A 114,820-nucleotide genomic window follows, 5' to 3' on the forward strand; every position below is an offset into this window, starting at 1 on the left:
AATTGCTCGTGCGGCTTGACCCTATAACTTTGATGAAAATTCATCAAGGACAGTTATGCCAAGAAGGCGCAGTCAAAATAATCGCTGATCGAGACTCTATGAATTCGTTGTGCTGCGAGCCAGACAAAGGCAGGCAGCATGACAGCAAGTTATGCCTGATGACCATAGCAAGTTGGTACCACTCCTTCCCATCCCGAACAGGACAGTGAAACGACTTTGCGCCGATGATAGTGCGGGTTCCCGTGTGAAAGTAGGTCATCGTCAGGCTGTTATAGCCAAAAGCCCCGTAGCTCTCGCTACGGGGCTTTTTTGTTGGCTCCTGGCTGAGTAAAAATAAAAGAAGAGCAGGGAGCGCAAGCTAGCAACTGGTTTGACACATGAATCTGGCTCAAAGCTATAAAAGGAGAGCGCTTGGCGCTCTCCTTTTATCCTTGACCTTTTATGAAAAGCCTGCGCTTGCAGGCTTGATAGATATTCCGAAGTCTCGTGGCTGAGCCGTTTTATAGCGGCAGGCATTCGCCTTGAACAAAGACCTTGAGCTCTCCTGACGGAATCGGAGTCCACATCTCATTCTTGGTCAAGGGTGCTGTTACCACCATGGCGACCCTGTCCTGAGGAGAGGTTTCCTGGGAAAAGTCCACGCTCAGATCTTCGTCGGATAAATGGGCCTGGGTGAATGGATGGCGGCGCTCTAAATAACACAAATGCGTGGTCGCATGAGCCCATAGGGCTTCACCATTCGAGAGCAGGAAATTGAAGGTGCCGTGGGGCGCTATGCGTGCGGCAAGTTCACGCAGCGTGTGAGTGAGTTCTTGTACGCTGGGAAGGCCGGCGTGGGACTTCCAGAGTTCTTGCATGATCCAGCAAAAGGCCTGCTCGCTGTCGGTACTGCCTATGGGACGAAAGTGGCTGTGCAGCTTCGGAGCAAAGCCTTTGAGGTCTCCGTTATGCGCAAATACCCAGTTGCGACCCCAGAGCTCACGCACGAAAGGATGGCAGTTTTGCAGGCTGACCGAGCCTTGGGTGGCTTTGCGTATATGGGCGATGACGTTGCAGCTCTTAATGGGGTATTCGCGTATGAGCGTGGCAATGGGTGAATCCATGGCGCGCTCACGATCGACAAAGTGGCGCAAGCCCTTGTCCTCAAAAAATGCAATACCCCAGCCATCGGTATGGTCGCCAGTATTACCTGCTCTTTGAGCAAAGCCGGAAAAACTGAAGCGCACATCGGTAGGGGTATTGCAGTTCATCCCCAGCAATTGACACATGGAGCAAATCTTTTCTCTGGATTGGTCTGGAAAAGAGGGCGCAAGGACCTCGAAAAACCAGTGTAGATCAATCCACGGCCTGCAGCCGCGCCTAACGCAGCATGCAAGGCCGTTTGCTGTCAAAGGTCCAGCCGGGGATCAGATGCTGCATGACCATGGCATCGTTGCGAGCGCCTAAAGCCTGCTCCCGATTTCGCTCCAACCCTTCGGGACAGTGCCTTTCTGTCCACGCTGATACCCAGGCCAGGAGCCTTGGGAGCTTCAACAAAGCCGTTGCAGATTTGCAGAGGGTTGTGCGTGAGTTGCTGGCCGTCTTGCCAGATCCTGTGCGTGTCTATGGCCGTGACCTTGCCGGGAACGGCTGCCGCCACATGGGTGAACATGGCCAGAGAGATGTCGAAGTGATTATTCGAATGCAAGCCCCAGGTCAATCCCCAGTCATGGCAGAGCTGGCCCACGCGTACTGAGCCGGACATGGTCCAGAAGTGAGGGTCGGCCAGGGGAATATCCACGGACTGCAGGGAGAGCACGATATTGCGAGTAAAAAAGGGCGCGTGCGCGCCGCCGAGGTTCATGAGCATGCCGTCACGGCCCGCAACGGGGATGACTTCAATCTCCGTAATGCGTGGCGCGAAGAGCATGATGGCTTTGGCTTTGCTGCATCGTTTTATTGAGGACCAAGCCCAGCGATCAGGGCTGCCAGCTCCTCGGTTTCTGCGGGACGCAAATCCGTCAGAGGTGCTCGTACCGGGCCTGCATCGTGGCCTACGATCCTGGCCCCGGCCTTGACGATGCTGACCGCATAGCCTTGGCTTTTGTTGCGGATCTTCAAGTAAGGCAGGAAGAAGCTCTTGAGCAAGCGGTGCTGGGTTGCCTGGTCGTTGTTGTGTACAGCCTCGTAGAACTGCATGGCTGTTCTGGGAATGAAGTTGAAGACGGCCGAGGAGTAAACAGGCGTGCCCAGAGCCTTGTAGGCGGCGGCATAAATCTCGGCCGTGGGCAGGCCTCCAAGATAGGTCAGGCGATCACCCAGAGTCAGATACATGGCTGACATGGCTTCGATGTCACCTACCCCGTCCTTGAAGCCCACAAGATTGGGGTTGCGTTCGGCCAGCCGGGCGACGGTTTCGGGAGTGAAACGGCTGATGCTGCGGTTGTAGATGATGACGCCGAACTTCACACTCTTGCAGACGGCCTCTACATGTGCGGCCAGGCCTTCCTGGCTGGCTTCTGTGAGGTAGTGGGGCATGAGCAAAATGCCGTGGGCACCCGCCTTTTCCGCAGCCTGGGCGCATTCGATTGCAAAGCGGGTCGAGCCGCCGGCTCCTGCAATGATGGGCACCTTGTCTTTGCAGGCGGTCACTGCAGTTCGAATGATCCGGGGATACTCGTCACCGCTCAGCGAGAAGTATTCGCCCGTACCGGCTGCTGCAAACAGGGCGCTGGCACCGAATGGGGCCAGCCATTCCAAGCGTCGGGTATAGCCCATGGCGTTGAAGTCGCCGTTGCTGTCGAAGTCGGTCAAAGGAAAGGACAGCAGACCGGAGCTCATGACGTTCTTGACTTCTTGAGGGCTCATGAAGACCTTTCAGCAAACGACAGGAATGGGAAAAGATGCATGCCAGGCATGCCAAGCAACTGCATGCGACAAGCCTGGATTTGGCTATATCGGGCTTTTGGTCATATGTCATCATATGACTAAAATGAGGTTATCAAGTGTTTTTAGTTGGCTCAAACGCTGCAAGGTGTAGCTATTCGACGGTCCTGCAGCCGGCTTGTGCGCCGCAGGCCATGAGGAGGATGCTGGGCGCTTTCAGCTGTCGTTGGGGCGAGGCTCGCCGGCTCGGGCTTGGCTCAGGCGCTGGGCCAGGCGCAGGCGCTCGCGGGAGTTGGTCAGGTGAATACGCATGGCTGCGCGGGCGGAGTCTGCATCCTGGCGCTCGATGGCTGCATAGATCTCCTCATGCTCGCGGTTGACACGGTGCAGATAGTCTGGATCGCGCGCTGGCGCATGGATGGACGTAATGCGGTTGCGGGGAATCAGAAGCGAGCCGAAGTGCTGCAAGATTTCCTGAAAATAGCGATTGCCCGTGGCCTGGGCGATGCTCAGGTGAAAGGCCAGGTCATGTGACACGGTGTCGCCACCGGTGCCTGTGTTGAGCTCGAAGGCCTGCAGTGCCTCGCCCATGGCGTGCAGGTGCGATGCCTGGCGCCGTTGCGCGGCCAGGCCGGCCGCCTCGGTCTCCAGGCTGATGCGCAACTCCAGCACAGCCAGTACATCCACGGACTCGCTGAGCTCATGGGCGCTCAGCACCGGGCCCAGGCCCTGGCGCACTGACAGCACGAACGTGCCTATGCCGTGTCGGGTCTCGACCAGGCCGGATGCCTGCAGCTTGGAGATGGCTTCCCGCACCACGGTACGGCTGACCTCGTAGGTGTGCACCAGCTCGGATTCCGTGGGCAGCTTCTCGCCCTCCTGGAGCAGGCCTTGACGGATCTTGTTCTCGAATTCCTCGTAGAGCAGATTGCCGAGACTGCGATTGCCCCGTGTGGTTTTGTGGCGCAAGGATTCCCCTTGGGGCTGTGAAAAAGATGGGGGCGGCTGGGGTAATTCCGGGGGGGGGCTGCTCATGTGCGGATGATAATCTGGAAATGTTGTATGACGACGTATGACTAACCATGCTTTATTTCCTATGCAAACGCATTCAAAAATCCATCGTCTGTTGCTGACCGGCGCTGCCGGCCATCTGGGCGCCGTGCTGCGAGACCGCTTGCAGCCTTTTGCCGATGTGCTGAGGGTTTCGGACATTGCGTGCATGGAGCCTGCGTCCAGCGCGGCGCAGGAAGTGGTGATCTGTGATCTTGCGGACAAGGCTGCTGTCCATGCCCTGGTTCAAGGATGTGATGCCATCGTGCACATGGGCGGGGTGTCGGTGGAAAAGCCCTTCGAGGAGGTGCTTGAGGCGAATGTCAAGGGCATCTATCACGTCTACGAGGCGGCGCGTTGTCATGGCGTGAGGCGCGTGGTGTTTGCGAGCTCCAACCACGTGACCGGTTTTTACAAGCAGACCGAGAAGCTGGATGCCGGGGTGCAGCGCAGGCCCGATGGCTATTACGGCCTGTCCAAGTCCTTTGGTGAGGATCTGGCCATGTTCTACTTCGATCGCTATGGCATAGAGACCGTGAGCATTCGCATAGGCACGTCCTGTGCCGAGCCTGCAAACCGGCGCATGCTGAGCACCTGGCTCAGCTATGACGATCTGCTGCAGCTGATTGTCCGGGCCCTGTTCACGCCAGGCGTGGGCCATACCGTGGTCTATGGCGCCTCGGCGAACCGCGATGTGTGGTGGGACAACCATGAGGCCGCCCGTCTGGGCTATGTGCCCAAGGACAGCTCGGAGCCCTGGCGCTCCGTGGTCGAAGCACAGCCCGCACTGGAAGCTGGCGACCCGATGCTGGTCTACCAAGGGGGCTTCTATACGGCGCAAGGGCCTTTCGAGGCCTCACGGTGATTGCGGCGGAACTGGTGCTGGATGCGCGTTGCGCAACCGGTGAGAGCCCTGTCTGGCGCGGCGCAGAGCAGTCCTTGTACTGGACCGATATTCCGCGCGGCGTCCTGCATCGCTGGCAGGCCGGCCGGCGGCGGCAGACCCGCTGGCAGGCGCCGCAGATGCTGGCCTGCATGGCCGCCTGGGGGGATAGACCCGGCTGCTGGGTGGCCGGGCTGGAGGACGGGCTGTACCGCTTGTCGCATGCCCTGGAGAGTGATGCTGTCTTGCAGGCCTGCCGCCTGGCCCCGGTGCAGCACGCGATGCCGGACATGCGCTTCAATGACGGGCGTTGCGACCGGCAGGGCCGCTTTCTTGCAGGAACCACGCTCAAGCACATGGCTGCGGCCCAGGCCGTGGGCAAGGTCTACCGCTTCGGAGCGCAAGAGCATGCCGATGGCCGGTGCACCGACCTGGAGCTGGGGCCGCTCATCGTGCCCAATGGCATGGCCTTCAGCCCTGACGGACGTGTCATGTACCTCTCGGATTCGCACCCTCAGGTGCAGGCCATCTGGGCCTTCGACTACGACACGGACAGCGGTGTGCCGTCCAGGCGCCGTCTGTTCGTGGACATGAAGCCTTTGCCGGGTCGTCCCGACGGGGCGGCCATGGACAGCAGCGGTTGCTACTGGATCTGCGGCAACGATGCGGGGTTGGTGCATCGCTTCACGCCCCAGGGGCGGCTCGACTGCTCGCTGTCGGTGCCGGTGAAAAAGCCTGCCATGTGCGCTTTTGGCGGTCCCGATCTCGATGTGTTGTATGTCACCTCGATTCGTACTGACGACATGGACCTGTCGGAGCAGCCGCTGGCTGGCGGCGTGTTTGCATTGCGGCCTGGCGTCAGCGGCATGGCCGAGCCTGAGTTCCGTCCGGAGATCGCTGAGGAGAAAGTCTAGTGTCCTGTCGTGGAAGTTCGCTGAACACCGTCCCCGGATACCAGGGCCATGCAGCGTTGCCCGTCCTCGCCATGGCCGCGGCGGGTACCTTGCGTGGCTGTGATCCCGGAAGACTGGTGATTCAGCGAGCCTCCAGCTCAGGAGATCAGGGAAAGTCGCCAGAAGTGCCACCCGTCCTGGGACCAGGCCTGCTGGCTCAAGTCCACACACTCAAAAAGAGGTCATCAAATGCATTGCAAGAAAGCATGGGCCGCCCTTGCGGCTGGCCTGGTATTGCTCACGCCCTGGCTGGCATCCGCGGCCGAGCTGCGCTCGGCGGACATCCACCCCGACGACTACCCCACGGTCATGGCCGTGCGCTTCATGAGCGAGCGGCTCAAGCAGCTGTCGGGCGGAAAGTACACGATCAAGGTGTTTGCCAATGGGGCGCTGGGCGGCGAGAAGGAAACCATAGAGCAGGCCAAGATCGGCGCCATCTCCCTGGTGCGGGTGAATGTGGGGGCCATGAACAACATCTGTCGCGAAACCATCGTGCCCACCATGCCCTTTCTGTTCCGCTCCGTGGAGCACTTGCACAAGGTGCTCGATGGACCGGTGGGCGAGGAGATTCTCAAAGGCTGTGAAAAACAGGGGCTCGTGGGGCTGGCGTTCTACGACAGCGGCGCGCGCTCCATTTTCTCGGGCAAGAAGGCGGTGCGCAGCTTGGCTGACATGAAGGGCATGAAGGTGCGTGTGCAGCAGTCCGACCTTTGGGTGAGCATGCTCGAAGCCATGGGCGCGAATGCCACGCCCATGCCCATGGGCGAGGTGTATACGGGCTTGAAGACCGGGCTGATCGACGCCGCAGAGAACAACTACCCCACCTATGAAAGTGCCCGGGCCTTCGAGGTGGCCAAATACTTCACCAAGACCGAGCATTCCATGGCTCCGGAAATGCTGCTGTTCTCCAAGCGCGACTGGGACAGGCTCTCCACCGAAGAGCGGGGCTGGGTTCGTCAGGCGGCCAAAGAGTCCGTGCCCTACATGCGCAAAGTGTGGGCCGAGCGCGAGGCCAAGTCCCTGGCCATGGTCAAGGCCGGTGGTGCCGAGATCATAGAAATCGACAAGAAACCCTTCCAGGATGCGATGAAGCCCGTCTACGACAAGTTCATCACGAATGCCGAGCTCAAGAGCCTGGTCAGGCGGGTGCAGGAAACGCATTAGCCCGCGCCAGCTGCTTGCGTTCCGAAAGGTACGACAAGGCGAAGCAACGACGCACCAAGGCTTGTGTTGGCGGGTCCAGGCGTACGGGAATCCTGGATTGATGGCCGCAGGTCCTCGCGGCCCAAGAGGGCAACCGATTCTGCATACATGATGTACACCAAAATATGCAACGCCTTGGCGCGTTCCTGCATGGCTCTGGGCATCGCCGGCCTGATTGCCGTGATCTGCGCAGTCAGCTGGCAGGTGTTCGGGCGCTATGTGCTCAACAACACGCCGACCTGGGCCGAAAGCCTGGCTCTTTTGCTGGTGCTTTACGTCACCATGCTCGGCGTTGCCGTTGGCGTGCGTGAGTCCAGTCACATAGGGCTGGAGTTCCTGCTGCAGCAACTGCCGCCGCGCCTGAGCCGGCTGCTGAAGATCCTGATCCACGGCCTGACCCTGTTGTTTGGCGCGCTCATGGCCTATGGCTGCGCCTCGCTGAGTGCGTCCGTCTGGGATTACGGCTTGCCCACGCTGGGCATCTCCGAAGGCTGGAAATACGTGCCGGCCACGCTGGCCGGCGGGCTCATCGTCCTTTTCTCCATCGAGCACTTGATTGCGCTGATCGGTGGCCGCCAAGCCAGGCTTGCCCAGGAGTGTGGCCGCGAGCCACTTGGCGCGGCGCCCGTGGTCTTGTGCGACCCGGCTCCAGATGTGGCGCCGCAGGGACTGTCACCACGTTCTTAGGCTTTTGCACATGACCACTGCCCTGACCATTTTGTGCCTGAGCTTCGCAGCCCTGCTGCTGCTGGGCGTGCCCGTGGCCTTCTCCGTGGGACTGTCGTCGATTGCGACCCTGGTGTATGAGGGCCTGCCCATGGAGGTGGGCTTTCAGCAGATGACATCGGGCATGAGCGCGTTCTCGTTTCTGGCCATTCCCTTCTTCATCTTTGCGGGGGAGCTGATGCTGCACGGCGGCATCGCAGAGCGCATCGTCAATTTTGCGCGGGCCCTGGCAGGCCATGTGCGCGGTGGCCTGGGCATGTCGAATGTCGTGGCCTGCACCTTGTTCGGCGGGGTCTCCGGCTCGCCCGTGGCCGATGTCTCGGCCATGGGGGCGGTGATGATTCCGATGATGAAAAAAGAAGGCTATGACGCGGACTACGCAGTCAACGTGACCACGCATGCGGCCCTGGTGGGCGCGCTGATGCCCACCAGCCACAACATCATCATTTATGCGCTTGCAGCCGGCGGCAAGGTATCGATTGCGGCCCTGATCCTCGCGGCCCTGCTGCCCGCCCTGATTCTCACGCTCAGCAATCTCGCGGCGGCTTACTGGGTGGCGCGCCGGCGTGGCTATCCGGCCGGTGTTTTTCCGGGCTGGAGCATTGTGGGGCGCTCGTTTGCGGCGGCGTTGCCGGGGCTGTTCGTCGTGGTGCTGATCCTGGGAGGGATTCTGTCGGGGGTCTTCACGGCCACGGAGTCGGCGGCCGTGGCCGTGCTGTATGCGCTGGGGCTGACGGTGTTTCTGTACCGCTCGCTGACCCGTGAGAAGTTCCTCAGGGCTGCGGGCAAGGCCGTGCGCACCACGGGCGTGATCCTGCTGCTGATAGGCATCTCCAGCAGCTTCGGTTATCTGATCAGCCTCTACGGCGTGGCCGAGCTCACGGGGCAGATGCTGGCCCAGATCAGCTCCCAGGCGTGGGTGGTGTTTCTGATGATCAACATCATCCTGTTCCTGCTGGGCACTTTTTTGGACATGGCGGCCACGATCTTGCTGTGCACGCCCATTTTTCTGCCGATCGCCCAGCACTACGGCATGAGCTCGGTGCAGTTCGGCATCGTGCTGCTCATCAACTGCGCGCTGGGGCTGAACACGCCGCCCGTGGGAACGACCCAGTTCATCGGCTGCTCCATCGGCGGGGTGTCGGTGGGCACGGTCATGCGCACCATCTGGCCGTTCTATGGCGCGCTGATCTTTGCGCTGGGGCTGGTGACCTTTGTGCCCCAGTTCTCGACCTGGCTGCCGGGCCTGTTCATGGCCAGGCCCTGAATGCAAAAGCCCTGCTCAGGGCTGCTGCGGCATGGCTTGGGGCGTGGCCTCAACTGCGCTCGGACCAGAGCTTGCCGCCCGTGGCCCAGTTCTCGCGCTTGACGTCGGTGATCAGAATGTCCACGGATTCCGGCGAGCCGCCGAGGATCTCGACCGAGACGCGCGTGATTTCCTCGACGAGCTTTTTCTTTTGTTCGACCGTACGGCCTTCCATCATTTCGATGTGGTAAGTGGGCATGCTGTGCTCCGGTGGGTTGCAGTAAGTTCTGGCTGGGTCGCCATCATAGGGGCGCGGGGCCGGCCTGCGGCGCAAGCGGGCGGGCGCAGGCCGGACAGATGCAGCGCTGGCCGCGCTGTGCGGGCGCCAGTCTCTGCAGGGCTGCACGCGAGACCGGCGTGTGCATGCACCAGCAGTCCTGCGCGGGCAGGCCGGCCATGATGGCGCACTGGTTGGCCTGCCCGCACAGGGGGCAGCGGCTGGCATCGGAGCCGGTGGCTTGCGGCAAAAGATCGGGCGGGGCTGGCATGGTGCATGCAGTGTAGGCAGCTTGCTGCGACCCGGCCATGAAAAAAGCACTTTGCCGTTAGAACGTAAACACGTTCTTAGAGGTAAAGTGCTTTTTTGTGAGCTGATAGCGCTTGCTGTTAAAGGATTTCAGATGGTTTTATCCTTGAAATCCTTTGCTGGCAAGCGCTAGGCGCTTCTAATTTTGCATGGATCAGGCTGCGGCCTTGACCTTGAGGCGCCAGGCATGCAGCAGGGGCTCGGTATAGCCGCTGGGCTGCTCCTTGCCCTTGAAGACCAGGTCGCAGGCCGCCTTGTAGGCCATGGAGGTGTCGAAGTGGCCGGCCATGGGGCGGTACAGCGCATCGCCCGCATTCTGCTTGTCCACCACGGCGGCCATGCGCTCGAAGGTCTCGCGCACCTGGGCTTCGCTGACCACGCCGTGCAGCAGCCAGTTGGCGATGTGCTGGCTGGAGATGCGCAGCGTGGCGCGGTCTTCCATCAGGCCGACGTTGTGGATGTCGGGCACCTTGGAGCAGCCCACGCCCTGGTCCACCCAGCGCACCACATAGCCGAGAATGCCCTGCACGTTGTTGTCCAGCTCCTGCTGCTTTTCCTCGGCGCTCCACTTGTCCTGCAGAACCACGGGAACCTGCAGCAGATCGGCCAGAATGTTGGCGCGCTCGGTGTCGGCGCTGGTTTTTTCCAGCTCCTTTTGCACCTCGGCCACATTCACCTGGTGGTAGTGCAGGGCGTGCAGCGTGGCAGCCGTGGGCGAGGGCACCCAGGCGGTGTTGGCGCCGGCCCTGGGGTGGCCGATCTTTTGCTCCAGCATGGCCTTCATGAGGTCGGGCATGGCCCACATGCCCTTGCCGATCTGGGCCTTGCCGCGCAGGCCCAGGCCCAGGCCCACGAGCACGTTGCTGCGCTCGTAGGCGGCCAGCCAGGCGCTGCCCTTCATATCGGCCTTGCGCACCATGGGGCCCGCATACATGGCGGTGTGCATCTCGTCGCCCGTGCGGTCCAGGAAGCCGGTGTTGATGAAGGCCACGCGCGAAGCGGCGGCGCTGATGCAGGCCTTGAGGTTGACGCTGGTGCGGCGCTCCTCGTCCATGATGCCCAGCTTGACCGTGTTCTCGGCCAGGCCCAGCACCTTTTCCACGCGGCCGAACAGCTCGTCGGCAAACGCGGCTTCGGCGGGGCCGTGCATCTTGGGCTTGACGATGTAGACGCTGCCCGTGCGCGAGTTGCGGATGCCGTTGGCACCCAGGCCCTTGAGGTCGTGGATGGCGATGGCCGTGGTGACCATGGCGTCCATGATGCCCTCGGGGATCTCCTTGCCCTCGCCCCACAGGATGGCGGGGTTGGTCATGAGGTGACCCACATTGCGCACGAACATCAGCGAGCGGCCGTGCAGCTTCAGGCTCTTGCCGTCGGCGCCCGTGTACTCGCGGTCGGCGTTCAGGCCGCGCGTCATGCTCTTGCCGCCCTTGTTGAAGGTCTCGGTCAGCGTGCCCTTGAGAATGCCCAGCCAGTTGGCGTAGCCTAGGAGCTTGTCCTCGGCGTCCACGGCGGCCACGGAGTCCTCGAGGTCGAGAATCGTGGACAGCGCGGCTTCCACCACCACGTCGGCCACGCCGGCGGCGTCCGAGCCGCCGATGGGCGTGGACTTGTTGATGATGATGTCGATGTGCAGGCCGTTGTTGCCCAGCAGCACCGAAGACGGCGCAGCGGCATCGCCCTGATGGCCGCGGAATTGGGCCGGGTTCCTGAGGCCGGTGCTGCTGCCGTTGTCCAGGGCCACGACCAGCTGGCCGCCTTCCACGCGGTAGGCCGTGGCATTCTTGTGCGAGCCCGCAGCCAGGGGCGCGGACTGGTCGAGGAAATCGCGTGCAAATGCGATCACCTTGGCGCCGCGCACGGGGTTGTAGCCCTTGCCCTTGTCGGCTCCGCCCTCTTCGCTGATCACGTCCGTGCCGTAGAGCGCGTCGTACAGCGAGCCCCAGCGGGCATTGGCCGCGTTGAGCGCATAGCGCGCATTCAGAATCGGCACCACCAGCTGGGGGCCGGCCTGGATGGCGAGCTCGGCGTCCACGTTCTCGGTGGTGGCGCGCGCATTCTTGGGCTGCTCGACCAGATAGCCGACGTGGGTCAGAAACTGCTGGTAGCCGGCCATGTCCTTGATGGGGCCGGGGTTGGCCTTGTGCCAGGTGTCGAGCTCGGACTGCAGGCGGTCGCGCTCGGCCAGCAAGGCGGCGTTCTTGGGCGCCAGATCGCTGACGATGGCATCAAAACCTTGCCAGAACTGCTCGGGCGCAACGCCCGTGCCGGGCAGGACCTGTTCGTTGATGAAGCGGTGCAGTGCGCTGTCGACCTGCAGGCTGTGGACTTGGGTGCGGCTCATCTTCTAACCCCTGAAATGAAACGAATGGACAAAATCTGCAGGCCATGGGCCTGACAATAGCTCCTACTTTATTGGAATTGTTTAAGGTTATAAATATTCAAAAAAGTTCATAACTTGTGACTTTAAAGCAAAGGTAAACCATCCAGCCAGGCGCTTGCACGATGTTTGCACAGCCTGATGACAAGAGGAGTGCATGGACAAGCTCAAGGTATTCGAGTCCTTTGTTTCGGTGGCCACGCGCGGCAGCCTGTCCGCGGCGGCCCGCGCCGAAGGCGTGGCACCGGCCATCATGGGGCGCAGGCTGGATGCGCTGGAGGAGCACCTGGGCGTGAAGCTGCTGGTGCGCACCACGCGGCGCATCTCGTTGACCCATGAGGGCAGCGCCTTCCTGGAGGACTGCCAGCGCCTGCTGGCCGATGTGGCCGATGCCGAGGCCAGTGTGAGCGCGGGCGGCGTCAAGGCCACCGGGCATTTGCGCATCACCGCGCCTGCGGGCTTCGGGCGCCGCCATGTGGCGCCGCTGGTGCCGCGCTTTCGCGAGCTGCATCCCGAGGTCACGGTCTCGCTGAACCTCAGCGACCGCGTGGTCGATCTCGCGGGCGAAGGCTTTGACTGCGCGGTGCGCGTGGGCGACCTGGCGGACTCGGCCCTGGTCAGCATGCGCATTGCCGACAACCGGCGCCTGTGCGTGGCCACGCCCGCCTATCTGGAGCGCCGGGGCCGGCCCCTGCATCCGGGCGAGCTGGCCCAGCACGACTGTCTGACCCTGTCCAGCGATGCATCGCAGACCCGGGGCTGGGCATTTCGCCTGCCCGATCCCGAAACCGGCGCCATGGACGTGGTGCACATCAAGCCCGGCGGGCCGCTGGACTGCTCCGACGGCCAGGTGCTGCACGACTGGTGCCTGGGCGGCTGGGGCATTGCCTGGCGCAGCACCTGGGAGGTCGAGGCCGAGATCGCGGCCGGCCGCCTGGTGGAGGTACTGCAGGAGTTCGCGGCTCCGCCCAACGGCATCTTCGTGGTCTTTCCCCAGCGCAAGCACATGCCGCTGCGCGTGCGCCTGTGGATCGACTGTCTGAAGTTCTACTACGAGCAGCCTGATTTCTGGCGCCTGGGACCGGCATCCGCGCCGAGTCTGTGAGACAGTAACGCCTTAGAACGTGTTCACGATCTCTGCGCAGGCGCGCCGCGAGGAGATCGTGAAGACGCTCTTAGTACCTTTGTTGCCGGGAGTGTTATGACCTTGGAAGCCGTTCTGGCCAGCCTGCACATGCTGGCCATCTTGACCCTGGTGGTGTTTCTGACCAGCCAGGCCGCGCTGTGCCGCAGCGAATGGATGAGCGCCGCCGTGGTGCGGCGCCTGGCGCGGCTGGACCTGATCTACGGCCTGGCGGCGCTGGCCCTGCTGCTGTCGGGCCTGGCGCGCCTGGTCTGGGGCGTCAAAGGCCTGTCCTGGTATGTGGGCCAGCCTCTGTTCCATGTGAAGATGACCTTGTTCGTCATCGCCGTCCTGCTGTCGCTGGTGCCGACCTTCTCCTTCAGGCGCTGGCGCCGCACCCTGGACGCGGGCGGCGAACTGCCGGCTGGGCCCGAGGTGGTGCGCGTGCGCCGCTTCATCATGTGGCAGGCCCACATCATCCCCGTGATCGCCGTGGTCGCGATCTTCTGGTCACGGGGCTGGTAAGCACCGGATCAGAACTGGCCGCGCAGGGTCAGCATCACATTGCGCGGATCGCCGTAGTGGCTGCTGTTCACCAGATTGCCTGCCGTGGTGTAGTAGTGCTTGTCGAACATGTTGTTGAAGTTCAGCGAAGCCTGCCACTGGCGGTTGATCTGGTAGCGCACATAGCTGTTCCACACGGCCCGTCCGCCGGTGGTGATGCGCACCGTACCCACCTTGCGGTAGGCCGCGCTCTGGGCATCCACCCCGCCGCCGAGGGTGAAGGCGCTCCAGGCGCCGGGCAGCTGGTAGGTGCTCCAGACACGCAGCATGTGCTTGGGGGTGTAGGTGTTGAAGTCCTGGCCCTGGTTGTTGATGTCGCGTGCGTAGGTGTTGCGGTTGAAGGTGTAGCCGGCAAACAGGTTCCAGCCCCGGTTCAGCTCGCCGCTGATCTCGGCATCGAAGCCCTGGCTGCGCACGCGGCCCGCGTCGCTGTAGCAGTAGTAACCGTCGCGGCAGTCGGGCCCTGAGGCAATGTCCTCGGTGGCGCGGTTCTTCTGGTCCACGCGGTACAGGGCCAGCGAGGTGTTGGCGCGGCCGCCGAACAGCTCGCCCTTGAGGCCGACCTCATAGGTGGAGCCCACGATGGGCTTGAGGTTCTGGCCGGCCGCATTCAGCGACCACTGCGGGTTGAAGATGTCGGCATAGCTCACATAGGCCGACCAGCCGGGGCTGAGCGCATAGATGGCGCCCGCAAACGGCATGAAGCGCGTGTTGTCCTGGTGCGTGACCGAGGCCCTGACCGCGCCGGCCGTGGTGGTGATCGTGTCCCAGTCGGTCTTGTAGGAGGCCATGCGGCCCCCGAGCACCAGCTTCAGCGGCTCGCTGAGCTGCAGGCGCAGCGCGCCATAGGCGCCCAGCTGGCGGGTCTTGCCTATGGTTCTTTCGGTGTTCGCATAGCGCAGCTGTGCGTTGCTGGGCTCGGGCGTGAAGGGGTTGGGGGCAAAGACATCGATGGGGCTGGGCGGGGTCATGGAGCTGTAGTCGCTGGTGGCCCGGGTCCGGTTGTAGCTGGCGCCCAGCACCAGCTCATGCTGGCGGCCCAGGGCGTCGAACTCCCCGCTCAGATAGGCATCCAGGCCCGAGGCCTTCTGGTCGGCCTGGGTCAGATTGGCCACGGTGCCGCCCAGGCCCGTGGCCGCTGCAACGGCCCGCTGGGAAGAGGCGTACTTCATGTCCAGCTCTTCCTTCACATGAATCGCCGAGACCTTGGCGCGCCAGCGTTCGTTGAACTGGTGCGACAGGTCGGCGTACAAGCTCGTGTTGTCGTTGTCCTGGTGGTTCCAGGCAGCGCCCAGAAAGGTGGAACGCTGCAGGCCGATGTCGCGGCCATCGCTGTAGCGCGGCAGGCCCGAGATGAAGGGCCGGCCCTTGAAGCTCTCGTAGCTGGCGCCGATGTTGAGCTGGGTCTGGGCCGAGAGATCGTATTCCAGCGTGCCGTACAGCGTGGAGTTGCGCTGGTTCACGTAGTCGATGAAGGAGTGGCCGTCTTCCACATCCAGCACGGCACGGCCGCGCAGCGTGCCCTCGGCATTCAGTGCGCCGCTGCCATCCACCTGCGCGCCATAGCGGTCCCAGGAGCCGGCCTTGGCCGTGACGCTGACGCCGCCCTCCTTGAGCGGGCGCTTGCGCGCCAGGTTGACGGTGCCGCTGGGGTCGCCGCCGCCCTGCAGCAGGCCGGTGGAGCCGCGCAGGATTTCCGCGCGGTCGTAGATGGCGGTGCCGCCCGCGTAGTTGTTGGCGCGGCCATAGAGGCGCTGCACATTCACCCCGTCGCACTGCAAGGTGGTGATGTTGAAGCCGCGCGAATAAATGTATTTGCCGCCCTGCGGGCTTTGCAGCAGGGTGATGCCCGTGGTGCTGGCCAGGGCGTCATAGACCGAGCTGCTGTTTTGTTCGTCCATCAGCTGGCGCGTGACCACGCTGATGGACTGGGGAATGTCCTTGAGCGCCTGCTCGCCCTTGCCCACGCTCACGGCGCGGGCTGTGTAGCTGCCGGTCTGCTCGGTGGTGGCGCTGGGCGCGGCGGCGGCCGTCACCCGGACTTCGCCCAGAACCGGGCCATCGGCCGAGACCGTGCGTGCGGCAGGCGGCGCAGGCAGTGCGCGCAGGCCCCAGTTGCCGCTGCCGGTCTGCACCAGCTCCAGCCCGCTGCCTGCGAGCGCGGCGCGTGCCGCCTGTTCGGCGGTGTAGCTGCCCTGTACGGCAGGGGCTGTACGACCACGCACCAGGTTGGCATCGATGCTGATCTGCTGGCCGCTGTCGGCCGCGATCTGGGCCAGGGCATTGCCCAGCGGCTGGGCCGGCAACTGGTAGCTGCGTGTAGCTCCAGTCTGCTGGGCCAGCGCGGGCAGGGTGCAGGCCAGGGCTGTGGCTGCTGCCAGGGCGCGTATCAAGGCGGAGGGAGTATGGGGGGGCATGGCAATCCTCGGATGCGAGATGGGACAAAGCTGTTCCGAGGCTTGTCGCGTGAGCGCTGAAAAGTGTTCATTTATTTTCGGCGGACGCATGGGGTAAACGGTAGTTGCTATTTTATTGATAGCTGAAAGCGCTTGTCAGAAGGGCGCTTGCGGCGGATATGGCGTGAATTTACAGGCCGCATGCCCGGGTCACTCAATGCGTACCAGCCAGCCGTAGCTGCGCACCTCGATGGGCAGGGTCTCGGCCAGGGCCGCGAGCGCGCGCTCGGTATCGTCCAGCGAATAGCTGCCATAGACGCGCAGTGCGGCTGCGCGTGGAGAGATCTGGATCCAGCCCTTGCGGTAGGCGCGCAGCGCGTCCACGACCTCGCCCAGCGGGCGGTCGTTGACCTGCAGCAGACCGCGCCGCCAGGCGCTGGCGGCCAGGGGCCGGGCGTCGTCGGCCTCCATGCCCCGGGGGCCGAAGCGTATGGCCTGGTCCTGGTCGAGGCGCATGCGCTCGCCATTGGCCGCCGTGACCTCGCTGCGATGTTCGAGCATGCCCACATAGCTGCTGGACTCGTTCTTGCTGACGACAAAGCGCGTGCCCAGCGCGCGCACCTGACCGTGCGTGGTGCGCACGATGAAGGGCCGACCCTGGTGCTCGCTGGCGGGCGCGGCTTCGGCGATCAGCGCGCCCTGGCGCAGGATGATGCAGCGCTGGCTGGCGCTGAAGTCGATGTCGGCCGCCGAGCGTGCGGACAGGGTCAGCAGGCTGCCGTCGGGCAGCGTGAAGCTGCGCCTCTCGCCCGTGGGGGTGCGCAGGTCGGCCGCGAGCTGGGTCAGCGGCACATGGCGTTCGGCCGTGAGCAAGGCCGCGCCGGTGGTGATGCCGCCCAGGGCGAGAGCGCCGCGCAGCAGGCGGCGGCGCGCGCGCACCTGGGTTTCGGCCCGGACCAGGGCCTCGCCCAAGGCGCTGGCGGAGCGGCTGCGCCCGGCGGCGGCGCGGGCCGGCCCCAGGGCCTGGGTCAGCGGTCCGGCCAGGCTCTCCCAGGCCGCGCGGTGGCCGGGCCGGGCCAGCCAGGCCTCGAAGCCCGCACGCTCGGCCTCGGTCACGCTGCCGGAATTGAGCGTCACCAGCCAGTCCAGCGCGGCGTCGGCAAGCCCCTCGGGTGTGCTGCGGCTCATGGCCCGGGCCTGGCAAGGCCCGCATCCTGGTGGGCCAGCGCCACCGCAATGCGGCGAAAGCCCTCGGCCATGTGGCGGCGCACCGTGCTGTGCGAGATGCCCAGCCGCTCGGCAATGAGCGGATAGGTCAGGCCTTCGATCTGGCTCATCACAAAGGTCTGGCGGGCCTTGAGCGGCAGGCCGTCCAGCGCCCGGGCGATGTACTCCAGCGTTTCCAGCAGCAGGGCTCGGTCTTCGGGCGATGGCGCCAGCTCCTGCGGGCATTGGGCCAGGGCTTCCAGGTAGGCACGCTCCAGCTCGCGCCTGCGCCACTGCGTGAACAGCAGGCGCTTGGCAATCGTGGTGAGAAAGGCGCGCGGCTCCTCCACGCGGGTGGGCTGGCGGGCGGCGAGCACATGCACAAAGGTTTCCGAGGCCAGGTCCTGGGCTTCGGCACGGTTGCGCAGCCGCGCCTGCAGCCGGGACAGCAGCCAGGCATGGTGGCCGACATAAAGCTGCCGGGCCTGCTCCAGGGGGTCGAAGGGCGTGCTGCGCATGAACGACATGGGGGTGAGTGAATGAGAATTATTGTTATTCTAGGCGGGCAAGGATTCCATGGCCGTGCGCCGGCCTGTTCCGCAGGGCCTGGGGCGTGCACGTAAAATCCCGCGATGCTCTCCGTCAAACAGGAATTGCTCGCAGCTCTGGCTGCCGAGCTCGAAACACTCTCGCCCGGCGCCGGCGCGCGCGCGGCCTTTGAATCTCCCAAGGTGGCGGCCCATGGCGACTTCGCCTGCACGGCGGCCATGCAACTGGCCAAGCCCCTGAAGCTCAACCCGCGTGCGCTGGGCGAGCAACTCAAGGCCGCGCTGGAGGCCGCGCCGGCCTACCAGCGCTGGGTGGAGGCGATCGAGATCGCGGGCCCGGGCTTTCTCAACATCCGCCTCAAGCCCGAGGCCAAGCAGCAAATCGTGCGCGAAGTGCTGGAGCAGGGCGCGCAGTTCGGCTTTCAGCCCGAACGCGGGGAGAAAATCCTGGTCGAGTTCGTCTCGGCCAATCCCACGGGCCCCTTGCACGTGGGCCATGGCCGCCAGGCAGCCCTGGGCGACGCCATCTGCAACCTCTACGCCACCCAGGGCTGGAGCGTGCACCGCGAGTTCTATTACAACGACGCGGGCGTGCAGATCGACACCCTGACCAAGAGCACCCAGCTGCGCGCCAAGGGCTTCAAGCCCGGTGACGACTGCTGGCCTACCGACAGCGACAACCCGCTGGCCAAGAACTTCTACAACGGCGACTACATCCAGGACATTGCCGACGCCTTCCTGGCCAGGGCCACGGTCAAGGCCGATGACCGCGAATTCACGGCCAATGGCGATGTGGATGACTACGACAACATCCGCCAGTTTGCCGTGGCCTATCTGCGCAACGAGCAGGACAAGGACCTGCTGGCCTTCGATCTGCGCTTCGATCAGTACTACCTTGAATCCAGCCTCTACACCGACGGCCATGTCGAGGACACGGTCCAGCGCCTGATTGCCAACGGCAAGACCTATGAGCAGGACGGCGCGCTGTGGCTCAGGTCCACTGACTACGGCGACGACAAGGACCGCGTGATGCGCAAGAAGGACGGTGGCTACACCTACTTCGTGCCCGATGTGGCCTATCACATACAGAAGTTCAAGCGCGGCTTCACCAAGGTCGTGAACATCCAGGGCACGGACCACCACGGCACGATTGCGCGCGTGCGCGCGGGCCTGCAGGCCGCCGAAGTCGGCATTCCTGCGGGCTACCCCGACTATGTGCTGCACACCATGGTGCGCGTGGTGAAGAACGGCGAGGAAGTGAAGATCAGCAAGCGCGCGGGCTCCTATGTGACGCTGCGTGATCTGATCGAATGGACCAGCAAGGATGCGGTGCGCTTCTTTCTGCTGTCGCGCAAACCCGACACCGAATACACCTTCGATGTGGACCTGGCCGTGGCCCAGAACAACGACAACCCCGTGTACTACGTGCAGTACGCGCATGCACGCATCTGCTCGGTGCTCGCGGCCTGGGGCGGCGAAGCAGGCTCCCTCGGACGCGTGGACCTGTCGGCCCTGCAGGGCAAGGAGGCTCAGGCCCTGATGCTGGAGCTGGCCAAGTACCCAGCCATGCTGAGCGCGGCTGCGGCCGGCAACGCCCCGCACGATGTGAGCTTTTACCTGCGCGACCTGGCCTCGCTCTACCACAGCTATTACGACGCCGAGCGCATTCTGGTGGATGACGAGCCGGTCAAGCTGGCGCGTCTGGCCTTGATCTCGGCCACGGCCCAGGTGCTGCACAATGGCCTGGCGGTGCTGGGCGTGTCGGCCCCGGCCCGTATGTAAACCGGACATGATTCGACCTATGAAGACCCATCAACGCGGCGGCACGATGCTTGGCCTGATCTTTGGTGCCATCATCGGATTGGCGGCGGCTCTGGCCGTGGCCATTTATGTGACCAAGGTGCCCGTGCCCTTTCTGACCAAGGGCGGCAGGCTTGCGGCCCAGGATGCGGCCGAGGAGCAACGCAACAAGAACTGGGACCCGAATGCGCCGCTGCAGGGAAGAAATCCTGCTCCGCCGCCCGTGGCCGCAACCCCCAACCTGCCTGAAACCGGCACCGGCACCAGCCAGCCTCCGGCCGTGGCCGGCGGCGTCACGCTGCCGCCGGCGCCCGCTGGCGTGGAGCCGCCCAAGCCTGGCACCACACCCGGTGCCACACCTGGCTCCAGCGCCGATCCCCTGGGCGACCTGGCCCGGGCCCGCGTGGCGGCTGCGGACAAGGCCGAGAAGGCCGAAGCCGCATTCAACTACTTCGTGCAGGCCGGTGCCTTTCGCAGCCAGGGCGACGCCGACGCCCAGCGCGCCAAGCTGGCCATGCTGGGCTGGGAGGCCCGGGTCAGTGAGCGTGAGCAAAACGGGATCACCATCTTTCGCGTGCGCGTAGGCCCGTTCAGCCGGCGCGATGATGCCGAGCAGCTCAAGCAGCGGCTCGACAGCGCGGGCGTGGAGTCCACCCTGGTGCGTGCGGCGAAATAAGGTGACCCCGGTGCGGCTTGCGCGGCTTCCCCTGGAGGGCGGCCGCATCCTCGCAGCCCAGGGTCTTGAGCTGCGCCGGCCCTTGAGGCTGCAAGACCTGCTTGCGGGAGTGGGCGCCAGGCGCCGGTTGAACTTTTGAGCGGCTGGTGTTTCAGATAGTGCAAAACTACGAGGAGTTTGTTGTGATGGATCGTCGTGACTTTTCCCTGGCTGCGTCTGCGGCCGCCGTTGGCGCCCTGGCGCTGCCCTCCGCTGCCTGGGCCCAGGGTGGCGCGCAGGAAGGCAAGGACTATGTAAAGCTGGCCAAGCCGGCTCCGACCAGCGCTGCCCCCGGCAAGGTCGAGATCGTGGAGTTCTTCTGGTACAGCTGCCCGCACTGCTTTTCCTTCGAGCCCGAGTTCTCGGCCTGGAAAAAGACCGCGCCCGCCGATGTGGTCGTGCAGCGCGTGCCCGTGGCCTTCAATGCCAGCTTCATTCCCCAGCAGAAGATCTACTTCGCGCTGGAAACGCTGAACCTGCTGGACACCATGCATGTGCGCGTGTTCCAGGCGATCCACGTGGAGCGCAACCGGCTCAACAAGGATGAGGAGATCTTTGCCTGGATGGGCAAGCAGGGCGTGGATGTTGCAAAGTTCAAGGACGCTTACAACTCGTTCAGCGTGGCCAACCAGGTGCGCAAGGCCAGCCAGTTGCAGCAGGCCTATGATGTGGAAGGCGTGCCCGCCATGGGCGTGGCCGGCCGCTACTACACCGACGGCCCCCGGGCCGGCAGCATGACCAAGGTGCTGCGCGTGGTGGACCAGCTGATCGCCGCTTCGCGAAAGGCTTGAGGTCTTTCAGGCTGTCCCGGCTTCGGGTGCGCAGCATCTGGATGACGGATAGGTCAACGGCCCGCCTCGTGCGGGCCTTTTCGTTCCCGTGGGGCTCGGATCGGGCCGCAAGGACTCGCCCTACAATGGATGCAAGAAACGTGCCCTCCATGAACCAACGACTTTTCTCCCATTTGCTGGCCGCCGCCCTGGCGGCCTTTGCCGGTCAGGCCCTGGCCGAAAAAGCCGACAGCTCCAAGCCCATGAACATCGAGGCCGATGCGCTGCGCCATGACGAGCTGCGCCAGACCAGTGTGTTCACAGGCAATGTGGTCATGACCAAGGGCACCATCGTGCTGCGCGGCGCCCAGCTCGACGTGCGCCAGGACCCCGAGGGCTACCAGTACGGCGTGGTCACGGCGGCCCAGGGCAAGCGTGCGTTCTTCCGGCAAAAGCGCGACACCCAGCCGGGTCAGCCCGAGGAGTTCGTCGAGGGCGAGGGCGAGGTCATCGAGTACGACGGCAAGTCGGATCTCGTGAAGTTCATCCGCCGTGGCGAGCTGCGGCGTTACCGGGGCGCCCAGCTCAGCGACGAGATCACGGGCTCGGTCATCGTCTACAACAACATCACCGACGTGTTCACCGTGGACGGGCAAAAGACCAGTGGTGGTCAGCCCAGCTCCAGCGTGGGCCAGGACGGCCGCGTGCGTGCCGTGCTCGCGCCCAAGGATGGCACGCCGGGCGCCAAGCCCAAGGCCGAGGTGCCTGCAGCGCCGCTCAAGCCCAGCGGCGGTCTGAACAGTCTGGGCGGGGGCCGTCCATGACACGCACCGAGGGCGGCGAGCAAAGCCGGCTGCAGGCCAAGCATCTGGCCAAGTCCTACGGCAGCCGCAAGGTGGTCAAGGACGTGTCCCTGTCGGTGGAGAAGGGCGAGGTCGTGGGCCTGCTGGGGCCCAACGGCGCGGGCAAGACCACCTCGTTCTACATGATCGTGGGCCTGGTGCGCAGCGACGGCGGCGAGATCTTCATCGACGGCCAGAGCGTGGGCGAGATGCCGATCCACCAGCGCTCGCGCCTGGGCCTGTCGTATCTGCCCCAAGAGGCCTCGATCTTTCGCAAGCTCAGCGTGGAAGACAATGTGCGCGCCGTGCTGGAGCTGCAAAAGGACGAGCACGGCAAGCCGCTGACGCGCGACGAGATCGAAAAACGCCTCTCGGCCCTGCTGCAGGAGCTGCGCGTGGAGCATTTGCGCGCCTCGCCTGCGCTGGCGCTGTCGGGCGGCGAGCGCCGGCGCGTGGAGATTGCGCGCGCCCTGGCCACGCAGCCGCGCTTCATTTTGCTGGATGAGCCTTTCGCGGGGATCGACCCGATTGCCGTCATCGAGATCCAGCGCATCATCGGCTTTCTCAAGGCGCGCGGCATCGGCGTGCTGATCACCGATCACAACGTGCGCGAGACCCTGGGCATTTGCGACCACGCCTTCATCATCAGCGATGGCCATGTGCTGGCCCAGGGCACGCCCGAGGAAATCGTTGCCAACCCCGAGGTGCGTCGCGTCTATCTGGGCGAGCACTTCAGAATGTAATGCCGTTCATGTCCATCACTTTGCGTCCCTGGGCGCGCCGGTCCGCAGGCCGGGGTGCCGTACGCACAGGAGGTCCCTGCCGATGAAGCCCGGCCTGTCGCTGCGCGTCTCCCAGCACCTGTCGCTCACACCCCAGCTGCAGCAGTCGATACAGCTGCTGCAACTGTCCACGCTGGAGCTGGCCCAGGAGGTCGAGCAGATGCTGGGCGACAACCCGTTCCTGGAGCGCGAGGGCGACGAGGCCGAGGGCGCCGAGTCCGCTGCGGGGGGTGCTATCGAAACAGGTGCTGGCAGCGCAGAGCTCTCCTCAAATTCCTCCATATCCAAGGCTGAAGCTGGCTCGGATCAAGCGCTAGCCGCTCCTGAATGGGAAGCGGCCGCCGAACCCGCCGTCACGGGCGCGGCCGAGTCGCTGAGCTGGGAGGGCGAGGACCAGGGCGCAGCGGGCGGCGAGGAAAGCTGGGAAGGTCTGGGCGCCTCGGACTGGAGCGCGGGCGGCAGCGGCAAGGGCCAGGACGGCGATGACGGCGTCGATGCCATCGATCTTGCGCGCAGCGGTGAAAGCCTGACCGAGCATCTGCACAGACAGGCCCTGAGCCTGAGGCTAGACGAGCTCGACCGCGCGGCGCTGCGCTTTCTCATCGAAAACCTCAACGACGACGGCTATCTCGAAGACAGTCTGCCCGAGCTGGCCCAGGGCCTGGCCGGCGAGGATTTCGAAGCGCTGGAGGAGCTGGTTCACCGCTTCACCGTGGCCCTGGGCCTGCTGCAAAGCCTGGAGCCCGTGGGCGTGGGCGCGCGCAACATGGCCGAATGCCTGAGGCTGCAACTGCGCGAGCGCCTGGCCCAGGGCGAGCGCGACGGCCTGGACGAAGAGGCGCAGCAACTGCTGCGCCTGGCGCTGCTGCTGTGCGACCAGCCCATGGAGCTGATTGCGCGGCGCGACCTGCGCAAGCTGGTCAGCCTCTGCGGCGAGCGCGAGGAAAAGCTGCGCCTGGCGCTGGCGCTGATCGCGCGCCTGGAGCCCTGCCCGGGCCGGCGCTTTGCCGACGTGCAGCGCCAGATCGTGGTGCCCGACGTCATCGTGCGCCCGGTGCGCAGCCAGGCGGGGCGCATGGAGTTCCAGGCTCAGCTCAACCCCGAGGTCATGCCGCGCCTGCGCGTGCACGATGTGTATGCGAGCGCCTTGCGCGGGCACCGCGGCAGCCAGGGCCATGCGGCGCTGCAGCAGCGGCTGCAGGAGGCGCGCTGGTTCATCAAGAACATACAGCAGCGCTTCGACACCATCCTGCGGGTCTCGCAGGCCATCGTCGAGCGCCAGAAAAACTTCTTCGTGCACGGCGAGCTCGCCATGCGGCCCCTGGTGCTGCGCGACATCGCCGACGAGCTGGGCCTGCACGAATCCACGATCAGCCGCGTGACCACGGCCAAGTACATGGCCACGCCCCAGGGCACCTTCGAGCTCAAGTACTTCTTCGGCTCGGGCCTGGGCACGGAGACCGGCGGCAATGCCTCCAGCACGGCGGTGCGTGCGCTGATCCGGCAGTTCGTCGCGGCCGAGAACCCGAAGAAGCCGCTGTCCGACAACCAGCTCGCCGACATGCTCAAGGAGCAGGGCATAGAGTGCGCGCGCCGCACCGTGGCCAAGTACCGCGAGCAGCTCAAGATCGCCCCGACCACGCTGCGCAAGGCGCTTTGAGTGCCTTGTTTTCAGGAGCTGGTAGCGCCTGTCAATAAACGGTTTCAGGCATAAAAGGTGCTGAAATCAAGATGGGGCAAGCGGTAGCTGCTCTTGTTTTGATGACTCAAGCCCTGACCGGCCTTTTATCGCCGCCGTGGGCGCGCGCACCCCGTCCAGCCAGCGCATAAGAGGCCTGGCAGGCGCGCTTATCGGGCTTTCTGCGCGGGGTCCGGATTCGACAATGACGATTCATCCACGTCATTGCGCCATGGAATCCAGTCAAGACAAGAACCTGCCCGCCACCGAACGCAAGCTGCAGAAAACGCGTGCCGACGGCCAGGGCGCGCGCTCGCGCGATCTGTCGCATCTGGCGGTGCTGGGCACGGGGGCCTTGCTGCTGCTGATGTTCTCGCCAAGCCTGGTCGCACACCTGCGCCAGGCGCTGGCGCGGCAGCTGGTCTTTGATGCCGGCGTGCTCAAGGTGCCGGCCCAGATGCTGGAGCGCCTGCAGCTCATGAGCGCCACGGGCCTGGTGATCGCGCTGCTGTTCGCCTTCGTCACCACGGGCGCCTCGCTGCTGGCCGGCGTGCTCGCGGGCGGCTGGATCTTCAGCTTCAAGCCCGTCAAGCCGCAGTGGAGCCGGCTGAGCCCGCTCAAGGGCCTGGGCAATCTTTTCTCCAAGCAGCAGCTGGTGACCGTGGTCAAGATGGTCTTGATGGCCGCCTTGCTGGGCCTGGTGGCCTGGAAGTTCCTGGTGGCGCGCATGGGCGAGATCAGCGCCATCTCGGCCCAGCCCTCGCCCATGGCCCTGGGCCTGGCCGGCCAATGGCTGGTCAGCGGCCTGGGCCTGCTGCTGCTGGTGGTGCTGCTGGTGGCGGTGATCGATGTGCCGCTGCAGGCCTATCTGTTCAAGTCCCGGCTCAAGATGAGCCACGAAGAGGTCAAGCAGGAGCACAAGGAATCCGACGGCAACCCGCAGATCAAGGGCCGGCTGCGCCAGAAGCAGCGCGAGATCGCCGACCGCGCGAGTGTCAACGCCGTGCCGCGTGCCGACTTCGTGCTCGTCAACCCCAGCCACTACTCGGTGGCCCTGCGCTACGACGAGCAAAGCATGGCCGCGCCCCAGGTCGTGGCCAAGGGCACGGATCTCGTGGCCTTCAAGATCCGCGAGGTCGCCAGGGCCCATGAGATTCCCGTGCTCGAATCGCCGATGCTGGCGCGCGCGCTCTATGCGCACGCCGACCTGGACCAGCCGATTCCCACGGCCCTGTACACGGCCGTGGCCCAGGTGCTGGCCTACGTCTACCGGCTCAAGGCCGCCCTGCGCGGCCAGGGCCCCATGCCCGGCGCCTTGGGCGAGGCCGCCGTGCCCGTGGAGCTCGATCCCCTGCACGGTCGCCAGCCGCCGCCTGAAGCAGAGCCGCGGCCATGAGAGTCGCGGCCCTGCTTTCCTCCTGGTCGGGCGAGCGCGCGCGGCTGGCCCAGGGCCTGATGGCGCCCCTGCTGGTGGTCGCCATCCTGGCGCTCATGGTGCTGCCGATTCCGCCCTGGCTGCTGGATACCTTCTTCACCTTCAACATCGCCGTGGCCTTGATGGTCATGATGGTCGCCGCCTATATGCTGCGGCCGCTGGACTTCGCGGCCTTTCCCACGGTGCTGCTGCTGACCACGCTGATGCGCCTGTCGCTGAACGTGGCCTCCACGCGCGTGGTGCTGCTCGAAGGCCATACGGGCCCGGGTGCGGCCGGCGCCGTGATCGAGGCCTTCGGCCACTTCCTGATCGGCGGCAATTTCGCCGTGGGCCTGATCGTGTTCGCGATTCTCGTGGTCATCAACTTCGTGGTCATCACCAAGGGCGCGGAGCGCATTGCCGAAGTCTCGGCGCGCTTCACGCTGGATGCCATGCCCGGCAAGCAGATGGCCGTGGATGCCGACCTCAACGCCGGCCTCATCGACGAGACCGAGGCCAAGCGCCGCCGCGCCGAAGTCCAGGAGGAGGCGAACTTCTTCGGCTCCATGGACGGTGCGAGCAAGTTCGTGCGTGGCGATGCGATCGCCGGCATCATGATTTTGCTGATCAACATCATCGGCGGCTTTGCGATCGGCATGGCGCAGCACGGGCTGTCGGCGGGGCAGGCGGCCGACAGCTACATCCTGCTGGCCGTGGGCGATGCGCTGGTGGCCCAGATTCCGGGCCTGCTGATCTCCGTGGCCGCCGCGATGGTGATCTCGCGCGTGGGCAAGGACACGGACATGGGCCGGCAGATCGCGCAGCAGTTGTTCATGTCGCCCAAGGTGCTGGGCATCACGGCCGCCGTGCTGGCGCTGCTGGGCCTGATTCCGGGCATGCCCCACCTGGTGTTCCTGCTCATGGGCTCGCTGCTGGGCTGGCTGTCCTGGCTGCTGGCGCGCCAGCAGCGCGAGCGCCTGGCCAGCCAGGCCCTGGCGGCAGCGCCGGTCGCGGCCGCGAGCGATGGCGAGGCCAGCTGGGACGACCTGCAGCCCGTGGACCTGCTGGGCCTGGAGCTTGGCTACCGGCTCATCTCCCTGGTGGACAAAAGCCGCCAGGGCGACCTGCTCACGCGCATCAAGGGCGTGCGCCGCAAGTTCGCGCAGGAGGTGGGCTTTCTGCCGCCGGCCGTGCATGTGCGCGACAACCTGGAGCTCAAGCCCAGCGCCTACCGCATCACGCTGCGCGGCGTGATGGTCGGCGAGGGCGAGGCCTTCCCCGGCATGTTCCTGGCGATCAACCCCGGCGGCATCAGCACGCCCCTGATCGGCACGGCCACCACCGACCCGGCCTTCGGCCTGCCGGCCCACTGGATAGACGAACGCCAGAAGGAAGCCGCCCAAATGGCGGGCTTTACGGTGGTTGATTCGGAAACCGTCATGGCCACCCACCTATCACACTTGATGCAAGTGCACGCGGCCAAGCTCCTGTCGCGCACCGAGACCCAGCAACTGGTCGAGCATGTGGCCAAGCTGGCGCCCAAGCTGATCGAGGAAGTCATACCCAAGATGGTGTCGATAACCACCTTCCAGAAAGTGCTGCAGCTGCTGCTAGAGGACTCGGTGCACATCCGCGACATACGCACCATCATCGAGACCCTGGCCGAGAGCTATGCGAGTACCCAGGAGCCCGTGGAGCTGGCACGGCGCGTGCGCATTGCGCTGTCGCCGTCCATCGTGCAGCAGATCTACGGCCCCACGCGCGAGCTGCATGTGATTGCCATCGAGCCCGGCCTGGAGCGCCTGCTGGTCCAGGCGCTGGCCACGCCCGGCGCGCCCTCGCTGGATCCGGGTGTGGCCGAGGTGCTGATGCAAAAGGCCGCCGACATCGCCAACCAGCAGGAAGAGCAGGGCTTTCCCGCCTGCCTGCTGGTGCCCGACTCGATACGCAACGCCATCGCGCGGCTGCTGCGCCGCGTGGCGCCGCGCCTGCAAGTGCTCGCGCACAGCGAGATCCCCGAGACGCACACCATCCGCATAGGCCCGATTCTTAAAGGTGCATCCGCATGAACATCCAACGCTTTTATGCGCCCACCTCGCGCGAGGCCCTGTCCAAGGCGCGCATGGCTTTTGGCGCAAGCACATTAATCCTGTCCAACCGGCCCACGTCCGAGGGCGTGGAAGTCCTGGCCACGACCGAGGACAGCGTGGCCCGGCGCGAGCCAGAGCCCGGCAGCAGCCTGCAAGAGGCCTTGCAGCGCCGTGCGGCCGATGATGTTGCGCCGCTGCGCGCGCCTGCGCGCAGTGCGCTGCCCCATCTGGACGAGCCGGCGGCGGCGCGGCCGGCCGGCACCCAGCAATCGGTGCAGGACGACGTGGCCCAGCTGGCCATGAGCACCCTGTCGTTCCAGGACTATGTGCGCGAGCGCATGCTGCGCCGCCGCAGCCAGGGCTTTCAGGCCGAACAGACGCTGTCCCGGCCGGTGGCACAGCCCCCGCTGCCCACCTTTGCCCAGCGCTCGCGCGGTCTGGGCGAGGCCATGGAGGCGCCGGCTGCGCAGGCGCTTGCGCAAAGCCTGGCACAGGCGGCGCCGGCGATTCTGCGCCACAACCCGCTGCGCTCCTCCGAGCCTTCCTCCACGCGCGCCAGCCCACGGTCTGCGCGCTCGGTACCAGCGCAGGAAGAGGTGCCCACGCTGCTTCCGCAGGGCCTCATCGGCGAGCTGCAGTCCGTGCGCGACCTCATCGAAGAGCGCTTCAACACCCTGACCTGGCTGGGCCAGACGCGGCAAAGCCCGATACAGTCCAGCCTCACGCACAAGCTGATCCGCGCCGGCTACTCGCCCGCACTGTCGCGGGCGCTGATCGAGCATCTGCCCCAGGACCTGCAGGCCGCCGATGCCGTGCGCTGGCTGATGCAGGTGCTGGAGCGCAACCTGCGCTGCGATGCGGGCCAGGAGCCGCTGTTCGAGCAAGGCGGGGTCTATGCGCTGGTCGGCGCCACCGGCGTGGGCAAGACCACGACGGCTGCCAAGCTGGCCGCCCTGTGCGCGGCCAGGCATGGCGCCGCCAGCGTGGGCCTGATCACGCTGGACACTTATCGCATCGGCGCGCACGAGCAACTGCGCACCTATGGCCGCATGCTGGGCATCGTCGCCCACCAGGCGCATGACCAGGCGGCCCTGCAGGATCTGCTGAACCTGCTTGCGGGCAAGAAGCTGGTGCTCATAGACACCACGGGCGTGGCTCCGCGCGACCCGCGCAGAAACGAAATCCTCAACCTGCTCGAGTTGCCGAATCTGCAGAAGCTGCTGGCCGTGAACGCGGCCGGCCAGGGCGAAGCGCTGGACGATGTGATCCAGGCCTTCAAGGCCAGGGGCTCGAACCAGGCGATTCTCACCAAGGTCGACGAGGCCGTGAAGCTCGGCCCTTCGGTGGACACCCTGATCCGCCACCAGATGCAGCTGCGCGGCCTGTGCAGCGGCCAGCGCGTGCCCGAGGACTGGGAGCGTGCCGATGCCGCACAGCTCATACAGGCCTCGATGCGCGCGCCTGCTCGCTCGGCCTTCGATCCCAAGGTGCTGGATCTGGACTTCTTCTTCACTCCCTCGGGTGCACGCGCCTGGGGCGGAGAGTCTCTCCATGCTTGAACACTACTCGTCCATGCACCAGGGGCTGGGCCTGCAGGCCGCAGCCCGGCACCCGGACCAGGGGTTGCAGGTGCTGGCCATGCTGCACGACGCCACGCGTAGCCAGGTCGAGCAGGACCTGCTGTGGCCCGTCTGTGCAAGCCTGCAGCGCCTGGGCCACAGTCTGCTGGTGCTGGATGCGAGCCAGAGCGAAAGTGCGGGTGCACCAGGTCTGCTGCAACTGCTCGATCAGGACTGGTTGCAGGTGCGCGCGGCAGGGCTTGGCCATCAGGCCAGCATGCAGACCGCTGCCGCCGAGGCCGATGCCCTGGGCCCGGTGGCCGTGCTGCCCGCACGCCAGGGGCTGGCGCAACTATCGGTCCGCGCAGGACGCGCCGGCCTGGCGCCCATGGTCTGGCTGCAGCGCTATCTGCGCGGCTATGCACTGGTCATGGTCTATGCCGAGGCCACCCACCTGGCGCGGGCTTTGCAAGGCCTGGTGCTCACGCCGCTGATGGCCTTGCCCGAGGACGGGTGCGATGTGCTGCGCTGCTATCGCCAGCTCAAGCAACTGGCCGCGTCCGGGCTGCGCTGCCTGCTCGCGCCGCTGGAGCCGCAGCCGGCCGAGACCGTGGCCATGCGTTATGACTGGGGCCGCAGCCAAAGCAGTGCCCTCAGCCAGACGCAGGATGCGCGCAAGCGCAGACAGCAGATCCAGGCCTTGTTGCAGTGCGCACAACGCCATCTGGGCCAGGCGCCCAGGCTGATGCCACTGAGGGCCGGTCAGCGTCCCGACCTGCAGCGCCTGACGCTGCATTTGCTCAACCATGCGGGCCGTGTTCCAGCACCCGGCGGCGCGGCCGCAGGCCTTGCTTCGTCCCCCGCAACTTCTGCATGGAGCCATTGAACCCATGTACACAGCCAAAGGCCAACTCGACCGTGATGCCCTGATCCGCCAGCATGTTCCGCTGGTGCGCAGGATTGCGTTGCACATGATCGCCAAGCTGCCACCCAATGTGGAGCTCGACGATCTGATACAGGTTGGCATGATCGGCCTGGCGGAGGCCTTGTCGCGCTTCGAGGTCGAGCACGGCGTGCAGTTCGAGACCTTTGCCAGCCAGCGCATACGCGGCGCCATGCTCGACGAGCTGCGCGGCGGTGACTGGATGAGCCGCAGCTCGCGCAAAAGCCAAAAGGATATAGAGCAGGCACTGCACCGCCTGGAGCAGCGCCTGTGCCGCACGCCGCTGGAGTCCGAGATCGCGGCCGAGCTTGGCCTGGACCTGGACGATTACCAGGCCCTGCTGGGCAAGGTGCGCGGCACCCAGCTGGTCTACCTGGAGGACATGTCCTCGGGCGAGGACAGCGAGGACTTTCTCGACCGCCACGTGGCCGACAGCGGCGCCGACCCCTTTGCGCTGCTGCGCGACCAGCGGTTGCGCCAGGCCCTGGTCCAGGCCATCAAGGCCCTGCCCGAGCGCGAGCAATACATCATGGGCATGTACTACGAGCACGACATGAACCTCAAGGAAATCGCCGCCGTGCTGGGCGTGACCGAGTCGCGCGTCTGCCAGCTGCACAGCCAGGCGATTGCGCGCCTGAGGACCAAGATGCGCGAGCATTGAACCTCTTGAGCTTGGAGCCAAGGGGCTGGGCTGAGGTGGCTGTGGCATGGCATCACCAGGGATACTTGTTTTTTGATAGCTGCAAGCGCTTGCTGGACAAGCGCTTGAGGCCAAAAACACTGTCCATTTTTTAAGGGCGTGAACACGCTCTGAGGGCAATTGCCCGCAGCGCGGGGGCGCGGACAGCAGGGGCTGGTTTGGGGCCCATGGCGGATGCTCGGGATCAAAGCTCTTGCGCATGGCCTCAAACCAGGGCTGCCAGCAGCAGATCAGCGTACCGCCGAAGGCAGACAAGCAAAGCGCGCCCGGAAGCGTTCGGCAAATCGGGCACGTGACTTGTAGCCACATGCCTGAGCAATCTCTGGAACACTCCACGGTGTGGTTTGCAGCAGCATCATGGCGTGGTGCATGCGGACGTCCATCAACACCTGCTCGAATCGCGCTCGCTCATCCGCAAGGCGGCGGCGCAGCGTGGCCTCGCTGACGGCAAGTGCTTTTCCCGCAGTCTGCGCAGTCCAGTGCTGACCGGGGGCTTCGCTAATCAGGGCGCGCAAGCGCCCGGCCATTCCCGGTGACATGGGCGGCCTGAACATGAAGCCGCGTTCCGCCAGGGCTGCGAGAAAGTCCATGGCCCGGTATCGCAGGCGCTCGTCGCTGACCTGCGGGGCTCCTGCGCCCGCAAGCACATGCCGCAGCGAGGAGCCGAGGTCCGCGTCCAACGCAATTGGCTGAAAGGGTGGGCCCGCCTGCGCGCTCTCGGACCCCATGGCGCGGCCCCGGCGAAAAGCGTCAAGCAATGCGGGCGACAGTGTCAGAAAGATCGAGCGAAAACGCTGCTCCGTGCCGCCAGGGGTTTTGATCAGATCGGCACAGGCATGGGCTTCGACGAGCAGCAATGACGCAGAAGTGTCCAGTCCGATGCTGCTGATGCCGCAGTCAAGATCCAGGCGCCCCTCGGCAATGAGCAGCACCGTCGCATCCTGGAACAGAAACCGGGGCGTGTGCTGTATCTGCTTCAGACAAGGCTGGGCCACGGTGCACAGGCCACGCCGCCATATGGGCGAGCCCACGGGAAGCAGCCATGGCAGAGCGTTCGCCTTCGCATCGGTCTCTGCTGCCAGAGGGACTGGTCGCGCAATTGCCATGGCCGACTTCTTTTTTACCGGGCGCCTGGCTGAAGCGAAACCGCAGGATTCAGGCTGTAGATCCCGGTAAGGCGGCCCTGTCCAAGCACCTTGGCCGATGCAAGCGCTGTACGCACATTCGCGCCAGTCAGGGGGCCGGTCACTGCCAGCGTGGGCGTCGCCAAGGCGTAGATGGTGAACACGTAGTGGTGGATTCGCGTGTCGTTCCATGGCGGGCAAGGACCGTCGTAGCCGAAGTAGTTCCCCTTCATCTGTTCGTCCGCTGCAAACCATCCGGTGTAGTCGTTCAGGCCATGGCGCCATCCTTGCGGTGCGGCGGGGCCAGTCTTGCCTCCTGGTGTCACACCGTCCGAATGGGAGCCTGCGGCGATATGCGCGACATGGGCTGGAATGTCGAGCAGCAGCCAGTGAAAGAAGTCCACACGCGGCAGCGCGTGCGGAACTTCGCGGCCCGCCTGGTTCACATCATCGCCCTGGCTGGGCACGTCGGGGTCATGGCAGATGAGCACGAATGACTGGGTTCCCTCCGGCACATCGCTCCAGGCCAGATGCGGATTCCGATTGGACGACAAGGCCACATGGGAGGCGGCGTCAGGCACCGCGAACGCGAATTCGCCGGGAATGGCCTGACCGTCTTGAAAACTCTGGCTGACAAGTTGCATGGAAATCCGTTCTTCAGTTGGTTGAGCTTGTGTGACGTGGATTTACGTCTTGCTGAAGTGTAGGAAATCAAATGCTCTCAAAGGCAGCAAATCCGATCAATCATTTCGCAAAGCCTATCAATCTGAATGCATTTGGCTTTGAGTGTGCGGCAGCATCTGATTTCTGTAGTGCCCGGACCTGCGGTTCACAGGTCTGCTGCTGGCCGCAAGCTGCCCCCAAAAAACACATCGCAGCACCCAGGCCAGCATGCCCGAGCGCTATTGCTTGAACACCATCCCCACCAATACAGCCAGCACCATGGCCGCGAAAAACAGGCCCCAGCCCTGTTTGCGCCGGTAGTAGAGCACCACCACCAGGGCGATGCCGACCAGGGTCACGACCCGGGTGTGCAGCAGATTGCCGAGCACAAAGCACACGACTATCTGGGCCCAGTAGGTCAGCAGCCGGCGCAGGGCCGGGCCCGATGTTGGCGGGGCTGTCTCATGAGCAGCCTGGCTCTGCACGGCAGGCGCGGGTGTTGGGCCTTCGGCCATGGCGCGCTCGCCGGATGCGGCCTGTGCCGAAGACCCCGCCTGTAGGCTGTGCATCTCCCGCCGGGCCTGCTGGCGCAGCTCGCGCCGCTGCTGATCGGTTTGCTCCAGCACCGGGGGTTCTGCCGGCGCTGGCTGCCACCAGGGCTGGCCGTTGGCGCGTACTGGGGCCTGGCCTTGGGCTGCGCTGCGCCGGAATCCGGCGCTGGCGGCTTTTCGTTCGCGGTCTTCGCGGGCCGCCTGAGTCAGGGCCTGGTTTGCAGATTCCAGCGGCCCTTTTCCCAGCGACCTGGCCTGCTCCACCAGGGCCAGTCCCTGCCGGGGATTGATCTGATGCACGAATTGCGCCAGCCCCAGCAGTTGCGAGACCTGGGCCGTCTGGCCCTGCCAGTGCGCGGGCTTGTCCGATGCGCCGGCGCCATGTCGTGCAGCCTGGTGCAGGGCCGCGCGCAACTGCTTGCGCATCTGGCGCGAGCTGCCGGGCTGGGCGTTGTTGACGACCACGCCCGTGACTTCCTGGCGGCGGCCCTTGCGCATGACGCGTTCTTTTTCGGGATGGGGCGTAAAGCCTTCGTCGCGCAAGATCCAGCGCACGCGGCCCAGCAGCCGGCCCACGTTGTCGCGAGCGGCCTCGCCCGAGGCCGAGAACGTGAGGTCGTCCGCATAGCGCGTGTAGGCAAAGCCGAGCTGGCTGGCCAGACCTTGCAATCGCCTGTCCAGGCGGCGGCACAGCAGGTTGGTGAGCATGGGGCTGGTGGGCGCGCCCTGGGGCAGGACCCGCTCGCGCGCCTTGCCGCCGATGAACAGGCGCTCGCCATCGACCTGCCAGGCCTGGGCCCGGTTTTCGCTGCACAGCAAGGCCAGCACCGTGGCCACGGCCTCGCCATAGCCCAGGCGCACGAACACGCCCTTGATGCGCGCAAACGAGATGCTGGGGAAGAAGTCGCGCACGTCGAGGTTGATGACCACGTCGCGCCCCAGGTGCGGCAGGGCATTGCTGAGAATGGAGCGCCCGGCAAGAAAGCCATGGGCCGCTTCGTGTGCGGGCACACGGCCCAGGATGTTGTCCAGCACCCAGTACTGCGCGCGCTTGAGGCGCGGCATGGGCGCCGAGATCAGGCGCTGGCCCCCGGTCTTCTTGGGCAGGGTGAAGGAGTGATAGTGGTGGCTGCGTGCGACCTCGCGGTGAAAGCTCAGAAAGCGCAGCTCGGCCACCGTCACGCCCATGGCCTGGGCCATCTGCGCGGCGCTCTCCAGAACGGGCAGGCCGCTGCCTATCAGCTTTGGCGCATCCGTGAGTGCGGCTTTCCTGGCGGGCGAGCCCTGGCTTGCGGCCGGGCTCAGTGCAGCCGACACGCCCGGGCCCAGATAGCCCACATGGGTTGCGCGTCTTGCATGCCAGTCCAGGGCTTTCTCATGGCGCAGCCGGGCCTGCTGGCGCTTGGTTTCCTCTCTTTGCGCGAGCGCCTGCTGCATGCGCTGCTTGCGCATCTGCCTGAGCGCGCGCTCGGGGTTCTCGCGCACGGCAATCTGCGCGCGCAATTCGGCCAGCTCGCGCTGCAGATGGGCTTCGCGCTCAATGTGCTCGGCAGCCAGTCGTGGCTCGCCGTCGGCCTTGGGCCAAAAGCCCAGGCGCTGCATCTCTTCGAGAATGACTTCCTGGCGGCTTGAGGCCTTGATGCGTTCGTAGATCTCGGCGCGGGTCAGCGCCCGGGAGGTGGACTGCTGGCTCATGCGGCCTTCCTTGGTTGCGGCAGCGGTGGAGCCGATGAGCAGGCGCCAGAAGGTGGAGCAACGCACTTCTCGTCGAAGAGCCTGAAAGGCTCACGGGACGGGAGCTGTTCGCTCGACGCCACCCCGTGGTGGTAGTGCAGCTTCGCTTGTGGCAAGCCACTCAGGAAATGCACTACCACCACTGGGGTGGCACAGTGAAAACGGCGCCCGTGGTGCATGAAGCGGCAGTTCACATGGGTGGCGAAACACCACCCGGATTGCAAGAGCCTGCGCGTTGCTCCGCCGCGCAGTTTAGTGCATCTCATGCGCTCTCCTTTGGTTGGTGCGGCTGGAGTGCCGGGCGGCCGGCATCCAGCTGGCTTTGCGCCCCCAGCCTCAGCGCCATCATGTGCTCGCATGGTCCATGGCGCAGGCGGTGCTGCAGATAGAGGTTGCAGCTGCAGCGCGCATCGACAATGCGCTCGTCGGCATCGAGCTCCAGCTCGGTAGTGAAGACGCGCTGGCCGCCTGCAGCCTGGATCTCGCCCCGGATGCTGCTCAGTTGCGGCCCTTGCTGCACACGCACATCGCGCAGTTTTTTACTGCGCACCAGCTCCAGCGCCTTGTGCATTTCGGGGTTTTCGGGCTGCAGGCGGTCCCAGGCCAGAGGCTCGCGCAGCAGCTCGCGCCAGGCATAGCGCCCGGCACTCAGGTCATAGACTGCGCGTCCGGCCTGCATCCAGCGCGTCATGGCCGCATGCACCTGGGCCGTGGCCAGGCCTGTGGCATCGGCGAGTTCCTGGCCGCTGGCCTGCCAGCGTGCCTGCAGGCTCTGGCCCACGGCCTCGATCTCTGCAGGCTTGAGATCGGCCTCGGGGGCCAGCAGGTGAAAGCGCGCACTCGCCGCCCAGTCATTGGCGCTCCAGCCCGAAAGTCCCAGCGTCACGCTGACCAGGCCCAGGTCCACGACCCAGAAGCTGGGCATGCCCGTGCCCAGCAGATGCACGCGCACGCGCGTGGCCTGGGAGATCAGGCGCTCCAGCGTGAGCAAACGCCTGCGCCCCCAGATGCGGATATTGACAGGCGCGGTCAGGGCCGGGCCCACGGTCTGCGAGCGCTTGGTGACGAGTCGTTTTTCCCAGGGCTCGAACACGAGGACGGGCGCCTCTCCGGGCGCCAGCTCGAAGCGCAGCGCGCGCGGCCCATAGCGCTCGCGCCGGCCACGCAACTGGGCGCAGATGTTGAACAAGTCCATGGGATGCAGGTCCACCACCGTGGCCGGCAGCGCCATGGCGCTGGAGACCTGCAGAAAGCCGCGCAGCCAGCTGTCGGGTAGGTCGATCTTTTCCTCGCGCAGCGCAGGATCGTCGCCCACCTGCACATCAAAGCCCGTGGGGTCGAGCTGCAGGCGTGTGTTCCTGTAGTCACGGATTTTCTGGAATTCCTCAAACAGGCTGGCCGAGTAGTCGATATTCGTGGTGCCGCAGACCATGCCGCTTGCGATCTCGAAGGCCTCATGCCGGATGCTGACCGCGCAATAGCTGGATTCGTCCTGGCTGAAGGCCTCGAACAGCAGGCGGTCGGGGTGCACGGTGATCACGGGGTCCAGCACATACCAGGCATCGCGGTTGTTCTGATAGAGCCAGTCGAAGTATTTGCGCTGGGCCTTGTAGAACGGCGCCAGCACCTGCTCGCGTGATTCGCGCAAGGTCTTGAGCTCGCCCCTGATTTGCTGGGCACGCTCCTTGGCACTGCCCGTATCGGCCATGAACTCGGCCAGCAGCTGCGCTTCGTGTTCCTTGAGCCATTCGAGATAGGCGGTCTTGTCGCGGCCGCGCGTGCGCATGTCGCTGACCACCACGCCGTGCAGCGCGCAAAGCCCTTCGCGCACCTGCAAAAAACCCGGGCCTTCGCGCCGCAGCAGGCCGTCGAAGCGCGTGGCAGGCCTGAGCACATCGGGGGCAAAGGAAAATGCCTGCGCGTCGGCCGAATCCCGGACCTGGGTGCTGCCGTAGTACTGATAACGAAATTCCATGGTGAAAACGGCTCCGGGCTCAGGAAACGGCAGCGCCGCGCTGCTCCACGGGCAAGGCCTGCATAAAGCTTTGCGCAAGCTCGGGGTGGCGCGTCACGATGTCACGCAGACCGGCCACATATTCGGGTTGATCCGCATGGCTGGCGCTGACCACCTGGCGCGCAAAAATGGCGGCCACCACGGCCGCGCTCTCGCGCTCTTGCACCTGGCTGCGCAGAAAGTGCAGCACGCGCGTCTTGCTGGTGCGCGCCCTGTGCACCTGGCTGAGCACGGCCAGAAAATAAGGCTGCAGCCGGGCCAGTCGCCGGGCGCGCTCGGGCGCAGGCTCTTCGGGCAGGCTCAGCAGCCATTGGGTCACGAACAACTGCACGCTGGTGCTAGGGTGCTGGGCCAGGCGCGTGAGAAACAGGCTGGCCTCGCCGGCACTCATCTGCAAGCCCATGCGCTGGCGGCCCAGGGCCTGAATCCAGTCCTGGGGATGGTCAACCCAGGCCACCAGCAGCTCGGGCGAAAGGGCGGCCGCAGGCAGGCGCTCGCCAAACAGCTGGCGAGCGTACTGCTGGGTATCGGCAAACAGGGCGTCGGCCAAGGGCATGAGCTGCCGAGCCTGCTCGGAGTCCACGTGCTCCATGGGCGAGAGCAGCGCATCCAGGCTGCTGCGGCTGCGCATGCGCACCTTGGCATCCGCATGCTTTGCAAGACCGGCCCATTGGCGCAGCGTATAGGCGTCATCCTCCAGCGCCTGCAAGCCCCAGGCGCCATAGCGCTGCGCGCCCGTGGCCTGTGCCTGCAGGGCGCGCCAGATGCCGCCGGCATCGCGTGCCGGTGCCACACCCGCCAGGCAGCCGGTCAGCATGCGCAAGGCATCGTCGTACAGGCCCGGGCCGTGCTCTGCACGAAACAGTGCATCGTGCAGGCGCCGGGCAATCACCGCATTGCCGTGTGCATCGCCCGCCAGGCGCTCGATCAGGGGCATGACGGCTGCTCGCAAAGGCGCATGGGGCGAGGCCGCAAATTCGGCCAGTACTTCGGCCTGCCGGGCCAGCATGTCGTCCCGCAGGCTGGCCATCAGGCGTATGCCGCAGGCCGTGCGCGCCACCTCGGTTGAGGCCAGCAAGGCGCGGAGCGTTGTGGCCGGCAGGCCGCGCAGGCCCTGGGGGTGGGCCAGCAGCCAGAAGCAGGCCACTTCGACCAGCGCAGTCTGCGAATGCGCAAGCAGGTGAAGCAGGGGCTCGGCAGGAACGCCGGCTGCATGTCTTGCCAGCGGCGCGCTGTCCGCAAACAGCGGCTGCAAGGCATCGCGGATTTCTGCCAGCTCGGCGTCATCCGCATCGAGGGCAGGCAAGGCCGCGAGCAAGGCCAGGGTCACGGCATGGCCGTCGGCATAGAGCAGCAGGGCCAGGCCCTGGGTGCGCGAGGTTTCCGAAGGCGACAGCAGCAAGGCCGCGACCAGCTCGGCATCGCGCGCCGCAGCCGTGCGGTCGCCCGAGAGCCGGGCGCTCAGATAGCGGGCAGCAGGCCCTTCTGGGCACCGCGCCAGCGCCAGCAGCCAGGGGCGCCGGCCATCAGCGCTATCCAGCGCCACGAGCTGCTGCTGGGCCAGCTCCAGCCCCAGGGACGCAGCAGGCCCATAGCGGTGCAGCAGCAGTGGCGCGGCCTGCGAGGCGTCGAGCCCGGCCAGCCAGGCCGACTGATCGCGCAGAGCACGTGTGAGCGACCATAGCGCCAGCGTGGATTGCAGGCGCACCACCAGTCCCAGCAGCTCGCGCGGATGGTCATCCCACATGGCGGCCAGGCCATCGACGCGAGCCTCGGGCAGGCGCTGCAAATCCAGCGGCTCCTTGCAGCTCCAGCTCTGGGCACGCGCATTCGCATGCAGCACAGGCCAGCGCGGCAGCAGCAGCCTGGCGGCCAGCAGCCAGCGCATCTCGGGCAACTGGCCCGCGCGTGACGTGGCTTGCTGGGCGCAGCGCATGTCCATGTGCTCCAGCAGGCTTGCCGCCAGCGCGGCGCTGCCGCTGTGTCCCAGGGCTGCCATGCGCCTGAGTTGGCGCCAGCCGCGCAGGCGCATGTAAAGCCAGGTGTCACGGCTGAAGTCAAAGGCCTGGGCGCCGACGCCATCGAAGCGGGCATGCAGCACGCCCAGCATGGCCGCATCCCGCCGCCATTCGGCGCGCTTGTAGATACGTCGGATCGCGGGCCACAGCCTGCGCGACACGGGCAGTACGGCCAACAGGGAGTGCAGCAGCCCGGACAGCGCCGGCTCATGGCTGGCAAGCTCGTCCAGCAGGAGCAGGCCTTTTGCATCCAGATCAGAAGGCAGGGCGGGGGCAGCACCTGGGGCCTGAGCCGAAGGCGCCAACTGCTGCCACCGGGCGCGCAGGGGCTCAAGCTCGGCCTCGCGCGCTTCGGGCGAGAGCAGCGCCAGCCAGGCCTGGCGTGCCATGTCGCGCGTGGCCTGGCTGCGCCCACGCTGGGCCAGGGCCTGCATGGCAATCCCGGCCCCGGGATCGCCCAGGCGGCCCACCAGATAGGCCAGACAGTAGTCAAGCAGGTCATCGCCGGATTCGAGCAGGGCAATCAGTCGCGGCACCTGAGCGAGCAACTGCTCCTGCGCTGCGCCGCCGCGCGCCGCATCCACATATTCGGCCAGCCGCCATACCAGCCGCGCCCTTTGGCCGTCCGGCATGAGGCGCCAGGCATGGCCATCCAGCCTCGCGCACAGCGCGGCCACGGCCTGATCCTGGGCGCAGGGCTCGGCCAGGCCTGGTGGCGGAGCGCTGGCGGCCTGAAGCAGCTCTTCGAGCTCGTCAAAGCCGCTTTGGGAGACCAGGACATGGCCACAGCCCAGGCGCTGGCGCAAAAAATCCAGGGCACGCAAGCGTGCCTGGGCCAGAGAAACAGGCAAAGGGGTGAGCGTGCCATCATCGGCCTGCTCCACCAGCCCACCCCGGAGCCGCGTCACCTGCAGACTCACTACATGGCGGGCACTGCCATCGTCTCCGGGTTGATCCAGGGCCAGTACGGCCACGGTGCTGAGGCGCTCCTTGGGTGCCTGCGTTAGCGACAGTACGGCTTGGGCGAGCAGATTCATGCGACAGGCATCTTGTTTTTTTGCGCTGCGCGCCCATCAGCATTGCGGGGGCTGGCTTTGCAGTGATTCGGCATGCCATGCCCCATCCATGCGGGCCGGCAAGCGGGCAATCCTATCAAACTCCCACGCCCATCCTGGGCTTTGAAAAGCGCTCCGTTCTCTCTTCGTGGCCTGCCCAAACCCGATGCCAGGGCATGCAGCAATGACCTGGTCAGCGCGCAGGCGCAGACCATGGGTATGGAGTCAGGAGATCGCAAACATGCGCTAGAGCGGTTCGGCGCTCACCTCAAAGCCTCCATCCCTATCGATGACCACAAAGCGCACGGCCAGAAATTTTTCTATGACCTCGAAATTGCTTTGAGCATGGGGCGTGATCTCCGTGCAGGTATAGCTGGCCGCCAACCCCGTGCGCTCCACGGCCAGGGCCAGCGGCAAGGCCCACTGGTCGGCCATGTGCGGCCCAAGCGCAGCCTTGCTGGCCTGGTAGCTTTGGAGCTCGTCAGCCAGGGCCTGGGCCACTTGCTCGGAGCTCACGCCCTTGAGGCCGAACTGCGTGAATACCTCGGTGAGCTCGGCGTACTCCAGCGTGGCCAGCAAGGCATTGCCCGGTCCCTCGTTCTGCCTGGCCTGCCCGGTGATCAACTGCCCGGGCTCCCAGCCCAAGATGGCGCCCAGGGCCTGGAGTTCGCGCTGGGCCACGGCACGCGGCAGGGCCGGGGCAAAGCATTCGGCATGGCAGACCTTGAGTTTGCCGCGCTCCAGCAGGTCGAAAGGCTTGAGCCTGGCCGGCCACAGCTCGACCGTCATGCTGCCGCCGCCTGCGGGGTAAAAGCCCATGCGCTGCAGCGCGAGCTCGGCCCTGGCACCCAGCCGGTTCATGAGTGGCGCATAGCTGCGCTGCAGAAAATGAAATGGCGGCGCCGCAGGGTTGTGTGTGCCGCCCGTGAGCCGCAGGCGGCTGGGCTCCGGCGCCAGCATCAGCGCGGGCCACAGGGTTTGCAGCAGCAGGCAGCAGCTTGCGGCCGAACCCATTTGAAAGCTGTACTCGCCCGCCCGCACGGTGCCGGGCACAAAGCGAATCGCCTGGGAGTTGAGCTCGGCCCCTTGCACCTGGGCGTCGCTGATCTGGGCCGCAGCATTCACGCAGGCCAGGTGCTGGCGCATGAGCCCGGGCTTGGCTCGCCCCGCGCGTATGCGCTCCAGCACAAAGCCCTGGCCCGTGCACATGGACAAGGCCAGCGCGCTGCGCAGTATCTGCCCGCCGCCCTCACCTCGGGAGCCATCGATCTCTATCATTTTTGTTCCTGTTGTTGAATTCAGGCCGGGTCTAGGCCTTGGCCTCGGATGCGCTGTGCATGCGCAGCACGGTATCGTGCAAGAACGCATCGAGTGCGGCCTGGCCCGCGATGGGCAGGGCCGGCACGGGCTCGGCCGCATTGCGCAGCAGCTCGGCTTCGATAAAGGCATGAATGCCTTGCCAGCGTGGGCTGGTTGCGGACTCGCCCGCGCGCATCTTCACTTCCAGCAAAGCATTGATCTCGGCGATCAACACTGCGTCGGCCGCTGCATCCAGCGTATGTTTGGCAAGCTTGGCAAAGCGCATGGGAGGCGAGCTCGAGCGCTCGCGAATCCAGCGCGCAGCCAGCAAGGGGCGCAGCACATAAAGGTATTTTTTGTAACGCACTTCCTCGGCCTGCAAATGCTCGCGAAAGTTTTTCCTGGCCATGGAGGCGTAGTGGTTCCAGCCCTTGAGATTGGAGAAAGCACTCTCGGACAAGGCCCTGAACTGCGCCATGGTGCCTGCCTCTTCGCGGTAGACGATGGGTGAGTTCAGCCATTCGAGCAGCGTGGGGTTGGACTCGCGCATCAGGCCCAGCGCCTTGCGCAAGTCCCAGCCGTTGATATCCAGCTCGCCGCTGATGGGCAGCTCGATCACATCGCGCCCCGGCGAGACCGTGAGATACCAGGGCAGCCGGTGCACATAGATGAAGCGCACGTCATAGTCGCTATCCGGCGAGGCAAAGCCCCAGCCCCGGCTGCCCGACTCGCAGGCAAACAGCACGCTGACCTGGTGTCTGGACTCGATCTCGCCGAGTGCCTGCATGATCTGGGCGCGCACCTGGGGCTCGACCGGATGTGCCGAGCGCAGAAACTCCTCGGAAGTGCTCATTTTTTCATTCCTTCTCGTGCTTTTCTCAAGCCTGCTCAGACCCTTGCTGCGTCAGATGTCCGGGCCGGTCCAGCGTGTACACCGCTAGGTCCTGGGCCAGAAAAAGCCTGCCCTCGTAAACTGCCCCGGCCTCGGCCGCCAGTTCGGCCTGTCCGCCTTCGTCCTGATGGCGCGGGCTGAAGTGCGTGAGCACCAGGTTGGGCACGGCGGCCTTCTGGGCCATGGCCGCCACATCGGCCGCGCAGCTGTGCATGGGCGCCGGGCCTACCTTGTGCAACGCCTCGCGGGTATAGGTGGCCTCGTGCACCAGCACCTGGGCTCCTGCGCAGGCCGCAAGCAGCAGCATGGGCTCGGCGTTGTCGCCGCCCACCACCACGGCCCATTCACCGAGTTCGCGCTCCACAAAGTCGGCGCTGCACAACTGCCGGCCTTGCCAGCTGATGTCATGGCCGTCCTGCAAGGCCCGCTAGTCGGGCCCTGGCGCCACGCCCAGCGCGCGCAAGGCATCTACCCGCAAGCGCACGCGCTCCTCGCGCAGCGCAAAGCGGTAGGCATCGCTGGGCACGCGGTGGGCCAGCGCATGGCGCGTAATGCGCAGACCGCCCTGCACGAACACCTGGGCGCCGTCGGCCAGAGCCTGTGGATCGACATGCACGATCTCATAGGGCAGGTGCAAATCGGTGAGCACGCGCGTGGCCTGCAGCCAGTCCCAGACCGGTTGCGGCGCGACCAGCGTCAAAGGCTGGCTGCGCTTGCCCATGCCGGTGCTGGCCAGCAGACCGGGCAGGCCATAGCAATGGTCGCCGTGGACATGGGTAATGCACACGGCACGCAGCTCATGCAGCGACAGGCCTGCGCTTTGCACGCGCTGCTGCGTGCCTTCGCCGCAATCCACGAGCATCCAGCCCGGCAGGCCCTGGGCCTGCACGGCCAGGCCGGAGACATTGCGGCTACGCGTGGGCACGCCCGAGGAGGTGCCCAGAAAAGTCAGTTTGAACATTGTTTTTCTCTCTCATGGTTCAGGGCGACGGATCTCGCCCCGGTCCATGCTCTGCGACACCTCGATCGAGGCGAGGGAGCAAGACCGGATGCACAGCGCACAAAACCGGCACGGCTCAAGCCAGGGGCAGCGAGGCTGCAGTCCCCCGCCCGAAGAGAGCGGGGGAAGCCGCTACGCGGCTCAGGGGTCAGCTCTACCCCTTCACACACACCACCTGCTTGAGCGTATAGACCACTTCCACCAGGTCCTGCTGGGCAGCCATCACGGCGTCGATGTCCTTGTAGGCCATGGGGATCTCGTCGATCACATCGGCGTCCTTGCGGCATTCCACGCCTTCCGTGGCCTTGATATGGTCGTCCACGCTGAACAGCTTCTTGGCCTTGGTGCGGCTCATCACGCGGCCCGCGCCATGGCTGCAGCTGTTAAAGCTCTCGGGGTTGCCCTTGCCGCGCACGATATAGCTCTTGGCGCCCATGCTTCCGGGAATGATGCCCAGCTTGCCCTCTTCGGCACTCACCGCACCCTTGCGCGTGACGAACACCTCCTGGCCGAAGTGGGTCTCGCGCTGCACGTAGTTGTGGTGGCAGTTCACGGCTTCCACATGGGTCTCGAAAGGCTTGGCGATGACGGTTCGGAGTGCGCTGATCACACGCGCCATCATCACCTCGCGGTTGGCGGCGGCGAATTTCTGTGCCCAGCCCACGGCCTTCACATAGTCGCCAAAGTATTGGGCGCCTTCCTCGAAATAAGCCAGGTCCTTGTCGGGCAGGTTGCGCTGGTGCAGCTCGGCATCCTTCTTGGCCAGCTCGATGAAGTGCGTGCCTATGGCGTTGCCCACACCGCGCGAGCCCGAGTGCAGCATGATCCATACGCTCTGCTTTTCATCGAGGCAGACTTCGATGAAGTGGTTGCCGGTTCCCAGCGTTCCCAGGTGCTTGTAGTTGTTCGTGTTCTTGATGCGCGGATGGGCCTCGCAGATTTGCTCGAATTCCTGCACCAGCCTTGCCCAGGCGGCATCGGTTTCCGCGGGCGGAGTTTCCCAGCTGCCCTTGTCGCGGCCATGGCGCTTGGGCGTCAGGCCCACGGGCACGGCACGCTCTATGGCGGCGCGCACGCCGCTCAGGTTGTCGGGCAGATCACTGGCCGTGAGCGTGGTCTTGCAGGCCATCATTCCGCAGCCCAGGTCCACGCCAACGGCGGCAGGAATGATGGCCTTGAGCGTCGGCACCACCGAGCCTATGGTGGCACCTATGCCCAGGTGCACATCGGGCATGACGGCCACATGCTTGAACACAATGGGCAGGCGCGCGATATTGCTCAGCTGCTTTCTGGCGTCGTCTTCCACAGGCACGCCCTCGGTCCACATCTTGACGGGCACGCCGCCTTCGACTTCTTGCAGTTGGTAATTCGTCATGGTGTTCCTCTCATTCATTCTCATCTTCGCCTTCAATTCATTTCAACGCATCTTCACCAGGCCATTGAGCACCTGGTCCAGGCCGCCAAACACCGAGATCTTGTCTATGCGCTCGGCTACGCGCTCCAGGGTTTCCAGCTCCTTCATGCGCAAGGCCACGGGGTTGTCCTCCATGACCTTGGCGGTGTTGAGTAGCGAGCGCGTGGCGGCGGTCTCTTCGCGGCGGCGTATCACATTCGCCTGGGCCTGTTTTTCGGCCTGCACCACCTGGGTCAGAATGCTCTTCATCTCGCCTGGCAGCACGATGTCCTTCACGCCCACGCTTTCCAGCAGCATGCCGAAGCGCTCGAGCTTGGCCGCCATGTGCGCGCCCACGACCTCGTCGATGACGGCCTTGTTCTCCAGCAACTCGTCCAGCGTGCGCGTGCCCACGGCGGCGCGCAGTGCGAACTGCAGCTCGCGGTACAGATGCTCGGCAGGCTTTTGCAGCTGGGCAAAGGCTTGCAGTACATCGGTATAGCGGTAGGTGGCGCTGAGGTTCAGGCGCAGGCCGACCTTGTCGCGCGTCATGATGTCCTGGCCCGAAACCTCCACAGCCTGCAAGCGCAAGTCCACCAGCTCCACGCTGATGCTGCGGCCATACTTCCAGAACGCATAAACGCCGGCGGGCAGCAGCCGTTCGAGCTTGCCGTCCATGGACAGCAGCGCACACTGGCCTGCAGGCACCTGCACCTTGAGCACGCCATCGCTGGGCTTGCGCAACTGTGCCAGGCGTGCCACCAGGGCTGCGGGCAGCTCGGCGCCTTGGTGCAGATCCACGACCTGCACCTGCACATCGACGAGTCCCTTCCAGTAAAGGCGGCGCGTTCCAGGGGCCAGTATCTCGACCAGCACGCCGTTTTCGCTGCGCAGGCCGGCCTCGGATTCGCCCAGGTTCACACGCAGGAATTCGGCCTCCACCACGGCGGGCTCCCTGGCCATCAAATACTCGGCCAGGCCATGGGTGAACGCAGGCTGCTCCAGCGCAAAAGTCTCCACGCGCAGCTTGTCCAGGCCTGCAAACAACCAGTGGCGGCCGCTGTGCAGCACGCGCTCGAAATCGCCATTGCGCAGCAGCAAGCCGCGCTCGTTCTTCTTGATGGTGATGCGTTCAAACTTCAGCATTTCTTCTTCTCCAAATGGGTTGCCGTTACAGCGATGGCGGGGCCCCAGTGGACACGGGGCGGGCCTGGCAGTGCGCCGTGGCTGCGTCCCCGTGGGGAGGCAGCGTGGCTGGCTGCTGGCGCGCACCGTGCCGGGTGCTGGCACAGCCGCCACCGGCTGACGGGATACGGCCCCGTGCCTGCATCGCAGGTCTGGAGTCGCGTCCCGCGTTCGGCGGGTGGTCTTGCGACCGTTTCAATATGGCCTTGCGGCCAGAAGTGATGGGCAGGATTCGAACCTGCAACGTCCTCATGCGAGGTGCTCTACCACTGAGCTACCAATGGTGGCAAGCCTGGAATCGAACCAGGCATCGCAATCGATGGCCTCCACGGCCCTGCCTTTATCCAGCGCCTCGGGCGTGCGGCATACAGGGAGTCGACAAGGCCTAGAGGCCCGGGACTGCCTGCACCTGCGGGGCGGATCCGAGATCCCAGCCCCTGCCTGTCAGCGTTCGCCGTCGGCACTGGATATCTTGTTTATTGCAATGCCTGTGCCAGCTTGAATGAAAACTGCCAAAACAAATAACAAAACTTTGATTTAAAAGAAAATTATTCACATGTCGTCCCCAAAAAAGAAAAACAAGTCATTCATGAAAAACAAAAAATCTATCTAAATAGCTAATTTTTTATAAAATTAGCTATGAGCAAGAAAACCGTGGTCATAGGCTTCATAGGCACGCAGCTGGATTCGGGCCTGGGCGCGGGGCGCTGGGGCAAGTGGCGGCCCACGGTTGCCCTGGCACAGCAGGAGGACAGGCTCATAGACCGCATCGAGCTGCTGTATTCCCGCCGCTACGAAACCCTGGCCTGCATGCTGGAGGCCGACATCGCCAATGTCTCGCCCGAAACCGAGGTGCGGCTCGTGCCCATGGAGGTGGGCAATCCCTGGGACTTCGGCGAGATGTATGCAGCTCTCTACGACTGGGTGCGCGGCTATGCCTTCGACCCCGAGAACGAGCAGTACTGGGTGCACATCACCACGGGCACCCATGTGGCCCAGATCTGCATGTTCTTGCTTGTTGAATCCCACCAGATACCGGGCCTGCTGCTGCAGACCTCGCCGCCCAAGAGGCAGCACGAAGGCTCGCCCGGGGAGATGACGCTGATCGACCTGGACCTGTCGCGCTATGACGTGCTGGCCCGGCGCTTTCATCAGGAAAAAACCGAGGCCATAGACTTTCTCAAGAGCGGCATTGCCACGCGCAATGCGCGCTTCAACCGTTTGATCGAGGAAATAGAGCGCGTGGCCGTGCGCTCCCAGGCCCCGGTGCTGCTGACCGGCCCTACGGGTGCGGGCAAGTCGCATCTGGCGCGGCGCATGTATGAGCTCAAGAAAGCGCGTCACCAGCTCCTGGGCGAGTTCATCGAGGTCAACTGCGCAACCCTGCGCGGCGATGGCGCGGCCTCCACCTTGTTCGGCCACAAGAAAGGCGCGTTCACGGGTGCGGCGGCCGACCGTGCCGGTCTTTTGCGCGCGGCCGACAAGGGTGTGCTGTTTCTTGACGAGGTGGGCGAGCTGGGGCTTGACGAGCAGGCCATGCTGCTCAAGGCCGTGGAGGAGAAGCGCTTCTATCCCATGGGCAGCGACCGTGAGGTCAGCAGCGATTTCCAGCTGATTGCAGGCACGCACCGCGATCTGCGCCTGGACGTGGCACAGGGGCGCTTCAGAGAAGACTTGTTTGCGCGCATCAACCTCTGGTCCTATGTGCTGCCGGGCCTGGCCCGCAGGCCCGAGGATCTGGAGCCCAATGTGCAGCACCTGCTGGCGCGCATGGCAGCCGAGACCGGCTCCGTGGTGCGCTTCAGCGCCGAGGCCAAGACGCGTTATCTGGAGTTCGCGAAATCGCCCCAGGCGCTGTGGAGCGGCAACTTCCGCGATCTCTCGGCCAGCGTGACGCGGCTGGCCACGCTGGCCGACGGCGGGCGTATTTCCCTGGACCTGGTCGAGGCCGAGATCGAGCGGCTGCGATGGCTTTGGCAAGGCGCCGACAACCCGCAGCCGCTGGATGCGGAGGCGGACCTGGGCGCGTTGCTGCCACCGGACAGCCTGGGGCGGATGGACTTGTTCGACCGCTTGCAACTGCAGGCCGTGATTGCCGTGTGCCGGCAGTCCGGCAATCTGTCCGAAGCCGGACGCCGGCTGTTTGCGCATTCACGCACCCAGCGCACCGTGGTCAACGATGCCGACCGGCTGCGCAAATACCTGCTCAAGCATGGACTGAGCTGGGAAGCCCTGGCGGCGGGAACCCCCTAGGCGGCCCGGGCCAGCCTTCGGCATGTAGACCCGCTAACACAAGCTTGGATACGTCGTTGCTTCGCCTTGTCGTACTTTGGTACTGCCAGCGGCTTCGCGCCTCGTCTCCAACGCAAACCTGCGGTTTGCTGGGTTGTGTTAACCGCTCTTACTCCGCCGTGGCCGTGAACCTGCCGCTGGCGTCCCTGGAGACCAGCACACTCAGCACGGGAATCGGCGTGTCATTGCCGCCGGTGCCACGTTCCGGCCCCACATCCAGCACGCGTGTCACCGGCTGTCCGCCCTGGGCAAAGGACACCTGCACCGTGGCCGTGCGCCCCAGCGCACGCGCATAGTTGTTGATGCCTATGCGGTAGCGGCCCTCCTGCAGGTACGCGGGGTTGCAGGACGCAAAGTAGTGCTCGGGCCCATGGGCCACGGTGTTGTCCACGTCGAGCTCGCCGGCCTGGCCGCGCAGGTTGCGGTAATAGACATGCGTGCCCCGGGGCTCGAAGGCATGCAGGTCCACATCGCCCCTGCCATCCCAGGTCAGCATGGCAGTGAAGAAGCCCCGGCTGCCTTTTGCCATGGGCGTGGCCAGGGCCGCCAGACGCTGGTTCGCCAGGGCCTGGACGCCATAGCGCCCTGCACGGCCTGCATCGAGATAGGTGCCGATCAGGGTATGGCCGCTGAGGTCTGCACGCGACATCGGCAGCGTGAGATTGCTCGGGGGAACGCTGCTGCCGCCAAAGACCCTGAGGCCGTTGATCACCGCATCGATGTCGGCCAGCACATGGGGGCCGCGCAGCGTGATCGACGCCGGCGCGATATGCACGGCGGCCACGCTGTCCGTGCTGAGCTTGGACTTGGCATAGTCATAGGCCGGGTTCACGAACAGATTGCCCTGGGAGTGCGCGATGAACAGCATCTTCTGTCCCTCGGTGACCAGGGTGTCTATGCTGATGCGGTGCTGGGCATAGTCGACTGCCGTGGGCGGATCGCTGAGCAGCAGTGACCAGCCTCCGGCCGCCTTGGTGGAGACATAGGTGTAGAAGCCTTCGAGCAGGTCCAGCTCGGCGCCCATGGTGTTCCAGATGCGGCTCAGAAACGGCAGGCTGGAGTCGGTGGAGGTCTCCCACAGGTATTCAAAACGCCGGCCCAGCTCGCCGCTGGCATCGAACTCGTAGGCCCGCTGTATGAACACCTCGGCCACATCCTGGAACAGGGTTGCGTCGTTGCTGCTGCCCGTGGTGTTGTAGAAATTGTCGTACTCGATGGGCTCGTTGTTGTACGAGTCGCCCACCAGCGCCTGCAAGGCCATGCGGCCGTCGATGGCCTGGGCCAGCGTATTCCAGACGCCATTGAAGAAGCCCACGGTATAGCCACGGCTCGCGCAGAGGCTGTCTGCGCCGGCGTGGGCGGTCATGGGCATGGAAAGGCTCGCGGCGGCCAGCGAGCAGGTCAGCGCCAGCATGAGCCGACGCCAGGGAGTGCGCACGTATTCAGCCACAGTTCACCTCCTTGGCGCTCTTCACCACGCTGCCGTTCATGGCGGAGTTGAACTTCATATAGGCCTCGTAACGCGCACGCGTGTTCACCGTGATTTTTTCGATTTCATGCACGGCGGGCGAGGCCTCGCCGGAGGCGTGGTTTCTCCAGACGCAGGTCACGGCCAGATTGATCGCGTTGGTTGCCTCGCGCAAGGCGTTGGCGTCTTCCAGGTCGGCGAGCATGGCCTGGGTCAGCGCAGCGCTCAGGCTCTTGAGGCTGCTTTTCTGGGACTGCGTTCCGGACTTGCCGTCGACGTAGCGCTCTATATCGTCGCGCACGCCATTGCCGTTGGAGTCCAGGCCCGCGAGGCTGCTTTCCCGATCGAGGACGGGGAGCTGGCCCGTTGTCTCCAGCTGCTCTACCGCCTTCTTGAACGTGCTGGCCGGCGCAGTGCCGGAGTCATCGCCTCCGCAGGCCGCAAGCAGCACGCTGCCAAACACAGCGGGCAGGGCCCACTTCCACATATGCGTCATGTTCTCTCCTGTTGATCCAGAACCGGCACCAGATTGCATGTGCCGGGTCCGAGCCTAGTTACCGCGCCTGGCGGACTGGCTCGGACATTTCCGATTCACAGGCTCAGATCACGCATCCATGCCGCACATCAACAAGAGAGGCCCGCAAGCTCAGGGGGCGAGCACGGCCAGCGCGTCCAGCACTTCGCGCTTGGAGATCAGCTCGGACAGGACCACGGGCTGCTGGCCCGGCACGTAGAGCACATAGACGGGCACGCCACTTCTGCCCAACTGGTTCAGTGCCTGGGTGATCGCCGGGTCGCGCCGCGTCCAGTCGGCGCGCAGCAAGGCCACCTCATGCTGCTCGAAGGCCGCCAGCACTTCGGCATTGCTGAGCGTGGTGCGCTTGTTGACCTGGCAGGTCACGCACCAGGCTGCCGTGAAGTCCACGAACACGGGCTGGCCCGTGGTCTGCAGCTCATCCACGCGCGCCGCCGACCACGGCTGCCACAGCTCGCCGCTGGCGGTCTGCTCGTCCCCGGGCCGGGCTGCGCCGGCGTGAGACTCGGCCCCGATCAAGGGCGCGGCCACATACAGCAGGCTGGCAGACAGCAGCACGACCAGGCTGGCGAGAACGATGCGTGCCCGGCCCTGCAGCGTGAGGGCCCAGACCAGCGCCGCACCCGCAAGCAGCAGGGCCAGCAAGGCTGCCGCCCCGTCTATGCCTGACTGCTGGCCCAGCACCCAGACCAGCCAGACCACGGTGGCAAACATGGGAAAGGCCATGGCATGGCGGAAGGTGTTCATCCAGGCGCCAGGGCGCGGCAGCCAGCCCACGATCGCAGGCACAAAGCTGGCCAGCAGATAGGGCGCGGCCATGCCCAGGCCCAGGGCCACAAACACGGTCAGCGCCTGGACGGCCGGCATGTCTATCGCAAAGCCCAGCGAGGCCCCCATGAAGGGTGCGGTACAGGGCGAGGCAATGGCCACGGCGAGCACGCCCGAGAGAAAGGCATCGGCCACGGGATGGCGCGCATGCGCGCTGGCCCAGCGGCTGGGCAGCAGGCTGCCGAACTCGAACAGGCCCGCCAGGTTCAGGCCCAGCAGCGTGAACAAGGCCGCGAGCAAGGCCACGATCAGCGGCGACTGCAGCTGAAAGCCCCAGCCCAGTTGCTCGCCAGCGGCACGCAGCCCCAGCAGCAGGCCGCCCAGGGCCAGGAACGACAGCACCACGCCCGCCGTATAGGCCAGCCCGCCCAGGCGCTGGGCGCGCCGGTTCTGGCCATGCTGGGCAAAGCCCAGGACCTTGATCGCCAGCACGGGGAACACGCAGGGCATGAGGTTGAGGATCAGGCCGCCGATCAGACCGCCCAGCAGCGCCATCCAGAGGCTGGTGCCGCTGGTCGCCGGTGTGCCGGCCTGGGTCTTGTTGGCATCCAGTGCCGCCTGCAGCGCGGGGGATACCGTCGTCATGGTCATGGGGGTCCAGCGGCCCTCGACCTGTGCCTGGCTGCGCCAGGCAATCGGCAGGCCCTGCTCCAGGGCGGCCTCACGCTCGGACTCGGCAAGCGCCACGACCACGGCCATCTGCTGCGGCGTCTCGCCGCGCATTTCGGACAGCGGCAGGCTGGCCTCCCAGACTGGACCGTCCCAGCGCTGCTGCCAGTCACGGCCGGGCTCGGCCGCATGCTGGAAGGTGTCCGAAGCCTCGGGGTAGAAGTCCAGCTTGCGGCCTGCGAGTTCCTCGGGCAGGCCGGGCAGGCGCAGATGCACGCGCTCATCGGCGCCCTGATCCACCCAGCCGTCTTCACCGCGCGGGCCGGGGTCGGCCTTGGCCGCTGGCATGATCCTGATCTGCGAAGCCTCATCCAAGGTCCTGGGCTCCATGGCCCAGGCGCGCATAAAGGCCTGGGACTGGCCTGCGGAGCTGCCGTGCACGGGCAGTTGCAGTGCGAAGTCGCCTTCCTCGGGAATGCATTCCACGCGGCAGACCAGCCAGTTCGCATGCAGCTTGATGTCCAGCATGCCCGAGGCCGGAGGCTGGAAGCCAGTCGCCACCTGCACCTGCACGGGCAGCAGCACCTGGCCTTCGTAGCCATAGTTGAGCAGCGGCCCCACACGCAGCCCCCGTGGCGTGGGCCACTGGATCTCGCCTGCGGAAAGTCCCGGAGGCAGCTGCCAGACCAGCTCCGTGGGCAGGCCGGAGTCTCCCGCATTCTTCCAGTAGGTATGCCATTCGGGCTGATGCGCGATGAGCAGCCCCAGCCAGAAGCTCTGCCCCGGCTGCACACCCTCGGGCGCCTGGGCCACGAGTTCGGCGCGCAGGCGCGGTGTTTCCACCTGGGCCGCGTGACTGCTCGATGTCTTGAGAAGAATTTGAGCCCCAGCGCTTGTTGGATAAGCGCTTGCAGCTATGAAGAAGATAGCGCAAAGCCAGGCAAGAAAAACAGGCAGGGCGCGGTGGCGGGAGAGCGGATAGGTCGGCATGGCGGTCTATGGGAGCCTGGGGGAATGGTTTGGTTCCCGGCCGATGGCGCCGGGAGCGGAGATGTTCAGTCGGCCAGGCTCACCACCACGCGGCGGGCCTGTGCGCCCTTTTTCTCTATCTTGCTCACCACGATGGCGCCTATCTCGCCCGTGCGCAGCACATGGGTGCCACCGCAGGGCTGGTAGTCCACGGCATCGCTGCCCTGGCCGGCCTCGGTTCCTCCGACGCGTATGGTGCGCACCCGGCCCGTGCCGCGCGGCGGCTGCACGCTCATGCTCTTGACCAGGCCCGGGTTGGCATCCAGTTCGGCATCGCTGATGGAGGAAACCGTGACCTCGTGATCGGCCGCCACCAGTGCGGCCAGGCCCTGGCCCAGCAGCTCTTTGTCCAGACCCTCGCTCATCGCAAAGTCCACGCGTGCACCTTCTGCCGTGACCGAGCAGCCGTTGACGGGCGCTCCCACCAGATGTGCGAGCAAATGCGTGCCCGTATGCAGGCGCATCATGCGATGGCGCCGGCCCCAGTCGATGCGCGCAATCACCTTGTCGCCCACGGCCAGGGGCATGGGCTCACCCGGCGCACTCACATGGGCGACGGCCTGCGTGGGCTGGTCTTCGGGATTCTTGAGCTTGCGCGCATCCACGATGGTGCAGCGCGCGCCGTCGCCCACGCGCTCGAGCTCGCCGCTGTCACCGGCCTGGCCACCGCCCAGCGGATAAAACACCGTGCGGTCCAGCACAATGCCTTGCTCGGTCAGAGCGACAACCTCGGCCTCGCATTGCTGCAGATAGCTGTCCTCGCGGAAAAGGTCTTGCGTGACCGTCATTTTTCTGTCTCCTGGTTCATCGTCGAAGAGCCGATTGTGATCCCTGCTGCGGCCCTGTGCTGCTGCGCGGTCATGCACACATCCTCTACGATGGAGGCCATGACTGCCTCGTCCTCCATGCCAGCTGTCTGGCCCTCACGTCTTTGGGAGCAGGTTGGTGCCCGTGATTTCGCCCAGGCCCAGGCCGGCTCCCTGGCCTCCGAGACCGTGGCCGTGCTGCCCGTAGCCGCCATCGAGCAGCACGGGCCGCATCTGCCCTTGAATGTCGATGCCCGCCTGCTCCAGGGCGTGATCGATACGGCTCTGCCCCTGCTGCCCGCGAGCCTGCCCGTGCTGTTCCTGCCGCCGCAGAACATAGGCTTTAGCGTAGAGCACCAAGCCTATGCGGGCACGCTGTCGCTGTCGCCTGCCACCGTGCTTGCGCTGTGGTGCGAAATAGGCGCCTGTGTGGCGCGCTCCGGCATTGGAAAGCTGCTGCTGTTCAACGGCCATGGCGGCAATGTGAGCGTCATGGACATGGTGGCGCGCGAGCTGCGCCAGCGCCATGGGCTGCTGGTCTACAGCAGCAGCTGGTTCGGCCTTGTGGATGCGAGTGCCAACGCGCTGTTCAGCGCCCATGAGCACCGCTTCGGCATCCATGGTGGCGAGATCGAGACCTCGATGATGCTGCACCTTGCACCCGAGACCGTGCACATGGAGCATGCGCGCGACTTTGCCTCGACCTCGGAGCAGCGCGCCCGCACCTATGCGCTGCTGGGCAATGGCAAAAGCGCCAAGATGGGCTGGGCCATCGAGGACTACCACCCCGTGGGTGCCGTGGGCAACGCCGCCGCCGCCACGCCCGAGCGCGGAGCGGCCATGGTGGCGGCCGCCGCCAAGGGCCTGGTGCAACTGCTGTCGGAAATCCATGCCCTGCCGCCGGACACGGTGGGCGGGTCCGCACGGGTGCTATGAATAAGAGAGCTTGAAGCGCTTGGTGGGTAAGTGCTGGAGGCGTTTTTTGCTTGAATTCAGCCCTATTGCCTGGGGATTCCGGCCTGCTCTATGACCTGGCCCCAGTGGCTGATTTCCGAGGACAGCAGGCGCGCCGTCTGCTCGGGCGTGCTGGCCTGGGCCTGCACATTCATCTCCCTGAGCTTTTGCACCACCTCAGCGGAATTCACGGCGGCCATGATCTCGCGGCTCAGGCGTGCGATGACTGCGGGCGGGGTCCTGGCCGGTGCGGCCAGCGCATTCCAGGAAGAGGCCACAAAGCCTCGGACCCCGGCTTCCTCGGCCGTGGGCACCTGCGGCAGCAGGGCCGAGCGCTTCTCGCCGGTCACGGCCAGCAGATGCACGGCCCCGGATTCGATCTGGCCCATGATGGGCGTGATGATCTCCACGGCCGCATCGATCTGCCTGCCGCGCAGTGCGGTGATCACGGCCGGCGTGCCGTTGAAGGGCACGATTTGCGCATCCAGCCCCGCGCGGTTCTTGAACAGCTCGGCCGCCAGATGCTGGGTGCTGCCCACATTGATGCTGCCGATGTTGAGCTTGCCGGGGTTCGCGCGGCCGTAGGCCACGAGTGCGGCCAGATTCTTGAAGCGCGCGGCATCGGCCGTGATCACGCCGATATCGAAATAGCCGAGCGTGGAAATCGGCGCGAAGTCGCGCACCATGTCGAAAGGCAGTTGGCGGAACAGGTTTGCCGTGACCGCGCTGCCATTGGACATCAGAAACAGCGTATGGCCGTCGGGCGCGGCCTTGGCCACGGTATCGGCCGCCACGATGCCGCCCGCACTGGGCTTGTTGTCGATGATCACGCTCTGGCCCAATTGGCCCGCGAGCTTTTGCGCGACCACGCGCGAAGTCACATCGGCCACGCCGCCCGCGCCAAACGGCACGACGATACGTATGGGCTTGTTCGACAGGGCTTGGGCCTGGGCACTGCCCAGCCCCAGCATCAAGGCCGTGCCGCCCAGGGCGGCACGCGCAAATTGGCGTTTGTTCATCACGATGCAATCTCCTTGGGCAGGAGTGTGGCCCAAGCCCAAAGCCTTATGGCGATGGTTTTGTTCTGGCTGCTATGCCGGGCCGTGATGGCCGCCGTCCGGGGATCAGGCGTGCGTCATCCAGTCCCGGTGCTCTTCGCTGTCCAGATGGTTGAGGGTGTTAAAGGTCTGCAGCATGAGCCGCTTGGGCGAGACGCTGAATTCGGTGACCGCACTGTTGCGTATGCGCATGTTGAGCGCAATCGTGACCTCGGGCGCCGTGCCCAGCACATGGCCCACGGCCGTGGAGATGGGGCCGCCGCTGCTGACCAGCAGCACCTCCTGGCCCGCATGCTCATGGCGTATGCGCTCCAGCACCTGGCGCACGCCCCCGTTGAAATCGTCCCAGCTGGGCATGCCCTGGGGGCTGATGGTGCCCGCCATCCACTGGGCCAGGGCATCGCACAGCAGGCGGAAATGCTGGCGGTAGAGCTCGGGCGTCTCGGGCTTGGGCAGGGGCGTGGGGTGAATCGCGTGCAACAGGGCTTCGCTGTCGTACTCGTTGAGCGTGGGCAGGGCCTGCGTCGGCAGGTCCAGCCCGCCCAGGCCCTCGGCTATGCCGGCCAGGGTCTGGCCATGACGGCGCAGCGTGCCCGTGTATACCGCATCGAAGCGCTGGCCGCGTTCGCGCCAGTACTCACCCAGGCGCCGGGCCTGTGCAAAGCCGCGCTCGCTGAGCTGGTCGTAATCGGCTGCGCCAAACGAGGCCTGGCCATGGCGCACAAGATAAAGGTTTCCCATGGACGGATTGTGTCCAGCACGGGCCCGGGGATTTGTCCTGAGCGCGACTGGCTGGCGCGTTGGCGACAGTGATCGCCAACGTATTCAGTTCAAAGCAGCACCTGCCCGGTCACGCAGTCCACGACCTCGCCGCCTATCCAGAGCCGGCCCTGCTCATCCTCGCTCACATGGATTTGCCCGTCCCGCCCCACGCACTGACCCTGGCTGGCCAGATAGGGCGCGCGCAGCAGGCCCAGTTCGCGCAGCCAGACGGCCAGGCTGGCGTTGAGGCTGCCCGTCACCGGGTCTTCGGCAATGCCTGCGGGCGAGGTAAAGCCCCGCACCTCCAGCCGGGGCTCGTCCTGCACTGCGGCCTGGCGCTGGCCCGTGGCAAAGGCGCGCGCCTCGCGGCTGCTGCGGCCGATCAGGGCTGCAGGCTCGAAATCATGCTCATACAAGGCGCAGGTCCCCACGTAATAGCCCAGGCGCTTGAGCAGGCCGTGATCAGGCTGCAGCGCCAGCAGCCGCTCGGGATCATCCAGCACGACCGTCATCCACAAGGGGCCGTTGTCGAGTGCTGCCGCATGCAGAATCTGCCCGGGCTCCACGCCCAGCGCCCGCGTGATCCCGGCCCTTTGCTCCTGCGTCAAAGGCCTGATCTGCGTGGCAGGCGCGGCAAACGCCAGCCGCCTGCCATCCCTGCGGATCGGCACCAGGCCCTTGCCGCACTCTTGCACAATGCACCCGGCCTGCAAGGGCTGGCCGCCACCGGCCAGCCAGGCATGGCAGCTGCCCAGCGTGGGGTGGCCCGCAAAGGGCAGCTCCTCCACGGGCGTGAAGATGCGCACCCGGTAGTCGGCGCCCTGCGCGCGGCCGGCCTCTGTGGGCGGCAGCAGAAAGGCGGTTTCCGAGAGATTGGTCCAGGCCGCGAAGGCCTGCATCTGCGCAGCGCCCAGATCCGTGGCGTCCTGCACCACGGCCAGCGGATTGCCCTGGTAGGGCTGGTGCGTGAACACATCCACGGTGGTGAATGGACGGTGGCGCGGGCTGGTGGAGGTCATGACTGGTGATCGTTGGGCGTGAAGACTGCTGTCCCTAGGCCAGGGACAGCGGGCAAGGGCCGCTCCTTACGCTCTGCCGTCGTCCCCTTAGAGCGTGTTCACGATCTCTACGCTGCCGCGCCGCGAGGAGATCGTAAACACGTTCTTACAGGGGGGCGCGGCAAAGCCGCTCAGGGGGTGTGGGCCTTGATTGCCGCCGCCAGGGCTGCGATGCCCTGCTCGATTTGCGCGGGCGAGACCGTCACATAGGACAGGCGCAGGGTATTCGTCTGCGGCTCCTGGGCGTAGAACGGCGCACCGGGCACAAAGGCCATGCCGCGCTCCACGGCTGCGGTCAACAGTTGCTGGGCATCCATGCCCTGGGGCAGGCTGACCCAGAGGAACATGCCGCCCACGGGGCGCGTCCACTGTACGTCCAGGCCGGCCATCTCGCGCTCCAGTGCCGCCAGCATGGCATCGCGCTGGGCCTTGTAGAGCGCGCGTATGGTGGGCACATGGCGGTCGAGGAAACCGTCCTTGATGACCTCGGCCACCACGCGCTGGTTGAAGCTGGGCGTGTGCAGGTCGGCAGCCTGCTTGGCCTGCGTGAGCTTGCCGAAGACGGACTTGGGCGCCACCACGAAGCCCAGGCGCAGGCCTGGGGCCAGCACCTTGGAGAACGAGCCCATGTAGATCACGCCCTCGGGATTGCGCGCGGCCAGCGGCAGCGGCGGCTCGCCCTCGTACCAGAGGTCGCCATAGGGGTTGTCCTCGACGAGCGGAATGTTGAGCTCGCGCGCCTTGTCCACCAGGGCCTGGCGGCGCGCATCGCTCATGGTGCGGCCCGTGGGGTTCTGGAAGTTGGGCAGCACATAGGCCAGGCGGGCCTTGTCGGCGCCCGTGCCCACCTGGGCTGCAAAGTCCTCGATGAGCATGCCTTCGTCATCGCTGTCCACGCCCACGGGCACGGGCTCGAACGGCGTGAAGGCCTGCAAGGCGCCCAGATAGGTGGGCTTTTCCACGAGCACGCGGCTGCCCCGGTCCAGAAAGACCTTGGCGATCAGGTCCAGCGCCTGCTGCGAGCCCGAGGTGATCAGCACCTGATCCGGGCTCACATCCCAGGGCAGGAAATCGGCCACGGCCTGGCGCAGGTCGGCAAAGCCTTCGGTGGTCGAGTACTGCAGAGCCGTGGCGCCGTCGCGCAGCATCACCGTCTGGCAGGCCTTGGTGAACTCGTCCAGCGGAAACGACTTGGGCGAAGGCAGGCCGCCGGCCATGCTGATGATGCCCGGACGGTCGGTGAGTTTGAGGATTTCGCGTATGGCCGAGGAATTCATCTTGGCCGCGCGGTCTGCAAGGGTCCAGCTTGTCATAGGTTCTCTTTGCTTGTCTTCAATGCCCGCCATGCGGGCCGATTGCGAGGGTCATGCCGTCATGGGGCATGTGCCGGCCTGGGCTGATCGAGCATGGTGTGTGCCTGCATCATAGGTCGGCCTAAGGGGTGTTTTTACGTGGCATGAATCAGGGAAACCAGCAGCCCTGGCGGTCCTGCGGCCTGCGGTATGGCCCGGCTCATGCGATCACCATCCACCAGGCCGTGAGCACCAGCAGCAGCGCCATGCAGCGGTTGAACCACAAAAGCCTGCGGCCCTGGGCCAGCCAGTTGCGCAGCAGCGCGCCCACGCCGGCATAGAGCAGATTGCTGAGAAAGGCATAGGCGGCCATCACGGGCAGGACCACGGCCAGGCGGGCCGGCAGATCATCCTTGCCCGCGATCCAGCCTGCGACGATGGACAAGGCCAGCATCCAGGCCTTGATGTTCACGAACTGCAGGCTCACGCCCTGCCAGAAGCCCACGCGCAGTTGCCCGGCCTGCAGCTCGGCCATCTGTGCGCTGGCGCTGAGCTTGCAGGCCATCCACATCAGGTAGGAGCAGCCCGCCATCTTGACCAGCCACAGCAGCGTGGGCACGGCCAGAAGGGCCGCGCCCACGCCGGCCGCGCTCAGGCCCAGCAGCAGGCACCAGCCCAGGGGCACGGCGCAGACAAAGCGCATGGCGCCCCCGAGGCCGTGGTTGGCCGCCAGGGCTGTGGACAGCGTGGTATTGGGCCCGGGGCTGAAACTCATCGAGGCTGCGAGCACCAGCAAGGCAGTGAATTCGGACAGTGGCATGGACAAAGAAATGGGCAGGAGTTGCAGCGCCTGAATGGCCGTGCATTCTCAATTCGCCAGCCGGTGAATATAAACCTTTGACCGGTACAGTAGCGCTACAGTTGATCTTGCAATTCCCGGATCTGTACTGCCCATCTCGCCGGTACAGCCGGACCGGCCTTGCCAGCCATTCCATGGACCCTGGTTTCTACCGCCATGTGGCCTAGCGCCTGGGCGAGCGTACTCGCATGCGGCTTTTGCCTGCGGGCTCACGCAGCGGATTTGGTGCAAAATCAGGCTGTAGCCCTGGTGGGACAAGCGCTTTCAGCTATCAAAACAGAGAATGAAGCGATTCCCCAGAGCGCGCGCATCAATGCCGCCATGCCGATGCCTGCGCAAACGCCTGGCCCAGGCCCGATCCTGCAGCACCGCCCGGGCGTGCGAGGCCGGCTGCCGCTTCGTCTCCGAGCCCGCAAGCATGTTCGGCAGGCAGGAGCGGCGTGGACACCAACCGCCTGGCCCAGCGCCTGCTGGGCGCAGGATGCGCACTTCTGGCAGGCGCGCGAGCGGGAGGTCAAGGTCATGGGGCAGGTGTGTAGTGCGGCGCCCGGAGGCGCTGGCTGAGGGTGGGGCGGCTTACGGCCATGAACCGACATAACTAGAGATCAAAATAGCCTGATGAAATTCGACACCCCCTTACACCCATGCAAGGCCTGCCCAGTGGTCATTCGAGGCGAAGGTGCTATCGAAATACTGGTATTCGAGCATCCCTTGGCAGGTCTGCAACTTGTCAAAGGCACGATTGAGCCGGGCGAACATTCCAGAGATGCTGCAGTGCGTGAATTACGTGAAGAAAGCGGGCTTAGCGCTTCGAAAGTCTTGGCAGATCTCGGAATATGGAGATCCGGCTATGAGAATCAGGTCTGGGCCTTTCATCTCTGTGATGCAGGCAGTCCACTTCAATCATGGACATATCGGACTAGCGATGATGGAGGGCATGACTTCAGGTTCTTTTGGTATCCGCTCTCGCAGCAGCCGAATGAAAAATGGCATTGGGTGTTCCAAGGCGCTCTGAAATACATCGCGGCCAAATTGCACGTGTCACAGTGCTAGCCGCTATGAACCAGATGGCCGTGTCAGGAGCAGGGAAAAAGCATGTGCCTCTAGAGTCACGACCTTTGTGGTCGGGCTTTTCTGTGCAGTGCCTGCAGAGTGACTGACCGCTTCGGGTCGAAAGCAGGCTCCCAAGCACAGCCGTTAACCATGCCAACTCTCGCCCATCGCCCATCGCCCATCGCTCACAGCGGAGAGTGGAGAGTGGAGAGTGGAGAGTGGAGAGCGGGGCTGGCCCTGATGGCCGGCTGATGGCGCTGTGAACAAGGCATGAAATTTCAGTGTTTCTGACCGAAAGCGCTTATCCATCAAGCGCTTCAAGCTATTAAAAACAAAGCGAGACGAAGGCTTTGTCAGGGCCATCGCACCTCATAACCCATGTCATCAAAGCCCACCCCTGCGGGGGAGGGGCAGGTGGGGGCAAGGGCTCGGGCTGGGGATTGAGATGCCATCGCCCTGAAAGGCTCTAAACCCTGACCAGGGTGCTCTTGCCGAACAGGCTCTCCAGCAGATCCACGACCAGCTCGGCCGTCTGGTTGCGCAGGTCCAGGGCAGGGTTGAGTTCGACCAGGTCCAGCGAGCCCAGGGCGCCGCTGTCGGCCAGCATCTCCATGCACAGCTGGGCTTCGCGGTAGCTGGGGCCGCCGCGCACGGGCGTGCCCGTGCCGGGGGCGATGTCGGGGTCGAGAAAGTCCACGTCAAAGCTCAGGTGCAGATGGGTGTTGCCGTCTTCCAGTCCTGCGAGGGCGCGGCGCATGACTTCGCGCATGCCCATCTCGTCGATGGCGCGCATGTCGTAGACCTCTACGCCCAGGCGGTGGAGCATGCGCTTTTCCTCGGGGTCCACGCTGCGCAGGCCGATCTGGCACAGCTGACTGGCCTCCAGGGCCGGGTTGCTGCTGCCCGAGAGCGCGACCAGGGAAGCCGGGCCCAGGCCGCAGAGGCTGGCCACGGGCATGCCGTGCAGATTGCCGCTGGGCGAGATGTCGGGGGTGTTGCAGTCGGCATGGGCGTCCAGCCAGAGCACGCGCAGCCTGCGGCCGTGGCTGCGGCAGTGCGCGGCCACGGCGCTGATCGAGCCCATGGCCAGGCAATGGTCTCCGCCCAGCATCATGGGTAGCTCGCCATCGGCCAGGGCCTGGGATACGGCGGCGTGCACGGCGCTCAGCCAGGACTGGGCCTGGGCCAGGTGGCGCAGTCCGTGCTCGGGTGGCTGCTGGGGGTTGGGCGGACCGGCAAGATTGCCGATGTCCCGGACCTTGCGGCCCAGGTGCATCAGGGCTGGGCCCAGGGAGGCGACGCGCAAGGCATCGGGTCCCATGGCGCTGCCCAGACGGCTGGCGCCTATGTCGGTTGGCACGCCTATGAGGCGCAGTGCTTGGGGCTGCTGTTTCGTCATGGCTTCATGGTAGGTGCTTGGCGGGGCCGTCGGGAATTGCTGCGGGTAGGAGAGGGCGGTCAGAGCGTGTCCACGATCTCCTCGCCTGCATGCCTGGCCTCGCGCAGCAGGCGGTAGAGGTCGCGCGGATCGCTCAGATGGGGCACGAGGGCCAGCTTGTCGAGCAGGCCGGATTCGCCCGCCAGCCGGTGCAGGTAGCGCAGTGTGGAGTAGTCCTCGATGGCAAAGCCCACGGAGTCGAAGAGCGTGATCTGCGCGGCGTCGCTGCGGCCCGGGGCCTGGCCGGTGATGACCTGCCACAGCTCGGTCACGGCAGCGTCGGCGGGCAGGAGCTGCAGCTCGCCTTCGATGCGTGTCTGCGGCGGGAACTCCACGAACAGCCGTGCGCGCTGGAGCAAGGCCAGCGGCAGCTCGGTCTTGCCCGGGCAGTCGCCGCCCACGGCATTGATGTGCGTGCTCGGGGCGATGTCGGTGTCGTGGATGACTTCGGCATGGCGCTTGGCGGCCGTGGCCGTGGTCACGATGTCGGCGCCCTGCACGGCCTGGCTGGCGCTGGTGCAGGCCAGGATCTGGGCGCGCTCAAGCCCTGCATGCAGCAGGTTGGCGGTGAGCTTGGCGAGTGCGGCGGGGTCGGGATCGAAGACGCGCAGCTCTTTTATGCCCAGCAGGCTGGTAAAGGCCAGGGCCTGGAACTCGGCTTGCGAGCCCGCGCCGATCAAGGCCATGGAGCGGCTGTCCGGCCGAGCCAGGTGATGCGCGGCCAGGGCCGAGGTGGCCGCCGTGCGCAGAGCCGTAGCCAGCGTGAGGTCGCAGAGAAAGCGCGGCATGCCCGTGGCCACGTCGGCCAGGCAGCCAAAGGCCATGACCGTGGGCAGGCCCCGGGCCGTGTTGCCGGGGTGGCCGTTCACGTATTTGAAAGCGTAGTCGCGGGCATTGGCCGTGGGCATGAGCTCGATCACGCCGCCCGGGGAGTGGCTGGCGACGCGTGCCGATTTCTCGAAATCCGGCCAGCGTGCAAAATCCTCGGACAAGGTGTCGAACAGGCCGCGCAGGCAGGTGGCCAGGCCCGTGCGGGCAATCAGCTGTGCGGTTTTTGGGGCGCTGAGAAAATCCGTGTGCCGATGCATTCTGTCTCCTCGAGGTGGGTCACGACGATGATCCCTGGCGAGCGGGCTGCGCGCCGGGGCCTGGGCCTCAATTTCGTGGAGCAAATCGCCGGGCAATCGTCACAGGAGTCGTCACGGGAATCGCCAAGGACTTATGCTCTGGCCCAGTCTATGAATCAACTGCAATTGTTTTTACCCTGCGCCGCCGGCGTGGAAGGTTTTCTGGCGGACGAAGTCCATGCCATCACGGGGCGCAGCGGCCATGATCTCATGGTTGGGCGCGGTGGTGTGTTACTGCGTGGCAGCTGGCGCGATGCCATGGGCCTGAACCTGCACAGCCGCCTCGCCCAGCGTGTGCTGGTGCAACTGTCGCAATCGCTTTACCGCAGCGAGAACGATCTCTACCGCGCGGCCGGCGAGGTGGCCTGGGAGATCTGGTTCTCCCCGCGCGAGAGCTTCAAGGTCGAGGTCACGGCCCAGCACAGCCCGCTGACCAGCCTCAACTTTGCGGCACTGCGCATCAAGGATGCGATCGCCGACCGCTTTCGTGCCAGGCGCGGCCAGCGTCCCGATGTGGAGACCCGTCACCCCGACGTGCGCATACATCTGCACCTGACCACGGACGAGGCCACGATCTATATCGACACTTCGGGCGAGGCCTTGTTCAAGCGCGGCTGGCGCGAGGACAAGGGCGATGCGCCGCTCAAGGAAACCCTGGCGGCGGCCATGATCGCGGCCACGGGCTGGGATCCGCATGGCGACAGCCCGCAGCCGCTCTACGACCCCTGCTGCGGCAGCGGCACCGTGGTGATCGAGGCTGCGCAGATCGCGCGCCGCATTCCGCCGGGCATGCTGCGGCGCTTTGCGTTCGAGCGGCTGGTGCCCTTCCAGAAGCATGTCTGGGAGGCCATGCTGGACGAGGCCGAGGAGCGCATCCTGGAGCACAGCCCCGTGGGCATCTACGGCTCGGACGTGTCGCACCGCATGGTCGACTTCGCCCAGCGCAACGCCGAGCGTGCGGGCGTGGGCAAGACCGTGCAGCTGCGCGGGGGCGATGCCTTGCAGCGCATGCCGCCCTGCGAGCAGCCGGGCCTGATGCTGCTCAACCCGCCCTATGGCGAGCGCATTGCGGCAGCAGGCACGGCCGGGCGCGACTCGCGCGAACGCATGGCCCAGGTCGAGCGCGCGGGCCGCGAAACCGCCCAGACCGAGGATGGCGTGGAGTTCTTCTCCCAGCTGGCCGCGCACTGGAAGAAGAACTACAGCGGCTGGAGCGGCTGGATGCTCACGCCCGACCTCAAGCTGCCCGGCAAGATGCGGCTCAAGGAGTCGCGGCGCACGCCCATGTGGAACGGCCCCATCGAATGCCGGCTGTTTTGCTTCGACATGATTCGCGGCGCTGTCAAGCCGCGCAAGGGCGAAGCGAGCGGGCCGGCCGGCGGCGATGGCGCATGAAGATCGTTCTGCGCTGGCCCGAGTGCAATGAAGGCTATGCGGGGCCGCTGCCGCGCCCCGTGGTGCTGGATACGAATGTGGTGCTGGACCTGCTGATCTTCGACGACCCGCATGTGCCGCCGATCCGCGAGCTGGTCGGCAGCGCCAGTCTGCGCTGGATTGCGGACCGGGAGCAGCGCATCGAACTGGAGCGCGTGCTCCACTACAGCCAGATCGCGCCGCGCGTGGCCTTCTATGGCAAGACGGCCGAGGGCGTGCTCGATGCCTTCGACGCGGCCGTGGAGTATGTGGATGCCGCGCCGCGCATACGCTTTGCGTGCACCGATCCCGACGACCAGCACTTTCTCGACCTCGCCAGCCAGCACCAGGCCGTGCTGGTCAGCAAGGACAAGGCCGTGCTCAAGCTGCGCAAGCGCGTCTCGGGCCTGGGGGCCTGCGTCGGTAATCTGCTGGTGATTTCCTGAGCTGGCATCTGCATGCCAGGCTCTCTCAAAAAGAGAGCTGCTAGCGCTTGCTATATATGGGTTTCAGATAGTTTTTGACCTGAAATCAATAGTTGACAAGCGCTAAGAGCTACTTTCTTCATAGCATCAACGTCAGCCTGAGCATGTCCTTGTGCTGCACCTCGCGCTCCCACAGCTGGGTTGTGTAGTGCTTGAGGAAGAAGTCGCGCTCTATGCCGGTCACGCGAAAGCCGGCGCGCTGATAGAACACCAACTGGTCGCCGAAGCTGCCCGTGCCCACCTCCAGGCGCGGCGCCTTTTGTTCGCGCGTCCAGGCAATGGCGTGCTGCAGCAGTGCCCCGCCTATGCCGTGGCTGTGCAGATGCGAAGCCACGGCAATGTTCATGAGCTCCCAGGGGCGGGGCGTGCCCGACTGCCCGGGCAGCGGGACGAGAACGCAAATCCCCAGAATGTCGCCGAGCTTGCCCGGCCGGGGCGCCTGCCGGTAGCGCGCGGCAAAGCAGGTGGAGCCGGGCAGATAGCCGCGCACCTTCTCGCGCGAGGGGTCGGCCGAGAGCAGCAGCGGCCAGGGCGCCTCCACGGGATTCAAGGAGGTGACATGCCAGGGTGCTAACGGGGCAGTGGGCGCATTCATGCCCCGATCATCCCATGGCTTGGACTTCAGGATGCGACAGGTGTTTGCGATTTCTGCAGTAGTGGTTTATACTTATCGTCAGGGTTTTTACTGATGGTGTTAACCCTTGTCATTTGCGGTAGACGAGATGCATGCCGCCAGTGCCTTTGTGTTGAGCATCTCAGAGGATATTCATCATGCGCCAGGCCATTCATTCGCTGATCGTGTTCATTCAAGAGGCCCGCCGCGCCGATCTTGAAGTCGCGAGCCAGTAAGCCAGTTCAGGGCACCCAGAGTGCCCCCGGATACCAGGCCCCAGGGTTTACAGCCCTGGGGCCTTTGTGTTTTCAAGGCCTGCAAACGGCTGCGGCGCCTGAGATCGTGAACACGTTCTCAGGGGGTGAGCAGCACATATGCCATGCGCACGCGCTGCAGATCGCGCCCCAGACGCCGGCTGGTGGGCAGGTGGCGCACCCAGGCCATGTTCTCCAGGGTGCGCTCCAGCAGCTGCCGGGTCCGGGGCTGCATATGCGCCACATGCTCCTGCCAGATGGCGCGCGCGGGCTGCATGGCCGTGCTTTGCTCAAGGAACAGAGCCGTGGAGTGCGCATAGCAAAGCACATCGCGCAGCTGGCACAGCTCCAGGGGCAGGTGCGCAGCAGGGTCGTCCTCGAAGTCGATGAAGCCTATCTCCCCGTCGGCACAGCAGACCATGTTGCGCGCAAAGGCCTGGCTCAGGCAGTCGCCGCTCGCATGCACCCGGGTCAGGGCCTCAAGGCCTTGGCGCCACAGGGCCAGCGTGGCTTGGGCGCCCCGGGGGATGGCGGCTTCTATGGCATTGCCCAGCGATTCGGTTTCGGCCCCGGGCGCGCCCAGGTGGCGCATCACAAAGCCGTCCTCGCAGGCGGCGAGCACCTGGGGCACGCGCAGGCCGTGGCTCGCGAGCTGCCGAAGACGGCGCACCTCGGTGGCCAGTGCCTGGCGCCCGCCGGGGTTGGGCACGGGCTTGAGCATGGGCGCGCGCAGCAGGCGCGCCAGCCCATCGAGGCAGCGATAGCGCCAGGCGGGGTTGCCGGCGCTGGCGCGCTTGATCCACAGCACCTCGTCGCCGAAGTCGTAGCGCTGGATGTTGTGCTGTTGCCGCGTCAGCTGCTCATGCAAAAAGGCGTTGTAGTCCTTGCTGCCCGCAGCGGCTGCCGCAGGGGAAGGGGCTGGGTCTGTAGGCAGGGCGTTGCTGGAGGACGGCAGGGTAGTCACGGCGGGCAGTCTGGGCAGATGGTTCGGGGTCACGCATCTGCGCGAGAAACCCCGGATTGTGCCGTGCCCGCAGAGGCCTCGTCCGAAGACGTGCTGCGAGGGCGTGCCGAAGGGCGCAGTGCCGGTGTCTGCGTTGGCGTGAAGCTGTGGGCGCTGGCCAGAGGCCAGTAGTCGCGGAACACCTTGTGCTGATCGTCGAGTGCGCCCAGCAGGGCGCCGGCCTCCACGTTCAGGATCTGGTTGGACAGCTGGCTGACCTGGTTGTCATCCGTGCGCCGCACGATGTGGTGGGCCGTGATCTGGCCCGGGTGCTCCAGCCCTGCGGCCTGCACCAGCTCCTGCAGCGCGTGCAAGGTGTTGCGGTGAAAGTTGGCCACGCGCGTGGCCTTGTCGGCCACGACCAGGGCTTTCTGGCGCTGCGGATCCTGGGTGGCCACTCCTGTGGGGCAGTGGCCCGTGTGGCAGCTCTGGGCCTGGATGCAGCCCAGGGCCATCATGAAGCCGCGTCCCGCATTGCACCAGTCGGCGCCCAGGGCCATCATGCGTGCGATGTCGAAGGCCGTGACCACTTTGCCGGCTGCGCCCAGGCGTATGCGTTCGCGCAGGTTCACGCCGACCAGCGTGTTGTGCACCAGCAGCAGGCCTTCCTGCAGCGGTACGCCCACATGGTCGGTGAACTCCAGCGGGGCGGCGCCCGTGCCGCCTTCGGCGCCGTCGACGACGATGAAGTCGGGTGTGACGTTGGTCTCCAGCATGGCCTTGACGATGGCAAACCACTCCCAGGGATGGCCCAGGCAGAACTTGAAGCCCACGGGCTTGCCGCCCGAAAGACGGCGCAGCCTGGCGACGAAGTGCATCATCGCCAGCGGCGTGGAGAACGCGCTGTGGCTGGACGGCGAGATGCAGTCCACGCCCATGGGCACGCCGCGGGCGGCGGCGATCTCGGGCGTGACCTTGGCGCCCGGCAGGACGCCGCCATGGCCGGGCTTGGCGCCCTGGCTGAGCTTGATCTCTATCATCTTGACCTGCGGGGCGCAGGCGTTGGCCACGAAGCGCTCCTCGCTGAACGTGCCGTCCTCGTTGCGGCAGCCGAAATAGCCGGAGCCGATCTCCCAGATCAGGTCGCCGCCATGCACGCGGTGATGCGCGGAGATCGAGCCTTCGCCCGTGTCGTGCATGAAGCCTCCCATCTTCGCGCCCTGGTTGAGCGAGAGGATGGCGTTCGCCGACAGCGCGCCAAAGCTCATGGCCGAGATGTTGAAGATGCTGGCCTGGTAGGGCTGGGTGCAGGGCTCGGCCGAGGGCGAGGGCGCATCGGGCGTGCCGCCGATCCAGACGCGAAAATCATGCGAGGCCAGATGCGTGGGCTGCATGGAGTGGTTCACCCACTCATAGCCATGGGCACTCACGTCGAGCAGCGTGCCGAAGGGCCGGTTGTCGGGCTCGCCCTTGGCACGCTGGTAGATCAGCGAGCGCTGGGCGCGTGAAAACGGCGTGGCCTCGTTGTCGGATTCGATGAAGTACTGGCGTATCTCGGGGCGTATGAACTCCAGGGCGAAGCGCATATGTCCGAGCAGCGGATAGTTGCGCAGCACTGCATGCCGGGTCTGGCGCATGTCCCAAAGCCCCAGCAGCAAGAGCGCCGAGAACAGCAGCAGCCACCAGGTGGCTCCGGGGCGGGCACCCAGCAGGCCGGACAGCGACAGCAGCCAGCCCAGTGCGCACAAAACCAGGGTGCTGTAACGAATGGGAAAGCTCTGGGACAGGCGCAATAACATCCAAACTCCTAATACCTTGAGCGCGGTCGGCAAGCACGGGACCGCTAAACTTTGAGCCTTGGCGCAAACAGCTCCCGGCTGGCGCTCACTGTCTCGCTGATTGATTTTCAAGCGAGGCCATCATAAAAGCTTTGATCATGCAAGACCCGACCCCCTGCGAGCTACCCGACAACAGCGCCCTGAATGCACAGCGGCTGGACGAGCTCGACGACATGCTGGACGAGCTGCGCACGCGCGGCGATGAAATCCCCCAGTGGGAGTTCTGCGACGGCTTTCTCACGGCCCTGGTCTGCATGCGCCGCGAAGTGCCCGTGGCCGAATGGCTGCCCATGCTGCTCGGCGACGGCGGGCTGCTGGAGGCCACCCCGGGGCAGAGCCTGCCTCTGCTCGAGGTCTTCAAGGAGCAGGCCCAGCAGGACCGCTTTCTGGAGCTGTTCACGCTGCGCATGGACGAGGTGCGCAAGCAGCTCGACCAGGACGTGCAGACGCTTGACGACGAGCGCTGCTTCCAGCCCGAGGCCATGGACATGCGCGGCGCCATGCTGACCCTGCCCGAGGCCGAGCAGGCCGAAGTCGAGGGCGAGGTCCCCTCGTTTGGCCAGATCTGGGCGCTGGGCTTCATGTTCGCCGTGGAAAACTGGCCCGAGGAATGGGCCGCGCCGCGCGACAAGGAGGCTGCAGGCTGGATAGACGACTCCCTCAACGCCATCGTGGCCTTGACCGAGGACGACACGGGCAAGCCCGAGATCTGCATGTACGAGGACGGCGGCCCCGCAAGCACCAGCCATGATCGCCTGGAGCGCTTTGGCGAAGCCATATGGGCGGTCTATGACCTGCGCCAGATCTGGAAAAGCCTGGGGCCGCGCCAGGAAACCATCGTCAAGGGCGACCAGCCCGGGCGCAATGATGCCTGCTCCTGCGGCAGCGGCAAGAAATTCAAGAGGTGCTGCGGGGGGTGACGCCTCCCCGAGTCGCGGCCCCAGGCCGCCGACCCGGACTCTGGGCTCTGCCTGCTTTGGCGCGTGAACACGCTTTTGATGCTGCGCACTTGGCTATACTCCCTCGCCCCTTCGGCTAGGGGGCGGCCCGGCCGGGCATGGGGGATTTGATGCCCTGGCCCGGTCTCTTGTCCGTTGCCTTGCGAGGGAGCACCGTCAAGGCACCGTGCGTTGATCACAGGTGGAGAACGTCATGCCGCACATAGGTGAACGTATTCGCAAGCGCCGCGCCGAGCTGGCGCTGACTCAGGGGCGCTTGGCCGAGGCTGCGGGGATTACTCCCTCGGCGGTTTCGCAGATCGAGTCGGGTGCGATACGCACGCTCAAGAGCGACACCTTGTCGCGCGTGGCCCTGGCCTTGCAGACCACGGCCCTGGAGCTCACGGCGGGGCTGGCCGGCGACAACGCCCCCTTGCCTGTGGATGAGCAAAGGATTCTTGAGGCGTACCGGGCCTTGCCCGAGCCGCTCAAGGATGTTGCGCTGAGGCTGCTCAAGGCCTTGAAGTGAGCCTGTGCCCCTGGGCACCTGCGCCTACCGGGCTTCAAGCAGCACAATGAGCCGCGTGAGCGCATGCACGACCGTGGCCTCGCGCACGGCGGCGCGGTCGCCCGCAAAAAGCATGGATTCGGTGTGGGTGGTGCGTCCCAGGCTCCAGCCGAACCAGACCGTGCCCACGGGCTTTTGCGCACTGCCTCCGCCAGGGCCGGCCACGCCGGTGACGGCGAGGGCGCACTGGGCCTGCGAATGCGCAACAGCGCCCTGGGCCATGGCGCGGGCCACGGGCTCGCTGACGGCGCCATGTGTGGCGATCAGGTTCTGGGGCACGCCCAGCAGCTCGTGCTTGGCGGCGTTGGAGTAACTCACGAAGCCGCGCTCGAACCATTCGCTGGAGCCTGCGAGATCGGTGCAGGCTGCGGCAATCATGCCGCCGGTGCAGCTTTCGGCCGTGGCCAGCATCTGGCTGCGGCGGGTGAGCAGGCCGGCCAGTGTCTGCACCAGCCCGGCCGTGGATGCGTGCAAGCTGTTCATGCCTGTCGCCTCAGAAGTGGCGCCACAGCGCAATCACCAGCAGCGTGCAGAACGCGGCCACCAGGTCGTCGAACATGATGCCCCAGCCGCCGCGCCAGCCAAAGCCCTTGAAGCTGCGGTCGGCCCAGCGCACGGGCTGGGGCTTGACGGCATCGAAGAAGCGAAACAGCGCAAAGGCTGCGAGCTGGCCCCAAAAGCCCGTGGGCATGACCAGCCACAGCACCAGCCAGAAGGCCACGATCTCGTCCCAGACCACGCTGCCCGGATCGGCCACGCGCATGTGGCGCGCCGTGAGCGTGCAGGCCCACCAGCCCAGCGGTATGGCGCCGGCGATCAGCATGCCGATCTGCTGAGCCGAAAACCAGTGCTGCAAGAGCAGGTACGAGGCCCAGGCCCAGAGCGTGCCCACGGTGCCCGGTGCGATGCGCGGCAGGCCCGAACCCAGGCCCATGGCGATGAAGTGCGCGGGATGGCGCATCATGAATTCCAGCGAGGGGCGCTGCGGCGCCTGGGCCTGGCTGGAGCCGAAGGCAAAAGAGCCCGGTTCCCCGGGCTGCGATGGGGCGTTGTGCATCACCGAATGATAAGCGCGCCCCGGGGGAGGAGATGACGAGGGTTACTGTCTTTCATCCACGGCCAGATCGTCGGGGTGGCGTATCTGGTGGCGCGCCTCGAAGCTGGCGCTGGCGCCTGCGGCCAGGCTCTGCTGCCAGGCGAGCATGCCGTTTTGCTCGCCAAAGCGCAGGGTCGCGGGCTCGGGGCTGTACTGGGATTGCACGCGGATCTTGTCGTTGCGCGAGACCGGGGCCGCATCCACGACCTGCAGTTCGATGGCGCGGTCATGGCGGTTCTCGACCTGGTAGCGGCGCGTGATCTGGCGCTCGCTGCTCGAGCCCAGAAGCCCCTTGCTTTCCGTGGCCGAGTCTGCAGGCAGATTGCGCACCACGACCTTGTCATCACGGCCGAAGGACAGGCCGTTGGCGATCTCCTTGGCATCGCCGAAGTCCAGCCGGCCCCGGCCCACGAAGGCGTTGTCGCGGAACAGGGCCACGATGCCCGCCGGCCATACGCCGGCAGGCGCAGAGAGCTGGGCCACGAGGTAGGCCGCTTCTTCGGCATGGGGGGCCGTGCGGGTGAGCAGCTTGGCCTGCAGGTTCTGCGAGCCCAGCGACAGGGTCATGCGCTCGCTGCTGGTGGGCACGCTGATCTTGTAGGGCACGGAGAACTGCGTGGCATAAGCGGTTTCCAGGCTGGAGACATCGAGCTCGGGCAGGCCGGGAGCGCTGGAGCGGGCCTTGGCGCTGGCGCGCATTTCCACCATCGGCGCAGGGGCCGGGGCTGAGGCCATGGCGACCGCGCGAGGGCGCTCCACGTCCAGCGTCCAGAGTCTGGGCAGGCGGCCCTGGGTGGCGCGCGTGGGCTGGCCCGTGGACAGCAGCAGTTGCACCTGGCTCCAGTCTTCGCCGCTGGCCTGGGTGACCAGGGCCTGGCGTTCGAGCACGATCTGGTTCTTGGCGCTGTCCAGCTGGGCACGGTAAATCGGCTGCCAGCTCGGGCCGCGCACCTGGTAGGCCAGGCGGACCTGGGCCGGGGCATGGGTGGCCAGTTGCAGCGTGAGCTTCATGACCTGGCTGCTCTCGTCGCCCGTGCGCTCGCGCTCGACCAGCAAGGGCTTGAGCTCTTCCTGCAAGGCCTCTTTCTCGCGCAGCGTCTGGTGGGCGCGCAGGGCGTTGCCGCGGCTGCTGGCGCGCAAGGCCTCGACCGTGGGGCTGATCTGGGTGGCGGCCGGCGCGCTTTTCCCTTCTTCGGAGGGGTGGGCCAGGGCTTTCAGATAGTCATTCACAAGCCTGGCGGCGGCTTCGTCGGCATTCAGGGCTGCGAGCTTGTCCTCAAGGCTGCGAATCTTCTGCTCCAGCGGGCTGGTACAGGCCTTGGAGGCCAGGTCGCGCGTCTGCAGCTGCACCTTGTAGTCGCCCAGGCGCACACCGGCATCGGCCGACAGTTGCAGACTTTGCTGGTCCAGCGAGGCGGGCAGGCAGTCGATGACCAGCTGGCGCGTGCCGGCTTCCACGCGTGCCACGCGCTCCACTGCGGCCACGCCCGGATAAAGGGTGACGCGTGCAATCGGGGCGCTGGCGCCGGCCAGGGTCTGGGTCGCGCCTTCCTGGGCCAGGGCCGAAAGACCTGTGGCGGCGAGCAGGGCGAGAGTAAGAGGTGTTTTCAAAGCCATATGCAGTGCGTTGTGGTGAATGGGCTTGCGGCCCAGGGCGCCAGCCTGTGCGGGCCGCCGCTATCTTGCCGCAAAGTGATCGTAGGAGGCCCAGCGTTCTGTGAGCATGTTGCCATCGGGCCCGAGCAGCCTGAGCCCGTGCCGGGCCTCGATGCTGCCTATGCAGGTGACTGCGGTGGCGCTGGCGCGGCCCGCCGCCTGCACGGCCTCGCGCCTGTCGGGCGGTGCGGTAAAGCACAGCTCGTAGTCGTCGCCGCCGGCCAGCGTGGCTTGCCGCAGCAGCTCTGGCGGCAGCGCATCCAGGCCGGGCAGGGACGAGGCCAGCAGGGCCGTGGTGTGGCGTGTGTCGATGCGTGCGCCCACGCGGGATTGTTCGAGGATATGACCGAGGTCGCCCAAGAGGCCGTCGCTCAGGTCCAGCGCGCTGCTTGCAATGCCGCGCAAGGCCTGGCCCAGGGCCAGGCGCGGCGTGGGCGCTTCCAGCCGAGCCTGGAGCGCGCCCAGCAAGGCGGGCGGCAAGCAGAGCTGGCCCTGCAGGGCTTCGAGCGCGAGGCGTGCCTGGCCCGGGCAGCCGCTGACCCAGAGGTCGTCGCCCGCATGCGCGCCGCTGCGCAGCAGGGCCTGGCCTGCGGGCACTTCACCGAACACGGTGATGCAGAGGTTGAGCGGTCCCCGGGTGGTGTCGCCGCCGATGAGCTCGCAGTCGTGGGCGTCGGCCAGGGCCAGCAGGCCCCGGGCGAATTCGCCAAGCCAGGCCTCGTCGGCCCCGGGCAGGGCCAGGGCCAGCGTAAAGCCCAGGGGCCGGGCACCGCAGGCCGCGAGGTCGGACAGGTTCACGGCCAGGGCCTTGTGGCCCAGGCGGCGCGCATCCGTGTCCGCAAAAAAATGCCGGCCCTCGACCAGCATGTCCGTGGACACGGCCAGCTGCATGCCGGGCGCGGGCGCCAGCAGCGCGCAGTCATCGCCGACGCCGAGCACGGCACGGCGTGCGGGGCGCTGGAAGAAGCGGCGTATGAGCTCGAACTCACCCATGGAGAACTATCAAAAAAGAAGCTGCTAGCGCTTGGTATGTATGGATTTCATGCCAGATTCAGTTTGAAATCCAGTATTGACAAGCGGTAGCAGCTATTGTTTTAGTTAGCCCCTTCCTCAAGGGGCGAAGAACCAGGCTGGGGGCGGCTTCATGCTGCCACGCCTCTGAATCTCAGGGCCGCCTGGCGCGAGACCTCGGCCAGCAGGCGCTCATTGCGCTGGCGCTCGCGCAGCCAGCGCGCGTCGTTGCTGCCTGCGGCCACATCGCTGCGCAGCAGGTGCAGGGCCGGGGCTGCGCCGTGGCGGGCAGCGTGGTCGGCCACGGCATCCATGGTCTGCAGAATGTGCTCGGTCAGCGGCATGTGCTGGCCCGTGGCCGGGTCCACGTAGACCGCGTCCAGGCCGAAGCGGCAGGCCTGGAAGCGGTTGTAGGTGTAGACCAGATAGTCGTCCTCGCTGGGCATGAAGGGCTGGGTGTCCATGAACCAGGCGGCCAGCGACTGCACATAGCCGGCCAGCGCGGCGGCGCGCTCCACGGTCAGCGGCGTGTCGAAGACGCGGATCTCGATGGTGCCGTACTCGGGCTTGGGGCGTATGTCCCAATAGAAGTCCTTCATGCTTCTGACCACGCCGGTGCGCGTCATCTTCTCGAAGTACTGCTCGAACTCGCTCCAGCGCAGCACGCAGGGCGCGCGGCCCGACAGCGGGAATGCGAACACCGAGTTCAGGCGCGCCGAGTCGAAAGCCGTGTCCTGCCCCTGCACATAGGGGCTGGAGGCCGACAGCGCGATGAAGTGCGGGATGAAGCGGCTCATGCGGTGCAGCATGAGCAGGGCCGCATCCGGGTCGGGACAGCCTATGTGTACGTGCTGGCCGAAGATGGTGAACTGCTTGGACAGATAGCCGTAGAGCTGGGACAGCTCCTGAAAGCGCGGCTTGTCGTAGATGCGCCGTTCGTGCCACTGCTGGAACGGGTGCGTGCCGCCGCCGACCACGGCGATGTTGAGCTTGTCCGCGCTCCTGACCAGGGCATCGCGTATCTGGCTGAGCTGGCCCAGCACCTCCGAGGCCGAGCGGCAGACGCTGGTCGAGATCTCGATCATGCTGTTCGTCATCTCGGGCACCACGCTGCCGGGCAGGGGGGTCTTGAGCATCAGGCGCAGCATGTCCTCGGCATAGGGCGCGAGGTCGTAGTCATGGGTGTTGACCAGCTGCAGCTCCAGCTCCACGCCCAGGGTCAGGGGTTCGGATGCATTGAAGGCCTCAAGACTCACTGTCGTCTCCTCGGTTCGCGTTGCGGCTCAGCGGGCGCCAGGGCATGGCGCTTTCTCCCGCGCGGTAGATGGCTGCCGTGGCCATGGCAGCGCCCAGCACCTCCATGACGAGAATCGTGGGCAGGGCCATGGCCGAGATCTGGCCACCCAGATCCGGGGCCGCTGCCACGAGCTGCGAGGCGATCAGCAAGGCCACCGAGGACATGGGCGCCATGGCGCAGCCCACCCACAGTGCCTGCTTCCAGTTGGCGCCCGTGCCCACATTGCCCGCAGCCACGCCCAGGGTCTTGGCGACCAGGCGCACGACGATCAGTGCGGCCACGGCGCCGATCACGGGGCCGCTCCAGTCGGCCTGGGCCGCCACGGTGGAGACCATGACGAACATCAGCAGGGTCAGCAAGGAGGCGGCCGAGCCCAGCTGGCGCGGCCAGGCCCAGGGCCGGGGATTGAAGTGCTTGAGCAGGATGCCGCCCAGCAGTGCCGCCAGCGGTGCCGAGCCGCCGAGGTAAGAAGTCAGCGGCACGCTGGCCGAGATCAGGGCCAGGATCAGAAACGAGGTGTTCTCGCTGGCCGGGCTCATGAAGCGCAGGGCCAGGCGTATCAGGGCTGCGAGCACCAGGGCTACGGCGATGGACACGCCCAGCACCACGAAGACCGGCGTGATCAGGGCCCAGAAGCCCTGTGTGGCCCGTGGCAGCATGCCGGCCTGGGCAGCGCCCAGAGCCAGGGCGTACAAAGTGGACAGCGTGGCCAGCACCAGGCCGCGATCGGTCACCGGGCCTGCGGCGCGCATGTCGCTGACGATGCGCGTGAGCACCAGGGGCGAGGCGGCCATGGCCACCAGCGCCAGGGAAGAGGCCACGGGCGCTGCGACATCGAGCCAGCGCAGCGCCTGCCAGGCCAGTGCATAGGTCAGGGCCGACTCGGCCAGGCTTTGCACCAGCACCATGGGGTTGTGGCGGAACCAGCGCAGCGTGATGCGCCCGCCGCATTCGAACAGCACAATGCCCACGCCCAGCTCCAGCAGGAACAGCCCTGTTCCCTGCAGCGGCCAGGCGGTGTTGGCTCCAAAACCGATCAGGCCGGCAATGCCGCCGACCAGGGAGTAACCAACCACCTTGGGCAGGGCTGCATGGCGCTGGCACGCATAGCCGACCATGGTCGCCAGGGCCAGCAGCAAGGACCATTGCACCGTGGCCAGGCCCGCCGAAGGGCGCAGCCAGGGATCCCAGAAGCTCAGCATCTCACTCATAAGCATGTCTCCTTGGGCGAGCCGGCCGCCCTTGTGCAATGTATGGACTGGACATGGTAAGAACATTCAAAGCCATGCGAAGTCAGTGATTGCCGAGGGCGACCGTCGGCCCATGCGGTGCTTCTCGCTCTCCGGGCGGACCATGGCGCTGTGCAGGGGCGGGCTTGTGCGCAGCGGCTCGATTCAGGGGCTGTAGGCCGATCCCTCAAAGCAAGGCGCACAGCACACGCCGCCCGAAACGGGCGCAGCCCGGAGCCAGGGACAGCGAGCCAGGGCCGCCCCGCAGCGAGGCTGTCGTCCCCCTGCCCGCAGCGCGCAGCGTTGCGAGAGCGGGGGGAAGGCGCGCAGCGACTCGATTCTGGGGCTGTAGGCCGATCCCCCAAAGCAAGGCGCACCGCACATGTCGCCCAAAACGGGCGCAGCCCGGAGTCAGGGACAGCGAGCCAGGGCCGCCCCGCAGCGAGGCTGTCGTCTCCCTGCCCGCAGCGCGCAGCGTTGCGAGAGCGGGGGGAAGGCGCGCAGCGACTCAGGGGGGTGTTCATCATCTCAAGGCTTGAAAAAACTCAGCGGCGCGGTGCGCAGGCGGCGGCGTATGGCCACATAGATGCGCGAGCGGTCGACGCCGCTCACATTGTGCGCACGCATGGCGACGCGGAACGCCAGATAAAAGCTGACCGTGACATTCAGCGCCGCATTGAACGGCAGCATGGCCACGGCCCACCAGAAGGCGTCGATGTGCAGCACGCTCCAGCCAATGGATGCCGCTGCCGCGCCCGCCTGGCCGGCCGACAGCGTCACGTGGCGCACCTCCAGGCCCAGGCCGAAAAAGCCCGCGAACGCAGGCACCAGGCCGAGCATCATGCCCAGGGAGATGTTCGCTGCGAGGCCCGAGACATTGTCGCGCCAGAAATGCGCCCAGCGGTCGGCGCGTGCCGGGCCCAGCCAGCGCGTGATGCCGGGGTTGTAGCGGATCACCGAATCCAGGCGGCGCAGCACGAACCAGTTCTCGGCCCAGCCCGCGATCAGGCTGCTGGCGAACAGCAGCACGCCGGTAAAGGCCGCAAACAGCAGCGAGGGGCCGAGCAGGCTTAGCGAATCGAGCACGGCGATCGCATGTGGCCCGTCGATCGGCGTATGGCCGAAAACCTTGGCGTAGCCCAGGGACAGCAGCAGCACGGCCGGAAACACCACCAGCACATTGCCGAGCACGGCTGCAGACTGGGAACGCACCAGGCGCGCGACCTGGTCCACAAATTCCTCGATGGCCTCGCTGGCACGCAAGTCCTTGAGCTTGGCGGCCATGGCCGGTGCCGTCATGGCCGGCTGCTTGGTGGCCACGGTGAAGTGCAGCATCTGGATCAGCACAAAGCTCAGCGAGTAGTTCAGGCCTGCAGCCAGACCGCTCCAGAAGGCCGACAGGCCCAGCGCATAGAGCGCGAACTTCAGCAGCGTGGTGAAGGCCATGACCAGGCCGCCGCCCGCTGCGCGCTCGAACATCACCAGGTACTCCTTGCCCGTGCGCGTGATGTAGTGCTCGCCGGTTTCGGCGCTGCGCTCGGCCACCTTGGCCGCGAGCAGAGAGGTGTTGGTGGACAGCAGGGCGCGCAGGCTGCGCCGCTCTATGCCCACCGAGACCAGGTTGGCCAGCAGGTCGGCCGTTTCCTTGGCGCGGTTGTCGGCCAGCAGGCAGTCCAGCAGGCGGCGCACACGCAGGATGCGCGCGCGCAGCTGGCGCAGGCGAAAGACCAGGCCCACGGAAATGCCTTCGGACTGGAAATGGGTGTAGACCGAGGTCACGGCGGTGCGGCAGGCATCGAGCCGCTCGCGCAGCCTGGCCTCGGCTGCATCGCGCCGGTCCGTGGTGCGCAGCTCGTGCAGCACCTCCACGCGCAGGCTTTCCACATCATGGATCAGCGCATGAAAGGGCTGGTCGTCGCGCGCCTGCTCGTCCATGCGCAGGCGCAGTTCGGGCGAAAAGCCCGTGGACAGGATCTGGCCCGCGCAATAGGTGATGGCGCTGAGCAGGCTGCGCTGCCAGAAGCCGCAGCCCTGGTTCTCCTCACCATCCTCGGCCTCGGGCGCCAGCAACAGGCCCAGCCGCTCCAGCAGCGGGCCGTCCAGCGCATGCAGCCAGCGTGCATCGAACTCGTCGCGCACGGTGAGCATGAACAGCTCGGCCGCATCCACGGTCTCGGGGGTGGAGGGCAGCAGCTTGTAGCGCAGCCGCTCGTTGATCTCGCTGAACATGCCCGTGCGCGGCGCAAAGCCGAAGTCGGCCAGCAAGGCCGTGATGTCCACGGTGTTGATGAAGCGCAGCCACCAGGCGCGCAGGCGCTGGCGGGCGTCGGCGTCGGCTTCCACGGCTTCGACGAACAATTGCACCCGGCTCGCAGCGGCATCTACCGAAGGCTTGGGAGCGCGTACCCACTCAAGCAGGTGGACCAGCCATAGATGGCGGTGGGCGAGATCGGCCTCGGGGTCAAGTGCGGCCAGCAGGCCGGGCAGGTCGTCGGGGATTCGCTTCATGAGGCGGGGCGCGGGCACGGAACGGCGGTGTGCAGGAGTCGCATCAGGCGACTTTCAATGCAGTACACGGCTTGAGGGATCGGGGAAATGGGGCACATTTTGCGGTGACGACTGCAGCGAGAAGCGGGGGATGGGGCACTCGAACACTTCACCTTCGTGGCTGATGCATAGATAGCTGCCCTGCATGCTGCCATTGGGCGTGCGCAACTGGCAGCCGCTGGTGTACTCGAACGACTCGCCGGGCTGCAGCAGCGGCTGGCGCCCGACCACGCCCAGGCCGCGGACCTCTTCCACATGGCCCTGCTCGTTGGTGATGATCCAGTGGCGTGCAATCAACTGCCCCGGCACCTCGCCGGCATTGGTCACGGTGATGGTGTAGGAGAAGGCATAGACACCGGCTGCAGGAGCTGACTGCTCTGGAAGATAGGCCGGTTGCACCTGGACCTGGAACTCGTTCATGGGCATGGCGGCTATGGTACTGCGTAGCTGCGACAATCTGCCCTCATGAGCCCCACTTACCGCATTGCCCCTTCCATTTTGTCGGCCGACTTCGCGCGCCTCGGAGACGAGGTCTCCCAGGTGATTGCATCGGGTGCCGACTGGATTCACTTTGACGTGATGGACAACCATTACGTGCCGAATCTGACTTTCGGCCCCATGATCTGTGAGGCTTTGAAGCCCCACGCAAAGACAGCCGACGGCCAGGCCGTGCCCATCGATGTGCATTTGATGGTCCAGCCCGTGGACGAACTGGCCAGCGCCTTTGCCAGGGCCGGAGCCGATTACATCAGCTTCCATCCCGATGCCTCGACCCATGTGCATCGCAGCATACAAAACATACGCGCCCAGGGCTGCAAGCCCGGCCTGGTGTTCAATCCCGCAGCCACGCTCGATGTGCTGGACTGGGTCATAGACGACATTGACCTCATCCTGCTCATGAGCGTCAACCCGGGTTTTGGCGGTCAAAGCTTTATTGATGGCACGCTGCGCAAGGTGGAAGCGGCGCGCAAGCGTATCGAGGCCAGCGGCCGCGATATCCGCCTGGAGGTGGACGGCGGCATCAAGGAGAGCAATATCCGCGCCGTGGCCGATGCGGGGGCCGACACCTTCGTGGCAGGCAGCGCCATCTTCGGCAAGCCCGACTACAAGGGCGTGATCGACGCCATGCGCAGCGCACTTGCGCGGTGAGGCAGACACGCATCAACAATGGGTCGCCGCCTTGGCCGGTGTCGCGCCTCGTATCCCGCCCCGCAAAGACACTGAGCGCGCCGCGAGGGGGTCGTGAACACGTTCTAAGGCGTGCATGGGGCTACTGAGATTCACGCATTGACAAGATATCCGCTTGCAGCGGATCGGCATGCATGGCCGCAGTCAATGCCCTGCTCCAGGCTTGTGCAGCCATATCTGGCGGGGATTTGAGAGCGCGGCGATAAGGGCCCGGACGTTGAGTCCGGCCACGTTGGCCGGACACCGCCCTTGATTGACAGTGCTGTGTGAAGTTTGAACAATGGGCTCACGCGCTCAGGCTTGCTGCTTCACTACAAAAATGACCGGCTCGGACCTTGTAGCAAGGGCGAATCGCCAGTCTGTCGGGCATTCAGCAGTTCCCCCGCAATGCAAGGAACCCCGCCATGGCACTGACCAGACGCGGCTTTATCCATACAGGCTCTGCTTTGGGAGTCGAAACGCTTTGGATGGGAGGGTCGGCCGGGACGAATGCCTGGGCCCAGGAGGGCAAGACCCTGGTGTTTGCCGCTGCAGGCACGGTGACCAGCAGTTGGGATCCCACATCGCATACGGTGGCGCCCCAGATCACGGCCGAAGGCTTTCTCTACAGCCACTTGACCAAATGCCCGATGCGGCCTGGCAATGCCGGCGAGATCCTGCCGGAGCTGGCGACGGATTGGCAAATCGTGGATCAGTACACGCTGGAGTACAAGCTGCGCGAGGGTGTGAAGTTCCACGACGGCAAGGACTTCTGGGCCGAGGATGTGAAGGCCAGCTTCGAATATGCGAGCCTGACCCAGCGACCGGGGTCGGCCTGGTATCCGGGGCGTGTCGACGTGGAGGTCGTGGACCGCTACAAGGTCCGGCTCAAGACGCTCAAATACGGCTACCCGGCGCTGAACTTCTGGTATCTGGTGGGCTTCTTGCCCATCATCTCGGCCAGGGATGTAGGTAACCCCGCCGTTCTCAAGAAGCGCCCGAATGGCACAGGGCCGTTTCGCTATGTGGAGACTCGAGGCGATCAGATCATCTTCAAGGCCTTCGAGCACTATCACGAGGGCAAGCCGCAGATAGACAATCTGATCTGGGCCTATGTTCCGGATGCGAATACGCGCGTGCTGGGCCTGCTCAATGGTCAGTATCACTTGGCCGAGCGCCTGGAACCAGAGCAGTATGTGTCGCTGAAAAAAAGCCCGGGCGTGGTCACGGACCGAAGCCTGTCCAGCGAGAACAAGTACATCCACTTCCGCTGCAACAAGCCGCCATTCAACGATGTGAGGCTGCGCCTCGCGGCCGTCCATGCCATAGACCGGTCCCAGGTCTTGACCGTGGTCGGCGATGCGGGGCAGGCCGCGAGCTGCCATCTGTCTCCCGTGAAGTTCGGCTACATCGACCTGCCCAGCTATCCGAAGTTCGATCCCCGGCGCTCGCAGCAACTGCTGGCCGAGGCAGGCTTTCCCCAAGGGCGAGGCCTGCCCGAGATCGAGTACATCACCTCCGTGGGCTTTTATCCCAAGACCCGGGAATACAGCGAGCTGATCGCCGCCATGTTGCAAGAGCAGGGCTTCAAGGTAAAGCTCACCACGCTGGAGCCTGCGGCCTGGGAGGAAAGGCTTTACCGGCGCGCCGATGGCCTGGGGCCTGGCAACATCATCGATGTGGGCTGGATCACGGGCTCGCCCGAGCCTGATCTGGTGCTGCGCCCCAACTACTACTCGAAGTTCGCGCTGGTCAATGGAATTTCGGATCCCATGATCGATGCCTCTCTGGACAAGGAGCGCAATGCGACCACGATAGAGCAGCGTCTGAAGATCCTGCAGCAGGAGACGCTGCCGCTGATTGCGGTCAAGGCGCCGAGTTTGTCGCTGTTCTCTTCGGTCTTTCTGCGCGCCATGAGCAAGAACCTCAAGGGCGTGAGCTTCTCTCCCTATGGACCTGTCGATCTGAGCAAGGCCAGGCTGGTCTGAGGCTCGGGGTCTGTTCCCTGTCCCAGAGGAAGGAGCGACATGCGATTTGCCATCGAGTTCTTCGTAAGGCGCATCAGTCAGGGGCTGGTGATCGTGGTGCTGGTGGCCCTGGCGATCTTCACTCTGCTGCGTGTGGTGCCGGGAGACCCCATGCGCATCATCCTGGGGCCGATGACGCCGGCCAGCGTCCTTGAGGAAACGGCCGTGAAGCTCGGCCTCCGGGACCCGATTCCCATTCAGTTCGCACGCTTTGCCGTAGATGTGGCGGGCGGGGATCTTGGGCGATCCTTCATCCGGGGCGCCCAGGGCGGCAGCACAGGGGGCTCGCAGGATGTGCAAAGCGTGGATGAAAGCAGCCGTGCATCGGTGGCCGGCCTCATTGTGACGGCCTTGCCATATTCGCTGCAGCTCGCCGCTCTGGGAGTGTTTTTTGCATTGTTGCTGGCCTTGCCCATCGGCATGGGAGCGGGGCTGCATGCGGGACGCTGGCCCGGGCGGCTCGGGTTGTATGCAAGCTCCTTGCTGGTATCCCTGCCAAATATCTGGGTCGGCGTGGTGCTGATCTTCCTGCTGTCGGCCCAAACGGGCTGGCTGCCTGCGATTGGCTACCGGGGCTTCGAATACACGGTGATTCCCGCAATGGTGCTGGCGGTGGAGTTGTCACCGGTCATGATTCGTGCGATCTCGGTGGCCGTGGCGGCAAATCTGGGAGAGAGCTATTTCGATGCGGGTCTGGTGCGCGGCCTGTCCTATCACCGCATGGTTACGCGCCATGTGATGCGCAATGCGGCGATTCCGTTGCTCAATCTGTTTGGTGCGCAGATGATCGGCATGCTGCTGGGGGGACTGTTCGTGGTCGAGTACATCTTCAGTTACCCGGGCATAGGCCTGTTGACCATCAACGCAGTCTTTCAGCGCGACTTCCCCATCATCCAGGCCATGGCCATTCTCGCGAGCACGGCTCTGGTGTCCATCAACATGCTGGTTGACTTTGCCTCGACCAGCATAGACCGGCGGCTGAAGTTCTGATGCCGCGCCGCAACCAGCCACCAGAACGCGCAGTTGCTGCCATGGACAAACCGCCGATACGCCGTGCGATGCATGTGGGCGTGCGGGCGCGCATCTGGCACAGCGCCTGGTCTCATCCGGAAATGAAGCTGGCCTGCATGATCTTTGCAGCCCTGGTGCTGATGGTGCTGCTGTGTCCCTGGTTGACGGATGCATCGGCGACGCGCATGAATGTGGATCAGCGCTTTCTGCCGCCGGCCTTCATGGAGGGCGGAAGCAGCCGGCATTGGCTGGGCACGGACCAGCTCGGGCGGGACCTGCTGCTGCGCTCTTTGCTGGGCTTGCGCAATGCGTTTGCGATCGCCGTGGTCAGCGTGCTGGGCATGTTCGCTCTGGGCTGCGCTGTGGGCATTTTTTCGGGCTATCGCGGTGGCTGGGTGGACGTCGCCCTGATGCGGCTGACCGATGTACAGATGTCCATTCCCGTGGTGATTCTGGCGATCACCATCCTCGGCATGTCGCGGCCCACGGCTGGCTCCATCATTGTGGTGTTGATTCTGTCGAGCTGGCCGGTGTATGCGAGGGTGGCGCGCGGAGTCACCCTGGCGGAGCGGCAAAAGGAGTATGTGCGCGCAGCCAGGATTCTGGGTGCTTCGGATCTGCGCATCATGCTCAGGCACATCGCCCCGGGCGTGCTGCCGTCCATGGCTTTTGTGGCCGTGCTGGATGTGGCGCGCATGATGATTTTTGAAGCCATCTTCGGCTTCATTGGCATAGGCATGCAGCCTCCAACGCCGACTTTCGGAAGCATTATTTCCTCGGGCACGCAATACCTTCTCAATGCCTGGTGGATCACCATTGTTCCGGGCATTTTTCTGACCCTGTCCCTGGGCAGTCTCAACCTCATGGGTGGGGTCTGGGAGCGTGCGCGCAACCGCGTCCTGCAAGGAGTCGAGTGATGCGCTTATCCATCTGGAGCAATGGGGTGAGAGTTCAGGCCGCAGATGTAATCCTGAGCGTGCAAGACCTGTCGGTCGAGCTGCGTGCGGCAGGGGCCTGCCGTCCATTGTTGTCGGAGGTCAGTTTTGAGCTCGAGCGTGGCGCGGTGCTCGGCGTCATAGGCGAGAGCGGATCGGGCAAGACGGTGCTGTGCCGTGCCCTGGTCAACTGGCTGAGACCTCCTTTGCATGCGGTGGGCGGCCAGGTCTTTTATGCAGGCAGGAATCTGCTTGCATGCAGTGCACGCGAAATGGCTGATTTGCGTGGCCGGGAAATCGCCTACATCGGCGCCAATCCCGCGAGCGCGCTTGACCCCACGATGCCCGTGGGGACGCAGATCCTGGAGAAGCTGCAGTCCGTGATTCCGGGCATGAGCAGGGATCAGGCCTTGCGGCGCGTGATCGATCTGCTCGATGCGGTCCGGATCCCGTCTGCGGCCAAGCGCTTTCATGAATATCCTTTCCAGTTCAGCGGAGGAATGATGCAGCGCGCGCTCATCGTCGATGCACTGGTCTCAAACCCCCTGCTGCTGATTGCCGACAACATCACCCAGCCGCTCGATGTGACGGTGGCAGCGCAGATACTGCGGCTGCTCAAGGAGCTTCAGCAGGCCTACAGCACGGCCATTGTTTTTGTTTCCTCCCAACTGGGAGTCGTCAGCGAGATTGCAGACCGGGTCCTGGTGCTCAATCAGGGGCGTGTGGTCGAGCAGGCGCCCGTGGCCCGTTTGCTGGTCAGTCCCGCGCATGCCTATACGCGAGCCCTGCTCGATCGCGTGCCGCGTGTCTGGGGCATTCCGGCACCGGCGCGGCCTCTGCCTGGCCAGCCCGTGCTGGAGGTCAGGGCAGTGACGAAAACCTATGTCCAGCGCGATCGCAATGCCTTTTTTACCTACAGCAAGGTGCATGCGGTGCGCGGCGTCTCGTTTTGCGTGAGGCGCGGGGAGAACCTGGGCATCATCGGTGAATCGGGTTGTGGCAAGTCGACCTTGTCGCGTCTGCTCAGCAGCCTGGAGCAGCCGGATGCGGGCAGCATCCACTTCGATGGTCATGATCTGAAAGGCCTGGAGCGCAGGGCGCTGATGCGTGTGCGTCAGCGTTTTCAGTTGCTGCTGCAGGATCCGTATGGCGCCATCGTCTCCCATGCGAGCATCGGGCGCACGATAGCCGAGCCCTTGCTGGTGCACGGGCTGGCCAGCGGGCAGCCACTGCGCCGGCGCGTGACCGAGGCCATGGCCGAGGTCGGCCTGGCACCGGACCTGTATGACAGCCTGCCCGTGGGGCTGAGCGCGGGGCAGCGCCAGCGCGTGAACATTGCGCGTGCCCTGGTGCTTGAACCTGAGCTGCTCATCCTCGATGAAACGCTCTCGGCCCTGGACCAGGTGGAGCAGGCCAAGCTGCTCGATCTTTTTCAGGGTCTGCAGGAGCGGCGTGGCATCACCTATGTCTACATTTCGCACGACCTGGCCATGGTGCGCCGCGTGTGTTCGCGCATTGCGGTCATGTATCTGGGACGCATCGTCGAGCTTTCCGACAACCAGGCTTTGTTCGAGCAGGGCTCTCACCCTTACACGCGGGCCTTGCTGAGTGCCGCGCCCACGCTGGAGAGAAGACCCTATAGCCGCCAGACCTATCTGCTCGAGGGCGAGCCTCCGGATCCCGTGAACATTGCGCCGGGTTGCAGCTTCAGAAGCCGCTGCCCTTTCGCCATGGCGCAGTGCGCGAGTCAGGATCCGGTCCTGAGGTCGGTCGCGGCCGAGAGCCAGGTGGCCTGCCACTTCGATGCCGCGCACATGCCGGTGCAGCGGCCCCAGGCTATGCCCATGAAGAATGCAGCCCCTCTTTCTCACCAGACAAAGGAGTGACGATGAGACTCAAAGGAAAACGTGCCTTGCTCATTGGTGCGGCCACGGGCATAGGCCGGGCCTGTGCGAGAGACTTCGCACGCCATGGAGCGAGCCTGGTCGTGGCCGACATCAACGAGACAGGCCTGGTCGAGACAGTGGCCCTGGCGCAAGAGCAAGGGGCATCGGCCCATGGCCTGGTCTGCGATGTGGGGCAAGAGGCGTCGGTGCGCGAAGCTGTAGAGCAGGCCGAGAGCCTGCTGGGCGGGCTGGATACCTTGGTGTTTCTGGCCGGCTATATGCGTACCGGGGCTGTGGACCAGTTCGCGGCCCAGACCTGGGATGCGATCTTCGATGTGAATGCACGGGGGACGTTCTTTGCGGCCAAGCATGGTGCAGCGGCTTTGCGCAGAGCAGGCGGGGGCAGCATCACGACCACGGCTTCACTTGCGGGCCTCAGAGGTGCGCCTGGCATGACGGCCTATGCTGCAGCCAAGGGGGCTGTGATTGCCTTCACCACGGCCTTGGCGCAAGAACTTGCGCCCGATGGCATACGGGTGAATGCGGTACTGCCCGGCTGGATCGATACGCCCTTCAACACCCCGGCCATCGAATACATGGGTGGGGCACTGCCTCATGCGGAAATTGTGCGCCGGGCCGTCCCTTTGGGGCGGCAGGGGACGCCGCAGGAGGTTTCTCCGATCTATGTTTTTCTGGCTTCGGACGAGGCTGGATACATCACGGCCAAGGCCATGATGGTCGATGGAGGCATGGCGCATTAGTCCGGTTGCCGCGCCGGTGGCCGGCTGCGCGGCAGAATATGTGCTGGAGTCTTGCAGGGCAGGCGCTTGCGGGGCGGTGAAGAACAAGGCACACGGAATGGAAATGCTTGTATTGAAGAGACGACGCGCAGACTTCGAGGCCGTCATCGTCGACCTGGACGGCACCATGGTCGACACGCTGGGTGACTTTGTCCAGGCCCTGCAGCGCATGCTGGCCGACCTGGGGTTGCCCGGCATCGACCCAGGGGCCATCGAGGCCATGGTGGGAAAGGGGTCGGAACACCTGATCCGCAGCGTGCTGGCTCATGTGCGGGCACAGGATGTCGAAGCACTTTACGCGCAGGCCTGGCAGCGCTATCAGCATCACTATCTGCAGATCAATGGGCAGTTCTCCAGGGTTTATCCGGGCGTGGTCGAAGGGCTTGAATCCCTGAGGGGGCAAGGCCTCAAGCTCGCCTGCCTGACCAACAAGCCGTTGTCGTTTGCTCTCCCTTTGCTGCAGTCCAAAGGACTGGATGTTTTTTTCGATCAGGTGTTTGGCGGCGATTCGTTTGCGCGCAAGAAGCCTGATTCCTTGCCCTTGCTCAAGACCTGCGAGGCCCTGGACAGCGACCCCGTGCGCACTTTGATGCTCGGCGATTCCAGCAACGATGCCCAGGCGGCGCGGGCTGCAGGCTGTGCGGTGGTGCTGGTCAGCTATGGCTACAACCACGGCCGGCCCGTGAGCGAGGTCGATGCCGACGGCGTTATCGATTCCCTGGCGGAACTCGCCGTCCGCTCCTCGCCGGCAGATTGAGAAGCGCTTTGCTGATCAAAGAAAGCGGGATGCGGAAAAATCGTGCATTTTAATGTGTGATTTTGCATTTTGTTAATATCGAGCGCTTTGCCGATTGTTGCCGCGTGCCTTAGCGCCGGGGCCGGTTACGACTAGGAGGAAGCGCTAAAAATGCACGGACTGCACCTGACTGCCGATCTGTACCAATGCAAGGGCGATGAGCGCTACATGCTCGATGCCGATGTCATCGCCACGCTGTGTCGCACCCAGACCGAGATGGCGGGCCTGACCTTGGTGGATGACCGTTGGGTCAAATTCCCGGACTATCAAGGCGAGCCCGGCGGGGTCACCGGCACGGTGCTGCTGGCTGAGTCCCACTTGGCGATCCACACCTGGCCCGAGACGGGCAATGTCACCATCGACGTCTATGTCTGCAATTTCTCTGCGGACAATTCGGGTAGGGCCCGAGCCCTCATGGAAGGCGTGATTGCCGCCTATGCGCCAGAGCGAGTGGTGCGCCAGCACTTGATGCGCGGCGATATCGGGCCACAGGGTTCGCAGCAGCCACTGCCCGAATCCAACACCGGTGATCATGGCGACTGGGCGCTGGAGTCTCTGACGGCTCACACCCGCTTTGGCTGGCGGGTTACGCAGCGCCAGGCCTTGCAAACGCCTTTCCAGAAAATGGAGTTGTTGCACACCCCGCAGTTCGGCAAGGTGCTGAGGCTGGACGGCCGCTTCATGACTTCGGAGGGGGAAGAGTTTTTCTACCACGAAGCCCTGGTACATCCAGCGACCGTGGCCCATGCCGCACCGCGCAAGGCCTTGATCCTCGGCGGTGGCGATGGAGGGGCAGCGCAAGAGCTGCTCAAGCACCCCAGTATCGAACAAGTGGTGGTGGCCGAGCTCGACCAGGCCGTGGTTGATGCGGCACGCGAGCATTTGCACAAGGTACATGGCGGTGCCTTCGACAATCCGCGCCTGGATCTGCGCATAGGCGATGGCGTGGCCATGATAGAGAGCACGGATGAGCGCTTTGATCTGGCCTTGATGGATTTGACCGACCCCGATACACCGGCGAGTGCCCTGTATTCGGATGCGGCGCTGGCACGCATGAAGCGTGTTCTGGCTCCTGGTGGCGCTCTGGTGTTGCATCTGGGCAGTCCGGTGTTCCATGGCGAACAGGTGAGCAGCCTGGTCGCGAGCCTGCGTGAGCAATTTGCAGTCGTGCGCTGCTATGGTCTTTATATCCCGCTGTATGGAGCCTATTGGGGCATGGCCGTGGCATCGGACAGCCTGGATGCAGCGGCGCTGTCGCAAGCCCAGTTGCGCCAGCGCCTGGCCGAGCGCGAGCTTGGCGACCTGAGCTACTACAACGCAGAGGTTCACTCGGCGCTGTTCGCCCTGCCCAATTACTACCGTGCTCTCGTCGAGGCCAGGGAGCCGGAGGAACAGGCCTGCGTCCTGTAGTCCTCAGAGCATGTTCATGAGTCGGGGCGTGCGATCTCCCCTGCCGGCTCTCTAAGAGCGTGTTCACGATCTCCTCGCGGCGCGCCAGTGTCTTTGCGGGATGGGATACGAGGCGCGACACCGCAGCAATAGCCGTGTTATTGCGAGGATTCGCAACGCTGTAGACCGCCCGCAAAAGGCACTGTCCCGAAGGGTTGGTGCGAAATCGGGCGATTTCTTCGCGCTGGCCCTTGCTTGCACCCCGGTGCAAGCTGCGGCCCATCGACTCGAACTCATCCCGATTGCGCTTCAACGCGCCTGCATAGAGATCGTGAACACGCTCTAACCGCCGAGCAGCTCTTTCTTGAGTTGCTCATCCGCCGGCTTGGGGCCTAGCCAGATACCCAGCAAAGCCTGGAAGAACTCGGGCTCTGGCATGGGCTGGCCCTGAGCCTGGCCCTTGACCTTGATCGAGGTGCCCTGGCCCGGAACCCATTCCATCTCGAAGGTTTCACCGGGCAGCAGCTTTTTGTGCCGGGAGAAGATCTCGCTGATGCGCAAAACCCCGGATACCAGACGTGAAAAGCGTGCGTGCTCCATGTTGTCCTCCATGCCGCGCGTGAACAGCCTGCCAAGCTCGTTGGCATCGATTTCCCGCAGCATGGTCACGCTCAGGCGCTTGGGACCCGGCAGCGAACTGATCTGCTCCAGACTGGTGCTGGGCTTTTCGAGATAGAGCCCTGCAGCATAGACTTTGAAAATGGCTTTGTAGCGAATGCCTGCACCGTTGAGCTGCAGGCTCTGGCCGGCAAGGCTGAGCTGCTCTGCGTAGTTCACGCCTCCCACGCTGCGTTGGGTGCCGGTGTCGGCATGACCGGCTCCAGCAAGGCCAAGTCCTGCGACAAGTGCAAGAGCGGCCAGGGCGCGCATGGGGGGCGTAGAACGGAAGGCTGGGCTCATGATCTCTCCTGCTCCCGTTGGGAGTGTTTGAGTATGTTTGACATTTCCCATGTTCCCGGGCGTCAGGGGCTGCGGCAACGGGGTTTTCGCGGGTCTGCCGATGCTGCTCCGCATGGCAGGGCATGCGCGTAGTGTGTCGCAAGATTTTGGGCGGTGCTTTGTCATCGCCTTTGGCCTTGGTCTGGCGCGACTGCGCTACACTTGCCGACCATGTTCATTCATCGCATGTTGATTGCAGGTTGTGGAGACCGGGGAGCCTGGCCCTGGCGCAAGCCTGTTCATACAAACTGCTGATAGCGGCTGGGGCGCGAACCCGGCGTGCACCCGCGGCCATTCTGGCCAATTGAATGAACCGGCGCAATCCTCTATGCAGGACCATCAGGTCTGAAGGCGCCAGATATCCGGAGTCCTTCCTCATGATCACTGAGCTGGAATTCAAAAGCCTTGCCGCTCAGGGCTATAACCGCATTCCCTTGTTGGCCGAAGCCTTTGCCGACCTCGAAACTCCGCTTTCGCTCTACCTCAAGCTGGCTCATGCCGGCGGGGACGGCAAGCACAGCTTTCTGCTGGAGTCCGTCGTCGGTGGTGAGCGCTTTGGCCGCTACAGCTTCATCGGCCTGCCGGCCCGAACCTTGTTGCGCGCCAGCGGTTTTGGTGATGAAGCGACGACCGAAGTCGTGACGAATGATCAGGTTGTCGAGACTGCCAAGGGCAACCCTCTGGACTTTATCGCCGCCTATCAAAAGCGCTTCAAGGTCGCCCTCTCGCCTGGGCTGCCGCGCTTTTGTGGAGGACTGGCTGGCTACTTTGGCTATGACGCCGTGCGCTACATAGAAAAGAAGCTGGAGGACTCCTGCCCGCCCGACAGTCTGGGCTGTCCCGACATCCTGCTGCTGCAATGCGAGGAAGTGGCTGTCATCGACAATCTATCGGGCAAGCTCTATCTGATCGTCTATGCCAACCCTGACGAGGCCGAGGCCTATGCGCGGGCCAAGAAGCGCCTGCGCCAGCTCAAGGAGCAATTGCGTTACTCGGTGAGTGCACCCCAGATCAAGGCCGGCGAGAGCCATCCGGCCCAGCGCAGCTTTTCCAAGGACGACTATCTTGCGGTCGTGCAAAAGGCCAAGGAGCTGATTGCTGCAGGCGACTTCATGCAGGTGCAGGTGGGCCAGCGCATACACAAGCGCTTTACCGCGTCGCCTCTGTCGCTGTACCGGGCGTTGCGCTCGCTCAACCCCAGCCCCTACATGTATTACTACCACCTGGGAGACTTCCATGTGGTGGGCGCCAGCCCCGAGATCCTGGTCCGCCAAGAGAGCACCCCCGAAGGGCAGAAAGTCACCATCCGGCCGCTGGCGGGTACGCGCGCTCGCGGCGCCACCCCCGAAGCGGACAAGGCCACGGAGCAGGAGCTGGTTGCCGACCCCAAGGAACGCGCAGAACATGTGATGCTCATCGACCTGGCGCGCAATGACATAGGCCGGATTGCCGAAACAGGCTCGGTGCATGTCACCGAGGCCTTTGCCGTGGAGCGCTACAGCCACGTCATGCACATCGTGAGCAACGTGGAGGGCATCTTGCGCTCCGGCATGGACAACATGGACGTCTTCAAGGCGACTTTTCCGGCGGGTACGCTCACGGGTGCTCCCAAGGTCCATGCCATGGAGGTGATCGATCAGCTCGAGCCCACCAAGCGCGGAATTTATGGCGGCGCCTGCGGCTACCTGAGCTTTGCGGGAGACATGGATCTGGCCATAGCGATTCGCACGGGCGTGATCAAGGATCAGACGCTGTATGTCCAGGCGGCCGCCGGCGTGGTCGCTGATTCCGTGCCTGAGCTTGAGTGGAAGGAAACCGAGCACAAGGCCCGTGCCTTGCTGCGAGCGGCTGAGCTCGTAGAGGAGGGCCTGGAGTGAGCGAGCCAGAGACCTCCCGGGCCATAGACCGGGTCCTGCACTGTGAGGGCATGCAGGATGTTCGCAGCCAGATCGATGCCCTGGATGATGTGCTGGTGCCCTTGCTTGTCACCCGCGTGGGCTATATGCAACAGGCTGCGCGCATCAAGGCCGATGCCAGCCAGGTGCGCGACGAGGCCCGTATCGAGGCCATCGTCGCCCGGGTGCGCGAGCGCACCCAGAGGGAAGGCGGCGTGCCCGATCTCATGGAGGCTGTGTACCGCCAGCTCATGGAAGAGTGCATTGCCTACGAGCACCGCGAGTTTGCGCGCTTGCGTGGTCTGGCTCCGGTGCCTGCCGAAAAAAACCGCTAGTCATTGATCGGTCGAAGCTCCGGAAGCTCTGCCGCCCTCGGGGCGGCAGAGCTTCCCTGGCCGCGTCTGGCTGATTGTGTGCATGGAAACCTGGTTGACCATTTGCAGCACTTCTGAAGATACGCCTGGCGGCATCCATGTTATTTTGATTCCTCTGGTGGAGATCATTGCCTCATCCAGGATTTTTGCCTGGCTGCAGTAGCTCTGTGTCGATGGCTTTGATCCGCCAGCGCAAGCACTCATACGCCGTCGCCGTGCCTGTCTGCGACAAAGTACCTCTTCGTTGAACACAAGCAGCATGTGTCGGCGGCTTTTATTCAAGGCCCGGTCTTTGTTTAGGAATGTTCATATGCCTCAATCCTCTCTGCTGACAGCCTCTCTGCTCGAACGCCTTGGCGTGCCTCTTTCCGCCGTTTCGGGTGGCTTGCTGCGCGTTGCCTCGCCCATCGATGGTGTCGAAATCGGCCGCGTTCCGGAGCTGACGGCAGCCGAGGTGGCGGCCAGAATCCAGCGTGCCCAATCTGCGTTTGTGGTTTGGCGCAAGGTGCCTGCGCCTCGTCGTGGCGAGCTCATCCGTCTGCTTGGTGAAGAGCTGCGAGCCAACAAGGAAGATCTGGGGCGGCTGGTGTCCCTGGAGACTGGAAAAATCCTCTCCGAAGGGCTGGGGGAAGTCCAGGAGATGATCGATATCTGCGATTTTGCGTTGGGCCTGTCGCGCCAGCTCTATGGTCTGACCATTGCCAGCGAACGGCCAGGCCACAGGATGATGGAGACTTGGCACCCCCTGGGCGTGGTGGGTGTCATCAGCGCTTTCAACTTCCCGGTTGCGGTCTGGGCCTGGAACTTTGCTCTGGCCATAGTTTGCGGCAACGCCGTCGTGTGGAAGCCCTCCGAGAAAACACCACTGACTGCGCTGGCGGCCCAGGCGCTTTTCACACGGGCAGCCAAGCGCTTTGGCGAAACCCCTGAGGGCTTGTCACAAGTCCTGATCGGCGGGCGCGAAGTGGGAGAGGCCTTGGTGGACAGTCCCGATGTGCCCTTGATCTCTGCCACAGGCAGCACACGCATGGGGCGTGAAGTCGGCCCGCGTGTGGCACGCCGTTTCGGCCGATCGCTGCTGGAGCTTGGCGGCAATAACGCTGTGATCGTCGCGCCTTCGGCCGATCTCGACCTGGCTGTGCGCGGCATTTTGTTTGCGGCGGCGGGAACGGCTGGCCAGCGGTGTACGACCACGCGGCGCCTCATCGTCCATGCAAGCCTGCGCGAGACGCTGCTCCAGCGCCTGAAGAAAGCCTATGCGGCGCTGCCCATCGGCAATCCGCTGGAGGCTGGCACCCTGGTCGGACCCCTGATCGATGCGGCCAGCTATCAGACCATGCAAAAGGCCTTGGCCTCGGCCAAGGCCGAAGGCGGGGCGGTCTTCGGCGGCGAGCGTGTGCTGGAGCAGACCTGCCCTGACGCCTACTATGTGCGCCCGGCGATCGTGGAGATGCCCGCGCAAACCGAAACCGTCTGCCACGAGACCTTTGCGCCAATTCTTTACGTGCTGAGCTATGACTCGTTCGATGAGGCCTTGCAACTGCACAACGCCGTCCCTCAAGGCCTGTCTTCAGCCATCTTCAGCAACGACGTGCGTGAGACCGAGGCCTTCCTGTCTGCAGATGGCTCGGACTGCGGCATTGCGAATGTGAATATAGGCACATCGGGTGCAGAGATCGGTGGTGCCTTTGGCGGTGAAAAAGAGACGGGTGGCGGCAGGGAGTCGGGCTCGGACGCCTGGAAGGCCTATATGCGCCGGGCCACAAACACCATCAACTATTCGCGTGAACTACCGCTGGCCCAGGGCGTACGCTTCGAGGCCTGAGACCGTGCACACGCTTTGAGTGTTTGTTTTTGAGCGTTTGTTCGATGCCGCCTGCGGGGGGGCTGCGAGGCTCAAGCCTTGCGATCTATGCGCACGGCAAGAACCACGGATGTGGTGGTCTTGCTCACGCCTTCGATTTCCCCGATTTCGTCGAGCAAGGCATCGAGCCGGGGCATGGTGTCCGCGCAGAGCTGGGCCAGGTAGTCGAACTCTCCACTCACCGAGCACAGATGGCGCAGCTCGGGAATGCTGGCCAGGCGTCGCACCACATCTCGGCCAGCCTTCGGGCTGGTCGTAATCCCGACATAGGCGTGAACGCCCTGGTCGCCCTGGTCCTGGCGCAGACGTGCGGTATAGCCCACGATCACGCCCTCTCGTTCCAGCCGGTTCAGCCTTGCCAGCACCGTCGTGCGTGCCACATCCAGCTTGCGCGCAAGATTGGCCGTGCTCTCGCGGGCATTGGCCTGCAGCAAAGCGATGAGGTCTCGGTCAAGCTGGTCTTTGACGATCGCGGGAAGAGGTGGTTTGCCAGAGCTTGAAGGCATGAAATGACGATTTGTATTTTGAGCTCGTCAGAGTGTCATTCCAAAGCCATTATTCGTCAAACTCTCGCTATCTTTCGTTTGATGCGCTCCCTAGACTTGGTGCCTCTACAAGTCATTTGAAACCAGGAGATCCTTATGCGAATCGTATTGCTGGGAGCAGGACATATCGGGCAGCTCATCACTCGCTTGCTCAGTGAAAGCGGCGACTACCAGGTCACCGTGCTGGACAAGAACCAGGCTGCGCTGGGCAAGCTCCAAGGCTCCAAGGTCAAGACCGCACAGGTCGACACTGGCGATGCACAAGCCTTGCTTGCGGCACTGAAAGGCCATGATGCGGTGATCAATGCATTGCCGCACCACCTGACCACGCTGGCCGCAACCCAGGCGCACAAGGCCGGGTGCCACTATTTCGACCTGACCGAGGACGTGGCTGCTGCGCGCACGATCAAGGAATTGGCCAGGCATTCGCAGACGGCCTTCATGCCTCAATGCGGCCTGGCTCCAGGGTTCATCGGCATTGTTGCGCACCATTTGGCCCAGCAGTTCGACCAGGTGCACGACGTGAAGATGCGTGTCGGCGCCTTGCCCGTGTTTCCCACGAACTCGCTCAAATACAACCTGACCTGGAGCGTGGACGGCCTGATCAACGAGTACTGCCATCCTTGCGAGTCCGTGCACGATGGCCAGCGTGTGGAGGTCATGGCGCTTGAGGGCCTGGAGCACTTCTCGCTCGACGGGGTTGAGTACGAGGCCTTCAATACCTCGGGCGGTCTGGGCACGTTGTGTGAAACCTGGGATGGCAAGCTGCGCTCCATCGACTACAAGACCGTGCGCTACCCCGGTCATCGCGATCTGATGTGGGTTCTCCTCGAAGAGCTGCAGATGAAGAATGACCAGGAAACGCTCAAGAGCATCTTGCGCAAGTCCGTACCTTTGACCATGCAGGATGTGGTGCTGGTGTTCGTCACTGTCAGCGGCATGCGCGGGGGGCAGCTGGTGCAGGAAGTGTTTGCGCGCAAGATCTTTGCCGATCGCAGTGAGGGCAATCCGCTTTCGGCCATTCAGATCACCACGGCGGCTGGCATCTGCACGGCCGTGGACCTGTTCCGTGAGGGCAAGCTTCCGCAAAAGGGCTTTGTGCGCCAGGAGCAAGTGGCCTTACCCGATTTCTTGAACAACCGCTTTGGATCTGCGTACCAGCAGTCCCGCAAGATCGAATCCATCAGCTGAGCTTGAAGGGTCGCCAGGAGGCGACCCTATCCATGGTGCCGAGCGGATGGCCGGCTACTTCAATTGCAGCAGTGCATGGCTGGCGGCGATCCACTCCTCGTTCGTGGGCTCCACACCTACGGTGACGGCGCTGCCGGGTGTCGAAATCACGGCCGCGTTGTCCGCGTTCGCCTGGGGGCTCAGGCCCATGCCCAGATAGGCGAGGTCGGCGCAGACGCGGCTGCGTATTTCGGCACTGTGCTCGCCCACTCCGGCCGTGAACACCAGCAGGTCCAGCCCTCCGAGCACGGCAACCAGGGCGCCGATCTCGCGCACGATGCGGCGCACATACAGTGCCAGTGCATCGCGCGCGCGCTCGGCCTGCTCGTCGCTGCCGCCCTCCAGCGGCAGCAGCACACGAGGCTCCGAGGAGGTGCCCGATACGCCGAGCAGGCCAGACTCATGGTAGAGCGTGTGGCCTACCTGCTCGAGGCTGAGCTTTTCTATCTCCATCAGATAGATCACCGCGCCTGGGTCCAGGGCGCCGCTGCGCGTGCCCATCATCAGGCCATCGAGCGCGGAAAAGCCCATGGTCGTGGCCACGCTTTGCAAGCCCTGCATGGCGCAGAGGCTGGCGCCGCTGCCCAGGTGGGCGACGATGACACGTCCGCGTGCGAGGTCGCCATGGCGCTCCGGCAAGGCCTGGGCCATGTACTCATAGGAGAGGCCATGAAATCCATAGCGACGCAGACCGCGCTCCCAGGCCGCGTGGGGCAGGGGCAGCATTTTCTCGACCTTGGGCAAGGTGTGATGGAAAGCCGTGTCGAAGCACGCCACCTGCAGTAGCTCGGGGCGCTCGCGCAGCAGGATCTCCATGGCCTCGATGGCGAAGGGCTGGTGCAAGGGCGCGAGAGGAATCAGGTTCTTGAGGTCGAGAATCACCTGTGCATCCACGCGCACGGGCTCGAAGTACTGGTTGCCCCCATGAACCACGCGATGGGCGATGGCCACGACCTGGCCGCCATCCAGACGCGCGAGCACGCGCTCCCGAATCAGCTGCAGCGCAGACAGATAGGGCGCTTGGCTATCAAGTTCTATAGCAAAAGGCGGTACGCCCGTTTCGCCGAAATCCGGTCTGGGGCCACCTATGCCCTGCACCTTGCCGTTCCACAGGGGCTTGCGCTGCAAGGGCCGCTGGCCGGCATCGAATACGGCGAACTTGATGCTCGAGGAGCCGCAGTTGAGCACCAGAATCAGTTGGCGATGAGATGAGGTCATGTTCGTGCTTGCATTCATGGAGGGGTGGTGCGGTAGCGGTGGGCCAGCAGCAGTGCAATCGCACATGAGGCCATGCGCGATGCATGGCTGTCGGCGCGGCTGGTCAGGATGATCGGGACCTTGGTTCCCATGACGATGCCGGCGCTGGCTGCCTCGCCCATGTACATCAACTGCTTGGCTAGCATGTTGCCGCTTTCGAGATCGGGCACGACCAGGATGTCGGCCTGGCCTGCCACGGGCGACTCTATGCCCTTGGTGCGTGCGGCAGCCATGGAGACGGCGTTGTCGAAGGCCAGAGGGCCATCGAGCACGCCGCCCGTGATCTGGCCCCGGTCGGCCATCTTGCAAAGTGCCGCCGCGTCCAGCGTGGCCGGCATGTTGGGGCTGACCGTCTCGACGGCGGCCAGGATCGCGACCTTGGGCTCGGGCACGCCTATGGCATGTGCAAGGGCGATGGCGTTGCGCACGATGTCGGCCTTTTGCGGCAGGTCGGGCGCGAGATTGATGGCCGCGTCGGTGACGATGAAGGGACGCGGATAGTGGGGGGTGTGGAGCACGAAGCAGTGGCTGACGCGGGTCTTGGTGCGCAGGCCCGAGGCCGAGCTCACCACGGCCGCCATGAGCTCGTCGGTGTGCAGGCTGCCCTTCATCAGGGCTTCGACCTCGCCGCAGGCGGCCATGGCCGCCGCACGCTGTGCAGCCGCATGGCTGTGGGGAACATCCTCGATGGTCAGGCCGGAAAGATCCCAGCCATGCTCAGCGGCCACGGCCTCCAGTCGCACACGAGGAGCGACCAGCACGGGATCGATCAGCCCTGCGCGGCGCGCATCCAGCGCGGCCGAGAGACTGGCCTCATCGCAGGAGTGCACCACGGCGACGCGTATGGCCGCAAGCGGCTTCACATGGGCCAGCAGGCGGGCCAGCCCTTCTCCCGATCCTGGCTGCAGGCGGATCTCTGGCAGGCTGGTGCGCTGGCGCTCTATGCGGGCGTCCAGAGCCTGCACCACCACCTGGCCTTGCAGCACCTGCTGGCCATTTTGGTTGTGGGCGGACAGGGCCAGCGTGACCTGGCGCAAGGCCTCGTCCTTGGCTTCGACCCGGGCTTGAAGGTCCAGCAGATCGCCGATGCTCAAAGGCGAGAGAAAGTGCAGCGCCTGACGGACCAGGCCCGTGCCTGGTCCAGGCAGGCGTGTGCCCAGCAGGGAGGCCAGCAGCACGGTGCTCCACATGCCATGGGCGATGAGCTGGGCATCGCCCTCGTCGCCAGGGGCCAGAGGCTGGGCCGGGTCGGCGGCGCAGGTCTCGGACAGGGCGGCGAACAGTTGCAGGTCCTGCATGGCCAGCCTGCGCTCTAGGCGGGCGCTGTCGCCAATATTCAGCTCGTCGAAGCTGCGGTTATGCAGCAACCCGAGCTCTTGCGATGGGGTGGTGTTCATGGCGTTCGTCTCAGTGTCAAGGCAGGAGAGGGGAAAGAACGTGCCGGCGATCCCAGCGCTGGCGCAATACCGGGGGAGGTCACCAGCACGCTCTGAAGGCTTGGACCCGCCAACACAACCCTTGATGCGTCGTTGCTTCGCCTTGTCGTACTTTTGTACTGCCTGCGGCTTCGCACCTCGTCTCCAACGCAAACCTGCGGTTTGCTGGGTTGTGTTAGCTGCTCTTAACGTTCTTAGCGTTTTCTGGGCGTGCCGGACGCCGCGCGCTTGGAGGCTGCGGGCTTGACAGCCGGTGCTGGCGAACTGGCAGGGCTGGGCGTGCTCGCGGGCGGACTGTCTTGCGGCAAGGCCTGGGAGAACAGGCCCAGGATCTGATCCAGGCGCTCCAGCTCTTCGGCCGTCAAGGCATTGCCTTGCACGGCCAGCGAGCGTATGGAGTCCATGGCCCAGCGCACGTCCTCCGGGGGCGTTGCCGTCAGCAGGTCGGGAATGGCCGCCAGGGCTGCCTGGGGCTCGCGCTGCACCAGCAAGGCCTGTTTTCGCACCAGGTGGCGAAATCCGACCATGTCGGGAGGTGTCTTGCCAGCCAGGCGCTGCTGCAAGACCTGCCAGAAGTGGTGGAAGTGGCGTTCGTCGGCCTTTCCGCGCACATGCAGCACATACACCAGGGCGCGCAGTATGGCCTCGTACAGACCGCCCTGCTTCACGCTGTCGTGCAGCTCGGCCAGTTCGCGACGCATGTACTCGCGGTGCTCGGGCGAATCGCCGGGATGGGCGCGCGCAGGCCCCTGATCGCTGCGGCTCTGGCCTGCCTGGGCCTGCACCAGGGGCGAGCCGTAGATGGCGTCGAACATCTGCGCCTGCATGGCGTCGCGCTGATCGCGAAAGCCATCCAGCCACTGCACCACGGTGCGGGACACCATTTCCTGCCATTGCAAGAACGGGTTGCCTTCATCCACGGGCTGGCGCTGCTCGCGCGCCTGTTCGGCCAGGGCCTTGACGGCGGGCGCCAGGGGGTGGGCGTCGGACCACCACTCATAGCCTATGCGCAGCGGCTGCATGGCCTGCAGCCAGCGCGCGGTTTGCGGCGTGGACAGCGCGCGCACCCAGGGCTGCCAGGTGTTGCGGTAGAGCGCCAGGTTGATTTCGGAAACCCGGGCGGCGGCCGCGAAGCGACGTTCGCTCTGCGGGTCGGGCTGAACAATGTCGCGCACTTCGGCCAGGCCGCTGCGGCGTATCGTCATCAGATAATCGGCGTCCGTGACGTCCCGGGCCGGAACGTCGGCCGGCCGGTCCTGCACCTCGGCGCGATAAATGCCCGCAGGCAGCAGGTCGATGACGTCGATATGGGCCGCGAATTCGCGGTGCTCCTTGCGGCCGACGCTGCTGGAGACAAAGATTCCCAGGTGGCCGATGCTGTCGTGCGTGGCAAAGACGATGGTCTGATCGTGGGCCACGATGTCCTCCTCGTCGCGGTACAGGTCGGTGATCCAGCCCAGGGCCTGGCCCGGCGGCGTGATGTTGTCGCCATAGGAGCAGAACACCACGATGGGCGAGCGTATGTTGCGCAGATCGATGCGCACGCCGTCCGAGGTCGTCAGCTCGGCCGTGGCCAGGCGATTGCCGATGAACAGGTTGTCCACGATGTACTGCATCTCTTCGCCTTCGAGAAACACATGGCCGCCCCAGTATTTCTCAAAGCCCAGATAGCGCGGACCTTCGGTGTCCACCTTGGCGTAGAGCTGGTATTGCTTGCTCCACAGCGTGTTCGCCGGGTCCAGGTTCTCGAAGTTCTGTACCAGCCAGGCACCGTCGAAGCGACCCGCGCCCATGTCGCTGGTGAGTGCCGTCATCCAGCTGCCGCCCATGAGGCCGCCGCCATAGCGCATGGGGTTGCTGCCGGCCCAGTAGGACAGCGGCGTGCCGGCCACGATGATGGGGCCGAACAGCTCGGGCCAGACAGCTGCCGTCATGAGGATCTGCCAGCCAGCCTGGCAGTTGCCGATGACGGCCGGCTTGCCCAGGCTCTGTGGGTGCAGTTCGGCCACCTTGCGCACGAACTCGGCCTCGGCGCGCATCACGTCCTCGATGGTCTGGCCGGGGATGGGGTCGGGCAGAAAGCCCACGAAATAACAGGGGTGGCCGGCCTTGAGCGCCGCGCCGATCTCGCTGTCGGGCTTGAAGCCGCCGATTCCCGGGCCGTGTCCGGCGCGAGGGTCGACGACGATGAAGGGGCGCTTGCCGGGATCTTCCGGGGTATCGGGCAGGGGCTGGATGCGCACCAGGCCATAGTTCACGGGCCTGGGCAGATCCAGGCCGGTCATCACCAGGTCGGCGCCAAAGTTCAAGACGTTGGGGGCTTCCTCGGCCAGGTGCTCACGGTACTGGTTGCCGCGCTGGCGGCGTATGTCGGCATACAGCAGCGCGCGTTGCCAGGCATCGGTCGCATATTGCGCAGCCGCCTGGGTGAATTGCAGTGGCAGGCCGAGGCTTGCGGCCGTGCTTTTGTGGTCCTCTTTCATGGAGTCCATTCCTTTCCCGACACTGGTTTCTCATCGCAGTGGCCGCTGGCCGGACATGCGGCGACTGGCTGCGATAGCAGCCCCGGACCGGGGTTTGCAAGACCTGGTCCGGGGCGATGGCATGGCATCAATACATGTGCTGGCCGCCGTTCATGGACAGGTTGCTGCCTGTCATGAAGGCGGCGGCATCGCTGGCGACAAAGTTCACCAGCGCCGCAACTTCCTCGGGCCGCCCCAGCCGGCCCACAGGAATGCCGGCAATGATCTGCTCGCGCACATTCTCTGGCACGGCCATGACCATTTGCGTGGCCAGATAGCCTGGAGACACGGTGTTGACCGTAATCCCCTTGCGGGCCACTTCCAGGGCCAGGGCCTTGGTAAAGCCATGCACACCGGCCTTGGCTGCCGAGTAGTTGGTCTGGCCGAACTGGCCCTTGCTGCCGTTGATGGAGGCGATGTTGATCACCCGGCCCCAACTGCGCTCAAGCATGCCGTCGAGGAAAGTCTTGGTGACGTTGAACATGGAGTCCAGGTTCACGCGCAGCACGGCATCCCAGTTGTCCTTGCTGAGTTTGCGCAGCGTCGCGTCGCGTGTGATGCCCGCGTTGTTGACCACGATGTCCACGGCATGGCCGTCGGCCTGGATCTGCCGGGCCATGGCCTCGCAGGAGGCATAGCTGGCAACGTCCACGCCATAGCTGGCAAAGCGGTAGCCGGCCTCGGACTGCTGGGCAAGCCAGGCCTTGGCCGCGTCCTCGCCGCGCGAGTGCGTGACCAGCACCCGGTGACCGGCATCGTGCAGTGCGCGGGCAATGGCTTCGCCCAGGCCGCCCATGCCTCCCGTGATCAAGGCCGTGCGTTGCTCAGGCTGCATGATGTTCTGCCTTTTCCTCTTCGGCGGCAGCGGCCTTGCCCGAGGCGGGCAGGATGGAGGCCCAGATGCCCATCAGATTCTTCAGCGGCTCGCCCGTGCTGTCGGCACCAAAGGCCTGGCTTACATGGGCCTGCCATTGCTGCAAGGCTTGCTGCAGGGCTTGCGCATGTGTGGACTGGCCGCTGAAGGCGGACTGGGCCATGTTCTGCACCTGGTTGGCCTGCTGAGTGATCTGGCGCCAGAAGGATTGGGTGGACAGGGCCGCAAGCTGTTGCCAGTTGCCCGCCTGCTGCAGGCTCTCGATCTCGTCGCAGGTACTGGAAAGGCAGCCAGGGCCGGTCAGCGTGGCCTGCTCCAGCCACTGCTTGGCGTTTTCCTGCGCGAGGCGGGCCATGCGCAGTTGCAGCTCCAGCTGGGCCTTGAAAAGATGGAACGGAAGGGTGTCAGCACTCATGTCAATCTCCTAATAAGGGCTGCCCGCAGGCAGCGGGTCGTCAAGCCATTTGGCTGATGGTTTTGCGAAAACGGGTCAGGGCAAAGGTGAACAGCGCACCGCCGATGACGGCCAGGGCCAGAAAGGGTTTCCAGACTACGTCCAGACCTGCGCCCCGGTAAAGAATGGCCTGGGACAGCTCCACGAAATGCGTGGTCGGCGCGGCCAGCATGAGGTTTTGCACCAGCTCCGGCATGCTCTCGCGCGGCGTCATGGCGCCGGACAGCAGTTGCAGCGGCACCAGCACCAGCACCATGAGCATGCCGAACTGGGGCATGTTGCGTGCCAGCGTGGCCAGATAAATGCCCAGCGAGGTGGTGGCGAAAAGGCACAGCGCAGCGCCGGTCACGAACAGCAGCAGCGAGCCTTCGATGGGCACGCCCAGCAGCCCGCGCACGATGAGGTTGAGCGAGGCAAAGGCCGTGACCAGGACCACCAGGCCCATGGACCAGACCTTGGCCAGCATGATCTCCGTGGGCGTGACCGGCATGACCAGCAAATGCTCGACCGTGCCATGCTCGCGCTCGCGGATCAGGGCTGCGCCGGTGAGGATGATGGACAGCATGGTCACATTGTTGATGATGCGCATCAGCCCGCCGAACCAGGTCTTGTCCAGCGTGGGGTTGAAGCGCGCGCGCAGCGCCAGGTCCACGGGCATGGCCGTGGCACCGCGTTCGCGGCGCACGAACTCGTTAACCTCCGAGGAGACGATCTGCTGCACATAGTTGTTGCCTGTAAAGGCCTGACTCATGCGCGTGGCATCCACGTTCAGCTGCAGCTCGGGCGCACGCCCTGCAAGCACGTCGCGCTGGAAGTTGGGCGGGATATTGAGCACGAAGGTGTAATTGCCGGCATCCATGCCCTGGTCCATCTGCGCGAGCTCGATCATAGCCGGATGGGTGAACTGGGGCGGGTAGAAGGCCGAGCCGATGCGCTGGGACAGCGGCGAGCCGTCCTCGTCGACGATGGCAATGGGCGCGTTGTGCAGGGTCTCGGGCATGGCCGTGGCCGCGGTGTAGATGGACACCGTGAACACGTAGACGATGAGCAGCAGCAAAACGGGGTCGCGCCACAGGCTCCAAAGCTCTTTGACGCCCAGGCGATAGATGTTGGCTAGATGGCGGGTGCGCATGTCAGCTCTCTTGTTTTTTGGTCAGGGCAATCGCCGTTCCAAGAATGACGGGCACGGACAGCAGCAGCGGCCAGAACGATGCGGCCAGCTCCTTGATTCCCAGGGCCTTGCTGAACACGCCCCGGCTGATGGCAATCATGTGGCTGGCCGGATAGGTCTGGCCCACGATGCGGCCCATGCCTTCGAGCGAGGACACGGGGTCGACCAGGCCGGCGAACTGCATGGTGGGGATCAGCGTGCCGACCAGGACCAGGAACATGGAGGCGATCTGGCTGCGCGTGACCGTCGAGGCCAGCAGACCGAAGCCCGTGGAGGCGGTGGTGAAGATCAGCGCCGCCAGCGCCAGCGAGAAGAAGTCGCCGGTGATGGGCACGCCAAAGACCGTGACGGCCAGCAGGCACATGAGGGTGAAGTTCAGCATGGCCAGGGCCACGTAGGGCAGTTGCTTGCCCAGCAGGAACTCGGTGCGGGTGACCGGCGTCACGTACAGGTTGGTGATGGAGCCGCTTTCCTTTTCTCGCACCACGGCCAGGGCCGTGAGCATGGCAGGCAGCATGAGCAGCAGCAGCGGAATGACGGCGGGCACCATGGCCGGCAGGCTGCGCACGTCGGGGTTGTAGCGAAAGCGCGTCTGTATGCCGATCAGCCCCTTGAGCTGAACGCCCAGGCGCTCGCGCGCCTGCTCGGCCAGCCAGTGCTGGTGTATGCCTTGCATATAGCCTTGTATGGTCTCGGCGCGCGTGGGCATGGCGCCGTCGAACCAGGCGGCTACCTGCACGGGGCTGCCGCGCAGCACGTCGCGCGCAAAGCCCGGAGGAATCTCGATGACCAGGGCCAGCTCCCCGCTGCGCATGCGCTGGTCGAGCTGCTCGTAGTCGGTCACGGGCGCATGCTCGATGAAGTAGCGCGAGCCCGAAAGCCCTGTGGCGTAGCTGCGGCTGATCGTGGTCTGGTCGCGGTCCAGCACGGCGAAGCGCAAATCCTCCACGTCCAGGCTGATGCCGTAGCCGACGACGAACATCAGGATCAGCGAGCCCAGCAGCGCCAGCGTGGCCCGCACCGGGTCGCGCTGCAGCTCCAGCGCTTCACGCCAGATGTAGCTGAGCATGCGCTGCAGGCTGAAGCGTTTGTGGTGCGTGCCATGGTTCGAGGTGGCAGCAGCCTGCTCGGCCTGGACGGGCGCCTCGTCGGTCTGGGCCTCTTCGGGGCTGCCTCCGCCGGCTTCGATCAGATAGCCGATGAAGGCCTCTTCCAGCGATGCCGCGCCGCGCTTTTCCACGAGCTTGGCGGGCACATCGCTGTCCAGCACCTTGCCCGCATGCATCATGGACATGCGGTCGCAGCGCTCGGCCTCGTTCATGAAGTGGGTGGAGATGAAGATGGTCACGCGGTCGCGCCGCGACAGCTCCACGAGCAGGCGCCAGAAGGCGTCGCGCGCCACGGGGTCCACGCCCGAGGTGGGCTCGTCCAGAATCAGCAGCTCGGGCTTGTGCACCATGGCCACGGCCAGGGACAGGCGCTGGCGCACGCCCAGGGGCAGGCTGGCCGGCAGGCTGTCGAGCACGGACTGCAGGCCGAAGCGCTCCACCATCTCGGCCACGCGTGTGGGGATCTCGGCCTCGGGCACGCTGAACAGCTGGGCGTGCAGCACCAGGTTCTGGTGCACGGACAGCTCGCTGTACAGGGAGAACGCCTGGGACATGTAGCCCACGCGGCGGCGCGTGTCGATGTCGCGCGGGTCTATGGCCTGGCCGAACAGCCAGGCCTGGCCTTCGCTGGCAGGCAGCAGGCCGGTGAGCATCTTCATGGTTGTGGACTTGCCGCAGCCATTGGAGCCGAGAAAGCCGAAGATCTCGCCTCTGCGTATGCGAAAGCTCACGTGGTCCACGGCCACGAAGTCGCCAAAGCGCATGGTCAGATCGCGCGCTTCGATGGCAATGTCGTCCTTGCCGTCTTCGGGCAGGGGCGGAATCGTCACGGGAGCGTGGTCGCGCTTTTTCTCTTCGGGCAGCAGGTGGATGAAGGCTTCTTCGAGCGAGCGGCTGTGCGTGCGCTCCAGCAGCTCGGCGGGGGTGCCCGTGGCCAGGATGCGGCCCTCGTCCATGGCGACCAGCCAGTCAAAGCGCTGGGCCTCGTCCATGTAGGCCGTGGCCACCAGCACGCTCATGCTGGGGCGCTGGCGGCGTATGCGTGCGATCAGGTCCCAGAACTGGGCGCGTGCCAGCGGGTCCACGCCCGTGGTGGGCTCGTCGAGGATCAGCAGGTCGGGGTCGTGTATGAGTGCGCAACAAAGCCCCAGCTTCTGCTTCATGCCGCCCGAGAGCTTGCCTGCCGGGCGCGACAGAAACGGGCGCAGGCCCGTGGCCTGGGTCAGATCGTCGATGCGCCTGCGCCGCTCGGCTGCGTTGTGGCCGAACAGGCGTGCGAAGAACTGCAGGTTCTCCTCCACCGACAGCGTGGGGTAGAGGTTGCGGCCCAGGCCCTGGGGCATGTAGGCCACGCGCGGGCATACGGCCTCGCGGTGCTTGCGCTCGGCCATGTCGCCGCCCAGCACTTCCACGCGGCCCTGCTGGATTTCGCGTGCACCCGAGATCAGGGCCAGAAGGCTGGATTTGCCCACGCCGTCCGGGCCTATGAGGCCTATCATCAGGCCGGCCGGAATATCCAGATCTATGCCCGCCAGGGCCTGGACCTGGCCGTAGGTCTGGTGCAGGCCCTGCAGGCGGGCGACGAAGCGGTTTTCTTGCAGCGACATGCTAAGACTCATTGCGCGGGCTGGGTCGGCAGCTTCACGCTCAGGTTGTCAGGCCAGGATGCGTTGGCGTCGGTCTTGATCCAGGCCACGCCGGGCACCCCGGTCTTGACCTGCTCCAGGTGCTTTTGCAGCAGTTCCTGGTCGATCTTGGCGCGCACGCGGAACATCAGCTTTTGGCGCTCGCTCGCGGTCTCGACGGTCTTGGGGGTGAACTGGGCCTGGCTGGCCACAAAGGACACCGTGGCCGGAATCACGTACTGGGGCGCGGCGTCGAGCACCAGGCGGACCTCGCTGCCCAGGGCCAGGCGGCCGGCGGCGGTTTCGGGCACGAAAAAGCTCATATAGACATCCGACAGGTCGAGCATGTTGAGCACGCGCCCGCCTGCGCCCAGGACTTCGCCGGGCTGGGCCACGCGCAGTTGCACGCGGCCGTCACGCGGGGCCTTGAGCGCGGCATCGTCGATGTCGGCCTGGATGCGCGCCACGGTTGCCGCCGTGGCCTGGACCTTGGATTGCACGCCCACGAGCTGGGCTTCGGCGGCCTTGACGGCTGCCTCGGCGGCAGCGGCCTGGGCGCGCGTGGCGGCCAGGGCGGCTTCGGTGCCGCGCACGCGGGCGCGGTCATCGTCGAGTTCCTGGGCCGAGGACGCGCCCTCCTTGGACAGGGTCTCGGAGCGCTTGAGCCGGCGCTGGGCTGCGTCCAGTTCGGTTTCGCGCTGCACGATCAGGGCCTGGGCTGCACTCAGGTCGCTGCGGCGCAGTGTGACCTGGGCCTGGGCTGCGACCACACCGTGCTCGGCCTGCTGCTGGCCGGCCCGGGCCTCGTCGTGCTGGGCGCGCAAGGTGTCGATCTGCATGCGGGCCACGTTCTGTCCGGCCTGCACGAAGTCGCCCTCGCGCACCAGGATTTCCTCGATGCGGCCTGGCAGCTTGGTGGCCACGTCGATTTCGGTGGCCTCGATGCGGCCGTTGCCGCTTACAAAGCCCGGGCCCGGGCCTTGGGTGGCAAAGGTTTTCCAGCCCCACCAGGCCACCAGGGCCAGGCCGGCGACGGCGGCGACCGGGACAAGCTTGTTTTTCATAGAAGTGTTCTTGCTCATGGGAAGTCTGGTGTGTTCAGGGGTTGGAAGAGGGCTGGGTGCCGCCGCCCAGGGCGGCGTAAAGCCCGACCTGGCTGGACAGCAGGGCGCGGCGCGCCTGCACCAGTTGCTGCTTGGCGGCCAGCAGGTCGCGCTGGGCGTCCAGCACTTCGAGGTAGGCTGCCGAGCCATGGTCATAGCGCAGCTGGGCCAGGCGCGCGCGCTCGGACTGCGCCTCCACGGCGGTGCGTTGCACGGCGATCTGCTCGGCCATCCAGCGGCGTGCGGAAAGGCCGTCGGCGACTTCGCGGAACGCCGTCTGCACGGTTTTCTCGTACTGGGCTATGGCGCTGTCGCGGCGGATCTCGCCCAGCTCCAGGTTGGCGCGGCGCAGGCCGCCGTCGAAGATGGGCAGGGAGATGGTGGGCATGAAGGCCCAGGCGCGGCTGCCCGAGTCGAACAGGCCGTCGAGCTCGGCACTCGCACTGCCCCAGCGGCCGGTGAGGGCGATGCGCGGGAAAAAGGCTGCACGTGCCGCGCCGATGTTGGCCCGGGCCGCCTGCAGCTGGTGCTCGGCCGCGATGATGTCGGGCCTTGCGGTCAGCAATTGCGAAGGCAGGCCGGGCTGCAACTCGGCCAGGACCAGGGTGTCGTCAAAGGCTGCTGCTGCGGGCAGCGGGCCAGGGTCGGCGCCCACCAGCTGGGCCAGTGCATGCAACTGCTGGGCGCGGCCCAGCTCCAGCTGGGCCAGCAGGGCCTGGGCCTGGGTGAGCAGGGTCTGGATCTGGGTCAACTGCAGCTTGGAGCTGGCGCCCACGGCTTCGCGGCGGCTGAAGATGCGGAACGACTCCTGGCGCGAGTCCAGCGTGTCGCGCGCAATGGCCACGCGTTCGTCGAGCTCGCGCAGGCCCAGGTAGCCGTTCGCGACCTGGGTGATCAGGGCGACCTGCACGGCCTGGTGGCCGGACTCGCTTGCAAGCCAGGTCTGCATGGCCGAGTCCCGGAGGTTGCGCACACGCCCCCACAGGTCCAGCTCCCAACTGCTGAGGCCGACTTCGGCCCGGTATTCGCCGCTGACCACGGAGCGCCTCGTGACGTTGAGGTCGCCGGGCACGCGTGCGCGCCCGCCCTGGCCGCCGATGCCGATGGTCGGGAATTGCTCGGAACGCTGGATCTGGAAGGCCGCGCGGGCTTCCTCGGCGCGCAGGGCTGCGATGCGCAGGTCGCGGTTGTTCTCCAGGGCCGTGGTGATCAGCCGCTGCAGCACGGGGTCGGTGAAGTAGTCGCGCCATACAAGGCCGGGAGCGTTCGCGCCCTGGCCGTCGGCCTGCGGTGCCGCGGCCCAGTTGGCGGGAATCGGCAGCGCAGGTGTTTCATGGGGCGGCGCGAGCGAGGCGCAGCCGCCCAGCAGCGCCGCCAGCATGCCGGAGGCGATGAAGCGGTGCGTGACGGAACTTGGAAAGACTGGGGTCATGGTCGTATGCGGTGCAACTGCGTGCCCTGATGTCTGCTAGTTGAGGATGTGGTAGCCGCCGTCTACATACAGCGTGCTGCCCGAGATGGCGCGCGCGCCGTCGGAGGCCAGAAAGGCGCACAGGGGGCCGACGTCGTCGGGCTGCAGCTCGCCGCCAATCGGCGAACGGCGTGCGCTGTCGGCGACCAGGGCATCGAAGCTGGCGATGCCCGAGGCCGCCCGGGTCTGTATCGGGCCGGGGGAGATGGCGTTCACCCGGATGCGGGCCGGGCCCAGCTCGGCGGCCAGATAGCGCGTGGTGGATTCGAGCGCCGCCTTGACGGGACCCATGATTCCGTAGTTGGGCACGGCGGCGCTCGCGCCCAGATAGCTCAGGGTCATGAGGCTGCCGCCTTCGTGCATCAAGGGCTCGGCCAGGCGGGCCATGCGGATGAAGGAGTGGCAGGACACGTCCATGGCCAGCGCAAAGCCCTGGCGCGAGCTGTCGAGCACGCGGCCATGCAGGTCCTGCCTGGGTGCAAAGGCCACGGCGTGCAGCAGAAAGTCCAGCCGGCCCCACTGGCGGGCGACGGCATCGAACAAGGCCTGCATCTGCGCATCGTCCTGCACGTCCAGCGGCAGGCGCAGCTCGGCCTGCAGTTCATCGAGCAGCGGCTCCACATGGGGGCGGGCTTTCTCGCTCTGCCAGGTCGCGCCCAGCGTGGCGCCTGCAGCGCGCAGGGCCCGGGCGCAGGCCCAGGCGATGCTGTCGCGGTTGGCGATGCCTATGACCAGTCCTTTTTTGCCTGCGAGCATGCTCATCTCACTTCTCCAGGACGTAGGTGCCCGGGGCCTCTCCCACGGGAGCGTAGCCCGAGGCTGGCGCACCCATGGCCGGCGGGGCCTGGAGCGGGGCCGAGCGCGCGCACAGCCATTCATGCCATGCAGGCCACCACGAGCCTGCATGCTCGGTCGCGGATTCGCTCCAGCTCTGGACCGGGCAGTGGCGCCCGCCCGCAGCGCGCGTGGCGATGTGGTAGCTGCGCCGCGGCCGGCCCGGCTCGCTGACGATGCCGGCGTTGTGCCCGCCACGGGTCAGGACAAAGGTGATCTGCGCAGGGCACAGGTGGTGCAGCTTGTAGACCGAGGGCCAGGGCGCGACGTGGTCGGTGGTGGTGCCCACGCAGAACACCGGGGTGCGCACGTCGGTCAGCGACACGGGCTGGTCCTTCACGGGGTAGCGGCCCGCAGCCAGATCGTTGTTCAGATACAGGCGGCGCAGGTACTGGGAGTGCATGCGCGCAGGCATGCGCGTGGCATCGGCGTTCCAGGCCATGAGGTCATTCATGGGCTGGCGTTCGCCGAGCAGGTATTCATTGACCATGCGCGACCACACCAGGTCCCGGGCGCGCAGCAGCGCGAAGGCTGCGGCCATCTGATCGCCGCGCAGATAGCCGGAGTCGGCCATTTGCGCTTCCAGCTGGGCGACCTGGCTGTCGTCGATGAACAGGCTGATCTCGCCGGGCTCGCTGAAGTCGGTCTGGGCCGCGAGCAGGGTCAGCGAGGCCAGGCGTTCGTCGCCGTCCCGCGCCATGGCGGCTGCGCCGATGGAGAGCAGGGTGCCGCCCAGGCAATAGCCTGCGCCATGGATCTTCTGTCCCGGAACAATGGCGCAGATCGCATCCAGCGCGGCCTGCAGGCCCAGCTCCAGATAGTCGTCCATGCCCAGGTCGCGCTCGGACTCGCCGGGGTTCTTCCAGGAGATGCAGAACACCGTATGGCCCTGCTCCACCAGATAGCGGATCAGGGAGTTGTGCTGCGACAGGTCGAGCACGTAGTACTTCATGATCCAGGCGGGGATGAGCAGCAGGGGCTCGGGATGGACCTCGGCCGTGCTCGGGCTGTACTGGATGAGTTCGATCAGGCGGTTGCGCAGCACCACCTTGCCGGGTGTGGCCGCCAGATCGCGTCCCAGCACGAAGTCCTCGGCGCCTGCGGGCGGCTGGCCGGCCATCTGGCGCAGGGCATCGTCCAGCCAGTGCTGCATGCCGCGCAGCAGGTTCTCGCCATTTTCGGCGCGGGTCTTCTCCAGCACTTCGGGGTTGGTGGCCAGCAGATTGCTGGGCGAGAGCATGTCCAGCCACTGGCGTATGCCAAATGCCACCTGGCTCTGGTGCAGCGGCGCGACGCCGCTCACGCCCTGGGTGGCGGCCTCCCACCAGCGCTGCTGCAGGCCAAAACCGTGCTGCATGAGGTTGAACGGCCATTGTTGCCAGGCCGGGGCGGCAAAGCGCCGGTCTTGCGATGCCGGCGTCTGCTGCGGGTTGGGATCGGCGGCAAGCCGGGCCATCTCCAGCATCTGGCTGGCGGCCAGTTGGGCCAGCTCCTGCTGCTTGCCCGGAGAGATGGCCAGGTGGGACAGCCAGTCCATCCAGGCCAGCCTTGTGGACTGCAGGGATGGGGAGGACGAGCAACGCGCCCAGGCTGCCCGCGCCGCAGTATCCATATCCGTGTGACTACTCATGTGCTCCATGCTGCTGCGATGCAACATCGTTTTTGTTTATCTAAATCAATGATTTGACTTCAATACGACTGCTTGTTCGTTTTATTCTAGGCCATTTGCGACCAATTGTTCGTTTTCACCTTGAATGCATGTTGTCAAGTTATCTAAAAGCAACGCGTATTGATCTAGTCGAGACAGCTGCCATTTATTCCTTGACGTTTAAACAAGATTCATATTTGCCCCCGTGCGCTTTGGCGGAAAGCTCGTACCATCCCCAGCCCAGCCGCCAGATGAGGCCCTTGGCGCCTGACAGCCAGGGCCTTGTCAAAGAGCGAGCCGTCCTCGTCTACAGTCACCCGGAGAGGAAAAAAATTGGCCCACGCCCCTGATGCAAAAAAGACCGCGGTAGCCAAGCCGCGGCGCTATCTGTCGTCCTCCGAGCGCAAGCGGGAGATCCTGGATGCCGCCCTGCTGGAGTTCATGCAGGACGGCTATGCGGCCTCCACGGTGGAGCGCATTGCTGCGCGAGCCGGCCTGTCGAAGTCGGGGATTTATGCCCACTACCAGAGCAAGGAGCAGATCTTCGAGGAGCTGCTGACCACGGCCCTGCTGTCGTCCGAGGACTCGTTCGGCCTGTTGCTGTCGCAGACCCAGGGCTCGCTGCACGAGATCGTGGACGCCTATATCGACCAGATCTACAGCCGGCTCGAAAGCCCGCTGGCGGTCTCCACCTTCCAGCTGCTGATCGCCGAAGGCCGGCGTGCGCCCCGCGTCATAGAGCGCTGGAACCAGAGCGTGCTGATGCGCATGAGCACGGATACGCAAAAGCTCGTCGAGCAGTGCGTGGCCAGGGGCATCATGCGCAAAAGCGTTCTGAGCGAGAACTTCTTCGTGATCATTTCGCCGTTCGTGTTCTGGCTGGCCAAGAGCGTGCTGCTGGGCGAGGATGCCGTGGTCTCGCTGAGCCAGGTGCGTGAAATCCACCGGCAGCTGATGCTGGAGATCCTGCTGCCGCGCTGACCGGGCCGCATCCCGTCCGGCGCGCTGCACGGCTGTGGTAGCATGGCCCGCCTGTGTGTCCTGCCGCTGAGGCAGGCCCGAGTTGATCAGCCCAAGAACCAGCCATGAACGGTAAGACCGTTTCCCTTTTTGTTGCCAAGTGGTGGCGCTTCCGTTAGGAGGCGGCATCTTGTTGCGGTGCATAACCGCTCCTTGCCGCCGTGACGGCAGCAAGGCTTTGATGGCAGTGGCTCTCCGGCACGGCGGCTCCAAGAATCAGGAGTCTGTCCCCATGCCTTTCGCTTGTCTTTCCCCGCATATCCGCACCCAGCGGATCCGTGCGTCCGTGCACTGCTGCTTCGGCTTTGCAATCCAGTCCCCTGTTTTCACCAAGGAGGCGGCATGAGCAAGCTGCTGATGATCGATAACTACGACAGCTTTACCTACAACATCGTGCAGTACTTTGGCGAGCTGGGCGCCGATGTCACCGTGGTGCGCAACGACGAGATCACGCTGGAGGCGCTGATCGCGCTCATGGAGCGCGAAGGCGTGGAGCGCCTGGTGATCTCGCCCGGCCCCTGCTCGCCGGCCGAGGCCGGGATCTCGGTGGCGGCGATCCGTCACTTTGCGGGCAAGCTGCCCATTCTGGGCGTGTGTCTGGGCCATCAGAGCATTGGCGCAGCCTTCGGCGGCGACATTGTTCGCGCAGGCCAGCAAATGCATGGCAAGACCAGCGTCATCAGCACCGACCAGCAAGGCGTGTTCGCGGGCCTGCCCCGGGAATTCACGGTCAATCGCTACCACTCCCTGGCCATAGACAAGAGCACGCTGCCCGATTGCCTGGCAATCACGGCCACCAGCGAGGACGGCGAGATCCAGGGCGTGCGCCATCGCGAGCTGGCCGTGGAGGGCGTGCAGTTCCACCCCGAAAGCATTCTCACCGAGCACGGCCATGCCATGCTGAAGAACTTTCTGACCGCCCAGATCTGAAGGCCCAAGCAAAATACATAGCGGCTTGCGCTTGACCTGTCTTGAATTCAGATACGAATCGTATTGAAAACAAGGATAGACAAGCGCTAGCCGCTCCTGAATTGATTAGCAAAATGACGTCCATCACTCCCCAGGAAGCGCTGCAGCGCACCATCGAGCACCGCGAAATCTTCCACGACGAGATGCTGCACCTGATGCGCCTCATCATGCGCGGCGAGCTCTCGCCCGTGATGACGGCCTCCATCATCACGGGTCTGCGCGTGAAGAAGGAGACCATTGGCGAGATCACGGCCGCGGCCGAGGTCATGCGCGAGTTCTCCAACAAGGTGCATGTGGCCGACAAGACCCATCTGGTGGACATCGTGGGCACGGGCGGCGACGGCGCCCACACCTTCAACATCTCCACCTGCTCGACCTTTGTGATCGCGGCCGCAGGCGGCAAGGTCAGCAAGCATGGCGGGCGCAGCGTCTCCAGCAAGAGCGGCAGCGCCGACGTCATGGAGGCCCTGGGCGTGAACATCAACCTGGGGGCCGAGCAGATCGCGAAGTGCATTGCCGACGTCGGCATAGGCTTCATGTTCGCGCCCAACCACCACCCGGCCATGAAGAACGTGGCGCCCGTGCGCAAGGAGCTGGGCGTGCGCACCATCTTCAACATCCTGGGCCCGCTGACGAATCCGGCCAGCGCGCCCAACATCCTCATGGGCGTGTTCCACGAAGACCTGGTGGGCATTCAGGTGCGCGCACTGCAGCGCCTGGGGGCCGAGCATGCAATCGTGGTCTACGGGCGGGACGGCCTCGACGAAATCAGCCTGGGGGCCGGGACCCTGGTCGGCGAGCTGCGGGACGGCGTGGTGCGTGAATACGAAATCCACCCCGAGGACTTCGGCCTGCGCATGGTGGGCACGCGCGCCTTCAAGGTCGAGACCCCCGAGGAATCCAAGGCCATGCTGCTGGGCGTGCTGCAGGGCGACAGCGGCCCGGCGCGCGATATCGTCTGCCTGAACGCGGGCGCAGCCCTGTATGCGGCGAACGTGGCCAGCTCCATCGAGGACGGGCTGGCGCGTGCCCAGGCCGCGCTGGACAGTGGCGCGGCCCTGGCCAAGCAGCAGCAACTGGCCGCTTACAGCCACGAAGTCACCCGCTGAGTGGCTGTCCCTGGGCTGGGACGTGCCAGGCTTGAGCATTGCCTTGTATAGCGTCGGCCTTGCGTGCCGAGCACCAACGGAAAAAGGAATCCCATGTCAGATATCTTGAAACAAATCTGCGAGGTCAAGGTCCAGGAAGTGGCCGCCGCCAAGAAGCGCATGCCGCTGGCGGACATGCGCCGCGACGCCGAAAGCCGCGTGCTCACGCGCGACTTTGCGGGCGCCTTGCGCGCCAAGATCGCCCAGGGCCAGGCCGGTGTGATCGCCGAGATCAAGAAGGCCAGCCCCAGCAAG

At 65.1% G+C, this 114,820-nt stretch carries 94 protein-coding genes, 1 tRNA gene, 1 rRNA gene and 3 pseudogenes (1 of these 99 cut by a window edge); 42 read left to right on the top strand and 57 right to left on the bottom strand.

Translation table 11 applies throughout. From position 1 onward, the window contains the following. Positions 1-154 precede the first annotated feature (154 nt). Positions 155-267: ribosomal RNA gene (gene rrf / locus G486_RS0111145) — 5S ribosomal RNA — on the top strand. Positions 268-500: 233 nt separating this feature from the next. Here the strand turns inward: rrf and G486_RS0111150 are convergent. The 4 genes and pseudogenes from G486_RS0111150 to G486_RS0111165 form a co-directional block, all read right to left on the bottom strand. Next, entirely contained in the window at positions 501-1,268 is a 768-nt protein-coding gene (locus tag G486_RS0111150) for a class II glutamine amidotransferase (RefSeq protein WP_027015607.1), read from the bottom strand. A 91-nt stretch (positions 1,269-1,359) separates the two neighbouring features. Next, positions 1,360-1,795 (bottom strand): annotated as a pseudogene (locus G486_RS22120) (enolase C-terminal domain-like protein); the annotation flags it as partial. A 140-nt stretch (positions 1,796-1,935) separates the two neighbouring features. After that, entirely contained in the window at positions 1,936-2,847 is a 912-nt protein-coding gene (gene kdgD, locus G486_RS0111160; RefSeq protein WP_027015609.1) for a 5-dehydro-4-deoxyglucarate dehydratase, read from the bottom strand. A gap of 234 nt (positions 2,848-3,081) precedes the next feature. After that, positions 3,082-3,900 carry a FadR/GntR family transcriptional regulator gene (locus G486_RS0111165; protein ID WP_027015610.1) on the bottom strand — a complete coding sequence of 273 codons (819 nt, stop codon included), beginning with the start codon at positions 3,898-3,900 and terminating at the stop codon, positions 3,082-3,084. 61 nt (positions 3,901-3,961) lie between these two features. On the opposite strand from G486_RS0111165, the gene G486_RS0111170 reads away from it, so the two are divergent. The 5 genes and pseudogenes from G486_RS0111170 to G486_RS0111190 all read left to right on the top strand — a co-directional run bounded on the left by G486_RS0111170 (position 3,962) and on the right by G486_RS0111190 (position 8,947). Further along, positions 3,962-4,780, top strand: coding sequence for an NAD-dependent epimerase/dehydratase family protein (locus G486_RS0111170; RefSeq protein ID WP_027015611.1), 819 nt, complete (start codon positions 3,962-3,964; stop codon positions 4,778-4,780). Then, positions 4,780-5,712 (top strand): SMP-30/gluconolactonase/LRE family protein, encoded by a 933-nt coding sequence (locus tag G486_RS0111175; protein ID WP_027015612.1) that lies wholly within the window; start codon positions 4,780-4,782, stop codon positions 5,710-5,712. Before G486_RS0111170 ends, G486_RS0111175 begins: the two co-directional genes overlap by 1 nt. Before the next feature lie 228 nt (positions 5,713-5,940). Further along, the gene (locus tag G486_RS0111180; RefSeq protein ID WP_027015613.1) at positions 5,941-6,915 is read left to right on the top strand and encodes a TRAP transporter substrate-binding protein; all 975 of its coding nucleotides are present in this window, start codon (positions 5,941-5,943) and stop codon (positions 6,913-6,915) included. Positions 6,916-7,065: 150 nt separating this feature from the next. Next, positions 7,066-7,545, top strand: a pseudogene (locus G486_RS22125) (TRAP transporter small permease); the annotation flags it as partial. A 106-nt stretch (positions 7,546-7,651) separates the two neighbouring features. Further along, positions 7,652-8,947, top strand: a complete 1,296-nt coding sequence (locus tag G486_RS0111190; RefSeq protein WP_027015614.1) for a TRAP transporter large permease — start codon at positions 7,652-7,654, stop codon at positions 8,945-8,947. A 49-nt stretch (positions 8,948-8,996) separates the two neighbouring features. On the opposite strand, the gene G486_RS0111195 is transcribed toward G486_RS0111190, so the two are convergent. The 3 genes from G486_RS0111195 to G486_RS0111205 form a co-directional block, all read right to left on the bottom strand. Then, on the bottom strand, positions 8,997-9,185 hold the full coding sequence (locus G486_RS0111195; RefSeq protein WP_027015615.1) for a 4-oxalocrotonate tautomerase: 189 nt from the start codon (positions 9,183-9,185) through the stop codon (positions 8,997-8,999). A gap of 43 nt (positions 9,186-9,228) precedes the next feature. Continuing rightward, on the bottom strand, positions 9,229-9,474 hold the full coding sequence (locus G486_RS0111200; protein ID WP_034387413.1) for a cysteine-rich CWC family protein: 246 nt from the start codon (positions 9,472-9,474) through the stop codon (positions 9,229-9,231). A gap of 192 nt (positions 9,475-9,666) precedes the next feature. Beyond that, positions 9,667-11,856, bottom strand: coding sequence for a malate synthase G (locus tag G486_RS0111205; RefSeq protein ID WP_027015617.1), 2,190 nt, complete (start codon positions 11,854-11,856; stop codon positions 9,667-9,669). 193 nt (positions 11,857-12,049) lie between these two features. On the opposite strand from G486_RS0111205, the gene G486_RS0111210 reads away from it, so the two are divergent. Continuing rightward, positions 12,050-12,997 (top strand): LysR family transcriptional regulator, encoded by a 948-nt coding sequence (locus G486_RS0111210; protein WP_027015618.1) that lies wholly within the window; start codon positions 12,050-12,052, stop codon positions 12,995-12,997. A gap of 96 nt (positions 12,998-13,093) precedes the next feature. Beyond that, positions 13,094-13,540 carry a DUF2214 family protein gene (locus tag G486_RS0111215; protein ID WP_027015619.1) on the top strand — a complete coding sequence of 149 codons (447 nt, stop codon included), beginning with the start codon at positions 13,094-13,096 and terminating at the stop codon, positions 13,538-13,540. 8 nt (positions 13,541-13,548) lie between these two features. Here the strand turns inward: G486_RS0111215 and G486_RS23560 are convergent, their stop codons facing one another. The 3 genes from G486_RS23560 to G486_RS0111230 all read right to left on the bottom strand — a co-directional run bounded on the left by G486_RS23560 (position 13,549) and on the right by G486_RS0111230 (position 17,708). Further along, positions 13,549-15,996, bottom strand: coding sequence for a TonB-dependent siderophore receptor (locus tag G486_RS23560; protein WP_084455218.1), 2,448 nt, complete (start codon positions 15,994-15,996; stop codon positions 13,549-13,551). 189 nt (positions 15,997-16,185) lie between these two features. Further along, positions 16,186-17,163 (bottom strand): FecR domain-containing protein, encoded by a 978-nt coding sequence (locus G486_RS0111225; protein WP_027015621.1) that lies wholly within the window; start codon positions 17,161-17,163, stop codon positions 16,186-16,188. After that, on the bottom strand, positions 17,160-17,708 hold the full coding sequence (locus G486_RS0111230; protein WP_084455220.1) for a sigma-70 family RNA polymerase sigma factor: 549 nt from the start codon (positions 17,706-17,708) through the stop codon (positions 17,160-17,162). Before G486_RS0111230 ends, G486_RS0111225 begins: the two co-directional genes overlap by 4 nt. Positions 17,709-17,813: 105 nt before the next feature. Between G486_RS0111230 and argS the strand changes: the two genes are divergently transcribed. The 11 genes from argS (at position 17,814) to G486_RS0111285 (ending at position 30,983) form a co-directional block, all read left to right on the top strand. Further along, entirely contained in the window at positions 17,814-19,511 is a 1,698-nt protein-coding gene (gene argS / locus G486_RS0111235) for an arginine--tRNA ligase (RefSeq protein ID WP_027015623.1), read from the top strand. A 19-nt stretch (positions 19,512-19,530) separates the two neighbouring features. Further along, positions 19,531-20,205: an SPOR domain-containing protein gene (locus G486_RS0111240; RefSeq protein ID WP_027015624.1), complete on the top strand. Its 675-nt coding sequence runs from the start codon at positions 19,531-19,533 to the stop codon at positions 20,203-20,205. Between the two features lie 185 nt (positions 20,206-20,390). After that, positions 20,391-21,035 (top strand): thiol:disulfide interchange protein DsbA/DsbL, encoded by a 645-nt coding sequence (locus G486_RS0111245; protein WP_027015625.1) that lies wholly within the window; start codon positions 20,391-20,393, stop codon positions 21,033-21,035. 149 nt (positions 21,036-21,184) lie between these two features. After that, the gene (gene lptA / locus G486_RS0111250) at positions 21,185-21,838 is read left to right on the top strand and encodes a lipopolysaccharide transport periplasmic protein LptA (protein ID WP_027015626.1); all 654 of its coding nucleotides are present in this window, start codon (positions 21,185-21,187) and stop codon (positions 21,836-21,838) included. After that, positions 21,835-22,599: an LPS export ABC transporter ATP-binding protein gene (gene lptB / locus G486_RS0111255; protein WP_027015627.1), complete on the top strand. Its 765-nt coding sequence runs from the start codon at positions 21,835-21,837 to the stop codon at positions 22,597-22,599. Before lptA ends, lptB begins: the two co-directional genes overlap by 4 nt. 82 nt (positions 22,600-22,681) lie before the next feature. After that, on the top strand, positions 22,682-24,298 hold the full coding sequence (gene rpoN, locus G486_RS0111260) for an RNA polymerase factor sigma-54 (RefSeq protein WP_027015628.1): 1,617 nt from the start codon (positions 22,682-22,684) through the stop codon (positions 24,296-24,298). A 250-nt stretch (positions 24,299-24,548) separates the two neighbouring features. Continuing rightward, positions 24,549-25,712, top strand: coding sequence for an EscU/YscU/HrcU family type III secretion system export apparatus switch protein (locus tag G486_RS0111265; RefSeq protein WP_027015629.1), 1,164 nt, complete (start codon positions 24,549-24,551; stop codon positions 25,710-25,712). After that, positions 25,709-27,799 carry a flagellar biosynthesis protein FlhA gene (flhA, locus tag G486_RS0111270; protein ID WP_027015630.1) on the top strand — a complete coding sequence of 697 codons (2,091 nt, stop codon included), beginning with the start codon at positions 25,709-25,711 and terminating at the stop codon, positions 27,797-27,799. Before G486_RS0111265 ends, flhA begins: the two co-directional genes overlap by 4 nt. After that, on the top strand, positions 27,796-29,379 hold the full coding sequence (gene flhF, locus G486_RS0111275) for a flagellar biosynthesis protein FlhF (protein WP_027015631.1): 1,584 nt from the start codon (positions 27,796-27,798) through the stop codon (positions 29,377-29,379). The genes flhA and flhF overlap by 4 nt, the downstream gene beginning before the upstream one ends. Beyond that, complete coding sequence (locus G486_RS0111280; RefSeq protein WP_027015632.1) at positions 29,372-30,265, top strand: hypothetical protein; 894 nt, start codon at positions 29,372-29,374, stop codon at positions 30,263-30,265. Before flhF ends, G486_RS0111280 begins: the two co-directional genes overlap by 8 nt. A gap of 4 nt (positions 30,266-30,269) precedes the next feature. Beyond that, entirely contained in the window at positions 30,270-30,983 is a 714-nt protein-coding gene (locus tag G486_RS0111285; RefSeq protein ID WP_027015633.1) for an RNA polymerase sigma factor FliA, read from the top strand. Positions 30,984-31,252: 269 nt separating this feature from the next. On the opposite strand, the gene G486_RS0111290 is transcribed toward G486_RS0111285, so the two are convergent. From G486_RS0111290 to G486_RS0111340, 12 genes are all read right to left on the bottom strand, one after another. Beyond that, positions 31,253-32,128: a helix-turn-helix transcriptional regulator gene (locus tag G486_RS0111290; protein ID WP_051303433.1), complete on the bottom strand. Its 876-nt coding sequence runs from the start codon at positions 32,126-32,128 to the stop codon at positions 31,253-31,255. A gap of 14 nt (positions 32,129-32,142) precedes the next feature. Beyond that, a complete protein-coding gene (locus tag G486_RS0111295; protein ID WP_027015635.1) occupies positions 32,143-32,790 on the bottom strand; it encodes a YbhB/YbcL family Raf kinase inhibitor-like protein in 648 nt (215 codons plus the stop codon). Between the two features lie 258 nt (positions 32,791-33,048). Then, entirely contained in the window at positions 33,049-35,121 is a 2,073-nt protein-coding gene (locus tag G486_RS0111300; RefSeq protein WP_245587296.1) for a reverse transcriptase family protein, read from the bottom strand. Between the two features lie 235 nt (positions 35,122-35,356). Beyond that, positions 35,357-37,069, bottom strand: a complete 1,713-nt coding sequence (locus G486_RS0111305; protein WP_027015637.1) for an SWIM zinc finger family protein — start codon at positions 37,067-37,069, stop codon at positions 35,357-35,359. Between the two features lie 19 nt (positions 37,070-37,088). After that, positions 37,089-40,163 (bottom strand): hypothetical protein, encoded by a 3,075-nt coding sequence (locus G486_RS0111310; RefSeq protein WP_027015638.1) that lies wholly within the window; start codon positions 40,161-40,163, stop codon positions 37,089-37,091. 264 nt (positions 40,164-40,427) lie between these two features. Beyond that, positions 40,428-41,459, bottom strand: coding sequence for an RNA 3'-terminal phosphate cyclase (gene rtcA / locus G486_RS22130; RefSeq protein WP_051303435.1), 1,032 nt, complete (start codon positions 41,457-41,459; stop codon positions 40,428-40,430). 31 nt (positions 41,460-41,490) lie between these two features. Further along, positions 41,491-42,333 (bottom strand): nucleotidyltransferase domain-containing protein, encoded by an 843-nt coding sequence (locus tag G486_RS0111320; protein ID WP_027015639.1) that lies wholly within the window; start codon positions 42,331-42,333, stop codon positions 41,491-41,493. A gap of 25 nt (positions 42,334-42,358) precedes the next feature. Beyond that, entirely contained in the window at positions 42,359-42,793 is a 435-nt protein-coding gene (locus tag G486_RS24540) for an MBL fold metallo-hydrolase (RefSeq protein ID WP_245587297.1), read from the bottom strand. Positions 42,794-42,799: 6 nt separating this feature from the next. Next, positions 42,800-43,333, bottom strand: a complete 534-nt coding sequence (locus G486_RS24545; RefSeq protein ID WP_245587298.1) for an MBL fold metallo-hydrolase — start codon at positions 43,331-43,333, stop codon at positions 42,800-42,802. A 193-nt stretch (positions 43,334-43,526) separates the two neighbouring features. Next, positions 43,527-44,765, bottom strand: a complete 1,239-nt coding sequence (locus G486_RS0111330) for an RtcB family protein (RefSeq protein ID WP_027015640.1) — start codon at positions 44,763-44,765, stop codon at positions 43,527-43,529. A 24-nt stretch (positions 44,766-44,789) separates the two neighbouring features. Next, positions 44,790-45,911 (bottom strand): slipin family protein, encoded by a 1,122-nt coding sequence (locus tag G486_RS0111335; RefSeq protein ID WP_027015641.1) that lies wholly within the window; start codon positions 45,909-45,911, stop codon positions 44,790-44,792. Between the two features lie 258 nt (positions 45,912-46,169). Further along, positions 46,170-46,229: transfer RNA gene (locus tag G486_RS0111340), tRNA-OTHER, on the bottom strand. A gap of 360 nt (positions 46,230-46,589) precedes the next feature. Between G486_RS0111340 and rtcR the strand changes: the two genes are divergently transcribed. Continuing rightward, entirely contained in the window at positions 46,590-48,203 is a 1,614-nt protein-coding gene (gene rtcR / locus G486_RS0111345; RefSeq protein WP_027015642.1) for an RNA repair transcriptional activator RtcR, read from the top strand. A 148-nt stretch (positions 48,204-48,351) separates the two neighbouring features. Here rtcR and G486_RS24550 read toward each other — a convergent pair whose 3' ends face one another. From G486_RS24550 to G486_RS0111365, 4 genes are all read right to left on the bottom strand, one after another. After that, a complete protein-coding gene (locus G486_RS24550; RefSeq protein WP_245587299.1) occupies positions 48,352-49,692 on the bottom strand; it encodes a hypothetical protein in 1,341 nt (446 codons plus the stop codon). Then, on the bottom strand, positions 49,685-50,206 hold the full coding sequence (locus tag G486_RS0111355) for a hypothetical protein (RefSeq protein WP_027015643.1): 522 nt from the start codon (positions 50,204-50,206) through the stop codon (positions 49,685-49,687). The genes G486_RS24550 and G486_RS0111355 overlap by 8 nt, the downstream gene beginning before the upstream one ends. 150 nt (positions 50,207-50,356) lie before the next feature. Beyond that, entirely contained in the window at positions 50,357-52,672 is a 2,316-nt protein-coding gene (locus G486_RS0111360; RefSeq protein WP_027015644.1) for a thioredoxin family protein, read from the bottom strand. Between the two features lie 65 nt (positions 52,673-52,737). Next, a complete protein-coding gene (locus tag G486_RS0111365; RefSeq protein ID WP_027015645.1) occupies positions 52,738-53,499 on the bottom strand; it encodes an alanyl-tRNA editing protein in 762 nt (253 codons plus the stop codon). Positions 53,500-53,598: 99 nt separating this feature from the next. Between G486_RS0111365 and G486_RS0111375 the strand changes: the two genes are divergently transcribed. Beyond that, positions 53,599-54,453: a creatininase family protein gene (locus G486_RS0111375; RefSeq protein ID WP_034387394.1), complete on the top strand. Its 855-nt coding sequence runs from the start codon at positions 53,599-53,601 to the stop codon at positions 54,451-54,453. A 62-nt stretch (positions 54,454-54,515) separates the two neighbouring features. Here G486_RS0111375 and G486_RS0111380 read toward each other — a convergent pair whose 3' ends face one another. The 5 genes from G486_RS0111380 to G486_RS0111400 form a co-directional block, all read right to left on the bottom strand. Continuing rightward, complete coding sequence (locus tag G486_RS0111380) at positions 54,516-55,490, bottom strand: Bug family tripartite tricarboxylate transporter substrate binding protein (RefSeq protein WP_027015647.1); 975 nt, start codon at positions 55,488-55,490, stop codon at positions 54,516-54,518. Positions 55,491-55,595: 105 nt separating this feature from the next. After that, the gene (locus tag G486_RS0111385) at positions 55,596-56,270 is read right to left on the bottom strand and encodes a histidine phosphatase family protein (RefSeq protein WP_027015648.1); all 675 of its coding nucleotides are present in this window, start codon (positions 56,268-56,270) and stop codon (positions 55,596-55,598) included. A gap of 89 nt (positions 56,271-56,359) precedes the next feature. Next, positions 56,360-57,310: a PhzF family phenazine biosynthesis protein gene (locus tag G486_RS0111390; protein WP_027015649.1), complete on the bottom strand. Its 951-nt coding sequence runs from the start codon at positions 57,308-57,310 to the stop codon at positions 56,360-56,362. A gap of 170 nt (positions 57,311-57,480) precedes the next feature. Beyond that, positions 57,481-58,662 carry an aminotransferase-like domain-containing protein gene (locus tag G486_RS0111395; RefSeq protein ID WP_027015650.1) on the bottom strand — a complete coding sequence of 394 codons (1,182 nt, stop codon included), beginning with the start codon at positions 58,660-58,662 and terminating at the stop codon, positions 57,481-57,483. A 199-nt stretch (positions 58,663-58,861) separates the two neighbouring features. Further along, positions 58,862-59,461 carry a LysE family translocator gene (locus G486_RS0111400; protein WP_027015651.1) on the bottom strand — a complete coding sequence of 200 codons (600 nt, stop codon included), beginning with the start codon at positions 59,459-59,461 and terminating at the stop codon, positions 58,862-58,864. A 657-nt stretch (positions 59,462-60,118) separates the two neighbouring features. Between G486_RS0111400 and G486_RS23565 the strand changes: the two genes are divergently transcribed. Next, entirely contained in the window at positions 60,119-60,553 is a 435-nt protein-coding gene (locus G486_RS23565) for an NUDIX hydrolase (protein WP_084455223.1), read from the top strand. Positions 60,554-61,019: 466 nt separating this feature from the next. Here G486_RS23565 and rocF read toward each other — a convergent pair whose 3' ends face one another. Both rocF and G486_RS22145 read right to left on the bottom strand, forming a co-directional pair. Then, positions 61,020-61,952 (bottom strand): arginase, encoded by a 933-nt coding sequence (gene rocF / locus G486_RS0111415; protein ID WP_027015653.1) that lies wholly within the window; start codon positions 61,950-61,952, stop codon positions 61,020-61,022. Positions 61,953-62,011: 59 nt separating this feature from the next. After that, positions 62,012-63,079, bottom strand: a complete 1,068-nt coding sequence (locus tag G486_RS22145) for an ornithine cyclodeaminase (protein WP_051303437.1) — start codon at positions 63,077-63,079, stop codon at positions 62,012-62,014. A 150-nt stretch (positions 63,080-63,229) separates the two neighbouring features. Between G486_RS22145 and G486_RS0111425 the strand changes: the two are divergent. Next, positions 63,230-64,189 (top strand): annotated as a pseudogene (locus tag G486_RS0111425) (THUMP domain-containing class I SAM-dependent RNA methyltransferase); the annotation flags it as partial. Positions 64,190-64,509: 320 nt separating this feature from the next. Then, complete coding sequence (locus G486_RS0111430; RefSeq protein WP_027015655.1) at positions 64,510-64,977, top strand: putative toxin-antitoxin system toxin component, PIN family; 468 nt, start codon at positions 64,510-64,512, stop codon at positions 64,975-64,977. Positions 64,978-65,095: 118 nt separating this feature from the next. Here G486_RS0111430 and G486_RS0111435 read toward each other — a convergent pair whose 3' ends face one another. The 3 genes from G486_RS0111435 to G486_RS0111445 all read right to left on the bottom strand — a co-directional run bounded on the left by G486_RS0111435 (position 65,096) and on the right by G486_RS0111445 (position 68,625). Further along, positions 65,096-65,611, bottom strand: a complete 516-nt coding sequence (locus tag G486_RS0111435) for a GNAT family N-acetyltransferase (protein WP_027015656.1) — start codon at positions 65,609-65,611, stop codon at positions 65,096-65,098. Between the two features lie 372 nt (positions 65,612-65,983). After that, a complete protein-coding gene (locus G486_RS0111440) occupies positions 65,984-66,817 on the bottom strand; it encodes a BUD32 family EKC/KEOPS complex subunit (RefSeq protein ID WP_027015657.1) in 834 nt (277 codons plus the stop codon). A gap of 59 nt (positions 66,818-66,876) precedes the next feature. Beyond that, positions 66,877-68,625 (bottom strand): FMN-binding glutamate synthase family protein, encoded by a 1,749-nt coding sequence (locus tag G486_RS0111445; RefSeq protein WP_027015658.1) that lies wholly within the window; start codon positions 68,623-68,625, stop codon positions 66,877-66,879. A 137-nt stretch (positions 68,626-68,762) separates the two neighbouring features. On the opposite strand from G486_RS0111445, the gene G486_RS0111450 reads away from it, so the two are divergent. Both G486_RS0111450 and G486_RS0111455 read left to right on the top strand, forming a co-directional pair. Further along, entirely contained in the window at positions 68,763-69,584 is an 822-nt protein-coding gene (locus tag G486_RS0111450) for a YecA/YgfB family protein (RefSeq protein WP_027015659.1), read from the top strand. A 232-nt stretch (positions 69,585-69,816) separates the two neighbouring features. Continuing rightward, positions 69,817-70,131 carry a helix-turn-helix domain-containing protein gene (locus G486_RS0111455; protein WP_027015660.1) on the top strand — a complete coding sequence of 105 codons (315 nt, stop codon included), beginning with the start codon at positions 69,817-69,819 and terminating at the stop codon, positions 70,129-70,131. A gap of 24 nt (positions 70,132-70,155) precedes the next feature. Here the strand turns inward: G486_RS0111455 and G486_RS0111460 are convergent, their stop codons facing one another. From G486_RS0111460 to apaG, 8 genes are all read right to left on the bottom strand, one after another. After that, a complete protein-coding gene (locus G486_RS0111460; protein WP_034387397.1) occupies positions 70,156-70,653 on the bottom strand; it encodes a CinA family protein in 498 nt (165 codons plus the stop codon). A 10-nt stretch (positions 70,654-70,663) separates the two neighbouring features. Beyond that, positions 70,664-71,134 carry a phosphatidylglycerophosphatase A family protein gene (locus G486_RS0111465; protein ID WP_245587301.1) on the bottom strand — a complete coding sequence of 157 codons (471 nt, stop codon included), beginning with the start codon at positions 71,132-71,134 and terminating at the stop codon, positions 70,664-70,666. 135 nt (positions 71,135-71,269) lie between these two features. Beyond that, entirely contained in the window at positions 71,270-72,883 is a 1,614-nt protein-coding gene (locus G486_RS0111470) for a DUF4139 domain-containing protein (protein WP_027015663.1), read from the bottom strand. Positions 72,884-72,943: 60 nt separating this feature from the next. Continuing rightward, positions 72,944-73,915 (bottom strand): thiamine-phosphate kinase, encoded by a 972-nt coding sequence (thiL, locus tag G486_RS0111475; RefSeq protein ID WP_027015664.1) that lies wholly within the window; start codon positions 73,913-73,915, stop codon positions 72,944-72,946. A 149-nt stretch (positions 73,916-74,064) separates the two neighbouring features. Beyond that, positions 74,065-75,189, bottom strand: a complete 1,125-nt coding sequence (locus G486_RS0111480; protein ID WP_027015665.1) for a YbdK family carboxylate-amine ligase — start codon at positions 75,187-75,189, stop codon at positions 74,065-74,067. Then, a complete protein-coding gene (locus G486_RS0111485; RefSeq protein ID WP_027015666.1) occupies positions 75,179-76,441 on the bottom strand; it encodes a cation:proton antiporter in 1,263 nt (420 codons plus the stop codon). The genes G486_RS0111480 and G486_RS0111485 overlap by 11 nt, the downstream gene beginning before the upstream one ends. A gap of 546 nt (positions 76,442-76,987) precedes the next feature. After that, on the bottom strand, positions 76,988-78,967 hold the full coding sequence (locus G486_RS0111490) for a site-specific recombinase (protein WP_027015667.1): 1,980 nt from the start codon (positions 78,965-78,967) through the stop codon (positions 76,988-76,990). Between the two features lie 54 nt (positions 78,968-79,021). Continuing rightward, the gene (gene apaG, locus G486_RS0111495) at positions 79,022-79,432 is read right to left on the bottom strand and encodes a Co2+/Mg2+ efflux protein ApaG (protein ID WP_027015668.1); all 411 of its coding nucleotides are present in this window, start codon (positions 79,430-79,432) and stop codon (positions 79,022-79,024) included. A gap of 39 nt (positions 79,433-79,471) precedes the next feature. Between apaG and rpe the strand changes: the two genes are divergently transcribed. The 8 genes from rpe to speE all read left to right on the top strand — a co-directional run bounded on the left by rpe (position 79,472) and on the right by speE (position 89,038). Beyond that, entirely contained in the window at positions 79,472-80,155 is a 684-nt protein-coding gene (gene rpe / locus G486_RS0111500; RefSeq protein ID WP_027015669.1) for a ribulose-phosphate 3-epimerase, read from the top strand. A 443-nt stretch (positions 80,156-80,598) separates the two neighbouring features. Beyond that, positions 80,599-82,161, top strand: coding sequence for an ABC transporter substrate-binding protein (locus G486_RS0111505; RefSeq protein WP_027015670.1), 1,563 nt, complete (start codon positions 80,599-80,601; stop codon positions 82,159-82,161). 39 nt (positions 82,162-82,200) lie between these two features. Then, positions 82,201-83,190: an ABC transporter permease gene (locus G486_RS0111510; RefSeq protein ID WP_027015671.1), complete on the top strand. Its 990-nt coding sequence runs from the start codon at positions 82,201-82,203 to the stop codon at positions 83,188-83,190. Between the two features lie 41 nt (positions 83,191-83,231). Then, positions 83,232-84,128, top strand: coding sequence for an ABC transporter permease (locus G486_RS0111515; RefSeq protein ID WP_034387424.1), 897 nt, complete (start codon positions 83,232-83,234; stop codon positions 84,126-84,128). After that, a complete protein-coding gene (locus G486_RS22150) occupies positions 84,128-86,032 on the top strand; it encodes a dipeptide ABC transporter ATP-binding protein (RefSeq protein WP_084455227.1) in 1,905 nt (634 codons plus the stop codon). Before G486_RS0111515 ends, G486_RS22150 begins: the two co-directional genes overlap by 1 nt. A 2-nt stretch (positions 86,033-86,034) precedes the next feature. Beyond that, on the top strand, positions 86,035-86,793 hold the full coding sequence (locus G486_RS0111525; RefSeq protein WP_051303439.1) for an SDR family NAD(P)-dependent oxidoreductase: 759 nt from the start codon (positions 86,035-86,037) through the stop codon (positions 86,791-86,793). 103 nt (positions 86,794-86,896) lie between these two features. Continuing rightward, positions 86,897-87,589: a phosphoglycolate phosphatase gene (locus tag G486_RS0111530; protein WP_027015674.1), complete on the top strand. Its 693-nt coding sequence runs from the start codon at positions 86,897-86,899 to the stop codon at positions 87,587-87,589. Positions 87,590-87,739: 150 nt separating this feature from the next. Beyond that, entirely contained in the window at positions 87,740-89,038 is a 1,299-nt protein-coding gene (gene speE, locus G486_RS0111535) for a polyamine aminopropyltransferase (RefSeq protein WP_027015675.1), read from the top strand. Between the two features lie 321 nt (positions 89,039-89,359). Here speE and G486_RS0111540 read toward each other — a convergent pair whose 3' ends face one another. Further along, entirely contained in the window at positions 89,360-89,977 is a 618-nt protein-coding gene (locus G486_RS0111540; protein WP_245587300.1) for a chalcone isomerase family protein, read from the bottom strand. Between the two features lie 416 nt (positions 89,978-90,393). Between G486_RS0111540 and trpE the strand changes: the two genes are divergently transcribed. The 3 genes from trpE (at position 90,394) to amaB (ending at position 94,110) form a co-directional block, all read left to right on the top strand. Further along, positions 90,394-91,893 carry an anthranilate synthase component I gene (trpE, locus tag G486_RS0111545; protein ID WP_027015677.1) on the top strand — a complete coding sequence of 500 codons (1,500 nt, stop codon included), beginning with the start codon at positions 90,394-90,396 and terminating at the stop codon, positions 91,891-91,893. 50 nt (positions 91,894-91,943) lie between these two features. Then, positions 91,944-92,246, top strand: a complete 303-nt coding sequence (locus G486_RS0111550; RefSeq protein WP_051303441.1) for a chorismate mutase — start codon at positions 91,944-91,946, stop codon at positions 92,244-92,246. Between the two features lie 349 nt (positions 92,247-92,595). Then, positions 92,596-94,110, top strand: a complete 1,515-nt coding sequence (gene amaB / locus G486_RS0111560; protein WP_156920009.1) for an L-piperidine-6-carboxylate dehydrogenase — start codon at positions 92,596-92,598, stop codon at positions 94,108-94,110. 71 nt (positions 94,111-94,181) lie between these two features. Here amaB and G486_RS0111565 read toward each other — a convergent pair whose 3' ends face one another. Beyond that, complete coding sequence (locus G486_RS0111565) at positions 94,182-94,655, bottom strand: Lrp/AsnC family transcriptional regulator (protein ID WP_034387405.1); 474 nt, start codon at positions 94,653-94,655, stop codon at positions 94,182-94,184. 135 nt (positions 94,656-94,790) lie between these two features. On the opposite strand from G486_RS0111565, the gene G486_RS0111570 reads away from it, so the two are divergent. After that, the gene (locus G486_RS0111570; protein WP_027015681.1) at positions 94,791-95,885 is read left to right on the top strand and encodes a saccharopine dehydrogenase family protein; all 1,095 of its coding nucleotides are present in this window, start codon (positions 94,791-94,793) and stop codon (positions 95,883-95,885) included. Positions 95,886-95,939: 54 nt separating this feature from the next. Here G486_RS0111570 and G486_RS0111575 read toward each other — a convergent pair whose 3' ends face one another. From G486_RS0111575 to G486_RS0111625, 11 genes are all read right to left on the bottom strand, one after another. Next, positions 95,940-97,142 carry an acetate/propionate family kinase gene (locus G486_RS0111575; RefSeq protein ID WP_342667341.1) on the bottom strand — a complete coding sequence of 401 codons (1,203 nt, stop codon included), beginning with the start codon at positions 97,140-97,142 and terminating at the stop codon, positions 95,940-95,942. A 14-nt stretch (positions 97,143-97,156) separates the two neighbouring features. Then, entirely contained in the window at positions 97,157-98,578 is a 1,422-nt protein-coding gene (locus tag G486_RS0111580; RefSeq protein ID WP_027015683.1) for a bifunctional enoyl-CoA hydratase/phosphate acetyltransferase, read from the bottom strand. A 233-nt stretch (positions 98,579-98,811) separates the two neighbouring features. Next, positions 98,812-101,100, bottom strand: a complete 2,289-nt coding sequence (locus G486_RS0111585) for a DUF3141 domain-containing protein (protein ID WP_034387431.1) — start codon at positions 101,098-101,100, stop codon at positions 98,812-98,814. A gap of 127 nt (positions 101,101-101,227) precedes the next feature. Further along, entirely contained in the window at positions 101,228-101,974 is a 747-nt protein-coding gene (phbB, locus tag G486_RS0111590) for an acetoacetyl-CoA reductase (protein WP_027015685.1), read from the bottom strand. Further along, positions 101,964-102,428, bottom strand: coding sequence for a hypothetical protein (locus G486_RS0111595; protein ID WP_027015686.1), 465 nt, complete (start codon positions 102,426-102,428; stop codon positions 101,964-101,966). The genes phbB and G486_RS0111595 overlap by 11 nt, the downstream gene beginning before the upstream one ends. Positions 102,429-102,468: 40 nt before the next feature. Further along, positions 102,469-103,599, bottom strand: a complete 1,131-nt coding sequence (locus G486_RS0111600; protein WP_027015687.1) for an ABC transporter permease — start codon at positions 103,597-103,599, stop codon at positions 102,469-102,471. Position 103,600: 1 nt separating this feature from the next. Continuing rightward, positions 103,601-106,354 carry a ribosome-associated ATPase/putative transporter RbbA gene (gene rbbA / locus G486_RS0111605; protein WP_211233782.1) on the bottom strand — a complete coding sequence of 918 codons (2,754 nt, stop codon included), beginning with the start codon at positions 106,352-106,354 and terminating at the stop codon, positions 103,601-103,603. Positions 106,355-106,362: 8 nt separating this feature from the next. Further along, the gene (locus G486_RS0111610) at positions 106,363-107,454 is read right to left on the bottom strand and encodes an HlyD family secretion protein (RefSeq protein WP_027015689.1); all 1,092 of its coding nucleotides are present in this window, start codon (positions 107,452-107,454) and stop codon (positions 106,363-106,365) included. Positions 107,455-107,470: 16 nt separating this feature from the next. Beyond that, a complete protein-coding gene (locus tag G486_RS22155; protein WP_051303443.1) occupies positions 107,471-108,907 on the bottom strand; it encodes an efflux transporter outer membrane subunit in 1,437 nt (478 codons plus the stop codon). A 36-nt stretch (positions 108,908-108,943) separates the two neighbouring features. Further along, on the bottom strand, positions 108,944-109,708 hold the full coding sequence (gene fabI, locus G486_RS0111620) for an enoyl-ACP reductase FabI (protein WP_027015690.1): 765 nt from the start codon (positions 109,706-109,708) through the stop codon (positions 108,944-108,946). 1 nt (position 109,709) lies between these two features. Continuing rightward, on the bottom strand, positions 109,710-111,410 hold the full coding sequence (locus G486_RS0111625; RefSeq protein ID WP_027015691.1) for a PHA/PHB synthase family protein: 1,701 nt from the start codon (positions 111,408-111,410) through the stop codon (positions 109,710-109,712). A gap of 351 nt (positions 111,411-111,761) precedes the next feature. Between G486_RS0111625 and G486_RS0111630 the strand changes: the two genes are divergently transcribed. From G486_RS0111630 to trpC, 4 genes are all read left to right on the top strand, one after another. Beyond that, positions 111,762-112,409, top strand: a complete 648-nt coding sequence (locus G486_RS0111630; protein WP_027015692.1) for a TetR/AcrR family transcriptional regulator — start codon at positions 111,762-111,764, stop codon at positions 112,407-112,409. A gap of 381 nt (positions 112,410-112,790) precedes the next feature. After that, positions 112,791-113,378, top strand: a complete 588-nt coding sequence (locus tag G486_RS0111635; protein ID WP_027015693.1) for an aminodeoxychorismate/anthranilate synthase component II — start codon at positions 112,791-112,793, stop codon at positions 113,376-113,378. Between the two features lie 113 nt (positions 113,379-113,491). Then, entirely contained in the window at positions 113,492-114,526 is a 1,035-nt protein-coding gene (gene trpD, locus G486_RS0111640) for an anthranilate phosphoribosyltransferase (protein WP_027015694.1), read from the top strand. Positions 114,527-114,619: 93 nt separating this feature from the next. Further along, on the top strand, positions 114,620-114,820 hold the beginning of the coding sequence (gene trpC / locus G486_RS0111645; RefSeq protein ID WP_027015695.1) for an indole-3-glycerol phosphate synthase TrpC. 603 nt of this gene lie beyond the right edge of the window; 201 of the gene's 804 nt are visible here — the first part of the coding sequence; it begins with the start codon at positions 114,620-114,622; its stop codon lies off the right edge, out of view.

Source organism: Comamonas composti DSM 21721 (assembly GCF_000429845.1).
GTDB classification, from domain to species: domain Bacteria; phylum Pseudomonadota; class Gammaproteobacteria; order Burkholderiales; family Burkholderiaceae_C; genus Comamonas; species Comamonas composti.

Excerpts from the sequence above, each read along its gene's own strand:
- G486_RS0111485 (WP_027015666.1), bottom strand. The coding sequence starts at position 76,441 with ATGAGTGAGATGCTGAGCTTCTGGGATCCCTGGCTGCGCCCTTCGGCG.
- G486_RS0111460 (WP_034387397.1), bottom strand. The coding sequence starts at position 70,653 with ATGAACAGCTTGCACGCATCCACGGCCGGGCTGGTGCAGACACTGGCC.
- G486_RS0111310 (WP_027015638.1), bottom strand. The coding sequence starts at position 40,163 with ATGAATCTGCTCGCCCAAGCCGTACTGTCGCTAACGCAGGCACCCAAG.
- G486_RS0111445 (WP_027015658.1), bottom strand. The coding sequence starts at position 68,625 with ATGTTATTGCGCCTGTCCCAGAGCTTTCCCATTCGTTACAGCACCCTG.
- G486_RS0111625 (WP_027015691.1), bottom strand. The coding sequence starts at position 111,410 with ATGAGTAGTCACACGGATATGGATACTGCGGCGCGGGCAGCCTGGGCG.
- rtcA (WP_051303435.1), bottom strand. The coding sequence starts at position 41,459 with ATGATAGAGATCGATGGCTCCCGAGGTGAGGGCGGCGGGCAGATACTG.
- G486_RS22145 (WP_051303437.1), bottom strand. The coding sequence starts at position 63,079 with ATGCATCGGCACACGGATTTTCTCAGCGCCCCAAAAACCGCACAGCTG.
- G486_RS0111390 (WP_027015649.1), bottom strand. The coding sequence starts at position 57,310 with ATGACCTCCACCAGCCCGCGCCACCGTCCATTCACCACCGTGGATGTG.
- G486_RS0111320 (WP_027015639.1), bottom strand. The coding sequence starts at position 42,333 with ATGAGCACTTCCGAGGAGTTTCTGCGCTCGGCACATCCGGTCGAGCCC.
- G486_RS0111305 (WP_027015637.1), bottom strand. The coding sequence starts at position 37,069 with ATGGAATTTCGTTATCAGTACTACGGCAGCACCCAGGTCCGGGATTCG.
- G486_RS0111550 (WP_051303441.1), top strand. The coding sequence starts at position 91,944 with ATGCAGGATGTTCGCAGCCAGATCGATGCCCTGGATGATGTGCTGGTG.
- G486_RS0111245 (WP_027015625.1), top strand. The coding sequence starts at position 20,391 with ATGGATCGTCGTGACTTTTCCCTGGCTGCGTCTGCGGCCGCCGTTGGC.
- G486_RS0111385 (WP_027015648.1), bottom strand. The coding sequence starts at position 56,270 with ATGGGAAACCTTTATCTTGTGCGCCATGGCCAGGCCTCGTTTGGCGCA.
- lptB (WP_027015627.1), top strand. The coding sequence starts at position 21,835 with ATGACACGCACCGAGGGCGGCGAGCAAAGCCGGCTGCAGGCCAAGCAT.
- G486_RS0111365 (WP_027015645.1), bottom strand. The coding sequence starts at position 53,499 with ATGACGGTCACGCAAGACCTTTTCCGCGAGGACAGCTATCTGCAGCAA.
- G486_RS0111330 (WP_027015640.1), bottom strand. The coding sequence starts at position 44,765 with ATGAATGAGAGGAACACCATGACGAATTACCAACTGCAAGAAGTCGAA.
- G486_RS0111525 (WP_051303439.1), top strand. The coding sequence starts at position 86,035 with ATGAGACTCAAAGGAAAACGTGCCTTGCTCATTGGTGCGGCCACGGGC.
- G486_RS0111610 (WP_027015689.1), bottom strand. The coding sequence starts at position 107,454 with ATGAGCAAGAACACTTCTATGAAAAACAAGCTTGTCCCGGTCGCCGCC.
- G486_RS0111450 (WP_027015659.1), top strand. The coding sequence starts at position 68,763 with ATGCAAGACCCGACCCCCTGCGAGCTACCCGACAACAGCGCCCTGAAT.
- speE (WP_027015675.1), top strand. The coding sequence starts at position 87,740 with ATGCACGGACTGCACCTGACTGCCGATCTGTACCAATGCAAGGGCGAT.
- G486_RS0111355 (WP_027015643.1), bottom strand. The coding sequence starts at position 50,206 with ATGACGCATATGTGGAAGTGGGCCCTGCCCGCTGTGTTTGGCAGCGTG.
- G486_RS0111530 (WP_027015674.1), top strand. The coding sequence starts at position 86,897 with ATGCTTGTATTGAAGAGACGACGCGCAGACTTCGAGGCCGTCATCGTC.
- G486_RS0111635 (WP_027015693.1), top strand. The coding sequence starts at position 112,791 with ATGAGCAAGCTGCTGATGATCGATAACTACGACAGCTTTACCTACAAC.
- G486_RS23560 (WP_084455218.1), bottom strand. The coding sequence starts at position 15,996 with ATGCCCCCCCATACTCCCTCCGCCTTGATACGCGCCCTGGCAGCAGCC.
- G486_RS0111600 (WP_027015687.1), bottom strand. The coding sequence starts at position 103,599 with ATGCGCACCCGCCATCTAGCCAACATCTATCGCCTGGGCGTCAAAGAG.
- G486_RS0111380 (WP_027015647.1), bottom strand. The coding sequence starts at position 55,490 with ATGAACAAACGCCAATTTGCGCGTGCCGCCCTGGGCGGCACGGCCTTG.
- G486_RS0111465 (WP_245587301.1), bottom strand. The coding sequence starts at position 71,134 with ATGATGCGCCATCCCGCGCACTTCATCGCCATGGGCCTGGGTTCGGGC.
- rocF (WP_027015653.1), bottom strand. The coding sequence starts at position 61,952 with ATGACGAAACAGCAGCCCCAAGCACTGCGCCTCATAGGCGTGCCAACC.
- G486_RS0111265 (WP_027015629.1), top strand. The coding sequence starts at position 24,549 with ATGGAATCCAGTCAAGACAAGAACCTGCCCGCCACCGAACGCAAGCTG.
- G486_RS0111375 (WP_034387394.1), top strand. The coding sequence starts at position 53,599 with ATGACTGCCTCGTCCTCCATGCCAGCTGTCTGGCCCTCACGTCTTTGG.
- G486_RS22150 (WP_084455227.1), top strand. The coding sequence starts at position 84,128 with ATGCGCTTATCCATCTGGAGCAATGGGGTGAGAGTTCAGGCCGCAGAT.
- G486_RS0111285 (WP_027015633.1), top strand. The coding sequence starts at position 30,270 with ATGTACACAGCCAAAGGCCAACTCGACCGTGATGCCCTGATCCGCCAG.
- rpe (WP_027015669.1), top strand. The coding sequence starts at position 79,472 with ATGAGCCCCACTTACCGCATTGCCCCTTCCATTTTGTCGGCCGACTTC.
- G486_RS0111280 (WP_027015632.1), top strand. The coding sequence starts at position 29,372 with ATGCTTGAACACTACTCGTCCATGCACCAGGGGCTGGGCCTGCAGGCC.
- G486_RS0111335 (WP_027015641.1), bottom strand. The coding sequence starts at position 45,911 with ATGCTGAAGTTTGAACGCATCACCATCAAGAAGAACGAGCGCGGCTTG.
- G486_RS0111505 (WP_027015670.1), top strand. The coding sequence starts at position 80,599 with ATGGCACTGACCAGACGCGGCTTTATCCATACAGGCTCTGCTTTGGGA.
- G486_RS0111400 (WP_027015651.1), bottom strand. The coding sequence starts at position 59,461 with ATGCCACTGTCCGAATTCACTGCCTTGCTGGTGCTCGCAGCCTCGATG.
- G486_RS0111195 (WP_027015615.1), bottom strand. The coding sequence starts at position 9,185 with ATGCCCACTTACCACATCGAAATGATGGAAGGCCGTACGGTCGAACAA.
- G486_RS0111170 (WP_027015611.1), top strand. The coding sequence starts at position 3,962 with ATGCAAACGCATTCAAAAATCCATCGTCTGTTGCTGACCGGCGCTGCC.
- G486_RS22155 (WP_051303443.1), bottom strand. The coding sequence starts at position 108,907 with ATGACCCCAGTCTTTCCAAGTTCCGTCACGCACCGCTTCATCGCCTCC.
- G486_RS0111470 (WP_027015663.1), bottom strand. The coding sequence starts at position 72,883 with ATGGCTTTGAAAACACCTCTTACTCTCGCCCTGCTCGCCGCCACAGGT.
- G486_RS0111165 (WP_027015610.1), bottom strand. The coding sequence starts at position 3,900 with ATGAGCAGCCCCCCCCCGGAATTACCCCAGCCGCCCCCATCTTTTTCA.
- fabI (WP_027015690.1), bottom strand. The coding sequence starts at position 109,708 with ATGAGCATGCTCGCAGGCAAAAAAGGACTGGTCATAGGCATCGCCAAC.
- G486_RS0111435 (WP_027015656.1), bottom strand. The coding sequence starts at position 65,611 with ATGAATGCGCCCACTGCCCCGTTAGCACCCTGGCATGTCACCTCCTTG.
- trpE (WP_027015677.1), top strand. The coding sequence starts at position 90,394 with ATGATCACTGAGCTGGAATTCAAAAGCCTTGCCGCTCAGGGCTATAAC.
- rbbA (WP_211233782.1), bottom strand. The coding sequence starts at position 106,354 with ATGTCGCTGCAAGAAAACCGCTTCGTCGCCCGCCTGCAGGGCCTGCAC.
- G486_RS0111230 (WP_084455220.1), bottom strand. The coding sequence starts at position 17,708 with ATGTCGTTCATGCGCAGCACGCCCTTCGACCCCCTGGAGCAGGCCCGG.
- G486_RS0111585 (WP_034387431.1), bottom strand. The coding sequence starts at position 101,100 with ATGAAAGAGGACCACAAAAGCACGGCCGCAAGCCTCGGCCTGCCACTG.
- trpD (WP_027015694.1), top strand. The coding sequence starts at position 113,492 with ATGACGTCCATCACTCCCCAGGAAGCGCTGCAGCGCACCATCGAGCAC.
- apaG (WP_027015668.1), bottom strand. The coding sequence starts at position 79,432 with ATGCCCATGAACGAGTTCCAGGTCCAGGTGCAACCGGCCTATCTTCCA.
- G486_RS0111540 (WP_245587300.1), bottom strand. The coding sequence starts at position 89,977 with ATGAGCCCAGCCTTCCGTTCTACGCCCCCCATGCGCGCCCTGGCCGCT.
- G486_RS0111200 (WP_034387413.1), bottom strand. The coding sequence starts at position 9,474 with ATGCCAGCCCCGCCCGATCTTTTGCCGCAAGCCACCGGCTCCGATGCC.
- lptA (WP_027015626.1), top strand. The coding sequence starts at position 21,185 with ATGAACCAACGACTTTTCTCCCATTTGCTGGCCGCCGCCCTGGCGGCC.
- G486_RS0111570 (WP_027015681.1), top strand. The coding sequence starts at position 94,791 with ATGCGAATCGTATTGCTGGGAGCAGGACATATCGGGCAGCTCATCACT.
- G486_RS0111240 (WP_027015624.1), top strand. The coding sequence starts at position 19,531 with ATGAAGACCCATCAACGCGGCGGCACGATGCTTGGCCTGATCTTTGGT.
- rtcR (WP_027015642.1), top strand. The coding sequence starts at position 46,590 with ATGAGCAAGAAAACCGTGGTCATAGGCTTCATAGGCACGCAGCTGGAT.
- G486_RS0111180 (WP_027015613.1), top strand. The coding sequence starts at position 5,941 with ATGCATTGCAAGAAAGCATGGGCCGCCCTTGCGGCTGGCCTGGTATTG.
- G486_RS0111455 (WP_027015660.1), top strand. The coding sequence starts at position 69,817 with ATGCCGCACATAGGTGAACGTATTCGCAAGCGCCGCGCCGAGCTGGCG.
- phbB (WP_027015685.1), bottom strand. The coding sequence starts at position 101,974 with ATGCAGCCTGAGCAACGCACGGCCTTGATCACGGGAGGCATGGGCGGC.
- G486_RS24545 (WP_245587298.1), bottom strand. The coding sequence starts at position 43,333 with ATGTTCAAACTGACTTTTCTGGGCACCTCCTCGGGCGTGCCCACGCGT.
- G486_RS0111575 (WP_342667341.1), bottom strand. The coding sequence starts at position 97,142 with ATGACCTCATCTCATCGCCAACTGATTCTGGTGCTCAACTGCGGCTCC.
- G486_RS0111565 (WP_034387405.1), bottom strand. The coding sequence starts at position 94,655 with ATGCCTTCAAGCTCTGGCAAACCACCTCTTCCCGCGATCGTCAAAGAC.
- flhF (WP_027015631.1), top strand. The coding sequence starts at position 27,796 with ATGAACATCCAACGCTTTTATGCGCCCACCTCGCGCGAGGCCCTGTCC.
- G486_RS0111510 (WP_027015671.1), top strand. The coding sequence starts at position 82,201 with ATGCGATTTGCCATCGAGTTCTTCGTAAGGCGCATCAGTCAGGGGCTG.
- amaB (WP_156920009.1), top strand. The coding sequence starts at position 92,596 with ATGCCTCAATCCTCTCTGCTGACAGCCTCTCTGCTCGAACGCCTTGGC.
- G486_RS0111490 (WP_027015667.1), bottom strand. The coding sequence starts at position 78,967 with ATGAAGCGAATCCCCGACGACCTGCCCGGCCTGCTGGCCGCACTTGAC.
- G486_RS0111580 (WP_027015683.1), bottom strand. The coding sequence starts at position 98,578 with ATGAACACCACCCCATCGCAAGAGCTCGGGTTGCTGCATAACCGCAGC.
- G486_RS0111190 (WP_027015614.1), top strand. The coding sequence starts at position 7,652 with ATGACCACTGCCCTGACCATTTTGTGCCTGAGCTTCGCAGCCCTGCTG.
- G486_RS0111515 (WP_034387424.1), top strand. The coding sequence starts at position 83,232 with ATGGACAAACCGCCGATACGCCGTGCGATGCATGTGGGCGTGCGGGCG.
- G486_RS0111215 (WP_027015619.1), top strand. The coding sequence starts at position 13,094 with ATGACCTTGGAAGCCGTTCTGGCCAGCCTGCACATGCTGGCCATCTTG.
- G486_RS0111595 (WP_027015686.1), bottom strand. The coding sequence starts at position 102,428 with ATGAGTGCTGACACCCTTCCGTTCCATCTTTTCAAGGCCCAGCTGGAG.
- G486_RS23565 (WP_084455223.1), top strand. The coding sequence starts at position 60,119 with ATGAAATTCGACACCCCCTTACACCCATGCAAGGCCTGCCCAGTGGTC.
- G486_RS0111395 (WP_027015650.1), bottom strand. The coding sequence starts at position 58,662 with ATGACAAGCTGGACCCTTGCAGACCGCGCGGCCAAGATGAATTCCTCG.
- G486_RS0111205 (WP_027015617.1), bottom strand. The coding sequence starts at position 11,856 with ATGAGCCGCACCCAAGTCCACAGCCTGCAGGTCGACAGCGCACTGCAC.
- G486_RS0111430 (WP_027015655.1), top strand. The coding sequence starts at position 64,510 with ATGAAGATCGTTCTGCGCTGGCCCGAGTGCAATGAAGGCTATGCGGGG.
- G486_RS0111290 (WP_051303433.1), bottom strand. The coding sequence starts at position 32,128 with ATGGCAATTGCGCGACCAGTCCCTCTGGCAGCAGAGACCGATGCGAAG.
- flhA (WP_027015630.1), top strand. The coding sequence starts at position 25,709 with ATGAGAGTCGCGGCCCTGCTTTCCTCCTGGTCGGGCGAGCGCGCGCGG.
- G486_RS0111150 (WP_027015607.1), bottom strand. The coding sequence starts at position 1,268 with ATGTGTCAATTGCTGGGGATGAACTGCAATACCCCTACCGATGTGCGC.
- G486_RS0111210 (WP_027015618.1), top strand. The coding sequence starts at position 12,050 with ATGGACAAGCTCAAGGTATTCGAGTCCTTTGTTTCGGTGGCCACGCGC.
- argS (WP_027015623.1), top strand. The coding sequence starts at position 17,814 with ATGCTCTCCGTCAAACAGGAATTGCTCGCAGCTCTGGCTGCCGAGCTC.
- thiL (WP_027015664.1), bottom strand. The coding sequence starts at position 73,915 with ATGGGTGAGTTCGAGCTCATACGCCGCTTCTTCCAGCGCCCCGCACGC.
- rpoN (WP_027015628.1), top strand. The coding sequence starts at position 22,682 with ATGAAGCCCGGCCTGTCGCTGCGCGTCTCCCAGCACCTGTCGCTCACA.
- G486_RS0111225 (WP_027015621.1), bottom strand. The coding sequence starts at position 17,163 with ATGAGCCGCAGCACACCCGAGGGGCTTGCCGACGCCGCGCTGGACTGG.
- G486_RS0111295 (WP_027015635.1), bottom strand. The coding sequence starts at position 32,790 with ATGCAACTTGTCAGCCAGAGTTTTCAAGACGGTCAGGCCATTCCCGGC.
- G486_RS0111360 (WP_027015644.1), bottom strand. The coding sequence starts at position 52,672 with ATGCCGACCTATCCGCTCTCCCGCCACCGCGCCCTGCCTGTTTTTCTT.
- kdgD (WP_027015609.1), bottom strand. The coding sequence starts at position 2,847 with ATGAGCCCTCAAGAAGTCAAGAACGTCATGAGCTCCGGTCTGCTGTCC.